Below are 111697 nucleotides of genomic sequence, written 5' to 3' on the forward strand. Positions count from 1 at the left end.
CCGTAATTCACGCGAGGCGCAGCCGTCCGGTGGGTGGCTGCGCGCCGGGCGGATCGGGGGGGGACGTGTCGGGGGAGACGGTTCCAGGACTGCGGCGTGAGGCGATCGGGCTGCGCGAGGTCCTGTTCCAGAGCATCACGGCCATGGCGCCGGCGGCAGCGGTCGCCGCGTCCATTCCGTCGGGTGCGGCTTTCGCGGGCGGCAGTCTGCCCCTGTCCGTACTCATCGCGCTCGTGGCATGTCTGTTCACCGCCTCGTGCGTGGCCGAGCTGGCCAGGGAGCTGCCCTCGGCCGGTTCGGTGGCCACCTACGCGGCTCAGGGCCTGCACCCGGCTGTCGGCTTCCTCGTGGGCTGGGGCTACGTGTTCGTCGAAGCACTCGTGCCGCCGCTGCTGCTCCTGCAGCTCGGGTTCACCACGGCGGGCACACTGCACCAGGAGTGGTCGTCGTATCCGGACGACCTGTGGTGGCCCTGGTCGCTCGCGGGAGCCGCGATCATCGCCGTCGCGGGCTACTTCGGAGTGCGTGCCTCGGCCCGCTTCGGCACCGTTCTCGGCGTCTTCGAGGTACTGGTCTTCCTGGTGTTCGCGGTATGGCTGATCGCCGAGGCCGGCGGCGGCAACACCCTGTCGGTGTTCGGCACGTCCCACACGGCCGACGGATACGAAGGCATCAGCGGCGTGTTCGCAGGATCGGTGTACACCGTTCTCGCCTTCGCGGGTTTCGAGGCGGCCGCCCCGCTCGCCGAGGAGACCAAGGACCCGCGCCGCACGATGCACCGGGCCGTCCTCGGCGCGGCACTCGCGATCGGCCTCGTGTACGTCGTGACGACCTACGCCATGTCCGCCTACTTCGGCCCCGACCGCTTCACCGGGTTCGGTGCCTCGGGGGCCGCCTCGTGGGAGGGCGTGGCACGCGCCTCGTTCGGTCTGTTCTGGGTGCTCGTGTTCCTGGCGGTGGTCAATTCGACCATCGCCAATGCCAACGCCTGCTCCAACGTCTCCACGCGCACCGCCTTCGCCCTGGCCCGGATCCGGGTGTTCCCCGGGCTCTTCGCGAGCCTGCACCCCCGGCACCGCTCCCCCGTCGCCGGCGTCGTCGTGCAGGGTGCGGTGGCGCTCGCGGCCATGCTGGGACTCGGTTTCGCCTACGACCCCGTGACGGCGTTCCTCCTGCTCGCGACGGTGATCGTCACCGTGGTCATCGGCGTGTACATCGTGGTGAACCTGGCATGCGTGGGCTACTTCCTGCGCCGCAGGCGGGAGTTGTTCCGGCCGGTGCGGCATCTGCTCTTCCCCGTGCTCGGGATCGCCGCGTTCGTTCCGGCGCTGCTGACCGCGGCGGGGCTGCCGGTCTTCGACTTCGTCTCCGAGCTGACGGCTCCCGTGTCGTACGCCGGTCCGGTGGTCGGCGTCTGGATGCTCGCCGGGGTCGCCGTACTGATCGTGCTGCTGCGCCGCCATCCGGGGCGAATAGCCGAGACCGCGCGTGTCCACCTCGACGAGACCCCCACCGCCGAACCCCGGCAGAGCGGAGCCGTGCAGTCATGAGCGACCCCCGGATCCTGACCGTGCGGCCCGCGCCGGGCGAGTACGCGTGGACGTTCGGTGGTGCGCCGCCCATGGCACGCATCGAGCCCGGCACGGTCCTCGACCTCTACACGGAAGACTGCTTCGCGGGTCGGGTGCGGTCCGAGAAGGACCTGGTGTCCGAGGTCTGCGAGTTCCCCTATCTCAATCCGCAGACCGGCCCCTTCCACGTGGTGGGTGCGGAGCCCGGTGACACCGTCGCGGTGCACTTCGTGTCCATCGAGCCGGCTCGTGACTGGGCGGCATCGACGACGGTTCCGCTCTTCGGGGCGCTCACTTCCACGCACACCACGGCGACCTTGCAGCCGCCGCTGCCGGAGACCGTATGGATCTGGCACCTCGACCGGGAGCGTCGCACCGCCCTGTTCAGTGCGCGTGACAGCGACATCGAGGTCGAGCTTCCGATGGATCCCATGCACGGCACCGTCGGGGTGGCGCCGGCCAACCTGGAGGTGCGTTCGGCGCTGGTGCCCGACGCACACGGCGGGAACATGGACACACCGGAGATGCGGGCGGGCGTGACCTGCTATCTCGGCGTGAATGTCGAGGGCGCGCTGCTGAGCCTCGGCGACGGGCACGCCCGGCAGGGTGAGGGCGAGACCTGCGGGGTGGCCGTCGAGTGCGCGATGAACACGACGGTGATCGTCGAACTCCTCAAGCAGGTGGCCACGCCGTGGCCGCGCATCGAGTCGGACACGCACATCGTCTCGACCGGTTCGGCGCGCCCTCTGGAGGACGCGTTCCGGATATCGCAGCTCGACCTGGTGCAGTGGCTGGTGCGTGACTACGGCTTCAGCGAGCTGGACGCCTACCAGTTCGCGACACAGGCCGTCGAATCACCGCTCGCCAATGTCTGCGACACCAACTACACGTGCGTGGCCAAGCTCCGCAAGGATTGGCTGCCGACGCGAGAGACTCACCGCGGACTGCACCGGCAACTGCGCGAGAAGGCCGCCACGCTCCGGCGGTGAGAAACGCGAGCGCCGGCTGGACGCCCACCACGATCGAGACCATCCCCCACAAGTACCCCCACACGTGAAAGGCGTACGCATCATGGAGCGAGCGAGATCGTTCCCGAGCCGACGGCGGCTGCTCAAGGGCGCGGCCCTGGCCGCCCTCCCCTACGCGTTGGTCCCCGGTACACGCGCCACGGCACAGACGGTCGTCGACTATCCGAGCGCCGAATGGACCGCGGCGAGCAAGTACAACTACACGGCGTCCAGTCGGCCGGCGACCTATCGGCTCGACTACGTGATCATTCATGTCACGCAGGAAACGTACAGCGACACGCTGTCCATCTTCGCAAACCCGCAGAAGCAGGTGTCGGCCCACTACGTGGTGCGATCGGCCGACGGCCACGTGGCGCAGTGCGTCAGGGAGCGAGACATCGCCTGGCACGCGGGCAACTGGGACTACAACACTCGCAGCGTCGGTATCGAGCACGAGGGCTGGGTGGACCGGCCCGCCTACTTCACCAACGCCTTGTACGAGGAGTCCGCCAAACTCACCGCCTCGATCTGCACGAGGTACGGCATTCCGAAGGACCGCGCCCACATCATCGGGCACTACGAGGTGCCTGGCACAGATCACACCGACCCCGGACCGAACTGGGACTGGACGCGCTACATCAGACTTGTCAACTTCGCCTGACACCACGGCTCCCGGGCCTTCAGGGATGCCGAAGCCCCGCAGGGCGACGCCGGTACCGCGGCCGGACCGACAGGCGGATGTCAGCCCGCACTGGCCGCTCCGGCAAGGTGGATGTGCAGCTGCTCCGGGCTGGCGCGGAATCGCGGTGATGCGGGCACCGCGAGCTCGTCGGGCAGGACGGACGTGCGGGCACCGGGCGGCTGGTCCGACAGGCCGGACGTGCGGGTGCGGTGGCCGATCGCACGGTTGGATTCGGTGCAGGGACGGGCACACAGCTTGTCCGGGCGCGCACCGGGAGTGACGATGGTCCCAGCCGCATCGCCTTCCGGGAGGCCGAGTTGACCGATCCCTGGGTGGCCCTGGAGCCAGGAGCCGACCCCGTCCAGCGCATGCGGGTCCTGCGTCGTGCCCATCAGTCGTTCACCGAGGCGGGCACGGTGACCCGGCCGGTGCGGTCCGTCGTCGCCGACTCGTGGCGGCGTTCGGCGCGGGCCGGGGTGGCCCCTGACGGTACGGCGAGCGTCGAGCTCACCGACGGGGACCTCGGCTCCTATCGGGCGGAGCATCCGCTGGCCAGGGTGATGCCGCTGTTCCGGGAACTGATGGGGACGTTCGCGGCGGACGGGGAGCATCTGCTGGCGGTGTGCGACGCCCAGGGCCGGCTGCTGTGGGTGGAGGGCCATCCGGTGACGCGGCGGCAGGCGGACCGGATGAACTTCGTACCGGGAGCGCGCTGGTCGGAGACCGCCGTGGGGACGAACGCGCCCGGCACGTCGGTCGCCGTCGACCGGCCGGTACAGGTGTTCGCGGCCGAGCACTTCAGCCGGCGCGTCCAGCCGTGGACGTGTGCGGCGGCGCCGGTGCACGACCCGCGCACAGGGCGGGTGCTCGGCGCTGTGGACATCACCGGCGGGGACGGGCTCGCGCATCCGCACAGTCTCGGTTTCGTGCAGGCGGTGGCGCGGGCGGCCGAATCCCACCTGGCGCTGCTCACACCGCCCGAGACCAGGACCGACGGCCTGGAGCTGACCACGCTGGGCCGTGACGAGGCCCAGCTGCTGGCGGGGGGCCGCAAGATCAGGCTCAGTCGCCGGCACAGCGAGATCCTGGTGCTGCTGGCCCGGCATCCGGAGGGCCTGACGGGTGACGAGTTGCTGTGCGCGCTGTACGAGGACGAGTCGGTGACTCCGGTGACGCTGCGCGCCGAACTCGCCAGGCTGCGCCGACTGCTCGGACCGGGACTGCTGGAGTCGCGCCCCTATCGGCTCACGGTGCCGGTCGAGTCCGATGTCGCGGTCGTGGAGCGGCGGCTCGGGACCGGATCGGTGACCGCGGCCATGGCGGCGTACACGGGTCCGCTGCTGCCGAGTTCGGGGGCGCCCGCGGTGGTCCGGCTGCGGCGCAGGCTCGCGGACGGGCTGCGTGCGGCGCTCGTCGCCCGCCGCGATCCGGATCTGCTGGCTGACTGGGCGCGCGCGCCCTGGGGCGAGGACGACCTGGACGTGTGGCGGGCGCTGGCTTCGGTGCGCCCAGGGGCGGCCGTCCGGTCACGGCTGGACGCGTTGGAGCGTGAGCTGGCGGCGGCATGGCCTCGGGAGCGGGCGCCGGGCGGTGCAACGTCCTCGCAACGTCCGCACTCCTAGCGTCGCGGCGAGAGCTGCCCAACGGCGGGCAGCGCTTCTCCGGGAGGCAGACCAGCATGACCCGTTACGCGGCGCCCGGCACCGAGGGCGCGATCGTCTCCTACCAGGCGCGTTACGACCACTTCATCGGCGGGGAGTACGTGCCGCCGGCTCGCGGGCAGTACTTCGAGAACCCGAGTCCCGTGAACGGGCAGCCGTTCACCGAGGTGGCGCGTGGCACCGCCGAGGACGTGGAGCGCGCGCTGGACGCGGCACACGCCGCGGCTCCCGCGTGGGGACGCACCTCCGTGACAGCCCGAGCCGACATCCTGCTCAAGATCGCGGACCGGATGGAGGCGAACCTGGAGAAGCTGGCGGTCGCCGAGAGCTGGGAGAACGGCAAGCCGGTGCGGGAGACCCTGGCGGCCGACATCCCGCTCGCCATCGACCACTTCCGCTACTTCGCCGGGGCGATCCGCTCCCAGGAGGGCTCGCTCGGTGAGGTGGACGACGACACCGTGGCGTACCACTTCCACGAGCCGCTCGGTGTGGTCGCGCAGATCATCCCGTGGAACTTCCCCATTCTGATGGCGGTCTGGAAGCTCGCGCCCGCACTGGCCGCGGGCAACGCTGTCGTCATCAAGCCCGCGGAGCAGACCCCGGCATCCATCCACTACTGGATGAGCCTGATCGCGGATCTGCTGCCCCAGGGCGTGGTGAACATCGTCAACGGCTTCGGGGTGGAGGCGGGCAAGCCGCTCGCCTCCAGCCCTCGGGTGGCGAAGGTCGCCTTCACCGGTGAGACCACGACGGGGCGGCTGATCATGCAGTACGCCTCTGAGAACATCAAGCCGGTCACGCTGGAGCTCGGCGGCAAGTCACCGAACATCTTCTTCGACGACGTGTGGGCCGCCGACGACGACTTCCGGGACAAGGCGCTTGAAGGCTTCACCATGTTCGCGCTCAACCAGGGCGAGGTCTGCACCTGCCCGTCGCGGGCGCTCGTCCAGCGCGGCCAGTACGGCGACTTCATGGCGGCGGCCGTCGCCCGCACCGAGCTCATCAAGCCGGGTCACCCGCTGGACACCGACACGATGATCGGCGCCCAGGCCTCCAACGACCAGCTGGAGAAGATCCTCTCCTACCTGGACATCGGCCGGCAGGAGGGTGCCAAGATCCTGACGGGTGGCGAACGGATCGAGCACGACGGCGAGTTGAAGGGCGGGTACTACGTCCAGCCGACGATCTTCGAGGGCGACAACCGGATGCGGATCTTCCAGGAGGAGATCTTCGGGCCGGTCGTCTCGGTCACATCGTTCGACGATTTCGACGACGCCATCAAGATCGCGAACGACACGCTGTACGGGCTGGGCGCCGGTGTCTGGACGCGGGACATCAACACCGCGTACCGCGCGGGCCGCTCGATCCAGGCGGGCCGCGTCTGGACCAACTGCTACCACGCCTACCCGGCGCACGCCGCGTTCGGCGGCTACAAGCAGTCCGGCATCGGCCGCGAGACGCACAAGATGATGCTGGAGCACTACCAGCAGACGAAGAACCTTTTGGTTTCCTACAGCCCGAAGAAACTTGGGTTCTTCTAGAGACTGAAGTCGGGTGCTTGAAGCCCTTGTTGGGCTTCAAGCACCCGAACACAGCGATCACTCTCAGTGACTCCCCGGGCCCCATGAGCAAACAATTGACCTCGAAACGCCTTGTGGTCGGACCAGGCGTGGACCAGAACCTCGTGGCTTGAGCGAAGGTCTCCGACCCTCACGGATGCGACGCGCACGACACCTGATGGCGTCCTGCCTGGCACGACATCTGATTTGCCCAGGTGTCCAAAGACCTCCCGGTCACCTCCCGACAAGCCCGAAGTTGTCGGCGACAAGACCGCACCCGACTGGAAGAGAGGGTTTCTGGTGCGGGCAGCGCTGCAACAAGAACGAGAACCGGATCGTCCGAGCCTGCCGCCGGTGTGCGTCCGTGTCCCATGAGGTCTGTTGAACAGTGAGCCTTTTCAGCGGTGTCTCTCCAGGGTGAGGACGGCTTTGGCGATGACGGTCATGCGGTTGGGGCTGATGCGGGATCTGCGGAAGATCTGCCAGAACTTCAGCCGGCCATGCCACGTTCGACGGGTGCCCGTGCCGCCGACGGGATCGGTGACGACCTGGACGTTCACGCCGTGGCGACGGTGCTTGGCCGAGTAGGCGGCGCGGCTGTCGCCGACGCGGTCGCACTCGGCGAGGGTTCCGTCCAGCAGGACGAAGTCCGGATCGTGCTCGCGCAGCGTCTTGAGCAGGCCCGGCGCGAGATCGGCGAGACCGAGCTGCGCCTGAATGAGCCGGTTGTCACGTCCGCCGTCAATCCGCTCGTGCCCGAGACCGGCCAGGTGCTCGACGGCCAGCCTGGCGCCCATCGCGATGCACGCGAGCAAGCTCGGCAAGGCGATCCCTTCAGGACACCGTTCCAGTGGCCTGTCCCCGCTTCCAACTTCCCTTGCCTGCTTCCCTGCTTCCTCGTGCAACCCTTGGACGCCTTTGCGAGTCTCCTGTTTGCCGAACGGCGGGTCACACCTGGAACAACTCCGGGCAAACACCAACGGACCGGCACCTCATCGACGCGGGATGTCCGCCGGATGTCCCTGTCCCCCGCAGGAGCTCAACGCATGGCCAAGCACAGACACCTTCCCGCCCCGCCTCCGACACGCATCCGCGTCGCCACAGCGAACGCCGCGGCGGCGCCCCTGACCGGCGGCCTCCTCGCCGCGTCGGCGGGCACGGCCGGCACGGCCGACTCCGTCACGCACCACAAGGCGGATTTCAACGGGGAGGGCTACGGAGACGTCGCGTTCTCCGCAGGCAACGCCACTGCGTCCGGGCAGAGGAACACCCGGGACTTCGTCGCCCTGTACGGATCGGCGAACGGCATCACGTCGGCCAAACGCACCACCATCGGCCAGAACACCACCAGCGGGCCTGGCTCCTCCGAGGCGGGTGACGGCTTCGGCCGGGTCAGCGCCTGAGGCGACTTCAACCACGACGGCTTCGACGACCTGGCGGCTGGCGCCGCGCACGAGGAGGTCGGTACCGACGTCGACGGCGCCACCATCGCGATCCTTCAGGGCTCCGCCTGCGGCCTGCCCGTGGCACCACCATCGCCGACCCCGCGGCCTCCTCGCACGACCGCTGGGGCTCCGCCCTCACCGCGAGCGACATCAACGGCGACGGCTGCCCGATGTTCGAGGCGAACGCCGCCAACTGAGCAGAACCCACAGGCAGTTCACCAGGCCGGGTGACGGGCGAGCCCGACACACCGAACTGCTGGACTGGCCAGTGCTGCGACGTCGGCTGCCAGGCCCACCTCGGCGACCGCTCATGGGTCGATCAGCACAGCAACACCCCGACTCGTCATCGTCAACAGCCCAGCGAAAGGCCCGTCCATGAAGCGAACGCTCACGTTGATCACCGCGCTGGTCGTCTCCGCGCTGTCGCCGACAACGGCGCACGCGGCGGTCAAGAAGGCCAAGCCTCCGCTCAGTTGCGAGTCTCGGACGTTCACCTCAAGACCAGGCCCGAGCTTCAACGACCCGGAGGACGCCGACGCCCAGATGAACGTCATGGGCCCGATCATCGAATCGATCAACAGCGCCAGTTGCGGGCAGACCATACGCGTCGCCATGTACTCGATCGGCAGCACGCAGCCGGGCCCGGACTTCGCCAACGCCCTGATCGCCGCGCACCAGCGCGGCGTCATCGTCAAGGCGCTGATGGACTCTCACAGCGACAATGCGATCTGGCAATCGATGGTCACCGAGTTGGGCAACGACCCGCGAGCCTCCAGCTTCGCCGCGCTGTGTCCGGGCGGCTGCCTGACCCACTACTCCGGCTCCGCCCTGCACGCGAAGTACTACATGCTCAGCGGCGGGAGCGACGCGAACAGGACGGTGACCGTCAGCAGCGCCAACCCCACCTCCGCCCAGGCCAAGACCGCGTGGAACAGTGGCGCCACAGTCAAGGGCAACGTCGACGTGTACAACTCCTACGTCCGCTACTTCACAGCCATGGCCAAGGGGGCGCTCAACGGCCCGGGCCCGCTGGTGCCCGACTACTACAACTCCACCAGTGGCACGGCCGCCAGGACACTGTCCCCACCCTCCTACCAGTGGCCCAAGGCTCGCACCAGAAGCGACACCTGGGTCGACTTCCTGAACAACATCAAGGCGCCGGCCACGATCAACATCGCCATGTTCCAGTGGACCTCTCACGGGCAGCCGGGCGACCGGAACTATCTGGAACTGCCCAAGAAGCTCGTGAGCCTGGCACAAACCGGCGTCAAGATCCACATACTCTTCACCGCCGGCCAGGTTGATGGCAGCGTGCAGAACTACCTCAAGGACCGGCCGAATATCGACGTGCACGACACCACCCGCGGCACCGACGCGAACGGCAATGCTCTGCACTACACGCACGACAAGTACATGATGGTCAGCGGCGGTTATGCGGGTGCGGCCAACTCCAGACTTGTGTTCGTCGGCTCCTCGAACTGGACGAGCAACGGCGTCTGGCACAACGACGAGTCGGACCTGAAGCTGACCGGCCAGTCCAGCTACGACGCGTTCATGACGGACTGGCAGAACCAGTACGACCGCTGCTGTGGGACCGTGGCGCGCCAGTTGAGCGCCGAGGAGCGCGCCGAGAATACGGCACGCGAGATTCCGATCGATCCGAGGCAGGTCCAGGAATAGGCATTCTCGCCCCCAACCCCCCACCGGTCACTTGCTGAACCCGGCCGTCAGGCCGCTGAGCAACTGTCGGCGGCCGAACGCGTACAGGATCAGGATCGGCAGCGTTCGGCCTCGCACCTGGGACCAAGAGTCCCCCTGTCCGCCTCCCGCGTGTCGAGAAGCTCGATCCAGCGGTGGCGGACAAGGTCTTCGCCAAGGCGATGGCAACGGGAATCCGATATGCAACTGACCACGGCGCGAAGGCCATCAACATTTCTAGCGGTTCAGAAGCTAGGTCAAGCATGTACCACCAGCAGACGAAGAACCTGCTGGTGTCGTACTCGCCGAAGAAGCCGGGCTTCTTCTAGGCGCAGGAAATGGGCGCCTGACCAGGGCAGATGCCCGGCAGGCGCCCTTCTCGGCGCGCATCTCAACAGCGAGTCGAAACGTGTCCCTACTTCCCGAGTCACCCACCCGTGTCCCCGCTCCGACGAGCAGTTCCGGAGCAACAACACCCTGATCGAGACTCCATGCGGCGACGGGGGGAGGTCACGAAGTTGACGGTGCGGAGAGCGCCCTGGCGAGACCTTGGCCCGGCAAGGCCGAACGATGAGCTTGCTCGGGACGCGCGGCAGCCGTCCTGAGCGCCGTGCCGAAAGCGGCCAGGCCGGACGTGGTCAGTCCCGCGCGGCGTCGCCTCCCAACGCCCTCTGCGGACCGGCCCGCAGGTCGTCATTCCTGCCGTGCAGCACGGCCGGCGATCGTTCCGCCTCCCGCCCCCACTTCGACACGCTCGGCCAGGAACCGTCGAGACCAGGGTTCGGCCTTCCTGCAGCCAGGCGAGCGCGAGCGCCTACGGCACGCGGCTACCTGACCGACATCCGACGCCGATCGGTCCGCTGCCCCGCCCGGTTCGGTCCCGAACGACCCCCCACCCGGCGGCGGAGAGCTCAGACCATGAGGCTCACCCGCTCGTTGACACTCAGGAGCGACTTGCCGTAGACCTCGAATCCGACAGCCGGGACCAGGCCCGCGTGCCGGGCGGCGGTGTTGGCATCGCGCCAGATGCGCTGCAACGGGTTGGCGTCGGCGAACGCGGAGGCTCCGTGCGCGTTCAAAAGCGTGCCGATCGCGCCGAGGATCTGCTGGGCCGCGTAACCGGCCCGGGCCCTGACATGTGTGCGCGCCGCGTAGTCGAGGGGGTGGCCGGCCGAGGCCGCCCGGTCGACTTCGTCCACCGCGTCGTAGGTGTGCAGCCGGGCCGTCTCCAGCATGAGCGCCGCCTCGGCCAACTGCGTCTGGACGCCCACCGAGTCAGCCTGCCGGCCGTGGACCGTGAACGACAGCGGCTTCGTCTCGGCCGCCCGCACGACCGTGTCCAAGGCGGCCTTGCCCAGTCCGAGCAGAGGGCCCAGCAGACACAGCACCAGCATCGGGCCGAACGTCGCAGAGTACAGCGTCTCGTCCGGGTGGGAACGCGGGGAGACACCCTCCGCGGCCGCGGGAACCGACAGTACGCGGTGCTCGGGAACGAACACGTCCTGTCCGACCAGGGTGTTGCTGGCGGTGCCCTTCATGCCCGCGGTGTGCCACGTGTCCTCGACGCTGAGTTCGCAGGCCCGGATCAAGACGAGTGCCTGGTCGGCGACCGCCCCGTCGGCGTCCTTCAACAGCGCTCCCACTGCCGCCCAAGTGGCGAACGGAGCACCGGAGTTGTAGGACCAACGACCACTGACCCGCCAGCCACCGGGCACCCGTTCACCGATGCCCGCAGGTGCCGCCACACCGGTCACGCGCGCGTCGGGATCAGCTCCGAAGACCTCCTCCTGAGCCTCGTCGGGGAACAGGCAGGCGAGCAATTGGTCACCGAGATGATCATGCCGACCCACGCCGTCGAACCGTCGGCCGTCCCGAGCGCCTCAGACACCTCGGTCAGGGTGCGCAGGTCGGTCTGGTGGCCGCCGTAGCGGCGGGGCGTCAGCAATCGGAACACGCCGGCCTGAGCCATCGCCTCGACGACCTCCTCCGTCACCGCCCGGTCGGATTCTCCTTGCGCCGCGCGACGCCGCAGCAGCGGTTGCAGGCCCTTCGCCCGTGCGACGAGGTCGGTGTCAGTCCGGCTTGTGAACATATCGTCCGGGTTGTCGTCACGGCTGGTGACGTGCATCGGCTTCCCCTTTTTCATGCAGGTCGGAATCTGTCAGCCGCGTTCTGCGCCGTGGGGCGCGGCACGGCGGTAACAGCGTTCGGTGATCAGGTGTGCGCTCCCGGCCGGGCATCGGCCTGATGCCCGGCGGAGACGCAGGTTGCACCGCCCGAACCGCGGGCCCGTGTCCGGTCCGGCCGCCGTTCCGGCTGCGCCCCCGCGGGTCGCGCGCCTAGGCCGGCGGCTCCCCTCAGGACAGGGCCGTACGCTGCGGCTTCGTGCCGCGCCTCGCCGTCCGTCGGCGGATCGCGCGCCCGGCGCGCCGATTACAGCGCAATCTCGGCAAGGAGGTGCGCAAGCTCCGCGGGCTGCGACAGAAACGGCGAGTGGGCGCTTTCCAGACGGTGGACCGCTCCCGATCGGGCGGCCAGCACCTCCTGGTTCTTCGGCGTCAGCGCCTGATCCTGCTCACAGACGATGTAGGACGACGGAACGGAGTGCCAGCCCGCCTTGGTCAGCGTGTCGCTGAAGGACTTCACGCTCTGGGGAACCAGCCGCTTGACGGCCGCCTCGGCCTGCGCCTCGGGCACATCGGAGTAGAACAACGGCCGCGGCTGATCCGGTACGGCCTGAAGGCCCTGTGGGTTCGCCGGTACGGGCGCCCCGTGGAATCCGAGCAGGCTCTCACCCACGTCGAGCTGGAACGCCGCCAAGTAGACGATGTGTGCCACGTTGTCGGCCTCGGCCACCGCCTGGGTCGCGGGTATGCCGCCGTACGAATGGGCGACGACCACGACAGGGCCGGGGATGCGTCGCAGCTCCTCACGGACCACTCGTGCGTCGTCCTCGACCCCGCACTCCTGCCCGGCGCTGGGCAGGTCCACCGTTCGGGTCGCCCAGGCGTCGGCGGTGAGCTCCGACCTCAGGCTGTCCCAGCACCAGGAGCCGTGCCACGCACCGTGCACCAGTAGGAGGCTCGGGCGATCCCCGCTGACAGTGACCACGACAATCTCGCTCTCATATTCGAAACAAAACGGGCACTCAGAAGCGCCAGTGGCACCATATGCATCATTGGACAGCATGTCCAACAGTGCGTCCAAGGACGCCCTCGTCTCGACCACCGCCGCCTGCCGAATTCGGGCGGCCGGCCGAGCGGTCCACGACGCGCGGGAGGGGAAACGGCTGATGCCCGTGACACGGCACAGCGGTGCGACGCCGTGGCCGCCGGGGTCGGTCGCCCTGCCCGGGGGCGTCAGATCGTGAGGACGATGCGGCCGGGTACTTCGCGGGCCTCGAGTCGGCGGTGCGCTTCCGCCGCTTCGGAGAGGGGGAGTTCGTCGACGCGCTGAGTCAGCGTGCCGTCGGCGAGGAGAGCGATGACGTGTTCGGCGGCGGGCCGTGCGGCGTAGGGGTCGGTCTGGAGGTAGGGGCCGACGGCGAAGCCGAGCATGCCCACGCTCCGGCTCCACAGTTCGTCGCCGGTGACGGGGGTGTCCGGGGTGCGGGCGGCATGGCCGAGGAGGAGGATGCGGCCGAGTGGGGCCAGGACGTCCAGGCTGGCGGTGCGTACCGCGCCGCCGACCGGGTCGACCACGACATCGACCTTGCGGCCGTCCAGGGCCTTCACGAAGTCGTCGCTGATGAGGATCTCGTCGTAGTCCAGGTGTGTGGTGTCGGCGATCCTGGCCCCCGAGGTGACGGTGCCGGTGATGTGGGAGGCACCCAGGGAGCGGGCGACGGCGGGGAAGGCGGCTGCCAGGCCACCGGCAGCCCCGTGCACCAGCACGCTCTCCCCCTCCCGCAGGTGTGCCACGCGGGTGAGTGCCAGGTAGGCCGTGACGGCGTTGGGCAGGACCGCGACGGCCTGGGCCGGGTCGACGTCACATTCCTTGAGGGAGACAGTCATCGCGGCCTCGGCCGGCGTCACGGAGGCGTACCCGCCCAGGCTCATCTGAGACAACGTCACGACCGGCTCACCGACCTCGAATCCGGTGACGCCTTCACCCAGTTCGCGGACCGTTCCGGCGACTTCCAGGCCGGGCACGAACGGCGGCTGGGGGAAACCGGGCCGGTCGGCCAGGTCGCCGCGACGGAAGAGGGCGTCGACCAGGCCGACTGCGGCGTGGCTGGTGTCGATGGTGATCTGCCCCGCCGCCGGCCTCGGGTCGGGCAACTCGACCGGGACCAGGGCCCGGGGCCCGCCGAACTCACTGATGGTCATCGCGTGCATGGGAACGCTCCTGTGTTTCTCGGGGTGGGGGCCGCGGGAGGGGTGGCCGGGGCAAGGCGCCGGGCGAGAGGACGGGGCCGAAGCTCCCTTGGGGGGGACTGCCACAGCGCGGGCGCGGGCATCGCAGCATCCGTTCGATGCGGCCTGCGGACCAGGAGGGCGATGCGCTCCCCTGCCGACGACATTAACGCAAGGGCATTGCGTTGTCTAACGCAATGCCCTTGCGTTGCTATCATCGGCCTATGACGTACCCGGACACCTTCCAGCGCGCCTACTCCCGCCATCACAAGGAGCAGCGGGCCGCCGACCTCATGGAGGCGGCCCGCGTCCTGGGCACCCGCGAGGGCGTCCGCGCGGTCACACTGACGGCGATCGCCGGCCACGCCGGCGTGCACGCCTCGGCGGTCCGCCGCTACTACTCCTCACGCGAGGAGATCCTGCTCGGCCTCGCGGAAGAGGGATACCGCGACTGGTCGGAGGATGTCGCCGCACGCCTGGCCGACCGTCAGGTCGACTCGGAGGGACTGGCCCGCGCCCTGACCGCCTCGCTCGCCGCACGGCCGCTCTTCTGCGACCTGCTGACCCACGTCCCCCTCAACCTCGAACGCGAGGTCACCTACGAGCGCGTCCACGCCTTCAAGACGGTCGCACTCGCCAGCGTGGAGATCCTGGTCACCGCCATCACCTCGGCCGCCGCACTGGACAAGGCGCAAGCAGGCGACCTGGTCATCGCGGTCATCGCCATGGCCGCACCCCTGTGGCAAGCCGCGCACCCTGCCGAAACCCTCACCCGCCTCTACACGCAGGAGCCTGCGCTGGCCCACCTCGGCATCGCCTTCGAACCCACCCTCATCCGCCTGACCAGCGCCTTGGCAGACGGCATGATCCGCCAGTCATGACCACCGACGGTCATGACCCCGGCCACGCGAGGAACCGAGTTCGGTCATCCGCCTTGGGGCGCGGGGCGCTGTTCCCCAGACCTACGGAGTTCAGCCCGCTCCTGATTCCTGGGGCCGAGCGGATCGACCCTTCTCATGCCACAGATCGAGTCCGGTACCGGGCGTTCGTGGGCGAAGAACGTCGCCGGGATCGGCGGGCCCGCCCGACGGGCCTGACCTCGTCGGGCGAGATCCGGGGCCGACGCCCGCAAAGGGGTGTCCGCCCGCTCGGCCCCCAGACATGATCGAGTGTCTCGGAGTCGTGCGCGGTCGGACGATGCCCCGCTCCGGCCACCTCCGCGAGGCGCGGCCCCGCAGGCGCAATCTAGCGGCCCGCAGGCGCAATCTAGTGGCCGACGCTGACGACGATCTTGCCGGTAGCGGTGCCGTCGGCCACCGCGGCATGCGCTTCCGCGACATCCGTGAGACTGAACCGGCGAGGGTCGAGCAACGGCCTGAGTCGGCCCGAGTCCACCAGGGCGGTGATCTCGCGCAGGATCTCGCCATGGTGTTCGCGGCCACGGCCGGTCAGCATGGGAGCCAGGGTGAAGACCCCGGAGTAGGTGGCACCCCGGAAGGACAGCGGAGCGAGGCTGTGCGTTCCCCAGCCGAGGGAACTGAGGACGTGCCCGGTGTAGTTTCGCGCGATGGCGAAGGACCCGTCCAGAACCGGCCCGCCGACGGTGTCGAAGACGATGTCGAAGCCCTCGCCGTCGGTGAGGCGCTCGACGTACTCCTGCGGCGTCTCGGCGGTGAAGTCGACGGCGGTGGCCCCGAACTCCTCGATGGCCTGGAGGCGGTGCGGTGCCTCGGTGCCGAAGACCTCGGCACCACGGGCTCGGGCGATCTGAATGCCCACGTGACCGACACCACCGGCGCCGCCGTGCATGAGCACCTTCTGTCCCGCGTGCACGTTCGCCCTGTCGACCAAGCCCTCCCACGCGGTGATGGTCACCAGCGGGAGCGCGGCCGCCGCGCGCATGTCCAGGGACTTCGGCTTGGGCGCCAGCAGCCGGGCGTCGACCGCGGCGTACTGGGCCAGGGAGCCCTGCAGGTCGCCGACGCCACCTGTCAGGCCATAGACCTCGTCACCCGGGGCGAACTCGTCGACTCCTTCGCCCACCTGCTCGACCACGCCGGCCAGGTCGAGACCGAGCACGGCGGGAAGCGTGCGCCTGGCGTGTGCCGCCTGACCCGCACTGATCTTGAGGTCGAGCGGGTTCGTCCCGCTCGCCTCGATCGCCACCAGCACCTGGCCGGGACCGGCCACGGGCTTCTCGATCTCCTTGAGCACCATCGGGGTGCCGAACTCTTCCAGGACTACTGCACGCATGGTGCCACCTTCGGATGTGCGTTGTTGCAAACAGGTCTCGGGTGGGGCCAAGGCATTGGACCCCATTAATCAAACAGACTAGTCCGTTCGATTAATGGGGGCAAGTGGTCCGTCCGGGAGGCGCCGGGTGCGTTGGCCGGGCGTGGAGCCGCCGGGGGCACAACCGCCCCGGCCGTCAGCCCTGTGCAGTGGGGCGCACGATCAGTTCGTTGACGTCGACGTGCGCCGGCTGGTCGATCGCGAAGGCGATGGCGTCGGCTATGGCCGAAGCAGGGATGGCCAGTTGCTCAGCCGCCGCGCGAGCAGCTCCCTGGGCTTCCGGCGAGCCCCCGCGGTCCGTCAACTCGCTCTGCGTGAAACCGGGGCTGACGACGGTGACCCGGATGTCCCGACTCTCCTGCCGCAGACCCTCCGACACGGCCGCCACGGCGAACTTGGTGGCGCTGTAGACGGCGGCGGTCGGGTCCACCCGGTGCCCCGACACCGACGACACGTTGACGATGTGCCCGGCCGCCTGCCGCCGCATGCGAGGCAGCACCGCGGCGATCCCGTAGAGCACACCGCGCAGGTTGACGTCGATCATCTGCTCCCACTCAGCGATGCGCAGATCCTCGAGCGGGGACAGCGGCATCACCCCGGCGTTGTTGATCAGCACGTCGATGCGGCCGTACTCCTCCACGCCGGCGGCGGCGAAGGCGCGCACGGAGTCGAGGCTGGTGACGTCCAGCTCGCGGTGGGCGACCGAGCCGCCGGCCGCTCGCAGTTCCTCGGCGAGGGCGGCCAGGCGCCCGGCCCGGCGGGCACCGAGGAGCACACGGTGACCGAGTCCGGCCAGTCGGCGGGCAGTGGCCTCACCGATGCCGCTGCTGGCCCCGGTGATCAGGACGGTCTTCGATTCTGCTGACATGCTGACGCATTCTCCTTCAACGTGTTTCGGCGGCGACTGCCGTGCCTTCGATTCCAGTGCATCGAGGCGCATCGGAGAAGGACGCGTGAGCCTGGGTGCCGCACACCCAGGCTCACGCACCCTTCTTCGGCACCGGACTCCGGCGGAAGCTGCGGATACCGGCGCGAGGCGCCTACCGGAGCACGAACGGGCTCCGCAGCACGACACCAAAGGGCTGCTGCCATGAGCGACGAGCGCAGGATCCCGGAGGTTCTGGCGCCATACGTGCGGGCCACGGACCAGCGGGACGGGACGGCACAGGGCGCGCTGTTCACCGACGACGCAGCCGATCGAGTCGGGGTACTACGACACCGATCTGCGCCGGGTCGACGGTGAGTGGAAGATCGTGGGACACCGCGTCCTGCTGGACATGCCCTATGTCGTTGAGGGGGTCTGAACGGGGCGTCGCAAGGACACGGACGGGAAGCCGTCCATGATCACGCGGTTGACGGTCCCGAACCTCCGGATCGCCGGACCGGCACGCGCGGCTAGCATCGATGCCATGACGCCATCCGACAACGAACTCGGCGCGTTCCTTCGCGCGAGCCGCTCGCGGGTGGAACCGGCCGACGCCGGACTGGTCGGCGGGGTCTCCGGGCGACGCGTCCGCGGGCTGCGCCGCGAGGAGGTCGCGGTGCTCGCCGGGGTCAGCGCCGACTACTACGCCCGCCTCGAGCAGGGCCGCGAGCGCCATCCCTCCGCGCAGGTCATCGGCGCCCTCGGGCACGCGTTGCGCCTGGTGCCCGAGGCGCGCGAGCATCTGTTCCGGCTGGCGGGGCTGAATCCCCGCCTGGGCCCCGACAGCCCGCAGGACCTCGTGCACCCCTCGCTGCTGCGCATGCTGGAAGCCTTCCCCCGGGCGGCGGCGTACGTGCTCGGCCCGGCCTTCGACGTGCTCGCGGCCAACGCGGTCGCCAACGCACTGCTGTCGCCGTTCGGCACCGAGCGGAACATGCCGCGCATCCTGTTCACCCACACCAGGGCCAAGACGGTCTTCGCCGAATGGGAGCCGCTGCGGCGCAGCACCGTCTACGCGCTCCGCCTGAACGCGGGACGGTTCCCGAACGACACGGACATCACCGACCTCGTCACCGAACTGAGCGAGGTCTCACCGGAGTTCACAGCACTGTGGGCCGAACGGGACGTCGCCGGACTCACCCGGGCGTTCAAGGTGTTCGTCCACCCCGAAGCGGGCCGCATCGAGCTGACCTACCAGACGTTCGAGGTGGTCGACGCTCCCGGGCAGCAGTTGCTCGTCGGCACCGCCGAGCCCGGCAGTCGCAGCGAGGAGTCCCTGACGTACCTGGTCTCGACGGCGGAGCGGGCCTGAGCGTACGCCGCGCCGCCCGGCTCGCGGCCGCTTCCCGGGTTCGTACATCTGGGCCGGGCAACCGGGCGGTCACCGCCTGCCCGCCGAGCCGCGACCCTCACCCACCCTCACAGCGGACACCCCGGCATGCCCGAGATCCTGGAAGTGACCAGCCTGCGCCCCGCCTGGCCTCACGCCGGAAGACTTCGTCGCGGCGAACGCGGACGTCAACGCGTACCTCAAGGGCCGCCCCGGCTCCCGCACTCCATCTACCTGCAGATCAACGGGGTGGCGTCGGACCGCGCGGAGTTCGAACTCCAGCCACCCTGAACAGCCACCGGTGTTTCCAGGTGGCTTGCACCGTCAGTCCCTGGTCGCCGGGCGGCGGTACACGCCGTGCCAGTAGCCGTGTGCGAGTTCCCGGGCCACGTCGGCGTCGTCGCGGCCGTCGCCGCCGACCACCTGCCGGGTGATGACCTCACCGCCCCCCTGGACGATCAGCCGCGCGGCGAGCCGCGGGTCGATGTCCGCGGGTGTACGGCCGGCCCGTTGCTCCTCTTTCAGCACCGCCACCAGACGGTCCACGAAGCGGTCCTGGTGCGCCGACCACGCGTCGCGGACCGCCGGGTCGTAGGCGGCCACCTCGTGGATGGCCGACAGCAGGGCCGCGTGTTCGCGGTAGTGGCGCATGATCTGTTCGTAGGTGCGGGCCAGACCGTCGGCGCCGCCGTCCGGACCGCAGGGCTGCCACGCCTCCGCGATCTCGTAGCTCCGTGTTCTGAGCGAACCGCTCACCCGCAGCAGTACGTCGACCTTGTCGCGGAAGTACAGGTAGAAGGTGGACCGCGAGATCCCCGCCGCGTGCGCGATCTGTTCCACGCTCAGTTCGGTGTAGGTCGGACCACCTCGCAGGAGTTCCTCGAGCGCGGACACGATCCGCTCCTCGAGTGCGGTCCGCCGGTCGGTCGCGGTGGAACGTCGTCGCGTGGTGGAAGCCATGCCGCCATCCTACGGAGCTGCGGGAACGGCTCCCGCGGGGGCGGCGGCACGGCTCAGGGCTGCTCGGACCATGAGGCTCACGCACTCGTCGGCGCCCAGGAGCGACTTCCCGCGTGTCTCCGGGCCGACCGCCGATGTCAGGCCCGCCTGCCGGCCGCGCACCGGCGTCGCACATCTCAAGAATCGGAGAACGCCGGCCCGCCGGGCGGCACACACCACTGCCTGAGCGGTCATTTGCGGATACCAAGAAGACGAACTAGTCTGTTCGATTAAGGAGGAGGTAGCGATGGTTACGCAGATCAGGAAAACGAAGTCCGAGGAGAGGATCCTCAGCGCGGCGGCCGAGTTGTTCTACGCCAACGGGCTGCGCGGGGTCGGCGTCGACCAGGTCATCGCGGCCTCGGGCGTCGCCAAGTCCACGCTGTACGTGCACTTCCGCACCAAGGAGGATCTGGTCGCCGCGTACCTGCGCAGGACCGACGACTCCTGGATGGCGCAACTGCAGGACGCCGCCGCCCGCGCCGGCGACGACCCCCGCGAGCAGCTCGTCGGACTGTTCGACGCGCTGACGGACGCCTTCGACCGGCACGGCTTCTTCGGGTGCCCGTTCGTCAGCGCGGCTGTCGAAGCGGACCTGGACTCCGAGGCCCGAGCCGTCACCGTGCAACACACCCAGCGCCGTCAGAAGTGGCTGACCGAGCTGAGCGAGCAGGCCGGCGCGGCCGCCCCCGAAGCGCTCGCCCGGCATGTCGGACTCTTGATCGACGGGGCCTTGACCTCGGGACGCCTGCTCCAGGACCGCGCCGTCGTCGAGGAAGCGAAATCCGCGGCACGCCTGCTCGTCGCCGCCCACGTCTGAGCAGGGATCCGGACCGTACCCGGAGCCAGGACGCCACCCGTTACTCGCGGAGTGCGGGTGTCCGGGCCGGCTCTTCGAGGCCTTCGGCTCACGGCGGCCGTCGGTCCCCGGGCGGCCCGGGCCGGTCACCGGGACGCGGAAGACACCGGTGTACACGTCCGTACGGCTCCGGCGAGCCCCGGAGCCGGTCGGCGCCGCGGGAGGGGCCCCGGCGCCCGCCGTGAGCAGGAACGCGGCGGCGGTGGCGGCCAAGGAGGGCGGACGCGCATCGAGGATCTCCTCTGCGCCGCCGCGCCCGGGGCACGGCGCCCGCGCCATCGGGGCTACTCGGGGCGCGGAGCCGTTCGGCCGGGGCCGGGCACGACTCCGCTCGATCCTTTTCGGCGCCATGGCCGGTCCCCTCGATGGGCCGGACGGCGGAGTCGCCGAGGAGGTCCCCGTCAGGTCTGGATCAGGGCTTCATCTCGTACGCCCCGGCCAGCGCCTCGACGCGTTCCCAGACACGTGCCGAGCGCGCCTCGTCGACCACGGGACGCCGGACCGCACCCAGCGCCCAGCGCTGCTGCTCCTCGGTGGCGGAGTCCTTGCCGTGCAGTTCGACGGCGTGTCCGGAGAAGTCGCGGACGAGCACGGAGAACAACTCGTCGAGCACGGACTCGTCCAGGTCCGTCAGGCGGGCCTGCTCCAGGATCAACTGTCCGTGCACCACCAGGGCGAACAGCTGGCCGACGGAGAGCAGGAAGTCGAGGTCGCGGCTCTGCTTCTCGTCGGGGGCGACGGTGGCCACGAACTCGCACAGGGCGTCGGCCTGCTCGCGGAAGCGGGCGACGTTCGGCAGCTCGGCGTACGCGTCGTAGGCGGCGCGCCAGTCGTGGAAGCGTACGGAACCCAGACCGCGGGCGGGTCCCTGCCGGAACAGGAAGGCATCGTCGGCCGCGTCGAGGCGGGTCGGCACGGCGGGGTGCTCGACCGGCTCCAGCAGGTGGTTGCGCATGAACTTGAGGATCAGCGCGAGGTTGACGTGGACCGTGCCCTCCAGCTTGGGCAGTCCGCGGATCTCGACGGCGGCCTGGGAGAAGTAGTTGTCCTTCTCGAAGCCCTTGGCGGCGATGACGTCCCACATGAGGTCGATGACCTTCTCGCCCTCGGTGGTCACCTTCATCTTCGTCATCGGGTTGAAGAGCAGGTAACGGCGATCCTCGGGACCGGCCGAACGGAAGTAGTCGACGGCGCGGTCGCTGAACAGCTTCATGCCGACCAGGCGGACGTACGCGTCGGCCAGCTCCCGGCGCACGTGCGGGAAGGCGGTGACGGGGCGGCCGTACAGGATGCGGCCGTGCGCATGGGTGACGGCCTCGTACATCGCGTGCTCGCAGATGCCGATGGAGGCGGTGCAGAGGTTGAACTTGCCGACGTTGACGGTGTTGAGGGCCGCGTCGAAGGCGGCGCTGCCGGTGTGCAGGACGTCCTCGGGGGCGACCGGGTAGTCCTCCAGGCGGAACTCGCTGACGTACTTGGAGGAGTCGACCACGTTCTTCACGAGGTGGTACGAGGGGTGGCGGCTGTCGGCCGCGAAGAAGACGTACCCGTCCGGGCCCTCGACGTCGGTGCGGCGGCCGAAGACCGAGACGAGTCCGGCGGCGTTGCCGTTGCCGATGTAGTACTTGGAGCCGGTGGCCCGGAAGCCGCCGTCGCCGTCGGGCTCCAGCAGCATGTCGGTGGAGTAGATGTCGGCGCCGTGGGTCTTCTCGGACAGACCGAAGGCGAAGACCTCTCCCTGGGAGAGGAGTTCCGCCGCGCGGCTGCGGGCGGCGGCGTTGTCGCTCTGCCAGACCGGGCCGAGGCCGAGGATGGTGACCTGCCAGGCGTACCAGTAGTCGAGCCCGTAGAACCCGAATATCTCGTTGAGGGCGGCGATCCGGGCGGTGTCCCAGCGCTGGTCCTCCTGCCCGGCGGCGGACGCCGGGGTGAGGAAGGTGGCGAACAGGCGCTCCTCGGCGGCGAACTCGAGGAAGTCGCCGAGCCAGGCGCGGGAGCGGTAGTCCTCGATCAGGCGCCGCTTGCCGCGCTCCTCGAACCAGTCGACGGTGGCGCGGAGCAGCCTGCGCGTCTCGGGGTCGAAGTGCGCCGGGTCGTAGGTGTGCGGGTGGAACAGCAGGGGGTCTGCCATGGCGGTCACCTTCTGGACGGGGGTGGGTTTCGAGAGGGCTTGCGGTGTTCTTCAGGCGGACGGCGGGGTCGCGCCGAGGCGGTGGAGCGTGGCGAGGACGTCGTCGAGCCAGGCGATGGTCATGCGCTCGTAGGCGATGCCGCCGCGCAGCACGACATGCTGAAGTTCCTGGCCGGCGTCGAGCGGTGCGGGGGCTTCGGGTCCGGTGAAGTCGCGCAGTTCTCCGGCGAGGTAGTGCGCGAGCCGGTCGGTGTGCACCTCGTGGTGGCGTTCGACCTCGCGGACGAGTGCGGCCGGGTCGTCGAAGGCCGCGCCGCGGATCTTCACGGCGAGGTCGTGACGCATGCTCTCCGGTTCGATCGGCTCGTGAAGCCACAGGGAGAGGGCCGCGCGGCCGGGGGCGGCGACGGAGTACTCCTTCTTGTCCGGCCGGCCGTGCTGCGGCACGTCGCGCACGGAGAGCAGGCCCTCGCTCTCCATGCGCTTGAGCACGCGGTAGATCTGCTGGTGCGTGGCGGTCCAGAAGTAGCCGATGGACCGCTCGAACCGGCGGGCCAGCTCATAGCCGGAGCCCGGTTTCTCCAGCAGGGAGACGAGGATCGCGTGGTCGAGCGCCATGCCGCGATCTTGCTATGCAACTCGTTGCATAGACAAGCGCCGCCGCCCGGGTGAGACACGGCTCACCCGGGCGGCGGGGATGTGGGGGCCTTCGCACGCTACGGAGGTCTCGGACGCAGCGCGTTGAGCACCGCCCAGACGACCGAGACGACGGGGACGGCCACGACGGCGCCGATCACGCCCGCGACGATGCTGCCCGCGATGACGGAGACGGCGACGGCGAGCGGATGGAGCCGGACCGCCCAGCTCATCACGAGGGGGTGCAGGACGTGGCCTTCGAGTTGGCCGATGACGACGATGAGGACGACGACGGCCGCCGCCGTCAGCGGCCCGCGGCCGGCCAGGGCGACCACGGTGGCCACAGCGAGTGCCACCGGTGATCCCACCAGCGGCACGAACGCGGCGAAGAACTCCAGCAAGGTCAGCGGCAGCGCGAGCGGCACCCGCAGCACGTACAGGGCTATGCCGACGAGTACGGCGTTGGTGGCGGCCACGATGAAGATGCCGCGCGTGTAGCCCGCGAACGTCCGCCATGCCGCGTGTCCTGCCCGGTCCCACGCCGGCCGGGCCCCCTTGGGCAGCAGGTCGTCGCGTGCCCAGGCCCACAGGCGTTCCCCGGAGTGGATGAAGAAGACGGAGGCGAAGAGCGCGAGCGCGGCCCCCGCGACGATCTCCACGAACCGGCCGAAGCCGCTGAGGGCGCTGCTGAGCAGGCTGGCGCGGTGTGCGGTGAAGTAGTCGACGATCTGTTCCTGAAGTCGGGACAGCGCGCCCGGGCCGAGCCGGAACGGAGGTTGCTGGAGCCAGAGTTCGATCCGGTGCACGCCGCCGCGGAACTCGCCGGCCAGCTTGCCCGACTCACCCGCCACGGCACTGCCGACGAGGGCCAACAGGCCGAGTACGGCGAACACGCTGCCCACGACGGAGACGGTGACCGCCAGCGACCTCGGCAGCCACCGGGCGAGGAGATCGGCGAGCGGACGCAGGACCGTGGTGATGACCAGGGCGAGGAAGAGCGCCCCGGCGATGAGCTGGAAGCGGCCCAGGACGGTGAAGACGCCGTAGACGACGACGCCGACCAGGATGAGGCGCCATGCGTAGGCGGCCGCGACACGGAGCCAGGGCACCACCTGCTCGTGGGCCGGGACGGGATGTCGGCCGCGGGAGCGTCGTAGGGGCCGCCGCGCGGCCGGCGCGGGCCGGCTGCCGGACGTGGCGTCGGGCCTCCGGGGCCCTCGGCCGCGGCCCGCCGCCGACGCGCCCCCGTCCGCCACTGTGCCTCCCGCTGCCGACTGCCCGTCACGTCGAGAACATTAGGCGCATTCCGGGCAACCGGCCTGGTATGGCGGTCCGCGTCAGGAGGTCGCGGGCGGCCTGATCCAGCCCAGCGAACGTTCGACTGCGCGCTGCCAGTTGTCGTACTCCGACTCGCGGTGCTCGGGGTCCATGTCCGGCATCCACTGACCGGCCCGGTGCCAGTGGCGGCGCAGGACTTCCAGGTCCGACCAGTAGCCGGCGGCGAGTCCGGCGGCGTAGGCGGCGCCGAGGGAGACCGTCTCGGCGACCATGGGCCGCACCACCGGCACGTCCAGCACGTCGGCGACGAACTGCATGAGCAGGTTGTCCGCCGTCATGCCGCCGTCCACCTTGAGCTGTTTCAGGGGGACCGGGAAGTCGGCGTTCATGGCGTCGACGACCTCCCGTGTCTGCCATCCGGTGGCTTCCAGGACGGCGCGGGCCAGATGCCCCTTGGTGATGTACGAGGTGAGGCCGACGATGACGCCGCGTGCGTCGCTGCGCCAGCGGGGCGCGAAGAGGCCGGAGAACGCGGGGACGATGTAGCAGCCGCCGTTGTCCTCCACCGTCCGCGCCAGCGTCTCGATCTCCGGAGCGTTGTTGATCAGACCCAGCCGGTCGCGGAACCACTGGACCAGGGAGCCCGTGACCGCGATCGATCCCTCCAGGGCGTAGACGGGGGGCTGCTCCCCGATCTTGTAGGCCACGGTCGCGAGGAGTCCGTGCCGCGACCGCACGACCTCGTGGCCGGTGTTGAGGAGCAGAAAGCTGCCCGTCCCGTACGTGCACTTCGCCTCGCCCGGGGAGAAGCAGGTCTGGCCGAACAGGGCGGCCTGCTGGTCGCCGAGGGCGGCCGTGATGCGGACGCCCGGCAGGAGGCCGCCGGCCTCGCCGTAGTCCTCGGCGGAGGAGCGGATCTCGGGAAGCATCACGCGGGGCACTCCGAAGAACGACAGCAGCTCGTCGTCCCAGGTCAGCGTGTGGATGTTCATCAGCATGGTGCGGCTGGCGTTGGTGGCGTCGGTGATGTGCAGACCACCGTCCGCTCCACCCGTCATGTTCCAGATCAGCCAGGTCTCGATCGTGCCGAACAGTACCTCGCCGTCGATGGCACGCTGCTCCAGCCCGCTGATGTGATCGAACAGCCAGCGGATGCGCAGCGCGGAGAAGTAGGTCGACGGCGGCAGGGCGCACCGGTCGAGAAAGAAGGCGTCGCCGGGCCGGAGGTTGAGCTCGTCCACGAGTGGTGCCGTGCGGGTGTCCTGCCAGACGATCGCCTTGCCGAGGGGTTCACCGGTGCGGCGGTCCCAGAGCACCGTCGTCTCCCGCTGGTTCGCGAGCCCGATCGCGGCGATGTCCTCGGCTCCGACCCCCACGTCGGACAGGGTCTCGGGCACGATCCGCTGAAGATTCCGCCAGATCTCGACGGCATCGTGCTCGACCCACCCCGGCTTGGGAAAGTGCTGCTCGTGCTCCCGCTGGACGACCGACACCAGCCGCCCGTGGTTGTCGAACAGAATGCATCGGGTGGAGTTGGTGCCCTGATCGATGGACATTACGTACCGTTCAGCCATGATCGGGTCTACCTTCCGATGTCATGATCGGGTCTGCCTTCCGGTGTGCCGAGGCGGGTTCACCAGCGGGTCGCGCCCAGGTCTCTGGAGATCGCCCGTGCGGCCTCGCGGAGCAGGGTGATCAGGCTCGGCCTGGGGCGGCCCTGGCTGTCACAGATCCTCTCGACGGGTCCGGACAGCCCGATGGCACCCACCACGAGACCGCCGTGGCCCCGGATCGGCGCGGCCACGCCGGCTTCGCCCATGCTCATCTCCTGGACCTCCGCGGCCCAGCCGAGCTCGCGGACCTCGCCGAGCGCGCGTGTCAGCTGCTCCGCGGTGACCAGGGTGTGCCGGGTGTACGCCTCGAGTCCGGACTCCAGCACCGGCTCCAGGGCGGCGGTGCCGTAGGTCAGCAGCACCTTGCCGAGCGAGGAGGCGTGCAGGGGCAACAGCGAACCCACATCGAGGGTCTGAAGGGTGTCGTCCGGGCGGAACACGTGGTGGATGACAAGAACCCTGCCCTCCAGTGGCGTGCCGAGGCGGACCGCTTCACCACTGCGGGCGGCCAGGGCGTCGGCCCAGTTGATCGAACGGGACCGCAGATCGTTGACATCGAGATAGCTGGTGCCGAGATGCAGCAGAGCGGCCCCGAGCTGGTACTTTCCGGTCGCCTCGTCCTGCTCGACGAAATCCACGTGCTGAAGGGTGCGCAGGATGCCGTGGGCGGTGCCCTTCGCCAACCCGAGTGAGGAAGCAACCTCCCCCAGACCGAGTCGGCGGGGCCCGCCGGCGAGCAGACGCAAGATCGCCGCCGCCCGTTCGATCGACTGGACTGGGCCGGCCATGAATCGAGCCTAGTCCCGCTCTGGGCTGTCCGCTTTTCGTGCAGGTCGCCGGTCCGGTACGCGCCGAACGGGCCCCGTTCGGTAATGCCGACCCGCGTTCATTGACCTGCTTTGTCCGGCTCTCTACCTTGCTTTCAGGCCCGGCTACGCGCACGCCGGGACCTGGCGTCCGGCCGGCCGCGCCCGCGGGAGGAGAGCAGATGGCACTACAGCTCAACACGATGCTTCCGGAAACTCTGGAACACGTATGTCCGCTGCCGCCCGCCCCCGGGGCCGTTCCCACCCTGCGCCGACAGGTGGGCAGGGTGCTCGCCGAATGGAACATACACCCGGCGGTCACCGCCGACTGCCTCCTCGTGGTGTCGGAACTGCTCACCAACGCGATCATGCACGCACTGCCTCCGGCGGAGCTGCGTGTGTCCTGGAGCCGGGGCTGCGGTCTCGGCACCCTGCACATCGAGGTCAGCGACGCGGGACCGGTGCGCCCGCCGGGACAGCGCCGGGCGGGAACCGACCCGGACGAGCACGGACGCGGCGAGGGGATCGTGCACGCGCTGGCGGCCCGGCACGGCATTCGCGTCCATCAGGGCCGGATCACCCGCTGGGCCGAACTCGTCGCCGTGTGACGAACACGGCCCCCCTGACGGCCACCGCTCCCACGCCCGGTGACGGGTCAGAACACCCTCGCCTCCGCGACCGCCGTTCGAGACGGACCCGATCCCGGCCCGCCCGAGACCGACTCCCCCGGCCCAAAGACCTCCGGATCGTCGGCCATCGGCTCGGACAGGGCCGGCTTGCGGAGCAGCAGGAGCGCCGCGTCGTCGTGCAGCCTGCCGCCCACGTGGTCCAGCAGCTCGTCGTGGAGCGCGTTCAGCGTGCGCGCCGGCTCGTCGGACAGGTGGCGGGCCAGCCCCTCGGCGAGCGGATAGAACTCCCGGCTCTGGTTGCGCGCCTCGGTGACGCCGTCGGTGTAGAGCAACAGCTGGTCTCCGTCGGCGAAGGGCATCACCTGGAGGCTGGGGTCCTCTCCGGAGAACGCGCGCAGCCCGAGGGGCGGTGCCGGGTTCGTGGGCTCCACCGCCACGACATCCCCGGATTCGCGTGCCAGCAGCGGGGGCGCGTGTCCGCAGTTGACCAGCTCGAGATGACCCGACCGCGGATATCCGGCGACGACGGCGGTGACGAAGTCGTCGTGGCCGAGGTTGCGTGCCAGGCTCCGCTCGATCCTGCTGACGACGGCGAGGAGGTCGGGCTCGTCGTAGGCGGCCTCACGGAAGACACCGAGCACCAAGGCGGCGGTCGACACGGCCGGCAGACCCTTGCCGCGCACGTCGCCGACGATCAGCCGGATCCCGTACGGGGTCGGCACCAGGGCGTAGAGGTCCCCGCCGATACGGGCCTCCGCGGCCGCCGCGCTGTAGCGGACCGCCACCCGGAAGGGGCCGACGGTCTCCGGCACGGGCTTGAGCAGCGCCTGCTGCGCGGCCTCCGCGACCGAGCGGACGGCGGCGAGCACCCTTTCACGGCGCCCGCGCAGGGCGCTCGTGAGGCCGTTCGCCACGGTGACGGCGCCGACCGCGGACAGGACGACCGCCAGCTCACGCCCCGGAACGCCGTCCCGGACGCCCAGCGTGACACCCACCAGCGCGGCGACCAGACCGACACACAGGACGCCGCGGGGCCCGTTCGTCGTCGCCGCCAGCGCGGGCCCCGCCGCGAGCAGCGGCAGCCAGATCACGCCTCCCCCGCCGAGCAGGTCGACGAGCGCGACGACGCAGAGGAGCGTCAGGGGCAGAACCGGCGTACCGGCAGCCACCTGCAGGACGGCGCTCCTGCGGGACGTGGCTCGCCGCCAAGGTCCCGGGTCGCTGTTCGGCCGCACCGGTCCGTGGCCACCTCCATGGTCTCGGGAATGTCTCATGCTTCCGTCCGCAGTCCTCTTTCGTAAGCGGGAACACTCCCGACATGTCCGTTTTATCTAGGTAATACGTTCGAGTCGGGTGTCACAAGGACGCGGATTTCAGATAGTGAGCGACAGGCTCCTGGTGACGCGGTCGGCGGTCGGGATCAGCCGCTCCCGGGCCTCGGCGAGCCGGGAGAGCCGGTCCGCCGGGAGCGACACACCGAGCGAGCCGAGCATCTCGCCGCAGTAGACGGGCACCGCGACACAGACCGTGCCGAGGGAGTACTCCTCCAGGTCCGTGACGGCGGGGGCCACCGGCGAGGAGTCGATCTGCCGGAGCAGTTCCGGGGAGCTGGTGATGGTCCGCGGCGTGAGGTCGGCGAGGTGGTGCCGGGAGAGGTAGTCGTTGCGGGACTCCTCGTCCAGTTCGCGCAGGACGGACTTGCCCAGCGCTGTGGCGTGTCCCGCGTCCTCGAACCCCACCCAGAGGTCGACACGCGGCGCGCGGGGGCCGTCGACGATCTCGGCGACCCGGATCTCGCCCTCCTCGTAGAAGGTGAGGTAGGTGGCTGCCGCGAGCCCGTCCCGCAGCGCGGCGAGCGTGGGGCGGACACGGCTGAGGAGCGCCTGTTCGCGACCCCGGGTGTTCAGCGCCTGCACCTTGTCACCGAGGACGAACCCTCCGTCGGCGAGCTTGCGCACGTATCCGTCGTGGGTCAGCGTGCGGAGCAGATGGTAGGCGGTGGCCAGGGGCAGACCCGTCTCGCGCGCCAGCTGCTTCGCGGGCGCGCCGTTCTCGTGCGCCCCCACCGCTTCCAGCAGGCGGAAGGCCCGCTGCACCGAGGCGATGAGCGTGGGGCCGTCCTGAGCACCCATGACACCAGCGTGCGCCGGGTCCCCGCCGCAGGCAAACGTGTGCACGGCCCGCGCGGTGCCGCGGCACCGCGCGGCGGCGACCCCGAGCAGGGCCTGCGGCCCCTTCCGCTTCGCCCACCGCCGACGGGAGTAGATCTCCTCAGGGGTAGGATTTTCAGGGGTGAGGGACAAGTGCGCGCCACGTCAGCCGCGGTCCTGCGGGTCGGGTGAGGGGACGGGATGGCGGAGCGCAGGGCGACGGCGGATCGGGACGCGGTCGCGATGGTCATCGAGGACTGGGCACGCGAGCGTCCCGAGCTGGACACCGCCCCCCTGGAGGTCCTGGCCCGGCTGCACCGCTCGTTCCTGCGCTACAGCACACGCCTGACCACGTCCATCGAGCGGCACGGACTGTCCGTGGCCGGTTTCGACGTGCTGACCGCGCTGCGCCGGTCGGGAGCGCCGTACCGGCTGACCGCGGGCCAGCTCGCCGACACCGGTCTGGTGTCGTCCGCGGGGGTCACGCTGCGGATCGACCGGCTGGAGAAGGACGGGCTGATCGTGCGCGAGCGGGACGCCGAGGACCGGCGCGTCGTGTACTCGCGGCTCACCGACCAGGGGCTCGCCAAGGTATCGACAACGAACGCAGCATGCTCGGCGAGATGTCCCCGGCCGAGTGCCGCCAGCTCGCCCGCCTGCTGCGCAAGCTGGAGCACTCGATCATCGCCTCGGACGGAGAGCTCCCCGGCTGAGGCGGGCCGGCGGGCTCAGCCGGCCGAGGCGGCGGCCGCGGCCTGCTGCTCCGCCTGTGCCCGCTACAGGCGCCTGAGCCGTACCACGCCCAGGTCGTGCTGATAGAGGTTCTCGCGCTGGTCGGCGTCCGCGGGCATGGCCTCCATGCATGACGCGGTCCTGCTCCAGGACCTCCCAATGACGCTCCTCGATGAGCGTCTTGTAGAGGAAGCGCCAGGTGTCGCGCTGCCAGTCCTGGACACGGCGGTAGCGCCAGAAGAAGACCCCGGTGCGTTCGGCGTCCACCGGACACGCCATGCCGACGATGCCGAAGGCGCCGCCGGGTCCGGCGGAGGGCGGGTACGGGATGGAGAGGTCCACCCAGTCGATCCCGGTGCGGCACAGTTCGACCCAGTCGAAGTTGACACCCCGCTGGTCGGTCTTCTCGAAGAAGTAGCCCCGGCCGGTCTCACAGTCGTACATGGTGTGGGACTCGTGGTGCAGAAACGCTCCGTGCATGGGGTCGAGAAGGTTCTCCATGGCGTACCGCCAGGGGACGTCCCACTCTGCGTAGCACAGGATCGGTTCGACGTCCGGGTCGTCGAGCGGCTCGGGCAGGGTCAGTTCGACCGGCTCCGGGTGCTGTTCGTCCCCGAGGTAGGCGAGGATCGCGCCGGCGGCCTCGCGGACCGGCAGCGAGGCGACGAGCTTCTTGCCTTCGAGGTTGCAGCCGGGCAGCCCGGGCACGGACGAGACGGTGCCGTCGCTCTCGACCTCGACGCCGTGGTACCAGCAGGCGACGCGGTCGCCGAGGTGTCTGCCCAGGGACAGCGGGGCGCCCCGGTGGGGACAGCGGTCCGCGAGCATCGACAGGACGCCGTCGGAGCGGCGGAACAGCAGCCACTGTTCGCCGAGGGCGGTCACCCTGCGCATCGCGCCGGGCGCGACGAAGTGCGAGGGGACGACGGCGTGCCACTGGTTGCGCAGGCCCGTGGCGTAGATGTGGTCGGCGGTGGCGGTGGTGGACAGCGTCATGGTCAGGCTCCGAGGCGGTGCATCTCGGCGCGGAAGGACTCCTCGGTCCACGGGTCGCCGTCGGGTGCGTGCACCTGACGGGCGTTCAGTCCGGCGATCACGTCGGCGAGTTCGTGGCCGTCCTTGGTGAAGACCTCTTCTAGGGTGGCGGCCAGCCTGTAACCGCGCCGGGCGCCTCGTCCGGGAGAAGGCCGTCGAAGCCGCCGCCCGGCGACATTGACCAGTGCCCGGCTCGCGATGGTGCCGACGCCGAAGGGCGTCACTGGCTGGGCGGGCGCCGCTGCCGGGCACGCCCGAACCCACCGAGCCCGCAGGCGCCGGCCAGCCTCTCGAAGTCGGGGGCCGGCATCAGCGTCGACAGCTCCTGCCGCGACGGCGTCTGCGGCTCCTGCGAGACGCGGGTGCTCGACGGCACGCCCGACCACCGTGACTTCCTGCTCAGCGAAGCCGAGCAGCAGGACGTCGGCGTCGGCGAGCAGCGCGCGAGCGGCCAGTGTGGTTCCGGGTAGACGCGGCCCAGCGCGGCGGCGTCGACGTCAGCCGGTCCATCGCCCGTTCCATGGCGAACACCGCCTCAGGGCGACCGGCACCGGTGCGGGCAACGCCGCCGGACGCCGGGCCGACCGCCGAGGCTCCGGCTGCCGAGGAGCTCTTCGGACCGCGCGCCATCGCACCGCAGGCCGTGCTCGCCAATGCCGTGGAGGACGCGCTGCGCCCCCTCGGCGTGGTCGTCCGTCGCGGCCCCCTCTCCCCGAGCCGGGTCCGCGACCTGATCCGCACCGCTCCACGACCCGACGGCCAGGGCTGAGGGCTCCGCCGGCGCTCACCCACGGACTGCCCTGCCGACACCCACCCACCGACGGCCCCTCCCGCCGGCCGCGCTCGCCGGCGGACACATCCGCCCCCACGCACCCACAGCCGATTGGACCCGCCATGCGACTCGATCACTCCTTCACCGTCCCCGCCACGCCCGACGAGGCATGGAAGCTCTTCCAGGACCTGCGCCGCGTCGCTCCCTGCATGCCGGGCGCGACACTCGACACCCTCGACGGCGACGCGTTCACCGGCCGGGTGAAGGTCAAGGTCGGCGCAGTGCAGATGAGTTACCGGGGCGAGGGCACCGTCACCCGCGACGAGGCGGGCCGTTCGATGATCCTGGACCTCTCCGGCAGCGAGATGCGCGGCGCCGGCACGGCGGCCGCCCGCGTCGTCGCCGGACTCGCCGCCGATCCGGCCGGGACCTTGGTCCGGGTCCGCACGGAGCTCGACATCACCGGCAGGCCCGCGCAGTTCGGCCGGGGCATCATGGCGGAGGTCGGCGACCGTATCGTCCAGCAGTTCGCCGCCCGGCTGGAGGAGCTGCTGCGCGCCCCGGACCGTTCGACCACGACCGGCGGGACCTCCACGACGCCGCTCCGAGCGGCTGCCGAGAGCGACGCGGTGGACCTGGGCGCGGCTGTCCTGCCGGTGCTGCTGCGGAAGGCTGCCGTCCCCGCGGCGGCCGTGGTCGTCGCCGTGGTTCTCGTCGGCGCCCTGAGGCGCCGGTCGCGGTGACGGGCCGGCGCACGCGGGCCGACAGCGGGGCGCCGGGGCCGGGTTCGGTGCGAGCAGCGCCGGACGCGCCCACCCGGCATGCCCTCTGCGGACCGCCGTGGTGGAGCACGCGTCCGGCGCGCTCGCGCTCCCTCCGTGCCGTCGCACCCGTCCGCTCCGCTCACCGCGGCGCGCCGACGGCGCTCCGGTCCCTCAGACCTTCGCGCTCTCGTCGGGGCGTGCCACGCACAGGGCCCAGATGATGAACCCCGAGAAGGCGATCATCACGATCGACCACACCGGGAAGTACGGCAGGGACAGGAAGTTGGAGATGATGATCAGCCCGGCGACGGCCACGCCCAGGACACGTCCCCACATCGCGTCCTGGAAGAGCCCGATGCTGACGATCACGGCGATCGCTCCGAGGATGACATGGATCCAGCCCCATCCGGTCAGGTCGAACTGGAACACGTAGTTGCGCGTGGTGAGGTAGACGTCGTCCTCGGCGATCGCGCTGATGCCCCGGAGAATGTCGAGGATCCCGGCGATCGCCAGCAGGACGGCTCCGAAGACCACGAGCCCCGTGGCCCACTGATGCTTGGCCGTGTGTACGTGTGCGGTGTGTGTGGCGGTCATCCTGCTGCCTCGTTTCGTCTCGTCCGGCCCGCTCAGCGGCCGGAGGCGGAGGTGGAGGAGGGGGAGGTGGGGGTTGCGGATCCCGTACCCGCGGATGCGCGGTGGCCGCTGAGGACCAGTTCCTTGGCGCGGCGGAACTCCTCGTCCGTGATGTCGCCGCGGGCGCGGATCTCGGACAGCTTGGCGAGTTCGTCGGCGCTGCTGGTGCCACCGGCGGCCTCACGGATGTAGGCGTCGAAGGCGCCCTGCTGGGCCTTCGCCGACTCCATCTCCCGACGGCCCATGCTCTTGCCTCGGGCGATCAGATAGACCAGGACGCCCAGGAACGGCACGATGATGACGCCCACCAGCCAGCCGGCCTTGCCCCAGCCGCCCAGGGTGTCGTCGCGGAAGATGTCGCCGATGATCCTGAAGAGCAGGATGAACCACATGATCCACAGGAAGAACCAGAGCATGGTCCAGAAGGCGCTCAGCAGCGGGTAGTCGTACGCGAGATACGTCTGGGCGGTCATGGTCTCTCCTCCGTCCCGGGCGTTCGCCCGGCAGGCGTTCTGTGCCGTTCTCAGCGTGCCGAGGGCAGGACCGGGCGGCCTCACCCCGGGCGGGTGATCTTGTGTTCCACGACGGGTGACAGGGGTGCCCCGGTCCGGGGTCTCAGACCGTCGCGGTCGGGCCGGTGGGGCCGGTCGGGTAGTCGGTGAGCGTCTTGCGCAGCGCCGCCCGCCAGGCGAAGGCGAGGATCAGCTCGGCCACGCCGAGCAGCACCATCCACAGTCCGAGCAGCCGGGTCAGGGCGCGGGCCGACTCGGTCGGCAGGGCCAGTACGACGATGCCCGCGACGATGCCGAGGACCGCGGCGCCGATGACGAACCCGCGGTGCGGCAGGTCCTTGGTGGCGATGGCCGTGTACGCGGTCAGCATGCCGGACACCAGCCAGACGATCCCGACGATCAGCGAGAGCGCGGCGATGGTCTGCATCGGGTTCCGCAGACAGAGCACTCCGGCGAGGACGAACAGCACCGACAGGAGCAGTCCCGGGAGCCGTTCGCCGTGTTCGTGCCGGGAGAAGGCCGAGACGAAGCGGAAGCCTCCGGTGACGAGCAGGTAGAGGCCGAGGAGGACCGCCAGGATGTGCAGGGTCTCCTCGGGCCAGACGAGGATCAGGACGCCCGGCACCAGTGTGGTGATCGCCGAGCCCAGGATCCAGGTCCACGAACTGCCCAGTCCCGCAAGCACTTCCGCCGCGTCCGCGGTCGAGTCGGACGCCGCCCCGTCGGGCATGTGTTCCGGTCCGGTCTGCGGTGCCGGGCCACGCGAAACGGTCATGGCTCCTCCTCGCGCGATCGAACGGGTCTTTCCGGACCGCCGACGGGGCGGTGTGCGGAGACCTCGCCGAGCCAGCGTCCCGTGGGCCACCGGCTTCCGGATCACCCACGGCGGGTGATCTGTGGGCGGCACCGGGAGGAGGCACTGCCCACTCCCGGTGCCCGGGCACGAACCGCCGCCCGGCTTCCGGGTCCGAGGGCACGATCACCGCCCCGCTCCCGGGTGCTCCGGGGCTGGTGTCACCGCCCTGCTGCCGGCCCTCCGGGGCTGGTGTCACCGCCCCCCTCCCGGGCACGGAGGACTCGCCTCGCGGGCAGGTCAGTCCGTCTCCGGCAGGGTCAGTCCGTCTCCGGCAGCGGGCGCATCTCCACGACGCGCAGGCCCAGCGACTGACAGCGGGCCAGGAGCGCGTAAAGATGTGCCTCGTCGACGACGGGGCCGAACAGCACGGTCTGACCGGACATCACCACATGGTCCAGCTCGGGGAAGGCTTTGGTCAGCGTCTCCGACATGTGTCCTTCGACGCGGATCTCGTAGCGCATGAGCTGCTCTCCCGCATGCGGCCTGGGGGCAGGCGGACGGCGCCCTTCCATCGATCCTCCTTCCCGGCGCCCGGTCCGGCCTCACCCGGTGCAGGTGATACGAGGACCGGCTCTTGTGTGCGCCGCACGTCAGTGGGTGAGGTACAGCTTGAGCGAGATGATCACGAGGCCGAGCACCAGATTGACCGAGGCGCTGACGGCGACGAGGTTCCACGAGGCGCCGGCGCGCCGTGCCGCCGTCGCCGACCAGCCGACCTGACCGGCCACTGCGACGGACACGGACAGCCAGATGGCCCCCTGGACGCCCAGCCCCAGCAGCGGGCTGACGGCGACGGCGACGGCCGGTGGCACGGCGGCCTGGACGATCGGCCACTCCTCGCGGCACACCTCCAGGACGACACGGCCGTCGAGGCTGCGCTGCGCCATCCGCGCCCCGAACAGCTGTGCGTGCACGTGGGCGATCCAGAACACGAGACCGGTGAGCAGAAGCAGCACCACCAACTCGACGATGGGGAAGTCTCCGAGAGTGCCGGTTCCGATGACCACGGACGCGGCGAGCATGGATCCGTAGACGGCGCCCGTGTAGTTGGCGTGGGCCCTGCGCTCGGCTCTGCGGGCGCGGCGGGCTGTGGAGGAGTGGTGGGTCCTTGGCATGCAAGTCTCCCGTGGGCATCAGCTCGGGGCGCCGGGCGGAGCGCCGTCGTCGTGCTGCCGCGGACGGGGGGAAGCACCGGCGTCCCGCGCACTGCCGGACCGTCCGGTGGGCAGGTGCGAGGTGACGAGGAAACTGGCCAGCGTGATGCCGCCGGTGGCGAGGATCGCCGCCCGCAGGCCGTCCAGCTGCGCCGCCGCGTACGAGCCCGTGACCGCGTCCACCTGGCCCGGCGGCAGCCCGGCGTCCTCGGCTGCCGTGTGCACCTGAGCGGTGGAGACGAAGTTGACCCCGGCTTCGAGAGCGACGCCGGTCTGCCGGCGGGCCTCGTCGGACAACCGCGGATTCTCCTGAACCTGAGTGGTGAAGGCATGCGCCAGGGCACCGATGAGGATCGAGCCGATGAGCGCGGTGCCGAGCGCCGAGCCGAGGTTCTGGGCGGTGAACTGGAGTCCGCCGACCTCGCTGCGTTCCTCCTCCCCGGCGCTGGACTGGACTACGTTGCCCAGTTGCGACGCAAGCAGGCCCGTCCCCACGCCCAGCACGGCCATGGCCCAGGCGAACTGGGCGTCGTCGATGGCGGGGTCGATGGTCGCCAGCAGCCAGACGATGGCCGCCGCCAGCGTCGTCAGTGCCAGCCGGACCACGAGGCGCGGTCCCGCCACCCGTGCCAGCGGTGAGCCGCACAGGGAGGCCACGAGCATGGTGACGGACACCGGGAGCAGGCGCAGTCCGGTCTCGAAGGCGTCGAAACCCTGCACCACCTGGAGGTAGAGCGGGATGGTGAAGAACAGTCCCAGAAGGATCAGGTTCTGGCTCAGCAGCGTGAGCAGACCGGCGCGCAGCACGGGGCGGCGCAGGAGCGCGAGGTGCATGAGCGGGTCGGCGCCGAGGGCGTCCCTGCGCCGCTCCCAGCGGACGAAGAGCGCCAGGACCGCCACCCCTGCCCCGACGACGAACAGCGTCGGGGCGAATCCGAGGACGGTGAATGGCGGGTTGCGCGGCTGCACCCAGCCCCAGGAGCTGCTCTGCAGCACCCCCAGGACGCCGAGCGCCAGCCCGGTCGCCGACAGGGCGGCACCGACGCCGTCCAGCCGGGGCCGTCGGCCGCTCGGGGCGGGCTCGGTGATGACCCGGTAGCTGCACAGGACGGCCGCGACGACCACGACCTCACCGGCGAAGACGAGGCGCCAGGTGAGGTACGTCGTCACCCAGCCGCCGAGGAGCGGGCCGATCGCGATGCCCGCCCCGGCGAGCCCTCCGATGACGCCGTACGCGACGGCGCGGTCGGCGCCGCGGTAGGAGGCCGCGACGAGGGCCGCCATGGCGGGCAGCACCAGTGCGGCGCCGAGGCCCTCGATGATCGACCAGCCGAGCACGAGGACCCACAGGGTGGGCGCCAGGGCGGTCAGGGCCGAACCCGTCCCGTAGACGACCATGCCGATGACGAACACGCGGCGGCGGCCCAGGATGTCGCCGAACCTGCCGCCGATGATCATGAAGGCGGCCATGACCAGCGCGTAGAGGGTGATCACCGCCTGGATGGCGGTGACCTCGGTGTCGAAGTCCTCGACCAGCCGACTGATGGAAACGTTCATGACGGAGGTGTCCAGGACCATGAGGAACTGGGCCGTCCCCAGCACGATCAGCGCCCGCCAGCGTCTCACTGTGTCCACCTCACCGACTCGGCCCGGGGCTCCGCCGAGCGGGCCGGGCGGCGGCCGGTGCGTACCGTGCCGCGCTCCCATCGCACCGGAAGAACGCGCCCTCCGCCTCACCCGCCGCGGGCGACGGTGCGCCCCCGGCTCGCCGTCGCCCACCTGCGACGGGGCCGTGTGGGCGGGTCGGACCGCCGCCCCTTTTTCCCCGCGCCACCGTCGCGAGGGCGAACGCGACCGGCCTCCCCGACCGGCGCCACCACCACGAGGGCGAACGCGACCGGCCTCCCCGACCGGCGCCACCACGGCGAGACCGGGTCCGGCCTCCGGCGGCCGACGACCGACGACCGACGACCGACGACCGACGACACCCAACGCGAGAGGGCACCCGACCGTCCTCCCTCACCGGCAGCACCGCGCCGAGGGACCGATCCGGCATCCGCAGCCTCCGGCGTGCACCACCGCGAGATCGGGCCCGGCCCCGGCGGCAGGTCCGCGGCGGCGGACCCCGGTTCACAGCAGCCGCAGTTCGCGGGCCCGGCGCACGGCCTCGCCGCGCCGGTTGACCGCCAGCTTGCGGTAGACGCTCTTGAGGTGGGTCTTCACGGTGTTGACGGACACGAACAGGTCGGCGGCGATCTCCTCCGTCGACATCATCTGTGCCAGCCGCCGGAGGACATCGAGCTCACGGGCGCTCAGTTCCTCCACGACCACCGGGGCGGGCGCCGGTTCGGGTCTCGGCGGCTCGCCGGGGCGCGACACCGCGGCCGTGAGCCAGCCCGCCGACAGTTCCTGGAGCGGAGCGGACTCCATCAGGCGCCGTAGCCAGGGCCCGGCTTCGAGGAAGGGGCGCCGCAACCGTTCGCGGCGGGCCTTGAACAGGGCCTGGGCCACCAGCCTGCGGGCGGTGTCGACGTCTCCGGCCGCCTGCGCGGCCTGTGCGCGCACCAGTGTGGCGCGGACGGTCACCGCAGGACCGGTGCGGCCCTCCGTGTGCAGGCCGTCGAGCATGTCGAGCGCCGCGCCCGGGTCACCCACGGCGAGCTGGACCCGCGCCGCCTCCACGGCGCACGCGGGCTGGTCGTCGGGCGCCTGCCGCAGCACCTGGGCCGCGGTCTCGGGTCTGCCCTCGGCCAGGTGCGCGGCGGAGGCGACGAGCGCAGCCTGGCCCACGGCCCACGGGGACAGCACGTCGGCGGCGACGGCCGGTCCCGCCGCTTCCAGGGCCGCCCGCGGATTGCCGCGGGCCAGCAGCAGGCGCGCCATGACCATGGCCCGGCCCGCCGCCATCACGGGGTCCTCCCGCCGAGGACGGGAGTCGGCCGCCTCGTCGAGAAGAGCCTGGGCCTGCGCGAGTTCGTTGCGGTCGACGGCCACGGCGGCCAGGACCAGCCGGCCCATGCCGGACACCGACGGCCGGGACAGCCCGAACCGCTCGGTGTCCGTCGCGGCCTCCAGTGCCTTGCGTTCCGCCCTGCCGATCCAGCCGTCCAGGTAGTCGATCAGTGCCAGGTGGCACAGGGACTCCTCCCTGGGGAGGGCCGTGGACGCCCCACCGGTGCTCCCGGCCACCGTGGTCAGGGCGGCGCGCGCGTCCTCGAAGCGGCCGGCCCACAGCCGTGTGGCGCCCAGGTGGGTGAGGAGCAGGGCGGCGAGTTCGGGGTGCTTCTCCACCAGGTGGGCGGGGACTTCGTGCCGCCACTCCTCCGCGGTCTCCGCTGCCTTCTCCGCACGTACCGGCGAGCCGGTCAGCCGGGCGACGAGGGCCTCGAGCAGGGCGCGGCTCAGCTGGGCCGCCGCCGGATCGGGCATGTCGGCGGCGAGGGCCTCCTCGGCGTGGTGCAGGTGGACCAGACCGCGGTCGAGGTCGAACCGGGACAGGTCACGGGCCGCCCGTACGAGGTCGGTGGCGGCGCTGGTGGCCTCCGGTCCCATCCGTGAGAACAGTTCGTCCAGGCCGTCGGAGCTCAGGCCGGTGAACAGCTGTCCGATCGCCAGGTCGTCGACGAGGGCCCGCGCGGTGAACTCCCAGTCGCCCGCGGCGGCGCCGTGCGCGAGGGTCTCCTGGAGGGACCCGGAGTGGCGCAGCCACTGTGCGGCGCTCCGGTGCAGTTCTGGTTCGAGTCCGGGCGAGCGCACCCGCAGGTGGGCGCGGAGGATCTCCCCGAACAGGGGGTGGAGCCGGTACCAGGAGTGCCCGAGATCCTCGACGAAGGCGTTCTCGCGGTGCAGTTCGGCCAGGATGGGTTCGGCGTCGGTCCGCCCGGTCAGCGCGTTCGCCAGGTCGGGGCAGAAGCGTTTGAGGACGCTGACGCGCAGCAGGAGGTCCTGGGTCTCCTCCGTCTGCCGCTTGAGCACCTCGGCCAGCAGGTAGTCGGCGACCGTGCTGCGCCCGGCCTCGAACTCCTTCAGGTAGACCACCGGATCGGGGCTCTCCTGGGCGGCCAGGGCACACAGGCGCAGCCCGGCGGCCCAGCCCCGGGTGCGGTCCACGAGGGAGGCCGCCGCGTCCACGGGCAGGCTCAGGCCGTGCACCTCCAGGAGTTCGGTCGCCTCTTCAGGGGTGAAGGCGAGTTCCGCGTCACGGATCTCGGTCAGGTCGCCGGCCGCCCGGTAGCGGTGCAGTGGCAGCAGCGGTTCGGTGCGGGTGACGATCAGCAGGCGCATGCCGGGCCCGGCATGGTGCAGGACGAATTCCAGCTGCTCCGCGATCTCCGGGTCGGTGACGCGGTCGTACTCGTCGAGCACGACGATCGCGGGCCGGTCGCGGCCGCTGAGACCGGCGGCGAGCCGAGCCAGCAGGGTGTGGTCCACGCGGCTCGCGTCGGCGGGGAAGCCGACCTCCGCGGACACCGGAACGCCCGAGACCCGGAGGGCCTGGAGCAGGTAGGCCCAGAACACGCCGCGCCGCTGGTCCGCGGAGTCGTTGGTGAGCCAGGCGACGGGCTGGCCGAGGCCTGCGGCCCAGTCGGCCACCAGCAGGGTCTTGCCCGAGCCCGCGGATCCGTTGACCATCGTCAGGGGGGTCAGCAGTGCCTGGTCGAGGTGGCTCACGAGGCGCTGCCGCCGCAGGAACGTGTCGGGTCTCGCCGGGAGGGCGAACCGTGTCCGGAGGAACGGATCACCCAGGGGATCGACACACGGAATGCCGGACCCCGCCCCCTCCTCGTCGATCGCAGCCATGGCGCTCACCACCATCGTCCGTCAGGGCATGGGCAGCGCTACCCCCCTCAGGATCCCAGCTTTCCGCCGCACCCGCGCGCCGCGCAGTCGGCCGGGCACCCACGGCGGCGAGCCGGCGCCGGACGCCGACGGGTGCGGCAGCGGGCGCGCCGGGGCCCCGGCGCGCCCGTGGCCGGGCACCCCGACGCGCGCGCTGGTCCTCGTCCGCGTGGTAGGGAACGCTGGGAACCATGACCACCATCGCCATCATCGGAGCCGGCCCCGGTCTCGGGCTCGCCGTCGCGCGGCGGTTCGGCCGTGAGGGGTACGACGTCGCCCTCGTCGCACGCGACCAGGGCCGCCTCGACGCGCTGGCCGACCGACTCGCGGCCGACGGTGTGCGTGCCCGCGGCTTCGCCGCCGACGTACGTGATCCGAAGGCGCTGGCCGCCGCCCTGGACGCGGCGACCGCGATGCTGGGACCCATCGAGATCCTCCAGTACAGCCCGGTTCCGCACCGCGACTTCATGCGGGCGGTGCTGGACACCGGACCCGAGGACCTCGTCGGGCCGATCGAGTTCTCGCTGTACGGACCGGTCGCCGCCGTCCGGCAGGTGCTTCCCGGCATGCGCGCGCTCGGGAGTGGGACCGTCCTGTTCGTCAACGGCGGCTCCGCCGTGGTCCCGCACGCCGAGCGCGCAGGCACGTCGATCGCGTTCGCCGCCGAGGGCGCGTACGCGCGGCTGCTGCACGACACGCTGGCGCCCGAGGGCATCCACGTGGCGCAGCTGATCATCCCGGGCGCGATCGTCCCGGGGCACCACCGCAAGGACCCGACCGTGCTCGCGGGCACCCTGTGGCGCCTCCATCATGAGCGGCACGGTTTCCGGCACTTCGCCGACGACCTGGATTCCTGATGCCGGGCGCGGTCCCCGCTGCGGGGCCCGCGCCGGGTTGGTGCGGCGGGCCGATAGGGCCGCCGCGCACTTACCGGCGAGGCGACCACGCCGTCACCATGAAAGAGGCAGTTTGGTCATTTATGCCTCAAATGCGTTGATCCTTAGGAGGGCTCATGGACGCCCCGACCGCCACAACGGCAGACGCCGCCCCGCGGGACGACGTACAGGAAGAGCCGACCGTACACATCCTCTGGATCAACGCGGGGCTGAGCTGCGACGGGGACTCCGTCTCGCTGACCGCCGCGAGCCAGCCGAGCATCGAGGAGCTGGCGCTGGGCGCCCTGCCCGGGCTGCCCAAGATCGCGGTCCACTGGCCCCTGATCGACTTCGAGTGCGGGCCCGTGCAGGGTGCCGACAACTTCGTCGACTGGTTCTTCAAGGCCGACCGCGGCGAGTTGGAGCCCTTCGTCCTCGTGGTGGAGGGCTCGATCCCCAACGAGCGGGTCAAGCCCGAGGGGTACTGGTGCGGCTTCGGCGACGACCCGGAGACGGGCCAGCCGATCACCACCAGTGAGTGGCTGGACCGGCTGACGCCCAAGGCGCTGGCCGTCGTGGCGATCGGCACCTGCGCGACGTACGGCGGCATCCATGCGATGGCGGGCAACCCCACCGGGGCGATGGGCGTCCCGGACTACCTGGGCTGGGAGTGGAAGTCCAAGGCGGGCATCCCGATCGTGTGCGTCCCGGGCTGCCCCGTGCACCCCGACAACGCCTCCGAGACCCTGCTCTACCTGCTCTACCAGGCGGCGGGATCGGCCCCCATGATCCCTCTGGACGAGGAGCTGCGGCCGTCCTGGCTGTTCGGCGCCACGGTCCACGAGGGCTGCGACCGGGCCGGCTACTACGAGCAGGGCCAGTTCGCCACCGAGTACGGATCTCCCGAGTGTCTGGTCAAGATCGGCTGCTGGGGACCGGTGGTGAAGTGCAACGTGCCCAAGCGCGGCTGGATCAACGGCGTGGGCGGCTGCCCGAACGTGGGCGGCATCTGCATCGCGTGCACCATGCCCGGCTTCCCCGACAAGTTCATGCCCTTCATGGACGAGCCGCCGGGCGGCCATGTGTCGGCGACGGCGAGCGGCATCTACGGCTCGGTCGTCCGACGGCTCAGGCACATCACCGAGAAGACCGTCGAGAAGGAACCGAAGTGGCGCGGCAAGGGCGAGAAGCTCACGACCGGCTACAAGGCCCCGTGGTGACACCGGTTCCCCGCTGAGCAAGACACCCGACAGGAAGGCGGCACGGCACCATGGCGACGGCGACGAACAAGCCGGCCGGTGACGGCCTGATGGAGATGTCGTGGGACCCGATCACCCGCATCGTGGGCAGTCTCGGCATCCACACGAAGATCGATTTCGCCGCGAAGCGCGTCGCGGAGTGTTACAGCACCTCGTCCGTCTTTCGCGGCTACAGCGTGTTCATGCGCGGCAAGGACCCCCGGGACGCGCACTTCATCACCAGCCGGATCTGCGGCATCTGCGGCGACAACCACGCCACCTGCTCCGTCTACACCCAGAACATGGCCTACGGCGTCGCGCCACCGCACCTCGGCGAGTGGATCATCAATCTCGGCGAGGCCGCGGAGTACATGTTCGACCACAACATCTTCCAGGAGAACCTGGTCGGCGTGGACTACTGCGAGCGGATGGTCCGCGAGACCAATCCGGGCGTGCTCGAACTCGCCGAGCGCACCGAGGCCCCGCACGCGGCCGATCACGGCTACCGCACCATCGCCGACATCATGCGCTCGCTCAACCCGCTGGAGGGCGAGTTCTACCGCGAGGCGCTCCAGGTGAGCCGCTACACGCGCGAGATGTTCTGTCTGATGGAGGGCCGCCACGTGCACCCCTCCACCCTGTATCCCGGAGGCGTCGGCACCGTCGCCACCGTGCAGTTGTTCACCGACTACCTCACCCGGCTCACCCGCTACGTGGAGTTCATGAAGCGCGTCGTCCCGCTCCACGACGACCTCTTCGACTTCTTCTACGAAGCGCTGCCCGGCTACGAGGAGGTCGGCAAGCGCCGTGTGCTCCTGGGCTGCTGGGGCGCCCTGAACGACCCCGAGCACTGCGACTTCCGGTACGCGAGCATGGAGGACTGGGGCCGCCGGATGTTCGTCACCCCCGGCGTCATCGTGGACGGCAACCTGGTCACCAACAGCCTCGTCGACATCAACCTCGGCATCCGCATCCTGCTCGGCAGCTCCTACTACGAGGACTGGGCGGGCATGGAGAAGTTCGTCGAGCAGGACCCCCTGGGCAACCCGGTCGACGAGCGGCATCCGTGGAACCAGCACACCGTCCCCGCGCCGCAGAAGCGCGACTTCGACGACAAGTACAGCTGGGTCATGTCGCCGCGCTGGTTCGACGGCACCGACCACCTGGCCCTCGACACCGGCGGCGGCCCGCTCGCCCGGCTGTGGTCCACGGCCCTGTCCGGACTCGTCGACATCGGCTACATCAAGGCCACCGGCCACAGCGTGCAGATCAACCTGCCGCGGACGATGACCAAGCCGGAGATGTCGCTGGAGTGGCGGATCCCGCAGTGGAGCAACGCCATCGAACGCAACCGCGCCCGGACCTACTTCCAGGCGTACTCCGCCGCCGCGGCCCTCCACTTCGCCGAGCAGGCCCTGGAGGAGGTGCGCGCGGGACGGACCCAGACCTGGGAGAGGTTCGACGTGCCGGACGAGTCGATCGGCTGCGGCTTCACCGAGGCGGTCCGCGGAGTGCTCTCCCACCACATGGTGATCAGGGACGGCAAGATCGCGAACTACCACCCGTACCCGCCGACCCCGTGGAACGCGAGTGTGCGCGACAGCTACGGCACACCGGGCCCGTACGAGGACGCGGTGCAGAACACGCCCATCTTCGAGGAGAACCCGCCCGAGAACTTCAAGGGCATCGACATCATGCGGGCCGTCCGCAGCTTCGACCCGTGTCTGCCGTGCGGCGTGCACATGTACGTCGGCGGCGGCCGGACCGTCCAGCAGACGCACATGCCGACGGGGCTGAGCGGCCTGGCCGTCTGACCTTCCGAGGAGAGGGGATCCGATGGCCGGACAGGAAACGGGTGAGCGGATCGCCGCGCTCCTCGACGAACTCGCGCGGCAGGCGGGACCTGAGGCCCGTGACACCGCGGACGAACTCGTGCGCTGCGTCGTGGAGTTCTACGGCGAGGGTCTCGCGCGGACGGTACGGCTGCTGCGCTCCGCACCAGACGGCGCGGATCCCCTCGCCGTCCTCACCGCCGACGAACTCGTCAGCGACCTGCTGATCCTGCACGACCTGCACCCCGAGGACACCCTCACCCGGGTGGGCCGTGCGCTCGACAGAGTGCGGCCCTACCTCGGTTCGCACGCCGGCGACGTCGAGGTGGCAGGGCTCGACCCGAAGGGGGCGGACGGGCCGACGTTGCGGCTCCGGCTGCGCGGCAGCTGCGAGGGCTGCCCGTCCTCCACCCAGACCGTGCGCTGGACCATCGAGGAGGCGATCGCCCGGACCGCCCCCGAGATCGCGCACATCGAGGTCGAGGGGATGACCGAGGACACCCACGAGGCACCCCTGCTGCAGATCCTTCCGCACCGCCCGGACGACGCTCCCGGCGGCCCGGTCTCCCCCGCCACCGACGGCCCGGCGCACTGGTACACCGTGGGCCCGCAGGGCCTGCCCGCGCACGACCGGGCCACCCGTGTGACACGGGTGGCCGGGCAGCCCCTGCTGCTCGTACGGCTGTCGGGACAGCTCTACGCCTACCGCGACCGCTGTCCGGCCTGCGGCACAGGCCTGGCCGACGCGGCCCTCGACGGCGAACGGCTGCACTGCTCGCAGTGCGCCGCGAAGTTCGACGTCCGGACGGCGGGCCGCGGCGCCCTCGGACACCTGGAACCGGTACCGCTGCTGGAGGAGAGCGGATCGGTGCGGGTGGCGCTGCCCGGTGAACTGCTGGGGGCGGGGCCGTGACCGCGGACGTGCTGCGGCAGTTCACCCGCAGGCCGCCGCCCGCCGGGGAGCGGTGCGACCTGTGCGGGGAGCCGCTGCCCGCCGAGCACCGCCATCTCGTCGACACGACCCGGCGGTCCCTCAAGTGCGCCTGCCCGCCGTGCCATCTGCTCTTCACCCGGGCCGGCGCGGGACTCGGCCGCTTCCGCGCCGTCCCCGACCGGTACCTCACCGACCCGGACTTCGCCCTCGACGAGGGCGACTGGACCCGGCTCCAGATCCCCGTGGGCCTCGCCTTCTTCTTCCGCAATTCCGCCGTCGACCGGCTCGCGGCCTTCTATCCGAGTCCGGCGGGCGCTACCGAGAGCGAACTCGATCCGCAGACCTGGGACGCGGTGCTCGGCAGCACGCCGCTGACCGGACTGCTCGAACCCGACGTGGAGGCGCTGCTGCTGCGCTACGAGCGCGGTGGCCCGGTGACCTGCACCCTCGTCCCGGTCGACGTCTGTTACGAGCTCGTCGGCCGGATGCGGCTGCACTGGAAGGGGTTCGACGGGGGCGCGGAGGCACGCGCGGACATCGACGCGTTCTTCCGCCGGATCACGGCCGCGGCCAGGCCCCTGGACACGGACTCCCCCGACGCCCCGTCCCCCGCGGAGCCAGGCGACCCGCCCCCAAAGACCGGGGGCGCACCATGACGGACCTCCAGTTCCAGTGCACCGGTGTACGGCCGGAGCCGTTCGGCGCCGGTCCCACCCTGCTGTTCGGGCTGCGGATCGAGGAGGCCGACCATCAGCAGGTGCACGCCATCGCCCTGCGCTGCCAGATCCGCATCGAGCCGGCCCGGCGTCAGTACGAACCGGAGGAAGTCGGCATGCTGGGCGACCTGTTCGGGGAGCCCGACCGCTGGAGCAGCACCCTCAAGCCGCTCCAGTTCGCCCACGCCTCGATCACGGTGCCGAGCTTCACGGGCACGACGCACGTCGACCTCCCGGTGCCCTGCACCTACGACACGGAGGTCGCGTCCGCGTCGTACTTCCGGGCGCTCTCCCGAGGCGAGGTCCCGCTGCTCCTGCTCTTCTCCGGCACGGTCTTCACGGGCCGCGACGGCTTCCGCGCGGAGCCCATCCCCTGGCACAAGGAGACGTCGTTCCTGATGCCGGTGGACGTGTGGCGGAGCATGATCGAGCAGTACTTCCCGCACACGGGCTGGCTGCGGATCCGCCAGGACGTGCTGGAAGCCCTGCGACGCTACCGCTCGGCACGTGCTCTGCCGTCCTGGGAGCAGGTCTTCGAGGAACTTCTCGCCACCGCCGACGCGAAGGGGGGCGACTGAGATGCGCAATCCCCTGGAGGACGGTTTCGGACAGGCCCGCGCGGTCGCCGACGCCGTCCTGTTCGAGGGATACGTCCTGTACCCGTACCGCGCTTCGTCCGCCAAGAACCAACTGCGCTGGCAGTTCGGCGTCCTGGTGCCGCCCGCCTGGGCCGCCACCGGCGGGGAACACGCCGTCCAGCGCACCGAGGTCCTGCTGGAGCCCCGGGCCGGCGACCGGCTCCACGCCGAGCTGCGCTTCCTGCACGTGCGGCGGCGCACGGTCGAACGGCTCGGGTCCGACGGCCGCTACACGGAGGTGGCCGAACTGGAGCTGCCCGACCGGGTGCTGGTCCCCTGGGACGAGGGCCACGAGGAACGCGTCCTGATCCACGCGCCCTTCGACGAACTGACGGAACCTCGAGCAGCCGCGCGCGTGGTGAAGTTCGACCTGCCGTCCGCCACCGAGCACGAGCCCGTCACGGACGCCGAGGGCCGGACCGTGGGCCGGCTCGTCCGGCACCGGGAGCGGCTGTCCGGTGAGCTGCGCCCCCTCGTCGAGGAACTCCCGGGACCCTACCGGGTGTTGCGGCTCACGATCGGAGTACACAACACCACGGGCGCCGACGTCGCCGACCGTACGGAGGCACTCGCCCACAGCATGATCGGCACCCATCTGCTGCTCGGCGTGCCCGGCGGACGGTTCCTGTCGATGACGGACCCGCCGGAGTGGGCCCGCCCGGCCGTCGCGGAGTGCCGCAACGACCACACCTGGCCGGTGCTGGCGGGTCCGCCCGGCGCGGAGGAGATCATGCTCTCCTCGCCGATCATCCTGGAGGACCATCCGGCCCTCGCCGACGAGAGTCCGGGCCCGCTGTACGACGCCACCGAGATCGACGAGATCCTCTCGCTGCGCACGGCCGCGCTCACCGAGCGGGAGAAGCGCGAGGCACGGGGCACGGACGCGCGCGCCGCCGAGGTCGTCGACCTGGTCGACAGCATGCCGCAGGCGGTACGGGAGCGGCTGCACGGGGCGATCCGCGGTCTGCGCGAGGTCACGGGTGAACCCGGTCCCGGGGGATTCGCTCCGGCCGGGCCGGCCCCCTCGCGGGCCTGGCCGGGCCTCGCGGCGGCCGGTTCGAGCTCCGGGGCCGCCGATCCTCACCCGGCGCCGGCGGAACCGGGGTTCTCTCCCGCCGCGAGGGGCCTGAGCCTGCCGGACGGCCCCGGACACCCTTGGTGGGACCCCGCGCAGGACCCCGCCGCCGAGGAGGAGGTGCCGGCCGCCGTCGTCATCGACGGCCGGACCGTGCGGGCCGGAAGCAGGGTGATGCTCACGCCGGGCGCCCGGCGCTCGGACGCCCAGGACGAGTTCCTCTTCGGCCGGCGCGCCACGGTCGAGGCGGTCGTCGGAGATCTCGACGGCGAGACGCATCTCGCGGTGGTCGTGGACGACGACCCGGGCACCGACCTGCGCCGAGCACAGGGCCGCTTCCTGTACTTCCGGCCCGACGAGGTGGCCCCGCTGGAGAAGGAGGCACCATGACCGAGCCGGACAGGACACGCCGGATCCTGGTGGCGGGGGTCGGCAACGTGTTCCTTCAGGACGACGGATTCGGCGTGGAGACGATCCGGCGTCTCGCGGACCGTGCCGGTGAACTGCCGCCCGGTACCGAGCTCATGGACGCCGGCATCCGGGGTGTGCACCTCGCGTACCGCCTGCTGGAGGGCTACCACACCCTCGTGCTCGTGGACGCCGTCAGCCGCGGCGGCCGGCCCGGCACGCTGTACACCGTCGACGTCGGACCCGGGCCGCCCGCCGTCCCGTCCGCGCCGATGGACAGTCACGCCATGGACCCCGCGAGCGTCCTGGCGCTGCTGCACGACCTGCACGCCGGCGCGGGCGGCACCCTCCCCGAGGCGGTGTACGTCATCGGCTGCGAACCGCGGGCCACGGACGAGGGCATGGGCCTGACCGCGCCGGTGGCCGAGGCGGTGGAGACCGCCGCGGACCTGGTGCTCGACCTGGTGCGCCGAGACACCTCCGTACCCCAGAGGAGCTGACAAACGATGGAGGCAACCATGGAATGGACATGGGTGGGCGTCGCCGCGGGCCTCGTACTGGCCTACGGAGTCGTCAGGAACCTGCCGGACATGCGCCGTTACCTGCGCATGCGGCGCATGTGATCCCGGATCAGCGCCTCGGTCTCCCGCAACCGCCCGTCGGTGGGCCGCGAACCGTCGACGGGCCGGGGGCTGCCGGGCCGCGAACCGTCGAGGGGCCGGGCGCCATCGGCGGGCGGGGGACCGTCGGCGCCCCGCGTGCCTCGCGCGCGTCCGTCGGCCGCCGCCCCGGGCCCACCCGCACCCGGCGCCCGCCGGCCGGTACCGGACCCGGACGCGTCGGCGGACGGACGGCGCGCGGCGGGGCCGGGGGGGCCACCGCGCCCGTCCCGGCCGCCGACGTCCTCAAGCTGCACATACCGTTCGAGGAAGAGGTGGAGGGTGCTGTGCAACTCCCCCAGGCGCACGAACCACAGCGCGAGGTCCATCGCACCCTGCTGGGTGATCGCGTAGACACGGCGCGCGGGACCGCTCGCGGAGGCGTGCCAGCGCGAGGTGACCTCGCCGCTGCTCTCCATGCCGCGCAACAGCCGGTACACGTGTGCCGGATCGGTGTCGGCGCAGCCGAATCCGCCCAGGCGCTGCACCAGCTCGTAGCCGTGGCCTTGACGCTCGGCCAGGAGCAGGAGAAGCACCGGGGTGAGCAGAGCGCGCCGTTCGACGTCATGCCCAGTCATGGTCCTCTCAGCCTAGCCAGCCGGGCGCGACCCACAATTCCGGAGAGCGCGCGGCCCGACGGCGCACGGACCCGGGCGGGTGGTGCCGGTGCATGAACTGTCCATCGCCGTCGCGGTCGTCGAACAGGTCGAGGAGGCCGTACGGGGGCAGGGCTCCGCGGTCGAGTCGCTGACCCTGCGGATCGGCGAGCTCGCCGGTGTGGTGCCCGAGGCCCTGGACTTCTCGTTCGGGCTCGCCACGGAGGGAACCGCGCTGGCGGGGGCACGGCTGCTGATCGAGACTGTTGAGGCGTGGGCGCGCTGCGACGGGTGCGGCCGCGAGGCGTCCACCGGGATGCCTCCCGTGCTGTGGTGCGCCGACTGCGGGAACACGCTGACCCTGCTCGGCGGCCGGGAGCTGGAGATCGTCCGGGTGGTGGTCGCCGACGGGAGCCCGGACGGTGGAACCCCGCACCCCGGACCGCGGGCCGCCCCGGCGGCGGGCCGGACGGACGACCAGGAGACGAGCCATGTGCCGCACCGTTGACCTTCATCAGGCCGTCCTCGCCAAGAACGACGAGAACGCGCTGACTCTACGGGGCTATCTGGGTGACCGGGGCACGTCCGCGGTGAATCTGCTGTCCAGTCCCGGCAGCGGCAAGACGGCCCTTCTGGAACGGCTGTTGGCCCGTGCCGTGGCCGAGGGCACTCCCGCCGCGGCGGTCACCGCGGACCTGGCCACCGAGAACGACGCGACCCGGCTCGCCCGTTCGGGTGCCCCGGTCCGGCAGATCCTCACCGACGGGCTCTGTCATCTGGAGGCGGGCATGCTCCAGCGGCAGCTGGACGGGTGGCTGCCCGAGGGCACCCGGATCCTGTTCGTCGAGAACGTCGGCAATCTCGTCTGCCCCGCCTCCTACGACCTCGGCGAGAGCCTGCGCATCGCGCTCGCCTCGGTGACCGAGGGCGAGGACAAGCCCGTCAAGTACCCGACGGCCTTCGGGCTCGCGCATCTCGTGGTGGTGACCAAGACCGACATCGCGGACGCCGTCGGCTTCGACCGTGAGGCGTTCCTGCGAGGCGTCGAGCAGGTCAACCCCGGAGTGCCCGTCCTGGAGACGTCCGCGCGCACGGGGCGGGGCGTCGACGCGCTGCTGGCCCACGTGCTGCGCTGCGCGGCCGGCGACGCGCCGCACACGCCCGTGCTCGCGCAGGAGCACGCCCGGCATCTGCACAGCCACGAGCACGAAGCCGGACCCGCGCAGGCGAACGGACACCACCCGCGGACGGCGGGGCAGCGGCCGTCCGGCCCTGGGCAGTCGCACACGACGGATCACGGGCCGCACGGCCCTGAGCACCCGCACGCGGACGATCACCGGCCGCACAGCTCCGAGCACCCGTACCCGACGGATCACCACGCTTCCGGCCCGGGAGACCCGCACACCGCGGACCGCACCGTCGGCCCGGGACACCCGCACGAGCAGGAGCCCGCCAGGTGAGTCCGTCCCCGGGGCGTGAGCGCAGGCACATCGTCGTCAGGGGCGTCGTCCAGGGAGTCGGCTTCCGTCCGTTCGTGTACACGCTCGCCGAGCAACTCGGCCTGACCGGCTGGGTGACCAACAACGCGCAGGGCGTCGAGGCCGAGGTGGAGGGGCCCGCCGCCGCCGTGGCTGAGTTCTGCGAGCGCGTCGGGAACGGGCCCCCGCCGCTCGCCGTCGTCGAGTCGGTCGAGCAGCGTGCCGTGCCGCCGGAGAACGACGGCTCGGTGTTCACCATCCGGCCCTCCGCCGGCGGGCCGGGACGCACACTGGTCTCCCCGGACACGGCCACCTGCGACGCCTGTCTGAGCGAGCTCGCCGACCCGGCCGACCGGCGCCACCGGCATCCGTTCATCACCTGCACGCACTGCGGCCCGAGGTTCACCATCGTCACCTCGCTGCCCTACGACCGGGACCGGACCACCATGGCCGGGTTCCCGATGTGCGCCGACTGCGCGGGCGAGTACACCGATCCGGCCGACCGGCGCTTCCATGCCCAGCCGATCGCCTGCCCGGCCTGCGGCCCGCGGCTCACCCTGCGGACCGGGCCACACGACGCCGACGGGCCGCGCGACGCGGCGGCACTGGCCGAGGCCCGCCGGATGCTGGCCCAGGGCGCCGTGGTCGCGGTGAAGGGGCTCGGCGGCTATCACCTGGCGTGCGACGCGGGCGACCCCTCGGCCGTGCGCACCCTGCGCAAGCGCAAGAACCGGGGCGACAAGCCGTTCGCCGTGCTGGCGGACTCCCTGGAGACGGTGGAGCGACTGGCTCTGGTGGGCGACGCCGAGCGCGAACTGCTGCTGGGGCCGCGCAAGCCGGTCGTCCTCCTGCGGCGCCGGACGTCCGCGTGCGCCGACGTGGCCGCGGCGGTCGCCCCCGGCAGCCCCGACCTCGGGGTCATGTTGCCGTACACGCCGCTGCACCGGCTGTTGCTCGGGCTGCCCGGCGATCCTCCCGGCCCGGCCGTCCTGGTCATGACCAGCGGCAATCGGTCGGGCGAGCCGATCGTCACGGACGACGCCGAGGCGCTGGCCCGGTTGGAGGGCCTGGCCGACGCCTGGCTCGCCCACGACCGCCCCATCCACGTGCCGTGCGACGACTCGGTGGTGCGGGTGTGCGCCGGTGCCGAACTGCCGGTGCGCCGCTCACGCGGGTACGCCCCGTTCCCCGTCGCACTGCCGGTGCCGGTGGTCCCGGCGCTGGCCACCGGCGGCGACCTCAAGAACACCTTCTGCGCCGGTGACGGCCGCTACGCCTGGTTGTCCGCACATGTCGGCGACATGGACGACCTGGCGACGCTGAACGCCTTCGAGCGGGCCACCGCGCAGCTGACGGACCTCACCTCCGTCGCACCGCGGCTGCTGGTCGCCGACCGGCACCCCGGCTACCGCTCCACCCAGTGGGCGCACCGCGAGGCCCGGGCCCGTGACGTGCCGCTGCGTCAGGTGCAGCACCACCACGCCCATGTCGCCTCCGCCATGGCCGAGCACGGGCTGGACGGCTCCGAGCCGGTCATCGGGATCGCCTTCGACGGGACGGGGTACGGCGACGACGGTGCCGTGTGGGGCGGCGAGGTGCTGCTCGCCGACTACGACGGATACCGCAGGTTCGCCCATCTGGGCTATGCGGCCCTGCCGGGCGGCGACGCCGCCGTGCGCAACCCCTACCGGATGGCGCTGTCCCACCTGCGCACGGCGGGTCTGCCCTGGTCGGAGGAGCTGCCGTGCGTCGGGGCCGCCGCGCCGGAGGAACGCCGGCTGCTGCGACGGCAGCTGGAGCGGAACCTCAACTGCGTGCCCACCTCCAGCATGGGCCGGCTGTTCGACGCGGTGTCCTCGCTGGCGGGCGTCTGTCACCGGGTGGAGTACGAGGCGCAGGCGGCGATGGAACTGGAGAACGCGGCGCTGGAGGACCTGTCCGGTGCCTCCGGGTCGCCGGCCGGCCTCCTCGACGACGGGCGAAAAGGTGCGTACCGGTTCATGCTGAGACCGGTCCGGCAGGACCCGGAGGCACCGTTGGTCGCCGATCCGGCGCCGGTGCTGGCCGCTGCCGTCGCGGATGTCCGCGCCGGGGTCGCGGCCGGTCCGGTGGCGCGTCGGTTCCACGCGGCGGTGGTCTCCCTCGTCCAGGAGGTGTGCGCGGTGGCACGTAGACGCACCGGCATCGGCACGGTCGCCCTGAGCGGCGGCGTGTTCTGCAACGCCCTGCTGACCGAGGGCTGCTGCGCCGTTCTGGAACGGGACGGCTTCTCCGTCCTGCGGCACCACAGGGTTCCCCCCAATGACGGCGGTCTTGCGCTCGGACAGCTGATCGTCGCCGCCCGCGCCACGCGGTAGCGCGGGAGTACTGCACGAGCGAGGCAGGAGCGACTCATGTGTCTGGCCGTACCCGGCCGAGTGCTGAAGATCGAGGAACGTGACGCGACGCGGATGGCCAAGGTGGACTTCGGCGGTGTCGTCAAGGACGTGTGTCTGGAGTACGTGCCGGACATGCAGGTCGGTGACTACGCCATCGTCCACGTCGGGTTCGCCCTGCAACGGCTGGACGAGCAGTCGGCGAAGCAGACCCTGGAGCTCTTCGAGAACCTCGGGGTCCTGGAGGAGGAGTTCGGCGACGCCTGGGGCAAGGCCGCCAGGGACGCGGGCGCCGAACGCCCCGCCGGAACCGAACTCCCGGACACCGGACCCGCCCCCACGAACGGCGCCCGGCCCGGTCACGACGGGTCCGTCGCCGAGGACAGTGCCGACAAGGAGGCCCGGTCATGAAGTACCTGGACGAGTTCAGCGACCCGGTCCTCGCCAAGCGGCTCTTCGACGACATCAGGGCGGTCACCACACGGCCCTGGTCCCTCATGGAGGTCTGCGGCGGGCAGACGCACTCGATCATCCGTCACGGCATCGACCAGTTGCTGCCCGAGGAGATCCAGCTGATCCACGGGCCGGGCTGTCCGGTGTGCGTGACGCCCTTGGAGATCATCGACAAGGCGCTGGAGATCGCCTCCCGCCCCGACGTCGTCTTCTGCTCCTTCGGGGACATGCTCCGGGTGCCCGGCAGCGGACGTGACCTGTTCAAGGTCAAGAGCGAGGGCGCGGACGTCCGGGTCGTGTACTCGCCGCTGGACGCGCTGAAGATCGCTCAGGAGAACCCGGACCGTCAGGTCGTCTTCTTCGGCATCGGCTTCGAGACCACGGCCCCGCCCAACGCGATGACCGTCTACCAGGCCAAGAAGCTGGGCATCACCAACTTCAGCCTGCTGGTCTCCCACGTCCGGGTGCCGCCGGCCATCGACGCGATCATGAATTCTCCGGACTGCCGGGTCCAGGCGTTCCTCGCCGCGGGCCACGTCTGCACGGTGATGGGCACCGCCGAGTATCCGGAACTGGCCGAGCGGCACCGGGTGCCCATCGTGGTGACCGGCTTCGAGCCGCTCGACATCCTGGAGGGCATCCGCCGGGCGGTGCGGCAGCTGGAGTCGGGTCGGCACACCGTGGAGAACGCCTACCCCAGGGCCGTTCAGGCCGACGGCAGCCCCGCGGCGCGCGCCATGCTGGCCGACGTCTTCGAGGTGACCGACCGGGCGTGGCGCGGCATCGGCACTATCCCGCGGAGCGGCTGGCGACTGTCGCCCAAGTATCGCGACTACGACGCCGAGCACCGCTTCTCGGTCACCGGCATCAAGACCGAGGAGTCGACGGTGTGCCGCAGCGGCGAGGTCCTGCAGGGCCTCATCAAGCCGCACGAGTGCGCGGCGTTCGGCAAGGAGTGCACACCGCGCAATCCGCTGGGCGCGACCATGGTCTCCAGCGAGGGCGCGTGCGCCGCCTACTACCTGTACCGGCGGCTGGACGCCCCGAACAAGGAGGCGAGCAGCGTTGTCTGACTCTGCTTCGGCACCCGTCGATTTCTCGTCCTGGACCTGCCCTGCGCCGCTGCGTGACCACGACAAGATCGTGATGGGGCACGGCGGCGGCGGCACGCTCTCCGCCGAGCTGGTGGAGCACCTGTTCGCGCCGGCCTTCGGCAGCGACGTACTCGCCGAACTGGGCGACTCCGCGCGGCTGTACCTGGACGGCGCCCGCCTGGCGTTCTCCACCGACTCCTTCGTCGTCCGTCCGCTCTTCTTCCCGGGCGGCAGCATCGGGGACCTCGCGGTGAACGGCACGGTCAACGACCTGGCGATGGCCGGGGCCCTGCCCGCCTACCTCTCCTGCGGGTTCATCCTGGAGGAGGGCGTCGAACTGGCCGTCGTGGGACGCGTGGCCGAGGCTCTCGGCGAGGCGGCCCGTACCGCCGGGGTGACGGTGGCGACAGGTGACACCAAGGTGGTCGACGCGGGGCACGGGGACGGCATCTTCATCAACACCGCCGGGATCGGGGTGATCCCGGCGGGCGTGGACATCCGTCCGCAGCGCGCGACCCCCGGAGACGTGGTGCTCGTCAGCGGCCCCGTCGGGGTGCACGGCGTGGCCATCATGAGTGTGCGGGAGGGTCTGGAGTTCGGCGTCGAGATCCAGAGCGACACGGCGTCGCTGGCCGGTCTGGTCGCGGAGATGGTGGCCGTCTGTCCGGACCTCCATGTGCTGCGTGACCCGACCCGCGGCGGTCTGGCCACCTCCCTGAACGAGATCGCGGGCGCGGCGGGCGTCGGCGTCAGGCTCGACGAGCGCTCGCTGCCCGTGCCGGACACGGTCGCCAACGCCTGTGCGTTCCTGGGCCTGGACCCGTTGTACGTGGCCAACGAGGGCAAGCTGGTGGCGTTCGTGCCGCCCGAGCACGCGGATGCCGTGCTCGCGGCCATGCGCGCCCATCCGCTCGGCAAGGAGGCCGTGGCGATCGGCCATTGCGTCCCGGATCATCCCGGCATGGTCGTCGCGGCCACCGGGCTCGGCGGCACCCGTGTCGTGGACATGCCGCTGGGCGAGCAGTTGCCCCGCATCTGCTGACCCACCGGCACATCAGGTCCCGAGGCCGGCCTCGTGACGTTTCCCGCGGACGGCGGGCGTCGACGGGGCCGGTCTCATGTGGCACCGGCCCCGTGTGCAACCCTCTCGCAACGTCCGGGATGGTCGGCTGGGCGGTGGCCCGGCCGTGGTGCGCCGTCGGCGGGGTCACCGCATCCGTGACCCGACGGGGAGAGCCGATGGATGTCGTCCCGCGCGTGGAACTGACGCCCGCCGCAGCCGAGCTGGTGCGGCGGCTGAGCGCCCTCCACGGACCGTTGATGTTCCACCAGTCGGGCGGCTGCTGCGACGGCAGTGCGCCCATGTGCTATCCGAACGGCGAGTTCCGCATCGGCGGCTCCGACATCCTGCTCGCCGATCTGGAGGTCGAGGGCCTCGACGACCCGGTGGCCTTCTGGATGTCCAGGAGCCAGTACGAGCTGTGGAGCCATACGCGGCTGATCGTGGATGTCGTGTCGGGGCGCGGCAGCGGTTTCTCGCTGGAGGCACCCGAAGGAGTGCGTTTCCTGATCCGTTCCCGGGTCGTCGGCCCCTAGCCATCGGCGCGGGCGCCGTCGTCTGGTGCAATTCCCCTGAGTCCTGCGAAAGTTGACGAGACCTCAGGGGGCACTGTGACGCGTCGTGACGGACGGCTCAGAACGGCACTGACGGTTTTCACGGCATGTGGAGCGCTGGCCGGCGCCGCCCTGGTGGGGGCGGCGCCGGCCAGCGGCGCGGAGGACGGCACCGCCGTCGCGCCCGGCGTGGAGTACACCCAGCTGGACATCCAGGGGGCCAAGGGGGTGACGCACGCACATGTGCTCGACGTCGACCTGCGCGACCCCCGTGTGCGCGTCGGACTGCTCCACCCGGGCGCGGTGGCGTCCCGGGCGCCCGTCTCCCGGCTCGCCGACGCGCAGGGCGCCGTCGCGGGAGTCAACGGCGACTTCTTCAACATCACGGAGACCCAGCATCCGGGCGTGGAGGCGACCGGCGCGACCGTGGGCCCGGCGATCACGGGCGGGCACGCGCTCAAGGCGGCCGTGCCGAACGGGCAGCGCTTCGGCCCCGCCCTGCCGCCCGGCACGACCACCGAGGACGTGTTCGGCGTGGGCGTCGACCGCAGGGCCCGGCTGGACGGGCTGGCGCTCGACGGCTCCGTGCGCAGCCACGAGGGACGGTGGCCGCTGGGCGGGCTCAACCAGTACGCGCTGCCGGAGGGTTCGATCGGCGCGTTCACGTCGGACTGGGGCAGTGTCTCCCGGGTGCGGGCCACCTGCGGCACGGACACCGAGCGGGCGGCGCCGTGCAGCACGGACACGTACGAGGTGACGGTCACGGGCGGACGGGTCGTGTCGGCGGCGGACACCCCTGGTGCCGGTCCCGTCGCGTCGGGCAGCACGGTGCTGGTGGGACGGGAGGCGGGCGCCCGGTTGCTGCGGAAGCTGTCCGTGGGCGAGGGGGTCACGGTGCGGCACCGGTTGGTGGCGGAGGCCTCACGCATCCCGTACGGCATGGCGCTGGGCGGCTACCCGATGCTCGTCGACGGCCGTCCGCTGCCGGGGCTGGACGACACGACCGCGGCGGTGCGGACCGTGGTGGGCATCGCGGACCACGGCCGGCGGATGCTGCTCCTCGCCCTGGACGGCGCGCCCGAGTACCGGAACGGGCTCACGATCGCGGAAGTGACGCAGACGATGCGGCAGTTGGGATCGGAGGATGCGTTCAGCCTGGACGGCGGGGGCTCCAGCACGATGGTCGCCCGGCTGCCGGGTGCGGAAGCGGTCGGCGTCCTCAACCATCCGAGCGGTGGCGCCGAACGCCCCGTGCCGAACGGAATCGGCGTGTTCTCGCGTCCCTGACCACCGGGTCCGGCCGGCCCCGGAGCGGCTCAGGGCTGCAGGCTGCCCACGATGTCCGCGGTGGCCGTGAGCCCGCTGAGGATGGTCGGGGCCATGCTGGTGCTGGCCAGGTAGAAACCGAGCAGCACGCAGACCAGGGCGTGGGAGACCTTCAGTGCGCCGTTGCGCAGGAAGACCACCGCCAGGATCAGGAGCAGCAGCACCACAGAGATGGAAATCGCCATCGTCAACCTCCTCCACCACGTCCGCTTCGCGGCGTTCGGCCGTAAGTGTGGCGTAGTGAAGGGTTCGTCCGGGCGGCTGACCTGTCCTCCGAACGTGTGGTTCTCGCACCCGGCCGCCCGGCGGCGGGCGACCGGGTGCGGGTGGTGACTAGGCCCGCCGGTGGGCGTCCAGGAACGTCTCCAGGCCGGCCAGGTCGTCCGTGTTCAGACAGTCGACGTCGGCGGCGAGCAGTTCGCCCCACAGCGCGTCACGGGCCGGGCCCGCCACGTCGGGTGTCGCCCAGAAGCGGACCTTCTGCCGGCGTCCGTGCGCCGCAGCGATGATGCCGCGCAGCTTCTCGCGTTCGGCCGCCGGGAACGGGCCGTCGCCCGACCAGCTGAAGTTCAGGGTCCAGTTGTCGCTGATCAGCGGGACGAACGAGGCGGGGGCCGCGGTGCCGAGGTCGCTGAGCCGCCCGTCGTAGAAGGCGCGCCGCACGGTCTGGGCCTCCATCGGCGCCCGGGCCGCCCGGTCGCCCGAGATCACCGCCGTGACCGGTCCGGGGTGCACCCGGCCGTGTGCGTAGGTGGTGAACAGACGGCGGTAGCGGCGCAGGTGACGGTCGAGTTCGAGGTATGTCGACGCGCCCTCGGTCTTGATGTCGACGAGCAGTTGCAGGGGTTCGCGGTAACCGCGGTACACCGAGCCGTGGTTGGCCCTGACGCGGGCGGCGAGGGGTTCGAGGTAGAGGGATTCGAGGGTGCGGGTCGGGTCGAGGTCGACGGGATCGTGGGCGACGAGGAGCTGGTCGCCCACGAGATAGATGTCGGCCTCGACGCTGCCGAACCGGTGTTCGAGGGCGTCGTACAGGGGGCGCGGGTGCTCGTAGTCGTTGTGGGCGTGGGCGCGCCACAGCGGGCGGGGGCCGTGGTGGCCGCCGCCCGCCCACGCCTGCGTGGCCGGCACTGCGGCCGTGCCGGCGAGGGCGGCGCCGAAAGTGGTGAGGGCTCTGCGACGGGTGATGAGGGCCATGCTCTGCCTCCCCTTGAGGGCCGGGTGGGACCGAAGCGAGTATGCGTTCGGTCGGGGCCCAAGGGGCCTGTCCGTGCGGGGAGTTGGCTGGACTGCCGCCCTCTGTTCACTTCTCGGGGCAGCCCGCACGACAAAGCCCGCCCCAGGTGGGGCGGGCTTTCCCGGACGGGCCCGAGGCAGGTCAGGGCGCGCGCAGGTCGACCAGTTCGGCCAGCGCCTCGCGGTGGGCGCCCGCCGTGCCGTACGCCAGGGAGTCGGCCTTGGCCCGCTTCAGATACAGGTGTACGGGGTGCTCCCAGGTCATGCCGATGCCGGCGTGCAACTGGAGCGCCTCCTCGGCGGCGTGCACGGCTACCGGAGCGGCGTAGGCCTGGGCCACCGCGACCGCGACGTCGGCGTCCGCGCTGCCGGTGGCGAGCGCGTCGGCGGCGTTGCGCGCGGCGGCACGCAGGTTGACGACCTCCAGCCACAGCTGTGCCAGCCGGTGCTTGAGCGCCTGGAAGCCGCCGACGGGCCGGTTGAACTGCTTGCGCTCCTTCAGGTAGCGCACCGTCTCCGTCAACGACCACTCGGCCAGACCGAGTTGCTCGGAGGCCAGCAGTGCGGCACCGGCGCGCAGGGCACGTCGCACGGCGGGCTCCGCGTCGCCCAGCCGTCGGCCCAGGACCCCGTCGAGGCCGACGGTGGCGACGGGCCGCGTCAGGTCGAGGGACACCCGCGGGGTGACGGTCACGGACTCCGCGTCCACGGCGTACAGCCCGCCGTCCTGCGCGGGCACCAGCAGCACGTCCGCGGCGACGGCGTCCGCGATGCCGGTCAACTCGCCGTGCAGCAGCCCGTCTTCCAGCCGCACGGTGCTGAAGGCGGCGCCCGGCGCGGTGCCGAGGCTCACGGCGAGCACTCCGATGGTCCGCCCGGAGGCCAGGCGGGCCGTCAGCTCGTCGGCCTCGCAGGCCAGCACGGCCTCGGTGGCCACCACCGCGCTGCTGAGATAGGGCACGGGGGCGACGGCGCGCCCGAGCTCCTCCAGGACGACGGCGGCTTCACGGTGCGTGGCACCCTGGCCACCCCGGGCCTCGGGCACCAGGAGGCCCGCCAGTCCCATCCCGGCCGACAGCGCCTTCCACAGCTCGGGGTCGTGCGGTGTGTCCGACTCGGTGCGGGCGATGACGCCCGCCGCGTCGCAACGGTCGGCGAGGAGGTCGCGGACGGCGGCGCGCAGTGCCACTTCCTCCTCCGAGTAGAGCAGATCGGGCTGGGTGCTCTGCGTTGTCATCGGGCGAGGTCCTTCCACGCGACGTCCTTGTCCGTGCGCGGCTCGGACGGCAGTCCCAGGACGCGTTCGGCGACGATGTTGAGCAGGACCTCGCTGGTCCCGCCCTCGATGCTGTTGCCCTTGGAGCGGAGATAGCGGTAACCGGCGTCGCGGCCGGTGAAGTCGACGAGTTCGGGCCGTCGCATCGTCCAGTCGTCGTACAGCAGGCCCTCCTCGCCGAGGAGTTCGACCTCCAGGCCGGAGATCTCCTGGTTGAGCCTGGCGAAGCCCAGCTTCATGCCGGAGCCCTCGGGGCCGGGCTGGCCCGCGACGAGCTGCTGGCGCAGCCGCTCGCCGGTGATCCGGGCGACCTCGGCCTCCACCCACAGCTTCAGCAGCCGCTGGTGCAGGTCGTGGGTGCGCAGTTCGGGGCGCTCGCGCCAGGTCCTGGCGACCGGCCCGATCATGCCGCCCTCGCGCGGGATGCGCATCCCGCCGATGGACACGCGCTCGTTCATGAGCGTGGTCTGCGCGACCTTCCAGCCGTCGCCGACGTCGCCGAGGCGCCGGGAGTCGGGGATGCGGACGTCGGTGAGGAAGACCTCGTTGAACTCGGCCTCGCCGGTGATCTGGCGCAGCGGCCGGACCTCGACGCCCGGGTCGGTCATGTCGCAGACGAAGTAGGTGATGCCCCGGTGCTTGGGCACGTCCGGGTCGGTGCGGGCGATGAGGATCGCCCAGCGGGCCACATGGGCGCTGGACGTCCACACCTTCTGCCCGTTGACCACCCAGGTGTCGCCCTCGCGGACGGCCCGGGTGCCGAGCGCGGCGAGGTCGGACCCGGCGCCGGGCTCGCTGAAGAGCTGGCACCAGACCTCCTCCCCGGTCCACAGGGGCCTGAGGAAGCGTCGCTTCTGTTCCTCGGTGCCGAAGCCGAGGATCGTGGGCGCCGCCATACCAAGACCGATGCCGATGCGCCGCGGGTCGTTGTCGGGGGCTTCGGCGGCCTCCAGTTCGGCGTCCACGACGGCCTGGAGGGTACGCGGGGCACCGAGTCCGCCGAGGCCCTCCGGGTAGTGGACCCAGGCCAGGCCGGCATCGAAGCGCGCCCTGAGGAAGTCCGTGCGGTCGGTCGTGGCGGGCGGGTGCGCGGCCAGCAACTGCTGGGTGCGGCGGCGCAGTTCGGCTGCGTCGGTCATGCTGCGGCTCCATTCTCCAGTGCGGGGAGCACGGCGATCCGTCCGGTGGTGACACCGTCGGCGACGCGCTGCACGGCGGCTGCCGCCCCGCTCAGCGGCACGCGCTCGCTCACCAGCGGCTTGACGGCACCCCGGGCGGCGAGCTCGGTGAGCTGCTCGTGGCAGTGCTGGACCAGCTTCGGGTTCTTGGTGTTGTACAGACCCCAGTGCAGGCCGAGGATCGAGTAGTTCTTGACGAGGGCGTGGTTGAGCCCGGGGCTGGGGATCGTGCCGCTCGCGAAGCCCACGACGACGATCCGGCCCTCGAAGGCGACGACCTTCGTGGACTGGGTGTAGGCCTCGCCGCCGACGGGGTCGTAGACGACGTCGGCACCCCGGCCGCCGGTGGCCTGCTTGACCGCGGCGACGACGTCCTCGGCGCGGCGGTCGATCACCACGTCGCAGCCCAGCTCGCGGGCCACGGCGGCCTTGTCGGCGCCGCCGACGACGCCGATGACGGTGGCGCCCGCCGCCTTGCCGAGCTGCACGGCCGCGCTGCCGACCCCTCCTGCGGCAGCGTGGACGAGCAGGGTCTCGCCGGCCTCCAGGTGGGCGCGGCGGTGCAGGCCGAACCACCCCGTCTGGTAGCCGATGTGCAGGGCGGCGGCCTCGGCGTCGTCGAGGGCCTCCGGTGCGGGCAGCAGGGCGGCGGCGTCCGCGAGCGCGTACTCGGCGAATCCCCCGTGCGGCAGGACCGGGTTGGCGATCACGCGGCGTCCGTCCTCGGTCTCGCCGCAGATCTCCACGCCGGGGGTGAACGGCAGCGGCGGCCTGACCTGGTACTGACCGCGGCAGAGCAGCGCGTCCGGGAAGTTGATGTTCGCGGCGCGCACCTTCAGCAGGACCTGGCCGTCACCGGGCGTGGGCCGCTGCACCTCCTGGAGGCGCATCGCCTCGCTCGGCTCGCCGTTCTGGTGCACTTGCCATGCCTGCATGCGGGGCCTCCAGGAGCTGCTTCTCGGTGTCCGGCGTCTGGACCGCGGTCGATCGCATACTAAGCGGTCGCTTGCCCGCCTGGGAACAGTCGGCGCCGGTCGTCTTCGACACGCCCCGTCAGTCGCCCCGCCCGCGCCGGGCGGGCCGCGCCCTGACGTGCATCCGCTCACCCTGCGCGCCGAACAGGCTCAGGAACTCCACGGGCCCCTCACCCGTGGACCCGAACCAGTGCGGTACGCGGGTGTCGAACTCCGCGGCCTCCCCCGGCCCGAGCACCACGTCGTGCTCGCCGAGCACCAGCCGCAGCCGCCCCGAGAGCACGTACAGCCACTCGTAGCCCTCGTGGACCCGCGGGTCCGGCTCCATGCGCCGCTTCGGTTCGAGCACCTTGTAGGCCTGGAGCCCGCCGGGCTGACGGGTCAGCGGCCAGTGGGTGCGCCCGTACCGCACGATCGGCTCGGCCCGTACGCGCGGGTCGCCCACCGGTGGCGCGCCGACGAGCTCGTCCAGCGGCACCTGATGCGCCCGCGCGATCGGCAGCAGCAGTTCCAGACTGGGTTTGCGCAGCCCGGACTCCAGGCGGGAGAGCGTGCTCACCGAGATGCCCGTCGCCTCGGACAGCCCGGCGAGGGTCGCGCCCCGCTCCTTGCGGATGCGCCGCAGCCGCGGGCCGACCTCGGCCAGCACCTCGTCCGTCTCCATGTCCTCACTCATGCTCGTATTGCAGGATCGGCAAAGCCATTTGTCAATTCGGCGGGACTCGCGGGACCTTCTCGGTGGAGGTGGTCACCATGACCGAGAGGTACGAAGTCGTCGTCGTGGGCGGCGGCACGGCGGGACTGTCCGCGGCGCTGGTCCTCGGCCGGGCCCGGCGCCGCACGCTGGTCGTCGACGCGGGCCGGCCCCGCAACGCGCCCGCCGCGCACATGCAGGGCTATCTGTCGCGGGACGGCATGCCGCCCGCCGAGTTCCTCGCCGAGGGGCGCGGCGAGGTCGAGGGGTACGGGGTCGCGCTGGTCCGGGACCGCGTGGTGGACGTGGCCCAGGACGGCGCCGGCGAGTTCGACGTCACGCTCGCGGACGGGCGGCCGGTGCACGCGCGCCGGCTGATCGTCACGACCGGACTGGCCGACGAACTGCCGTCGGTGCCGGGGGTCGCCGAGCGGTTCGGGCGGGACGTGCTGCACTGCCCGTACTGCCACGGCTGGGAGGTGCGCGACAAGGCCTTCGGCGTGCTCGCCACCACGCCCATGAGCGTGCACCAGGCGCTGATGGTGAGCCAGTGGTCGAAGGACGTGACGCTCTTCCTGCACACCGTCCGCGAGGACGAACTGACGGACGCCGATCTGCGCCGGCTGGCCGCGGCGGGCGTCGCCGTGGTGCCGGGCGAGGTCTCGGAACTGATGGTCGGGGACGACCGGCTCACCGGTGTGCGGCTCGCGGACGGCACGACCCACGCCCGTTCGGTGCTGTTCGTCGCGCCGCGCGCCGTCCCGCGGACCGGCCTGCTGGAAAGTCTGGGCGCCGAACTGCGCGAGACCCCGTTCGGAACGTATCCGGTGGTCGACGAGACGGGACTGACGAGCGTGCCGGGCGTCTGGGCCGCGGGCAACGCGATCGGCTTCGCGGAGCAGGTCGTGAACGCGGCGAGCGGCGGCTACCGGGCGGCGGCCACGGTCAACGGCGAGCTGCTCTTCACGGACCTCGACGCGGCCGTGGCGCGGGGCTGAACCGGTGAGCGTCCCCGGCCGCCCGCCCGCCGCGGCACGGGGCTGAGCCCGGCCGGACGCCGACAGGAGCCGCCCACCCCGCAGGGGTGTGCCCGCGGCGTGTGCGTTGCACCATGGCTGCATGCTGCTGAGCCGGCTCACCCAAGTCTCGCAGGAGGTCGCCGCCACCTCGGCGCGGTCCCGGAAGATCGGGCTGCTCGCCGAGCTGTTCCGGGACGCCGACGCGGACGACGTCCCGATCGTGATCCCGTACCTCGCGGGCCGGCTCCCCCAGGGGCGGCTCGGCATCGGCTGGAAGGTGCTGAGCCGGCCCGTCGCCCCGGCCGCCGAGCCCGCACTCACCGTTCGGGAGGTGCACGCGCTGCTCACCGAGCTGGGTGAGGTCTCCGGCACCGGCGCGCAGGAGCGCAGGGCACGCCTGGTGGGGGAACTGATGGCGGCGGCCACCACCGACGAGCAGCGCTTCCTGGTCGGGCTGATCACCGGTGAGGTGCGGCAGGGCGCGCTGGACGCGCTCGCCGTGGAGGGGCTCGCCCGGGCGACGGGGGCGCCCGCCGCCGACGTCCGGCGGGCGGTGATGCTCGCCGGTTCGCTGCAGACGGTGGCGCAGGCCCTGCTGGGCCAGGGGCCGGCGGCCCTGGAGGGGTTCCGGCTGACCGTGGGCCGCCCGGTGCTTCCGATGCTGGCGCACACGGCGTCCTCCGTGTCCGAGGCCGTGGGCAAGCTGGGCGTGTGTGCCGTCGAGGAGAAGCTCGACGGCATCCGCGTCCAGCTGCACCGCGACGGCGACGACGTACGCGTGTACACCCGGACCCTGGACGACATCACCGACCGCCTGCCCGAGATCACCGGTGCCGCGCTGGACCTGAAGGGGGAACGGTTCGTCCTGGACGGAGAGGTGATCGCGCTGGACGGGGCGGGGCGCCCGCGGTCCTTCCAGGAGACGGCCGGACGTGTGGGCTCCCGCGTGGACGTGGTCACGGCCGCGCGGGCCGTGCCCGTCTCCCCCGTCTTCTTCGACGCGCTGTCCGTCGACGGACAGGACCTGCTGGACCTGCCGTTCGCCGAACGGCACGCGGAGCTGGCGCGGCTGGTGCCCGAGCCGATGCGGGTGCGGCGCACGCTCGTGGACGGCCCGGCGGACCTCTCCGCGGCGGAACGGTTCCTCGCCGACACGCTGGAACGCGGCCACGAGGGGGTCGTGATCAAGGCGCTCGACGCCCCCTACAGCGCGGGCCGGCGCGGTGCGTCCTGGCTGAAGGTCAAGCCCGTGCACACCCTCGACCTGGTCGTCCTGGCGGCCGAGTGGGGCCACGGACGGCGCACCGGCAGGCTCTCGAACCTGCACCTGGGCGCGCGGGACGCGGACGGGTCCTTCGCGATGCTCGGCAAGACCTTCAAGGGCATGACCGACGCGATGCTCGCCTGGCAGACCGAGCGGCTGCGGGAGCTGGCCGTCGAGGACGACGGTCACGTGGTGACCGTACGGCCCGAACTCGTCGTCGAGATCGCGTACGACGGTCTCCAGCGGTCCACCCGCTACCCGGCCGGCGTCACCCTGCGCTTCGCGCGCGTCGTGCGTTACCGCGAGGACAAGGCCGCGGCCGAGGCCGACACGGTCGCGACGCTGCTGGCCGCGCATCCGGAGGTCACGCGATGAGGGGGAAGCACAGCGCGGGGCTGCTGCTGTTCCGGCGCACCGACGACGGCCTGGAGGTCCTGCTCGGCCACATGGGCGGCCCTTTCTTCGCACGTCGCGACGCCGGGTCCTGGACCGTCCCCAAGGGCGAGTACGAGGCCGACGAGACCCCCTGGGCCGCGGCGCGCCGTGAGTTCGAGGAGGAGCTGGGGCTGCCGCCGCCGGACGGGGAGGCGCTCCCGCTCGGCGAGGTCACCCAGACCAACGGCAAGGTCGTCACGGCCTGGGCGATCGAGGCGGACCTCGATCCGGCGTCCGTCGTCCCCGGGACCTTCGCGATGGAGTGGCCGCCCAAGTCGGGCAGACGGCAGGAGTTCCCCGAGCTGGACCGGGTGGAGTGGCTCGGCCTGGACCGGGCGCGGACGCTGATCGTGAAGGCGCAGGGGGAGTTTCTCGACCGGCTCGCCGAGCACTCGTCCTGAGCGGCGCACTCTACGTTGCGGTGTCGGGTGCGGCGCGGGAGGGTCGAAGACACAACCCGCTCCTTGGAGGTCGGCCATGCCCATCGCGACGGTGAACCCGGCGAACGGCGAGACGCTCAAGACGTTCGACGCCCTGAGCGCGGAGGAGATCGAGCGCAGGCTCGCCATCGCCGAGTCCGCGTTCCGCACCCACCGCACCACGTCCTTCGCCGAGCGGGCCCGGCTGCTGCACCGGGCCGCCGATCTTCTCGACGAGGACCTGCAGACCATCGGCCGGGTGATGACCACCGAGATGGGGAAGCCGGTGAAGCAGGCCCGCGCGGAGGCCGCGAAGTGCGCGAAGGCGATGCGCTGGTACGCGGACCACGCCGCACGTCTGCTGGCCGACGAGGAACCCGACCCGTCCGACGCCAAGGACTCCGGCGCCTCCCGGGTCCTGGTGCGGTACCGGCCGCTGGGCCCCGTCCTGGCCGTCATGCCGTGGAACTTCCCGCTGTGGCAGGTGGTCCGGTTCGCCGCGCCGGCGCTGATGGCGGGCAACGTGGGCCTGCTCAAGCACGCCTCGAACGTGCCGCAGACCGCCCTGTACCTGGAGGACCTGTTCCGCCGGGCGGGCTTCGCCGAGGGCTGCTTCCAGACGCTGCTGATCGGCTCGGGCGCCGTCGAGGACGTCTTGCGCGACCCGCGTGTGAAGGCGGCCACCCTGACCGGGAGCGAGCCCGCGGGCCGGGCGGTCGCGTCGGTGGCCGGGGACGAGGTGAAGAAGACGGTCCTGGAGCTGGGCGGCAGCGACCCGTACGTCGTCATGCCGTCGGCGGACATCGACCGGGCGGCGCGGATCGCGGTGACGGCCCGGGTGCAGAACAACGGGCAGTCGTGCATCGCGGCGAAGCGGTTCATCGTGCACGCGGACGTGTTCGACGCCTTCGCCGAGCGGTTCACGGCGGGCATGGAGGCGCTGAAGGTCGGCGACCCGCTGGACGAGGACACGGACGTCGGTCCGCTCTCCACCGAGCAGGGCCGCAGCGATCTGGAGGAGCTGGTCGACGACGCCGTGGAGAACGGCGCGAACGTGCTGTGCGGCGGCGAACGTCCCGAGGGATACCGGGACCGGGGCTGGTTCTACGCGCCGACGATTCTCGCCGACATCACCCCGCAGATGCGCATCCACCAGGAGGAGGCCTTCGGGCCGGTGGCCACGCTCTACCGTGTGGCGGACCTCGACGAGGCGGTGGCCCTCGCCAACGACACGCCGTTCGGCCTGAGTTCGAACGTGTGGACGCGTGACGAGGGCGAGGTGGACCGGTTCGTCCGCGATCTGGAGGCCGGCGGGGTGTACGTCAACGGGATGACGGCGTCGCACCCGGCGTTCCCGTTCGGCGGGGTGAAACGGTCCGGCTACGGACGTGAGCTGTCCGAGCACGGAATCCGCGAGTTCTGCAACATCACCACGGTATGGCACGGAGCGTGAGCGTTCCGCAGTTACGATCCCCTGTGTGAACCGCGAAGTGACCCTGCCTCTGATCGTCGACGACCGCGGAACGTTGCAGGTGGCGGCCGCCGACGTCAGCAAGCTGCTGCGCACCGTGGGCGGCCGGTGGCTGCATCTGGTGGAGGCCGGCCAGGACGGGCTCGACGAGGACACCGTGGCCGCGCTCACGATCGAACTGGCCAAGCTGGCCGACCGCATCGACGTGGCCTGCATCGCGCACAGCAGCGGCACGAGGGGCGACTGACGCACCCTCGGGCCGGCCGCGCGGGCCGGGCCCGGCTCAGGCGACCCGCTGGTCAAGCTCCCACAGGGCGTGCCAGAACCTCGACTCGTAGGCCTGGAGGAGCCGGCCGAAGCGGTGCACCTCCTCCACCGAGATCCGCCCGGCGCCGAGCCCCTCCTGCACCGCGGCAAGCGCGCGGTGCTCCAGTTCGGGAGCGGGCTCGGCAAACAGGTCGAAGAAGCCGCAGGCCCCGTCGTCCAGGCCGTAGTGGCGGCGCAGCGCATTCGCGATCGTGCCGCAATAGCCGCCCCACGCGGCGAAGTTGGCGCTGAGCGCCAGGACCACGTCGGCCGGGGAGCCGTTCAGGGCGAGCCAGGCGACATAGGCCGGATAGGCCTGGCAGTCCGGCAGCCACTCGTGCGCCGCCCGCTCCTCGTCGGCGCCGACCGCGGCGGCATAGGCACCCAGCCGATCCTGAGCCGTCGCCTCACCCTCGGCGAGCAGGGTGAAGTACGCGGCGCTCGCCGGGGCCGCGCCCTCGCCCGCCGTGGCCGAGCCCTGGGGTCCCGGCTCTCCCCGCACCGCCGTCTCCCGGCCCGCGCCTCCCGGCACCGCGGACGTCGCCGCCCCCGCCGACCGTTCGGCCAGATGCAGGAAGGCTCGCCGGTCCGCGGCGATCACATGGGACTGTTCCAGGGCCAGCGCGGCCAGCGTGGTCCGCCGCGCGGCGCCCCGCGCGATCAGCGGCAGAAGACGGTTGGCACGAGGGTCCGGGGCGAGCTTCCCGGTCGTGCTCTCCAGCAGTTCCCTGGCCGTCCGCTTCATCGGGCACCCCTTCGGTTTCGACTGCTCCGAGGCCCTTTCCAACAGGGTCCCACGCCCACACATAGATCCCCTCAATGGAGTAACCCGACGAGATATCGCCGCTCGGACGGGTGATCGTGGGTGAACCACCCGGAGGGCGCAGCGCCCACCGGAAGGCGAAAGAAGGCGCGCACCATGGCGACTTTGTGCAGACCCTCGGTATCGGTCCCGGAGTACGTGATCACGATGGAGGAGACGCTGGAGCTGGCGCGCTCCCGTCACGAGGATCACCCCCAACTGCCGCTGGCACTCAGGCTCATCGAGAACACAGGAGTCAAGACCCGGCACATCGTCCAGCCCATCGAGGAGACGCTGAAGCACCCGGGTTTCGAGGAGCGCAACAAGGTCTACGAGAGTGAGGCCAAGGCGCGGGTACCCGCCGTCGTACAGCGGGCACTTGACGACGCCGAGCTGCTCACCACCGACATCGACGTGATCATCTACGTCTCGTGCACCGGGTTCATGATGCCCTCGCTCACGGCGTGGCTGATCAACTCGATGGGCTTCAGCAGCGACACCCGGCAGATACCCATAGCCCAGCTGGGCTGCGCCGCGGGAGGCGCCGCGATCAATCGGGCGCACGACTTCTGCACGGCGTACCCCGACGCCAACGCACTCATCGTGGCCTGCGAGTTCTGCTCGCTGTGCTACCAGCCGACCGACCTCGGCGTCGGGTCCCTGCTGTCCAACGGCCTGTTCGGCGACGGCATCGCCGCCGCGGCCGTCCGAGGCAACGGCGGCACCGGCATCGAGCTGGAGCGCAACGGCTCGTACCTGATCCCCAAGACCGAAGAGTGGATCATGTACGACGTCCGTGCGACGGGCTTCCACTTCCTGCTCGACAAGCGGGTGCCCGGCACGATGGAACCGCTCGCCCCAGCCCTGCACTCGCTCGCGCGGCAGCACGGCTGGGACGCCTCCGACCTGGACTTCTACATCATCCACGCGGGCGGTCCGAGGATCCTCGACGACCTCAGCAAGTTCCTCGAAGTCCCGCCGGATGCCTTCCGGTTCAGCCGGGCGACCCTCACCGAGTACGGCAACATCGCCAGCGCCGTCGTGCTGGACGCGCTGCGCCGGCTCTTCGAGGAGGGCGGCGCCGAGCACGCCTCGCGCGGACTGCTCGCGGGCTTCGGCCCCGGCATCACCGCGGAGATGTCCCTGGGTCGCTGGAACACCGGCGACAGGACGGCGTGAGGGCCATGGCCGAGGACATCCTCACGGAGGCGTTGCCTCCCGTCCGGCACTGGCCCGCCCTCGACCTGAAAGGCGTGGATTTCGACCCGGTCCTCACGGATCTCATGCGTGAGGGCCCGGTCACCCGGATCCAGCTGCCCAACGGCCAGGGCTGGGCCTGGCTGGTGACCCGGCACGACGATGTGCGCGTGGTCGCCAACGACCCCCGGTTCAGCCGTGAGGCGGTCATGGACCAGCGGGTCACCAGGCTCGCCCCGCACTTCATCCCGACGCGTGGCGCGGTGGGTTTCCTGGACCCGCCCGACCACACCCGGCTGCGCCGCTCGGTGGCCGCCGCCTTCACGGCGCGCGGCGTCGAGCGGGTGCGGGCGAAGTCCCGGCAGATGCTGGACGAGCTGGTCGACGATCTGCTCCAGGGCGGTCCGCCCGCCGACCTCACGGCGACGGTCCTGAGCCCGTTCCCCATCGCGGTCATCTGCGAGCTGATGGGGGTCCCGACCGCCGACCGGCACCGTATGCACGCCTGGACCCAGCTGATCCTTTCCTCCTCGCACGGCGTCGACGTCAGCGAGCGGGCCAAGGAGGAGTTGAGCGCGTACTTCGGGAAGCTGATCACGGACCGGGCCGGGAGCACCGGCGAGGACGTCACCTCGCTGCTCGGCGCCGCCGTGGGACGCGAAGAGGTGACGCTGGAGGAGGCCGTCGGGCTCGCCGTTCTTCTGCAGATCGGCGGCGAGGCGGTCACCAACAACAGCGGACAGCTCTTCTACATCCTGATGACGCGCCCGGATCTGGTGGCTCGGCTGCGGGCCGAGCCGGAGATCCGCCCCCAGGCGATCGACGAACTGCTGCGCTACATCCCGCACCGCAACGCGGTCGGGCTGTCGCGGATCGCGACCCAGGACGTGGAGATCAAGGGTGTACGGATCCGGGCGGGCGACGCGATCTATGTGTCGTACCTGGCCGCGAACCGCGACCCGGACGTCTTCCCGGACCCGGAGACGATCGACTTCTCACGCAGCCCCAATCCGCATGTGGCGTTCGGCCACGGCCCGCACTACTGCCCCGGCGGGATGCTGGCCAGGCTGGAGTCCGAGCTCCTCGTCGACGCGCTGCTGGACCGGATCCCGGGCCTGCGGCTCGCCGTGCCGCCCGATCGGGTCTCCTTCCGGAAGGGCGCGCTGATCCGTGGTCCCGAGGCCCTGCCCGTGATGTGGTGAGCGAACCATGACGAAGACCGAAGGACTGCTTGTGCCACCGGGTCACGGCCGGGTGGTGCGCACACCGGCCCAGCACGTGACCTTCAAGGTGACCGGCTCGCACTCGCGGGCGGCCTCCACCTTCGAGGTGGAGGTCCCTCCGGGCTTCGACGTCGGCGCCCATGTGCACACACGCAGCGAGGAGTTGTTCTACGTGCTCGAAGGCGAGCTGGACGTGCTCGCCTTCGAGCCCCGCGTGCGAACACCCGACAACTGGCAGAAGTGGGAGTCCACTTCCGGCACCCGGGTGGTCCGCGCGACACCGGGCACGGTGATCGTCGTACCTCCCGGGTGTCCGCACGCATTCGCCAACCCGACGGACAGCCACGCCAAGATGTTCTTCCAGGCCTCCCCGCCGCCCGACCACGAGCGGTACTTCGAGGAGTTGCTGGAGATCCTCGACTCGGGCGGTCCGCCGGACCACGAGGCGATCGAGGAACTGCGCAGCCGCTACGACATCGAGCAGCTCACGCCGCTCCGGATCCGCTAGCGGATGGGCATTCCCGCGAGGGTGCGGGCGATGACCAGTCGCTGGATCTCGCTCGTCCCCTCGAAGATCGTGTAGATCGCGGCGTCCCGGTGCATACGCTCCACCGGGTACTCGCGGGTGTAACCGTTGCCGCCCAGGATCTGGATCGCCTGGGCGGTGACCTTCTTGGCGGTCTCGCTGGCGAACAGTTTCGACATGGAGCCCTCGGCCGCCGTGAACGGCTTGCCGTTGACCGCCATCCAGGAGGCGCGCCAGACCAGCAGCCGGGCCGCGTCGATCGACGTCCGCATGTCGGCGAGCTGGAAGGCGACACCCTGGTTGTCGATGATCGGCCGGCCGAACTGCTCACGGGTCGTGGCGTACTCGAGGGCGACCTCGTAGGCGGCCCGCGCGGTGCCGACCGCCATGGCGCCGACGGCCGGGCGGGAGGCCTCGAAGGTCGCCATCGCGGCGTTCTTCACGCGCTCGCCGCCCGTCCTGACACGCTCACGGGCGCGGGCGAGGCGCTCGTCGAGCTTCTCCTTGCCGCCCAGGAGGCAGGAGCCGGGGACGCGGACGTCCTCGAGGACGACCTCGGCGGTGTGCGAGGCGCGGATGCCGTGCTTCTTGAACTTCTGGCCCTGGGAGAGACCCGGCGTGTCCGGCGGGACGATGAAGGACGCGTGGCCCTTGGAGCCGAGCTCGGGGTCGACGACCGCGACGACCACGTGGACGTTGGCGATGCCGCCGTTGGTCGCCCAGGTCTTGGTGCCGTTGAGGACCCACTCGTCCTTGGCCTCGTCGTACACGGCACGGGTGCGCATGGAGGCGACGTCGGACCCGGCGTCGGGCTCCGAGGAGCAGAAGGCCGCGACCTTGACATCGTTGACATCGCCGTACATCTGGGGGATCCAGGTGCCGATCTGCTCCTCCGTGCCGTTGGCGAGGACGCCCACGGCGGCGAGGCCGGTGCCGACGATGGAGAGGGCGATGCCCGCATCGCCCCAGAACAGCTCCTCCATCGCCATCGGTATGCCGAGGCCGGTGGAGTCGAAGTACTGCTGGGCGTAGAAGTCGAGCGAGTAGATTCCCACCTTCGCGGCTTCCTGGATGACCGGCCAGGGAGTCTCTTCGCGCTCGTCCCATTCGGCGGCCGCGGGGCGGATGACGTCGGCGGCGAAGCCGTGCAGCCAGTCCCGGACCTCCTTCTGTTCGTCGTTGAGCTCCATGGTGAACTCGGCCATGACCCCTCCAGCACTGCACTCATCTGTTACTTGCGGTAACGGGAGTCTGTTACTGACCAGTAAGAAAAGTCAACTCCCGGACCGAGCTCGGCAGCCCGTTCGATACGCATCCGCCGATGAGTGTTAGTTTGCGCTGGCGTCACCGAATCACCACGGGTGGGGAGAGCACATGGACACCACACAGCGGACCGATCAGCAGAGGTCCGCCGACCGCCGCCGGCGTGAGCTGCTGGAGGCCGCCGACAGGGTGGTGCTCCGCGACGGCCCCGGGGCCTCGATGAACGCCATCGCCGCCGAGGCGGGCATCACGAAGCCGATCCTGTACCGCCACTTCGGCGACAAGGGCGGGCTCTACGCGGCGCTCGCCAAGCGGCACACGGACGCCCTCCTCGGAGCGCTGCGGGCCGCGCTGGACGCACCGGCCGGACGTCGTGAGCGGGTCGAGTCGACGCTCGACACCTATCTGGCGGCCATCGAGGCCCGTCCGCAGGTGTACCGCTTCCTGATGCATCCGGCGGAGGGTGCCCAGGCGCCCGGCGACGTGGGCTTCGACGTCGGCAAGCACTCCGCCCCGCTGCTGCGCCGCATGGGCGAGGAGCTCGCCGAGGTCATCGAGGAGCGCGTCGACCTGGGCCCGGGCAGCCAGCAGCTGGCACGGGTGTGGGGACACGGGATCGTCGGCATGATGCATGCCGCCGGAGACTGGTGGCTCGGCGAACGCCCCTGCTCGCGCGCCGAATTGGTCCGCAGCCTGGCCGATCTCCTGTGGGGCCGCCTGGCCGCCGTCGGCGACCGCGCCGGCGGTCCCGGCTTCTGAACCACCGCGGGACGCCCGCGCCCTTGCCCGGGGCGCGGCGCCCGGCCACGGGTCCGCGGTGACGGCCTCAGCCGCCCCAGGGTGACCGCGCCGCCTGCCGCAGCACCCGGCGACGGCGCCACCCCCGCAGCCGGTCCACGTACACCTCGCCGGCCAGGTGGTCGCACTCGTGCTGGAGGCAGCGGGCGAACCAGCCGGTGCCGTGCAGCCGCACCGGCTCGCCGTCCGCCGTGAACCCCTCCACGACCGCGTGGTCGTAGCGCTCGGTGCCCGCCTCCAGCCCCGGCAGCGACAGACATCCCTCCGGTCCGCGCAGCACGACACCGTCCGCCTCGACGAGCCGTGGGTTCACCACGTGTCCCCGATGGCGGACGTCCTCGTCGTCCGGGCAGTCGTACACGAACACCCTCAGCGGTACGCCGACCTGGTTCGCGGCCAGGCCGACGCCCTCGGCGGCGTACATCGTCGCGAACATGTCCTCGACGAGCCGGGCGAGTTCGGGACCGAAGTCGGTGACGTCCTCGCACGGTGTGTGCAGGACGGGGGAGCCGAGCAGGGTGAGAGGCCGGACGCGCCCGTGGGTGCCCGGGATGGAGCCGTGTCGCATGGCGGCAAGGGTACGGTCCTGGAAGGAACGCGAACGTCGCACGGGCACCGTGGTGGTGCCGCGATTCGGGCACCTGAGTGGATCTCGATAGGCTGAGGCCCACACGGTGCCGGGGGCAGAGGCGCGGCGCGTACGCAAGGAGGATCGAGAAACGATGTCAGGCAACTCGGACCCGCTGACGCCGCGGGCCAAGCTGGCCGTGACGGCGGGCAAGGCGGCGGCGGCCGTCTCGCGTGCCGCCGGACGCGGCAGCGGATCGGTGATCGGCGGCCGGGTGGCACTCAAGCTCGACCCAGACCTGCTGGCACGGCTGGCCACCCACCTGGACGTGATCCTGGTCTCGGCCACCAACGGCAAGACCACGACGACCCGACTGATCGCGGAGGCGCTGCGCGCCGCGGGCCCAGTCGTGTCCAACGCGCTGGGCGCGAACATGCCGGCCGGCATCACCTCGGCGCTCGCCGGCGGCTCGGACGCCAAGTTCGCGGTGATCGAGGTCGACGAGAAGTACCTCTCCGGTGTCGCGCGCGACACGGACCCGAAGTGCATCGCCCTGCTCAACCTCTCCCGCGACCAGCTCGACCGGGCCGCCGAGACCCGTATGATGGCCGAGCACTGGCGCGAGGGGCTGGCCGGATCCAAGGCCGTCGTGGTCGCCAACGCCGACGACCCGCTCGTCGTGTGGGCCGCCTCCTCCTCACCCAACGTGATGTGGGTCGCCGCCGGCCAGATGTGGAAGGACGACGCCTGGTCCTGCCCCTCCTGCGGCGGTGTCATGCAGCGCCCCGGCGACGACTGGTTCTGCGGGGAGTGCGGCTTCCGCCGCCCCACGCCCACCTGGGCGCTGTCCGGCGACCACGTGCTCGACCCGCACGGCTCCGCCTGGCCGATCCACCTCCAGCTGCCGGGCCGCGCCAACAAGGCGAACGCCGCGTCCTCGGCCGCCGTCGCCGCCGTCTTCGGCGTGCCGCCGCAGGTCGCCCTGGAGCGCATGTACCAGGTGCAGGCGGTGGCCGGACGCTACGACGTGGTGCAGTTCATGCAGCGCGACCTGCGTCTGCTGCTCGCCAAGAACCCCGCGGGCTGGCTGGAGACCTTCTCGCTGATCGACCCGCCGCCGACGCCGGTCATCCTCTCCGTGAACGCGCGCGGCGCCGACGGCACCGACACCTCCTGGCTGTGGGACGTCGACTACACGCGTCTGACCGGGCACCCCATCTTCGTTCTCGGCGACCGCAAGCTGGACCTCGCCGTGCGCCTCGAGGTCGCGAACCAGCACTTCCAGGTCTGCGAGAACCTCGAACAGGCCGTACAGACGGCGCCGCCCGGGCGCATCGAGGTCATCGCCAACTACACCGCATTCCAGGACCTGAGGCGTCGTGTCGGCAACTGAGCCACGGAGGACGAAGAGAATGAGCGACAACAGCCTGCGTCTGGTGTGGATCTACCCTGACCTGCTGAGCACCTACGGCGACCAGGGCAACGCCCTCGTCGTGGAGCGCCGGGCCCGCCAGCGCGGTCTCGACGTGGCCCGTCTCGACGTGCGCAGCGACCAGCCGATCCCGACCTCGGGCGACATCTACCTGATCGGCGGGGGCGAGGACCGGCCGCAGCGGCTCGCCGCGGAGCGTCTGCGCCGCGACGGCGGCCTGCACCGCGCGGTCGCCAACGGCGCGATCGTCTTCTCGGTCTGCGCCGGCTACCAGATCCTCGGCCACGAGTTCATCAACGACCTCGGCCAGCGTGAGCCGGGTCTCGGGCTGCTCGACGTGGTCTCGGTGCGCGGTGAGGGCGAGCGGTGCGTCGGCGACGTCCTCGCGGACATCGACCCGCGCCTCGGGCTGCCCCAGCTGACGGGCTTCGAGAACCACCAGGGCGTCACCCACCTCGGCCCCTCCGCGCGCCCGTTCGCGAGCGTGCGGCTCGGCAAGGGCAACGGCACGGGCGACGGCACCGAGGGCGCGTACAACGACACCGTGTTCGGCACGTACATGCACGGGCCCGTCCTCGCCCGCAACCCGCAGATCGCGGACCTGCTGCTGAAGCTGGCGCTGGACGTGAACGCGCTGCCGCCGATCGACGACCGGTGGTACGAGGCGCTGCGCACCGAGCGCATCGCGGCCGCGCAGCAGCCTGCGTGAACACTGCCGCCCGGCAGCCCGCCTGAACCGGCTCAGAAACGGTTCGCCAGACCCCGGCGAGGACCCGCACGACGGTCCCGCCGGGGTCTTCGCGTCCGCTCCCCCACCACGGGAGATCCACTCCGCGAGAGCCCGTCTGACAAGGCCTCCGCTCACCTGTGCGGGCGCGTCCAGCAGGCGGACGCAGGTTACGGAAGGGCCCCCTCCCGCCGGTAGGGTGGCGGGGATCCTGCCGGACAACGTGGTCCGGTCCCCGGCCCACGCTGAGAAGGTATTTCGGGCTATGCGCATTGGTGTCCTCACGTCCGGCGGCGACTGCCCCGGTCTGAACGCCGTCATCCGGTCCGTCGTGCACCGTGCCGTCGTCGACCACGGCGACGAGGTCATCGGCTTCCGGGACGGCTGGAAGGGCCTCCTGGAGTGCGACTACCTCAAGCTCGACCTCGACGCGGTGAGCGGCATCCTGGCTCGCGGGGGCACGATGCTCGGCTCCTCCCGGGTCCAGCCCTCCCACCTGCGGGACGGCGTGGAGCGGGCGAAGGGGCACGTCGAGGAGCTCGGTCTCGACGCGATCATCCCGATCGGGGGCGAGGGCACGCTCAAGGCGGCCCGCCTGCTCTCGGACGGCGGGCTGCCGATCGTCGGCGTGCCGAAGACCATCGACAACGACATCGCGGTCACGGACGTCACCTTCGGCTTCGACACGGCCGTCGGTGTCGCCACCGAGGCGCTCGACCGGCTGAAGACCACCGCCGAGTCCCATCAGCGCGTCCTGGTCGTGGAGGTCATGGGCCGCCACACCGGCTGGATCGCGCTGCACTCCGGCATGGCGGCGGGCGCCCACGCCATCGTCGTACCGGAACGCCCCTTCGACATCGAGGCGTTGGCCGCCAAGGTCGGCGAACGCTTCGAGGCGGGCAAGCGGTTCGCCATCGTCGTGGCCGCCGAGGGCGCCAAGCCGCGGGCCGGCACGATGGAGTTCGACGAGGGCGGCAAGGACATCTACGGGCACGAGCGTTTCGCGGGCATCGCCCGGCAGCTCTCCCTCGAACTGGAGCAGCGCCTCGGCAAGGAGGCCCGCCCGGTGATCCTCGGACATGTCCAGCGCGGCGGCACCCCGACCGCGTACGACCGTGTCCTCGCGACCCGCTTCGGCTGGCACGCCGTGGAGGCCGTGCACCGCGGCGAGTTCGGCGGGATGACCGCGCTGCGCGGCACCGACATCGTGATGGTCTCGCTCGCCGAGGCGGTCGAGACGCTCAAGACGGTGCCCGACGAGCGCTACGCCGAGGCGGAGTGCGTGCTCTGACACCACCTCCGGCGCGGGCCCTCCCCCCGGTCGTCACCCGCAGCCGTCGTACGTGGAAGGAACCGCCCCCGGTCGCAGCCGCGACCGGGGGCGGTTCTACTCTGGTGCGGACAGACGACGCACAACCTCCCCCAGTGGCCCAAAAGCCTGGGAGGCCCCCACGAAACAGGAGCCGGCGGATGGATCACAGCGGGCACGGCATGACCATGGATCTGCCGCCGTTCACGCTGGGGCGGGGGCTCGAATGGTCCGCGGACCCGTTCTTCCTCGTCGCGTGCCTCGTGGGGCTCGGCCTGTACGGCTGGGGGGTCCTACGGCTCGCGCGGCGCGGCGACAAGTGGCCGGTGGGCCGGACCGTCGCTTTCGTCGTCGGTGTGCTGACCGTGATGCTCGTCATGTGCACCGGACTGAACGACTACGGCATGGTCATGTTCAGCGTGCACATGGTGCAGCACATGGTGATCAGCATGCTGTCACCGATCCTGATCCTGCTCGGGGCGCCGATCACCCTGGCGCTGCGCGCGCTGCCGGTCGCCTCGACGCGAGGCAGCAAGGGCCCTCGTGAACTGCTGCTGATGTTCCTGCACAGCCGGTACATGCGGATCGTCACCCATCCCGCGTTCACCATCCCGCTGTTCATCGCGAGCCTGTACGCGCTGTACTTCTCGCCCCTGTTCGACTTCCTCATGGGCTCCAAGGCCGGGCACATCGCGATGATGTGCCACTTCCTCGCGGTCGGTCTGGTCTTCTTCTGGCCGATCATGGGCGTGGACCCGGGGCCGCACCGCCCCGGCCATCTGATGCGCATGCTGGAGCTGTTCGCGGGCATGCCGTTCCACGCGTTCTTCGGCATCGCCCTGATGATGGCCTCCGAGCCGATGGTCTCGACATACAAGCATCCGCCCGCGTCGCTCGGCATCGACGCGCTCGCCGACCAGAGCGCGGCGGGCGGCATCGCCTGGGCGTTCAGCGAGATTCCGTCGGTCCTCGTGCTGCTCGCTCTGCTCTTCCAGTGGTACCGGTCCGAGCAGCGGCAGGCGAGGCGCACGGACCGGGCCGCGGACCGGGACGGCGACAAGGAACTCGAGGCGTACAACGCCTATCTGGCCTCACTGAACGCGCGCGGTCACTGAATTAACTTTCCTTTTCTCCTTGCGGGAAAGGCATTTCTATTCAGTAGCATGGAGAAGCGAAGTTCCGCGTCCGGTCGCACGCCCGCGCCGCGGAGTCCACGGGGGAAGCCGCAGGGGGAGCGGTCATGACAATTCGCGTTTCCATGCACAGGGCCGTGATATCGACGGGCCGCAGGGCCGCACTGCTGCTGGTTCTCGTGCTGATAATCGGCGGCTGCGGCGCATCCGATCAGGTGTTCGCGATCCGCGCCGTGGCCATGGGTATTTCACAGGCCGATCCCTTCTTCGAGGAGGACGGCAGGCTCGGCCGGGACACCGAGGTTCCCGAGGCGCCGCCGAGCGGCGGGGTGCAGGCGAGCAACAGCCCGGGGCTGTACGGCGGCACACCGGACGACGGCAGCGACCAGGGCGGGGACGAGCCCAGTGCCGACGATCCGTCCGGGGACGGCGACGGCTCCGGCTCCGGGAGCGGTTCCGGTGGGGACGGCTCGGGCCGGAGCACTGCCGGGCAGAGCGGCGGCTCACCGGGGCAGGGTTCGACCGGTGGGGCCACCGGTGAGTTCGGCGGTTCGACGAAACCCGGCACCTGTGCCGTGGCGAAGCTGAAGCAATTCCTCACCGCACCCGAGAACTCGGCCAGGGCGAAGGAATGGGCGCGCGCCCTGCATATTCGCCCGGATCAGATCTCGGGTTACATCGATCACCTCACACCCGTGGTACTGCGCCACGACACCCTCGTGACGAACCACCAGTACAAGCACGGCAAGGCCGTCCCCTTCGACGCCTTGCTCCAGGCCGGAATCGCCGTTCTGGTCGACAGGCAGGGACTGCCCGCCGTGAAGTGCTCCTGCGGCAATCCGCTGCGCCCTTCGAAGGTGAACATCAAAAAGGCGTCCGTGCGGTTCGAGGACGGCAACAAGAAGTGGTCCGGCTACCGGCAGGACCACATCGTCGTCGTGGAACCGCCGCCCGGCGACCACCGGATCGACCGGCTCCAGCTCGTCGACGTGCAGGACCCGGACCGGGGCATCGCCCGTCGGCTCGGCACCGACGGCAGCGACGACGAAGCCTTCGACCCGCACGCGGAACACGCGGTCCCGGCCGTCACCGGCATGTCGTTCGCCGAGGCGACACAGGCGCTGGCCGCAGCGGGGCTGGCGATGGCGTACGACGGTGACGCCCTCCCGCCCGACGACGCCCAGGTCACCGCCTCGCAGCCCGTCGAGGGCAGCACGCTGGAATGGGGTGAGGCCGTGACCCTGTCCGTCGACGGCGAGGACGGGAGCACTCCCACGGACTCCGGCGGGCTCAGTGCGGACCCGAGCGATTCGGGAACCGACGCCGGCCCGAGCGGTACCAGTACCGGAACGGGCGGCACGCCTACCGCCACCGCGGGCACCACCACAACCGGCGGAACACCCACCGACACCACGGGCACCACAACCGGCGGAACACCCACCGACACCACGGGCACCACAACCGGCGGAACACCCACCGACACCGCGGGCGGTACGGGCTATACCAGCGCCGGTACGGGCGGGGCGACGTCGTCCTCGCCGCCTCTCGGCACCCCCGGGGGGTCCCTCTCCGACGGCCCGGGGCCGAGCGACTCGGCCCCGTCCGGGTCCGGTGGTGAGGACTCCGTCCCGGCCGACCCGGGTGTCGGCGACTCCGCGACCGACTCCGGTGGGGCCACCGGGGACACGTCCTGACCCGCCACGAACCAGCGCAGAACCTGGGGGCAACCTGATGGCACCAGGACCACCGCAGTCAGGGGTGGGCCGGCTCATCGCCGGCCGGTATCTGCTCGTGGACCAGATCGGCTCGGGCGGCATGGGCCATGTGTGGCTGGCCCACGACCAACGGCTCGACTGCGACGTGGCACTCAAGGAGATCCGCTTCCGCGGTGTCCCGGAGGGCAGCGAGGAGCACGAGGCGCGTATCGCGCGGGCCCGCGCCGAGGCACGGCACGCGGCGGTGCTGCGCGGGCACCCGCACGTGGTGACGGTGCACGACGTCCTGGAGCACGAGGGACTGCCGTGGATCGTGATGGAGTACGTGGCGGGCGCGGAGGACCTGCGCGGTCTGCCTGCCCGCCGTGGCCCGCTCGCCCCCGACGCCTGCGCCCGCGTGGGCCTCGCCGTCCTCGACGCACTCACCGCGGGGCACGAGCGCGGGATCATGCACCGGGACGTGAAGCCGGCCAACATCCTGCTCGCTCCGGCCCGCACGGGCGCACCGGGCACCCGGATCCTGCTGACCGACTACGGCATCTCCGTCCAGCCGGACTCCCTGGAGACCCGCTGGACCAGGACGTCCGTCCTGGTGGGCACGGCCGGATATCTTGCGCCGGAGCGGGCGACCGGCGGGCCGCCGACCGCCGCGGCCGACCTGTTCTCGCTGGGCTGCACCCTGTACTTCGGTGTGGAGGGGCACGGGCCCTTCGACCGTGACACCGATCTCGCCGCGATCACCGCCGTGGTCCTGGAGGAACCGCCCGTGCCGCGACGGGCCGGCGCGCTGTGGCCGGTCGTCGAGGCCCTGCTGGTGAAGGATCCCGCCCGGCGGATCTCCGCCGAGGACGTGGCGGCCGCCCTGGCCGGGATCATCACACCCCAGCCGCATCCGCCGACGCGGCTGGACACGGGCTCGCAGCCGCCGTGGGCGGGGTCCGGCGGTGCAGGCCGGGGGCCTGAGTCCGGAGTGCCGGCGGGCGACCGGGGCTTCGCCCTGCCGTCCGCGTACCCGCAGACGGCCGCGGGCCCCGGCCCCGACCGGGTTCCGGCGGCGCCCTCCGGGTGCGCCCCGACGTCCCCGGCACCTCAGGCGTACTCCCCCACGGCCCACGAACCGCCCGCGCCTCACGAACCGGCCCTCCACCCACCCACGGCTCAGGCGCAGAGCCCGTACGCCCCCACGGCGCCGGCCTCGTACTCACCGACGGCTCAGGCGTCGGGACCGTACGCCTCCTCCGCGCCGGCTTCCGGTCCGTACGCCCCGACGGCCTCGACGCCGGGCGCGCACGATCCGCGGCCACCGCGGGAGTTCCCGTCTCGGTCGCCGGGCCGGGCCGGACCGGCGCAGGGCTTCGGCCCGCCCGGCTCCGGAGGGCCGGCGCAGCCGACGGCCCTTCCCCCGCCACACAGGCGCAGGCGCCCCCGCGTCCTCCAGGCGCTGACGGCGGCGCTGCTCACGCTGGGGCTGACGGCCGGCGGGGTCTGGTACGCGATGGCGCACAAGGTGGTCCGGCCGTACGGTGCGCGGGTCGGACTCGCCGAGCCTCTCGAACTGCGCGACTGCGTGGTGGCCGCGCGGTCCGGCGGGCAGGTCACCGGCACCTCGCGGCTGGAGGTGGACCCCGGTTGCGGCCAGGGGACCGACGGGCAGGTGCTGGCCCTGTACAAGGCTCCCTCCCTGGCGGCGGCGCGGTCCGGCGGGCCTCGGCGCTGCGCCATGGCCACCGAGGCGACCGCTGCCGGGCTGGCACGGAACGTCGCATCGGTCCCCGTCATCCCCACCAGCGAGGGCTTCGCGCAGACGGGCGGCCGCGTCGCGTGCCTGCTGGTCGGGAAGTACGGCCCGGTCGGGGGCCCGCTCGGCGCGTACCGGGCCTACGGGTCGGCCATCAACGACGCGGGGCAGTTCCAGAAGGGCGACTGCCTCGGCCACATCAGCGGGGACGCGCGCACCTCGAACCACTTCGAGCTGGTCGCCTGCGACAAGAAGCACCAGGAGAAGGTCGTGGGGATGACCCACCTCGACGGTCCCGTGGCCGCGAAACAGCTCGACGCGGCGGCGGATACGCAGTGCGAGCAGGACGCCGCGGCCGGGCTGTTCGGCGACGGAACGGGACGGGAGGTGAACCATGGCCTCCACAACGAACACCCCTGGCCAAATGGACGATTCCTGGTCGTCTGCACCGTCGCGGGCCGCTTCGACGGCACGCGGTGAGGGCGACGGCGGTCCTACCGGCCCTGGCGAACCTCCTCCCTTCGGGTGAAAATGTCCCCAAGGCCACGGGCCGCGTCGCGGACCCCGCCTGGAGGAGGGTGCCGCGATGCCCGGTACGACGAAGACGATGGGTGTGCTCACCGTGGGCGGCCTCGTCGTGGTGACCGCCTACACGGTGGCGCTCGGCAGCAACGGCTGGCTGTGGTTCGGCTGGGTCGTCCTGGGTCTGATCACCGTGGCGATGGTGGCCTCCCGGAGCACGTGACGGCACGATCGGCGATCCGTGCCGCCCGTGACCGGCGCCGACCGCCGTCGAGGTGATCCTCGAGCTGGCGTCGGCCGCGGGCCGCCGCGGCGTCCGGGCGCACCCGTCACTGCCTGGGCGGCCGCGCCGCCGAATGCACACCGGGCTGGTACTTGGGCAGCCTGGCGGTGATCTTCATGCCCGCGCCCACGGCGGTCTCGATGACGAGCCCGTGGGCGTCGCCGTAGACCTGACGCAGTCGTTCGTCGACATTGGAGAGTCCGATTCCCCCGGAGGGGCTGCCCTCCCCGGCCAGAATGCGGCGCAGCCGCTCCGGATCCATGCCGGCGCCGTTGTCCTCGATGACGACCAGCGCCTCGGCGCCCGCGTCCTGGGCCGTGATGCTGATGTGGCTCTTGTCGGTCTTGCCCTCCAGACCGTGTTTGACGGCGTTCTCCACGAGGGGCTGGAGGCACAGGAAGGGCAGGGCGACCGGCAGCACCTCGGGCGCGATCTGCAGAGTGACGGAGAGCCGTTCCCCGAAGCGCGCCCTGACGAGCGCCAAGTAGTGGTCGATGGCGTGGAGTTCGTCGGCGAGCGTGGTGAAGTCGCCGTGCCGGCGGAACGAGTAGCGGGTGAAGTCGGCGAACTCCAGCAGCAGTTCGCGAGCCCGCTCGGGGTCCGTCCGCACGAACGAGGCGATGACCGCGAGCGAGTTGAAGATGAAGTGCGGTGATATCTGTGCCCGCAGTGCCTTGATCTCGGCCTCGATCAGGCGGGTGCGCGACCGGTCGAGGTCGGCCAGCTCCAGCTGGACGGAGACCCACCGGGCGACTTCGCCCGCGGCACGGACGAGGACGGCGGACTCGCGGGGCGCGCAGGCGACCAGCGCTCCGTGCACCCGCTCGTCGACGGTGAGCGGCGCGACGACGGCCCAGCGCAGCGGGCAGGCGGGTTCGTCGCAGCCGAGCCGGAAGGCTTCGCCGCGGCCGGTCTCCAGCAAGCCGCCAAGCCGTTCCATGATCTCGGTGCGATGGTGTGCGCCGATGCCGTCCCAGGCGAGGACCGTCTCACGGTCGGTGAGGCACAACGCGTCGGTGCCGAGGAGGCTGCGCAGCCGTCGCGCGGAGCGTCCGGCCGTCTCCTCGGTGAGGCCGGCGCGCAGCGGAGGCGTGGCGAGCGACGCGGTGTGCAGGGTCTGGAAGGTGGCGTGCTCGACGGGGGTGCCGAGACCGCCGAGGCTCTCGGGCCGTGCGGTACGTCGGCCGATCCAGAACCCCGCGGCCAGCAGCGGCAGGACGGCGACGCACAGCCCGGCGAGGAATCCGCTCACAGCGCCGCCTCTCCCCGGGACCGCCTCATGCCTGGATCTCCTTCGCTTCGGCGCCCGTCCGCGGCGGCCCGGCGGGCAGTGGACCGCCCGTCAGCTCTTCGGGCAGGTGGAACCGGGCCAGGATCGCGGCGGTCCCCGCGGGCACCCGGCCGGGTGTGGCCAGCGAGACCAGGACCATCGTGAGGAATCCGAGCGGTACCGACCACAGCGCGGGCCAGGCGAGGAGCGCGTGCAGGGTGCCGGTGCCGGGATAGCCGGCCATGGTCGCGGCGACGGCGACGAAGGCCGCGCCGCCCCCGACCAGCATGCCGGCCGCCGCACCCGGCGGAGTCAGGCGCCGCCACCAGATGCCCAGCACCAGCAAGGGACAGAACGAGGACGCGGAGACGGCGAACGCGAGCCCCACGGCGTCGGCGACCGGCAGTCCGCCGGCCAGCACGCTCGCGGCGAGCGGCACCGCCATCGCGAGGACCGTGCCGAGCCTGAAGTGCCGTACTCCGCGGGACGGGAGGACGTCCTGGGTCAGTACGCCCGCGACCGCCATCGTCAGGCCGGACGCGGTGGACAGGAAGGCGGCGAAGGCGCCGCCCGCCACGAGCGCGCCCAGCAGGTCGGCGCCGAGCCCGCCGATCATCCGGTCGGGCAGCAGGAGCACGGCGGCGTCCGCGTCCCCGGTGATGTTGAGTTCCGGGGCGTACAGCCTGCCCAGCGCGCCGTAGACGGGCGGAAGGAGGTAGAAGGCGCCGATCAGGCCGAGGACGGCGACGGTGGTGCGGCGGGCGGCGACGCCGTGCGGGCTGGTGTAGAAGCGGACGACGACGTGCGGCAGGCCCATGGTGCCGAGGAAGGTGGCGAGGATCAGCCCGTACGTGGCGTACAGCGGGCGTTCCTCCCGGCCCGCCGCCAGCGATGTCGACATGCCGCCGTTGCTGCCGCGCTCGGCCACCGGGACCGGGTCCCCCTCGGTGAAGGTGAGCCGGGTGCCGCGCTCGATGCGGTGGACCCCCGCGGGGAGCCGGATCCGCTCGTCCGTGTGGGGCCGGGCGTCGACCGTGCCGGTCGCCGTGACGTCCAGGGGCCGGGCGAGTTTCAGGTCGAGGGTGTCGTCCACTCGGACGACCCGCTGTTCGCGGAAGGTCGCCGGTTCGTCGAAGGCGTCGCGGGGCGCGCCGTGCGCCTGCCAGGCGAGGACCAGGAAGAGTGCGGGGACCAGCAGGGCGGTGAGTTTGAGCCAGTACTGGAAGGCCTGCACGAAGGTGATGCTGCGCATGCCGCCCGCGGCGACGGTGGCGACCACGACCACGGCGACGAGTACGCCGCCGAACCGGTCGGGGGCGTCGGTCAGCACGGCCAGGGTCAGGCCGGCGCCCTGGAGCTGGGGCAGCAGATACAGCCAGCCGACGCCGACGACGAAGGCTCCGGCGAGGCGTCGCACCGCCTGGGAGCCGAGCCGGGCCTCGGCGAAGTCGGGCAGGGTGTAGGCGCCGGAGCGGCGCAGCGGGGCCGCGACGAACAGCAGGAGGACGAGGTAGCCGGCCGTGTAGCCGACCGGGTACCAGAGCATGTCCGGGCCCTGCACCAGGACGAGTCCGGCGATGCCGAGGAAGGAGGCGGCGGAGAGGTACTCGCCGCTGATCGCGGCGGCGTTGAGCCGCGGGCCGACGGTGCGCGAGGCGACGTAGAAGTCTGAGGTGGTCCGGGAGATGCGCAGGCCGAACGCCCCGACGAGGACGGTCGCCACGACCACGAGGGCGACCGCGGGGACGGCGTAGTTCTGGTTCACGGGTCAGCGGTCCTCGACGAGTCGCGCGAAGTCCTTCTCGTTGCGCTCCGCGCGGCGCACGTACCAGCGGGCGAGCAGGACCAGCGGCGGGTACACGCCGAAGCCGAGCACGCCCCATTCGAGACCGGCGCCGTCCGGCATCGCGGCGAAGACCAGCGGCAGTGGTCCCACGAGCAGCACGAGTACCGCGAAGACCATCAGGGCGACGCGGAGCTGGCTGCGCATCAGGGAGCGGACGTAGGTGTGGCCGAGCGTGGTCTGTTCGTCGATCTCGGTCCTGGGCCGGTAGTAGCCGGACGTTCTGCGGGTGTGCCGGGGCACCCCGGTGACGACCACGCGGCGTTCGGTCGGGTCCTGTGGCACGCGGGCCTCCTCAGCTCGTGGTCCGGCGCAGCAACAGGTCGCGCAGTTCGCGCGCGTGACGGCGGCTGACCTGGAGTTCCACGGGGCCGACGAGGACGCTCACCGTGCCCGCGTCCAGCCGGAGTTCGCCGATGTGCCGCAGGGCGACGAGGTGACGGCGGTGGATGCGGACGAAGCCGCGGGAACGCCAGCGCTCCTCCAGGGTGGACAGGGGGATGCGGACGAGATGACTGCCCTGGGGCGTGTGCAGGCGGGCGTAGTCTCCGTGGGCCTCGACATGGGTGATGTCCTCGACGGCCACGAAGCGGGTCACTCCGCCGAGTTCGACGGATATGTGGTCGGGGTCGGGTTCGTGGACGGGTATCAGGGGGGTGGCGTCCCTGAACTGGGCGGCCCGTCGGACGGCCTCGGCGAGCCGCTCGCGGCGTACGGGCTTGAGCACGTAGTCGACGGCCTTCAGGTCGAAGGCCTGGACGGCGAAGCCCTCGTGTGCGGTCACGAAGACGACGAGCGGAGGGTTGGCGAAGCCGGTGAGCAGCCGGGCCAGGTCGAGCCCGTCCAGGCCGGGCATGTGGATGTCGAGGAAGACGACGTCGATGGCCTCGGGTCCGCCGGGTCCCGACTCCAGGGCCCGGTTGATCCGGCGCAGTGCCTCGGTGGCGTCGCTCGCTCCCTCGGCGTTGCTGACGCGGGGATCGGCGTTCAGCAGATACAGGAGTTCCTCGAGGGACGGTTGTTCGTCGTCGACGGCGAGCGCGCGCAGCATGAGAGTGGAGTGTAAGAGCGATCGGTCCGCCTGGACATGTCGCGGAGCGTCCGCGTTCTCGCTGGATGCGTGGGCGTTGACGCTGGATACAGTGCGGTCATGAGCAGCAAGCCCGCGATGTTCGACGAACTCGACCGCAAGATCATCACGGCCCTGATGGCCAATGCCAGGACGAGCTTCGCGGAGATCGGCGCGGCGATCGGCCTGTCCGCCACCGCGGTCAAGCGGCGTGTCGACCGGCTGCGTGAGACGGGTGTGATCACCGGTTTCACGGCCACGGTGAAGCCTGCCGCGCTCGGCTGGCGCACGGAGGCGTACGTGGAGGTGTACTGCGAGGGCGCGGCCCCGCCGCGGCGGCTCGCGGAGGTGGTGCGCAACCATCCGGAGATCACCGCCGCGATGACCGTGACCGGGGGCGCGGACGCGCTGCTGCACGTGCGGGCGACGGATGTGGGGCACTTCGAGGAGGTGCTGGAGCGGATCCGTACGGAGCCGTTCATCCGGAAGACGATCAGCTACATGGTGCTGTCCCACCTGCTGCCGGAGGCTCCTGAGGCCGGGGCGACCCACGCCGTCCCGGACGACGCAGGAAACGTGCGCTGACTCCTCCGATCACGCATCATCGCTGCGCAATCACGCAGCTCTCCTCGCTTGTCGCCCGTATCCCCCGTTTCTTACCGTGGAGGAACCCTCAGCCGTCACCGCAGGAAGCGGAGGTACCTCTCTGTGCCCGACAGCCGTGTGCCGCGCCCCCGGCGCTTTCTGGTCTGCGAACCCAGACACTTCGCCGTGCAGTACGCGATCAACCCGTGGATGCATCCCGACACGCCCGTGGACGTCGACCTCGCCCGCGGTCAGTGGGAGGCGCTGATCCGCGCCTACCGCGCGCACGGCCACACCGTCGACTCGGTGGAACCGGTCGCCGGCCTTCCCGACATGGTGTTCGCGGCGAACTCCGCGCTCGTCGTGGCGGGCCGGGTCTTCGGCTCGCTCTTCCACGCACCGCAGCGGCGTCCCGAGTCCACCGCCTACGACACCTGGTTCAAGGCGGCCGGCTTCGACGTCTACCGTCCCGAGTCGGTGTGCGAGGGCGAGGGCGACCTGGTCCCGACGGGCCGGTACGTCCTGGCCGGCACCGGCTTCCGTACGACCCCCGAGGCGCACCGCGAGGTGCAGGAGTTCTTCGGCCTCCCGGTGGTCAGCCTCCGCCTGGTCGATCCGCGCTTCTACCACCTGGACACGGCGCTGTTCGTGCTGGACGACGACAACATCGCGTACTACCCGGAGGCGTTCTCGCCCGGCAGCCGCGAGGTGCTCGCCCGGCTGTACCCGGACGCGGTGCTCGCCACCCGGGAGGACGCCATGGCCTTCGGCCTCAACTCGGTCTCCGACGGCCGCCACGTCTTCATCGCGCCGCGCGCCGAGTCCCTCGCCGAGCAGCTCGACCGCCACGGCTACGTCCCCGTCCCCGTCGACCTCTCGGAGTTCCACAAGGCCGGCGGCGGCATCAAGTGCTGCACTCAGGAGATCCGTTCATGACGGCACCCACCCGCATCCCCGCCCGTACGCGCACCTCCGACGAGCTGATCCGCGCGGAGGCGCCGGTCCTCGCGCACAACTACCACCCGCTGCCCGTCGTCGTCGCCCGCGCCGAGGGCACCTGGGTCGAGGACGTCGAGGGCCGTCGCTACCTGGACATGCTGGCGGGCTACTCGGCCCTCAACTTCGGGCACCGCAATCCGGTGCTGATCGAGGCGGCGCACCGTCAGCTGGACCAGCTCACCCTGACCTCGCGCGCCTTCCACAACGACCGGCTGGCCGGGTTCGCCGAGTCCCTGGCCACGCTGACGGGCCAGGACATGGTCCTGCCGATGAACACGGGCGCGGAAGCGGTGGAGAGCGCCATCAAGGTGGCCCGCAAATGGGCGTACGAGGTCAAGGGGGTCGCCCCGGACCGGGCGACGATCGTCGTGGCCGCCGACAACTTCCACGGCCGCACGACCACGATCGTCAGCTTCTCCACGGACGAGACCGCCCGCACCGGCTTCGGGCCCTTCACGCCCGGCTTCCGCGTGGTCCCGTACAACGACCTCGCCGCACTCGAAGCGGCCGTCGACGAGACCACCGCGGCCGTGCTGATCGAGCCCATCCAGGGCGAGGCCGGCGTGGTCATCCCGGACCACGGCTATCTGACCGGCGTGCGCGAGCTGACCCGCCGGGCCGGCTGCCTGTTCATCGCCGACGAGATCCAGTCGGGTCTCGGCCGCACGGGCGCCACCCTCGCCGTGGAACACGAGGAGGTCGTGCCGGACCTGCTGCTTCTCGGCAAGGCGCTCGGCGGCGGCATCGTGCCGGTCTCCGCGGTGGTGGGCCGCCGGGACGTGCTGGAGGTGCTGCGCCCGGGCGAACACGGCTCGACGTTCGGCGGCAATCCGCTCGCCGCGGCCGTGGGCTCGGCCGTCGTCGGCCTTCTGGAGACAGGGGAGTACCAGCGCCGGGCGGCGGAGCTGGGCGTGATCCTGCGCGGCGGACTCGCAAGCCTGGTCGGCAAGGGCGTCGAGGGCTTCCGGGCGCGCGGACTGTGGGCGGGGGTCGACATCGACCCGGCCATCGGCACGGGCCGCGAGATCAGTGAGGGCCTGATGCGCGAGGGGATCCTCGTCAAGGACACCCACGGTTCGACGATCCGTCTGGCCCCTCCGCTGACCATCACCGGCGAGGAACTGCAGTCGGCTCTCGGGGCTCTGGAGAAAGTTCTGACGCAAGAGGTCTGATACCGGCCACGAGGCCACAGAGAGTGACACCGGAATGGTTACGCCCGGCGACGGCCGCGCCTACACTGATCGCTCCCCGGGGGAAACGAGGAGTGCCCCAGTGTTTTATTACGTGCTCAAATACGTGCTTCTGGGTCCGCTGTTGAGGCTGGTCTTCCGGCCTCGGATCGAGGGCCTTGAGCACGTACCGTCGTCGGGCGCGGCCATCGTCGCCGGCAACCACCTGTCGTTCTCCGACCACTTCCTGATGCCCGCGATCCTGAAGCGGCGCATCACCTTCCTCGCGAAGGCCGAGTACTTCACGGGTCCCGGCATCAAGGGCAGGCTCACCGCGGCCTTCTTCCGCAGCGCCGGGCAGATCCCCGTGGACCGCTCCGGCAAGGATGCGGGCCAGGCGGCGATCCGCGAGGGCCTCGGCGTACTGCGCAAGGACGAATTGCTGGGCATCTACCCGGAAGGGACCCGTTCGCACGACGGCCGTCTCTACAAGGGCAAGGTCGGCGTCGCGGTGATGGCCCTCAAGGCCGGGGTCCCGGTGATCCCCTGCGCGATGATCGGCACCTTCGAGGCGCAGCCGCCCGGCAAGGTCATCCCGAACATCCATCCCGTCGTCATCCGCTTCGGCAAGCCCCTCGACTTCTCCCGCTACGCCGGCATGGAGAACGAGAAGGCGATCCTGCGCGCGGTGACCGACGAGATCATGTACGCCATTCTCAGCCTCTCGGAGCAGGAGTACGTCGACCAGTACGCGGCCGTCGTGAAGGCCGAGGAGGCCGAGGAGAAGGCGGCGAACGCCCGCAGGTTCCGGCGGATGCCGCTGAGCTGAGCGGTACGGAATCCACCTGCACCAGACGTACGTCCTGTACATTTTTTACGTATGAGACGTGCTGTGGTGATCGGAGCGACCGGACAGATCGGACGCGCGGCCGTGGACGCGCTGGCCCGCGACGGCTGGGACGTGACGGCCGCGTCCCGCGGCGGAGGACGCGACGACGGCTGGCCCGCGCAGGTGCGCGCCGTCGGGCTGGACCGCGCGCAGGACACCGCCCTGGCCGCGGCGGTCGGTGACGGCTGCGACGTGCTGGTCGACATCGTCGCCTACGGAACCGGGCACGCACGCCAGTTGACGGGGCTCTCCGGCCGTGTCGGCTCCGCCGTGGTGATCTCCAGCGTGTCGGTCTACGAAGACGACAAGGGGCGCGGCTTCGACACGCAGTCGGAGCCGGACGGATTCCCCGAGTACCCCGTGCCGATCCCCGAGAGCCAGCGCACCGTGCAACCCGGCGACGGCACATACAGCACGCGCAAGGCGGCCCTGGAGCGCGATCTCCTCGCCGCGGGCGACCGGTTGCCGACGACCCTGTTGCGCGCGGGTGCCGTGCACGGCCCGTACTGCCGTACGCCCCGCGAGCTGTACTTCGTCAAGCGCAACCTGGACGGCCGTCGTCGGCGCGTCCTCGCGTTCGGCGGCCTGAGCCGCTTCCACCCGGCGAGTGTCCACACCGTCGCCGAGCTGATCCGGCTCGCGGCCCGGCGGCCGGCATCGCGCGTCCTGAACGCCTGCGACCCCGAGGCGCCCACGGTCGCGGAGATCGCGGCGTCGATCGACGCCGCGATGGGCGTGCGGGCGGAGGACGTGCTGGTGGACGGTCCGGCCCCGGCACCCACGGTCGGTGACACGCCCTGGACGGTGCCGCTGCCCGTCGTCTGCGACATGACGGCCGCCGAAAGGGAGTTGGGCTACCGCCCGGTGGTCCGGTACGCCGACAGGCTCCCCGAGACCATCGCCTCGATCGAACGCCGGCTGGCCGGCCGGGACTGGCGGGAGGCCTACCCCGACATGCTCCGCGCTTACGGCGACCTCTTCGACTACGCGGCGGAGGACGCCTGGCTCGCGTCCTGAGCGAGAGGTCCGGCCCGACGGGAGCCGGACGTCCTGAGCGAGAAGTCCGGCCCGCAGGAGCCGGCCCGACCGCGCGTGGGACGACCGGAGCGAGCGAGGGGACGACCGGAACGAGTGAGGGGGCGACCGGAGTCCGGCCGCCCCCCTTCTCGCAGGCGGGTTACGGCTTCGGCGTGGCGTGCGGTGCGCAGGTCACGTCGGACGCGTCCGTCCTGCCGGAGAGCAGGTAGCTGTCCACCCGCTCGTTGATGCAGGGGTTGACCAGCCCGGTCACACCGTGCGAGCCCGCGCCCTGCTCGGTGATCAGGCGGGAGCCCTTGAAGCGCTTGTGCAGTTCGACGGCGCCGGCGTACGGGGTGGCGGCGTCACGCGTGGACTGCACGATCAGGACGGCGGGCAGACCCTTGCCGGTCTTGACGTTCACCGGGGTCTGCTGCTTGGCAGGCCAGGTGGCGCACGGCAGGTTCATCCACGCGTTGGCCCAGGTCATGAACGGGTAGTCCTTGTGGAGCCGGGTGTTGTCCCGGTCCCACTTCTGCCAGCTGGTGGGCCACTGGGCGTCGGTGCACTCGACGGCCGTGTAGACGGCGTTGCCGTTCTCCGAGGCGATGTTGCCCGCGGTGTCCGACAGGTCGGGGGCGGCGGCGTCGACGAGCGCCTGTGTGTCACCGGCGACGTACTTGCTGAACACCGTCGCGACCGGCACCCAGGAGGAGTCGTAGTACGGCGCGCTCTGGAAGAAGGAGATCAGCTCGGCCGGGCCGACGACGCCCCCGAGGGGGTTCTTCTTCGCGGTGGCCCGCAGCTTCAGCCACTGGTCCTGGACCTCGGCCCGGGTGTCGCCGAGGTGGAAGGCGGCGTCGTTCTCGGCGACCCAGTCCTCCCAGTCCTTCCAACGGCCCTCGAAGGCGATGTCCTGCTCCAGGTTGGCCTGGTACCAGATGTTCTCCCGCGACGGGTTGACGACGCTGTCGACCACCATGCGGCGGACGTGCCCCGGGAAGAGCGTGCCGTAGACGGCTCCCAGGTACGTGCCGTACGAGACGCCCAGGTAGTTGAGCTTCTTCTCACCGAGGGCGGCCCGGATGACGTCGAGGTCGCGTGCCGTGTTCGGCGTGGTCATGTGCGGCAGCATCGCGCCGCTGCGCTCGGCGCAGCCGTCGGCGTACTCGGCCGCCAGCTTGCGCTGGGCACGCTTGTCCGCCTCGCTGTCCGGGACCGGGTCGGCCTTCGGCGCCTTCACGAACTCCTGCGGGTCGATGCAGGAGATGGGGGCCGAGTGGCCCACACCGCGCGGGTCGAAGCCGACGAAGTCGTACGCCTTGGCGGTGTTCGCCCAGACGGGGCTCTTCGTGGTCACGCGGCGCGGGAAGCGCATGCCGGAGCCGCCGGGACCGCCGGGGTTGTAGACGAGGGCGCCCTGGCGCTCGTCCTTGGTGCCCGTGTTCCCGATACGGTCCACGGCCAGCTTGATCTGCTTGCCGTTCGGGTGGGCGTAGTCGAGCGGGACGCTGACCCAGCCGCACTGGATCGGCTTCTCCAGGCCCCAGTCCGCGGGACAGTCCTGCCAGTCGATGCCGGCCTTGCCCGCCCGCTCCGCGGCGATCGCCGCTCCGCGCTGCTCCCGGTCCTGCCCGTGACGCGACGCGGCGGTGGCCGACGGAGCCGTGACGGCCCCGGCGATCAGGGTCGCCGTGACGAGCGCTCCGGCCGAACCGAGCGCCGTCATCCGTCTCGACGGTCTCTTAGCCCTCAAGTGTGGCCTCCCCGTACATCGTTGCGATTGGTAGGGGGATCCTTTCGGCTGTGAGGTCCCTGAGAACAGATGCGACAAGGCTTCTTTACTAATCCGATAACCGGTGCGCGTTGTGCCGTTGAGCGGAGACGTCTCCGTCCGTCCACGAACAACGGGCCATCGCGGCCTGCGGTCACCCGGGCGGGCCACCGCGGCCTGCGGTCAGCCGAGCAGGCGCAGCGCCTCGTCCAGCAAGCGCCGCAGTCCGAGCCCGTCGGGTGCGACCGCGGTGACGAGCACGGCGGGCCCGGCGAGCGGAGCCAGCGCCGCTTGCTCCCCCAGCATGCGCGGCTCGGGCAGGTCGTCTGCGAACTCCGGCCGCACGACGACGAGTTGGCCGACCGCACGCAGCCCGGCCAGCACGGCGGGCCCGTCCCAGCCACCGGGCGCGCCCGGGCCGCAGGCCAACTCCTGGTCCAGCAGCGCCCGTCCGTCCAGTCGCACGACAAGACGGCTGGTGAGCCGACCGGGTTCCTCGCCCACACGCCCGAGCACCTGCTCCTCCCGGAACACCAAGCGGGCGCGTCCCTGGAGGTCGATCCGCGAGGAGACACACAGGTCGCTGCCGCAGGCGGAGATCAACTGCTCGGGGAGCCAGTGCAGTTCGGCTCCGTCGGCGACGCAGAGCCGGACGTCGTAGCGCGCCTCGGCCTTGTTCTGGCCGGGCAGCGCGATCGTCGCGGCGGCCGACCCCACCCTCAGGCGCGCGCGGCCTTCGGCGCGTGCCTCGACGGTGAGGTGGTCGCCGCCGAGCGGGCCGCTCATCGCGCCGACGAGCATGACGCGGGCCTCGGCGCCGTGGGACCGGGTGCGGCGAACCGCGAGTGGGCCCTCCCCCTCCAGCACGGGCAGCGAGGTGCCGCCCCGGCCGTCGTCCCGCGCGGCGATCCGCGCGGTCGCCCGCACGCCCGCCGTCGTCAGGCGACCCGCCCGGCTCGGGCCACCCGGCCGACGCGCACGCCCCGGCCCGCCGCCGTCCGCCGACGGTGTCGACCCGTGCGTCGAGCCGACACCGCCCACCGGGCCGCCGCCGTCCAGCGGACCGACATCGCCCACCGGATCGACGCCGTCCGCCGGACCGACACCGTTCGCCCGGCCGACACCGCCCACCGGACCGACACCGTTCGCCGGACCGGCACCGCCCACCTGATCGACACCGCCCGCCCGGCTCACGCCGTCCATCCGGTTCACGCCGTCCACGCGGCGAGCCGCTCCCGTACCCAGCCGGCGACGGCCGCGACCCCGTCCTCGGTACGCAAGGACTGGAAGACGACCGGGAGTTCGGCGCGCTGCGCCTTCGCGTCCGCCGCCATCCGCTCCAGATCGGACCCCACATGGGGTGCGAGGTCGGTCTTGTTCACGACGAGCAGATCGGCGGTGGTGACACCGGGCCCGCCCTTGCGTGGAATGTCGTCGCCGCCCGCGACGTCGATCACGAAGATCTGCGCGTCGACGAGCCCCTTGGAGAAGGTGGCCGTGAGGTTGTCACCCCCGGACTCCACGAGGATCAGGTCCAGCGGACCGACCTCGTCCTCCAGATCCTCCACCGCTTCGAGGTTCGCGGAGATGTCGTCCCGGATGGCGGTGTGCGGACAGGCCCCGGTCTCCACGGCGGCGATCCGCTCGGGCGGCAGCACCGCCTCCCGCAGCAGGAACTCCGCGTCCTCCCTCGTATAGATGTCATTGGTGACGACGGCGAGGGACAACTCGTCGCGCAGCGACCGGCAGAGCGCGGCGACGGTGGCGGTCTTCCCCGAGCCGACCGGCCCGCCGAGCCCGATCCGCAGGGCACGGCGGGCCCCGTCCGGACGGTGGGCGTCGGCGCTGACAGCGGACGCACCGTCATGGGTGTGACCGAGATGCACGATGAGTCTCCAAGGTGGTGTGAGGGCAGCGGCGCAAGATGGGGGTGCTCCTACGACGCGAAGAGGCGTACGGGCCAGGCCGCGTGCGCCTGAGCGCCGATCTCCAGCAGCGGGGCGGAGGCCGAGGGCAGCGCGTCGACGCCGTGGTCGAGCACGCCCCGCGCGGCAGCGGCGGCCGCGCCGGCCACCCGGTCCAGTTCCGGCGCCAGTCGGGCCAGCACCGCGCTGGCGTCGAACGGATCGAGGCTCAGCAGCCGCACGGTGGCCGTCGCCGGCCCGCTGACACTCTCGTACGCGGAGCAGTACGCGGCGTCGTCCGCCGCGAGGGCGGCGGCCCGGGCCGTCACGCCGAGAACGACGGGCTGATGCGCTCCCTTGGGGAACTTCCCTGCCAGCGCGTCGAGTTCGGCCGAGGGCCAGGCCGCCCGGGCCGCTCTCATCAGCTGTCGCCCGAGCCGTCGCGCGGCGGCCCGCAGGGCAGGTGACGGTGTCCGGGCGTCGGCTGCGGCGTCCAGGGCCGCCGGATCGGCCCCGAGCGCCGCCGCCGCGGCCAGCGAGGCCGAGACGAGACCGGTGGTGTGCAGCCGGCCCCGGCAGAAGTCCTCCAGGCTCGCCGCCCCGGTGACCCGTCCGGCCTTGACGGCCGCCTCGGCCCCGCCGGAGTGGGCGTGCCCTCCGGCGGGGAAGCGCCCGTCGGCCAGGACCAGCAGTGCCGCGCGGGACATCAGAAGAGGAAATAACGCTGGGCCATGGGCAGTTCCGCGGCCGGTGTCGCCTCGACCAGTTCGCCGTCGATGTGCACGGCGAAGCTGTCCGGGTCGATCCGCACCCGCGGTCGCGCGTCGTTCTCGCGCATGTCCGCCTTGGTCACCGCCCGGGTCGACTCGATGGCGGTGAACCGCTTCCCGAGGGAGAGCCGTTCGGGCAGCCCGTCCTCGATGGCGAGCGGTGCGACGAAGTTGAACGAGTTGGCGGCCGGTGCCCTCCCGACGGCGCCGTACATCGGCCGGGGCAGGATCGGCTGGGGAGTGGGGATCGACGCGTTGGCGTCGCCCATCTGCGCGTACGCGATCTGGCCGCCCTTGATGACGAGGTGCGGCTTGACCCCGAAGAAGGCGGGCTCCCACAGCACCAGGTCGGCGAGTTTGCCCGGCTCGACGGAGCCGACCTCGCGGGCGAGGCCCTGCGCCAGCGCCGGATTGATCGTGTATTTGGCGACATAGCGACGCACCCGGTGGTTGTCCGCGCGCCCGTCGCCCGGCAGGGCGCCGCGCCGCTGCTTCATCACGTGGGCCGTCTGCCAGGTCCGCATGATGACTTCACCGACACGTCCCATCGCCTGGGAGTCCGACGAGATGATCGAGATGGCGCCGAGGTCGTGCAGTATGTCCTCGGCGCCGATCGTCGACGGCCTGATCCGGGACTCGGCGAAGGCCAGGTCCTCGGGCACCGCCGGGTTGAGGTGGTGGCACACCATCAGCATGTCGAGGTGTTCCTCGGCCGTGTTGACGGTGTAGGGCCGGGTGGGGTTGGTGGAGCTGGGCAGCACGTACGGCTCGGCGACCACGGTCATGATGTCCGGTGCGTGCCCGCCGCCCGCACCCTCGGTGTGGTACGCGTGGATGCCGCGTCCGCCGATGGCGGCCAGCGTGTCGCCCACGAAACCGGCCTCGTTGAGGGTGTCCGTGTGGATGGCGACCTGGATGCCCGTGCGGTCCGCGACGGTGAGCGCGGCGTCGATCGCCGCGGGCGTCGAGCCCCAGTCCTCGTGGATCTTCAGGCCGAGCGCGCCGCCGCGGATCTGCGACAGCATCGCTTCGTGCGAGACGGTGTTGCCCTTGCCCAGCAGGCCGAAGTTGAGCGGGTACTGCTCCATCGCCTCCAGCATCCGGGCCAGGTGCCAGGGGCCGGGCGTGACGGTGGTCGCCTTCGAGCCCTCGGCGGGCCCCGTGCCGCCGCCCACGAGCGTGGTGATCCCGGAGGCGAGCGCCTCGTCGGCGATCTGCGGGCAGATCAGGTGCACATGTGCGTCGATGGCGCCCGCGGTCAGGATGCGCCCGTTGCCGGCGATGATCTCGGTCTCGGGCCCGATCACCAGATCGGGGTGGACGCCGTCCATGGTGTCCGGGTTGCCGGCCTTGCCGATGCCGGTGATCCGGCCGTCGCGGATGCCGAGGTCGGCCTTGACGATCCCCCAGTGGTCGACGACCACGACCCCCGTGATGACGGTGTCGGGCGTGCCGTCCGCGCGCGTGGCACGCGACTGTCCCATGGACTCGCGGATGACCTTGCCGCCGCCGAACACCGCCTCGTCCCCGGCGAGTCCGGGACCGCCGGACCGGTCCTCCTCGATCTCGATCAGCAGGTCGGTGTCGGCGAGGCGGATGCGGTCGCCGGTGGTGGGGCCGAAGAGGTCGGCGTAGGCGGCGCGCGAGAGCTCAGGCATCGAGGGCACCTCCGGTCTCACCGCGCAGTCCGGGCACCACTCGGGCACCGGCGAGCGGGACGAGTTCGACGGCGACGGGGATCCCGGGCTCGAAGCGCACGGCGGTGCCGGCGGCGACATTCAGCCGCTTGCCGCGTGCCGCGGCACGGTCGAAGTCCAGGCCGGGGTTGGCCTCGGCGAAGTGGTAGTGGGAGCCGACCTGGACGGGCCGGTCGGCGGCGTTGAGGACGGTCAGCCTGGTGACTTCGCGGCCCTCGTTGAAGACGACGGGACCGTCGGCGTGGAGGATCTCTCCGGGAATCATGGCGCTGCTCCCCGTCAGACGATGGGGCCGTGGACGGTGACGAGCTTGGTGCCGTCCGGGAAGGTCGCCTCGACCTGGACGTCGTGGATCATCTCGGGGATGCCCGGCATCACGTCGTCGCGGGTGAGGATCTTCCGGCCGGAGGCCATGAGTTCGGCGACGGTGCGTCCGTCCCGCGCGCCTTCGAGGATGTGCGACGTGATGAGGGCGACGGCCTCGGGGTGGTTCAGTTTCAGTCCGCGGGCCCGGCGCTTCTCGGCCACGTCGGCGGCCACGTGAATCAGCAGCCTCTCTTGCTCGTGCGGGGTCAGTTGCACGGCGTACCACCTCACAGTCCTCGCTCCGGACCGTGCGGGGTCCGGTGGCCGCTGCCACCGAAACCCCTGGTGGCGTGGATACGCACGCTAGTTGGCCGGGGTTTCAGGGACGTTAACCAGCCTGTGGCCGAGTGTCGGCCCGCCGGCGGCCCGCGCCGGACCCATGGAGCGCGTGGCGGCGTGCGGGTCGCCGCGGGTGTCTCCGACAGCGCGGTGCAGGGGCCGGCGTGTCGCACCGCGGGTCCCGCGCGGGCGTGATCGACGCCCCGCCAGGCGTCGAGGCCGGCGCGCCCGGTCACGGCCGTCCTCGACCGCGCTCGACCGCCCTCGATCGCCTCGACGGCCTCGACGGCCTCGGCCGGACAGCCGCTGCTCGTGGACGCCGGGCAGCGCGACGGTCCCTGTCCCGTGGCGCGGAACCGGCCCCGTGCGTCCGGCCGCCGGGCGCGTGGTCCGTGTCGCCGTGGCCACTCCGCCGGAACAAGAGCCGACTACGCGCGGAAGGGGCCGTGGACTCCACCCCGGGGCGACGAAGCAACCGTCCGGGACGCCGCCGCGGGCCGGGCCGTATACGGCCGTTCGCGGCCGCCCCCGTACGGCACCGGTCGTGCCCGTACGAGCCGTACGGTGGCGGCCGCGCGGGTACGACGGGACGGGGAGCGACGCGATACGGCGTGCCTGAACGACGGAACGCGGAGCGACGCGGAGCGGCCCGTCGTGGCCGCGCCGGTACGAGAGCCGGCCGCGCCGGTACGGCGAGACGGGGGCGACCCGATGCGGCCGGTCGTGGTCCTGCCCCGTGCGGGTGCGCGTCCACCCGCCGTGCGGCAGCGGGCGCACGGCACGCGGGCCGCGCCGGTTCCGTCTAGGAGGCGCTCGGCCCCCGGTGCTCGGCGGCGATGCCGAAGCGCTGGCGCTCGCGGGGCGCGGACGCGACCTCGCGAACGCTGGAAAGGGAGCTGATCACCTGCTCGTCGGCGGGGTCCTGGAGTTCCTCGAGGCGCTCCAGGTCGGCGGCGGAGACCAGCGCGACGAGAGGCTTCCCGTGCCGCGTCACCACGACGCGCTCACCGCCGTACACCACGCGGTTGATCAGGTCGGCGAGCTCAGCCCTGGCTTGCGTCACCGGAATCTCGTAGGCCATGCCGTCCAGCTTAGACCGGTGTCCCGAACCGACCCGGAGCGGACGATCTCCCCCCGACCGCTCCCGTGCACCCCCAGGGCCCCACCCGTGCGGTCCGCCGGGCCCTTCCCGTGGACTCCCCCGGGCCCCTCCTGTGGGCCTTTTCGCTGTCAGCGAGTACCCATGGACAGGCTCTGTACGTCCTGTACATTTTTTACGGAGTCCCCCAGAGGAGGCGCGCACCATGCCCGAACCGTCCGCCCGCTACGTCCTGCCCGAATTCACCGAACGCACCAGCGCGGGAACCCGGACCCTGGATCCGTACTCGAAGCTGCTCGACGAACGGATCGTGTTCCTCGGGACGCCGATCGACGACACGTCGGCGAACGACGTGATGGCGCAGTTCATGCACCTCGAATATCTGGCCCCGGACCGGGACATCTCGCTGTACATCAACTGCCCGGGCGGCTCCTTCAGCGCGATGACCGCGATCTACGACACGATGCAGTTCGTCACCTGCGACGTGGAGACGACCTGCCTCGGACAGGCCGCGTCGGCCGCGGCCGTCCTGCTCGCCGGCGGCACACCGGGCAAGCGGTTCGCCCTTCCGGGTGCCCGTGTGCTCATCCACCAGCCCTCGCTGCCCGAACCGGTCCAGGGTCAGGCGAGCGATCTGGCCATCCAGGCCGAGGAGTTGATCCGCACCCGAGGACTGCTGGAGGAGATGCTCGTCCGACACACGGGCCGGAGCCCGGAGCGGGTCGCCGCCGACATCGAACGCGACAAGATCCTCGACGCACCGGCGGCGGTGGCGTACGGACTGATCGACCGGATCATCCCGAACCGCAAGAGCTCGCGCAGCACGCCCGGCGGGAGGTGACCGGCCGATGCTCCCGCCGGAACTGCCCCCGCTCCCCGCGCTCACGCGCGCCGAGGCCGAGTTGATCGACCGATACCTCGATGTCGTCGACCTGCTCGGCCGCATCAACCCGGCCCGCCCCGGCGACACCTACCGCGGCCTGAGGGCCGCTCAAGCACTGGTGGTCAAGGCGACCGCACTGCGTGACGCGCTGACCCTGATGCACCAGCGCGGCGAGAGCGAGGTGCACGCCCCGACGCTCGCACAGGCGCTGCGTGTGCTCGACGGCGAGCGGCGCGCGTCCAGGGTCACCGTGCCGCCCCGCTCCGGAAGTTGACGCGCCACCGGTGCGTGTGCCCGGGCCGGGACGCACGCCGACGGGCGAGACGTCCGGCCCGGGTTTCAAACGGACCAGAAGGATTACCGCCTGTTGGAGTATCTGCGGGTCCTTTGTACGACGCCCCCGAGTTGCGCAACGCGCGTGGTCATGAGCCGGAATTTGACGTTCCGTTGCAGGTACGGGCGTCGTCGTACACCTCAACACCCGCCCGAACAAAGAGGTGTCCACCCGAACGGGTGAGTGGTGAGTAACGCCACAAATCACCGGTTCCGCTCGGCATTTCCGACTCACATGCGTGAAGATCCCTTCCGACGACAAGCCCCCGCCACAGCGGCGGGGCGGTCCGGGCGGACGCCGAGTCCTGCCGCCGCCCGGATGTCCGGTCGACAGAAGTGGATCGGCAGGAGTGGAGGACCCAGCACGACGGGCCGCCGGAGAGATCCGGGCGGTCCTTGGGGTGAAGCCGCAGTACGCGGCCGGGCTACTTCGCCAGCCCGAATCCGACAGGTCATCCTTCACAGGCGGCTGACGAAGGGTTGCGCATGACTGCGCTCAATCGTGTCCCGTCGCTGTGGACCCGGGCCGGTACGGCCTCGGCTCTGACCATCGCCGCCGTCGGCGGCACCCTGGTGGTCCCGGGCGTCGCTCCCGACGCCGAGGCGGCCACCGTGGCGACGAAGGCACTCCAGGTCGCGGCCTCGAAGAAGGGCGCCCCCTACAAGTGGGGGGCCACCGGACCGCGTCGCTTCGACTGCTCCGGGCTGACCCTGTACTCGTTCAAGAAGGCGGGCAAGAATCTCCCTCGAACGGCCGCGGCGCAGTACAACAAGACCCACCACATCTCGGCCTCGCACCGCAAGGCCGGAGACCTGGTGTTCTTCCACTCGGGCCGGAGCGTGTACCACGTCGGCATCTACGCCGGGAAGGGAAAGATCTGGCACTCCCCGAAGACCGGGGACGTCGTGAAGCTGCAGAAGATCTGGACGAGGAGCGTCTGGTACGGACGGGTGAGCTGATCCACCCTTCGGTGGCGGCGGCGCGGGGCCGCCGCCGCCGAAGGGCGTGCGACAGGAGACCGCGATCGCCACGCGACGGACAGTCGCGGCACCGCTCGCCGCGCCCCGGACGGCCCCGCCACTGGTGGCCGCTCCTGACGGGCCCTCGCGGCCCCTCGCCGGTCGCCGTTCCGACAGAACGCCGGCGGGCCGCACGACGGGCGAGGGCGCGCTCGGCGTCCCGCCGGCGCGATCGGCGTCGCCGCCCCGGCGCGTGAGGCGTGCGCTCAGCTCCTCCGGGGCTCCAGGTCCTCAGAGGCTCCAGGTCCTCAGGGGCTCCAGGACGAGGACCAGACCGAGCACCGTCAGGGCCGAGCCGGTGACGGCCTCCACGGCCCGTGCGGCGCGCGGTGCGCGCAGCCACCGCCCGAGTCGGTCCACGAGGAGCGCCACCGCCGCGAACCACACCAGGCCCAGGACCACCACGATCAGTGCCAGCAGCAGGGTCCGCGGCATCGCGGGACTGCCCGCCGGCACGAACTGCGGCAGCAGGCTGAGGAACGTGATCGGGGCCTTCGGGTTGAGCGCGTTGGTGACGAAGCCCTGCCGCAACGGACGCACGCCGCCCCCGGCCGCCTCCGTGGCCTCCTCGCGCGCCCGTCCCAGCGACCGCAGCGTCCGCGCCCCGAGGCAGAGCACGTAGAGACCGCCGAGCAGTTGCAGTGCCCGGAAGAGCGCCGGCACGGCGGTGAGCACCGCGGCGAGCCCGGCGACGGCGAGCGCCGTGTGCAGGAGCAGTCCACCGACGATGCCCAGCGCGCTGGCGAGGCCGGCCCGGCGCGAGACCAGGCCGTTGCGCACCACGACGGTGAAGTCCGCACCCGGCACGGCGACCATGCCCGCGGCGACTGCTGTGAAGGCGATGAGCCGAGCGTCCATGCATCCCACGTTGCCTCGGCCGGGTCTTCAGCAGGTATGTCGAATATCCTGGGTCGGTCTTAAGCATTCGTTCAGACCGGCGCGGTCGCGGCGAGATCCGGGGTGGTCCGATGTACGACCCGACGCGGCTCGCGGCGCTGGTCGCGGTCGCCGAGGCGGGGTCGATCACCCGAGCCGCCGAACGGCTCGGTTACACCCCGCCCGCGCTCTCCCAGCAGCTGGCGAAGCTGGAGCGCGAGGCGGGCGCGACACTCCTCGTCCGGTCCCATCGCGGGACACGGCTGACGGGCGCCGGCGAGCTGCTGGTGGCGCGGGCGCGCCGGGTGCTCGACGAGATGGAGCGGGCCCGGCACGAGCTGGCGCACCTGGCCGGCCTGTCCGGCGGCACACTGCGGCTCGGCACCTTCCAGACGGCGGGCATCCATCTGCTGCCGCCCGTGCTGAGCGCCTTCCGCCGGACCTACCCGGACGTGGAGCTCGCTGTCGCCGACTACGAGCCGCCCGCCGGTGTCGCGGCCGTCGCGGCGGGTGAGGTCGACCTGGCCCTGACGCACACCTACGAGCCTGCGGCCCCCGTCGCCGTCCCGGCGTCCGTGAGCCTGGAGCCGGTGCTGGTCGAGGAACTGGTGCTGGTGACCGCCCCCGGGCACGTCCTCGCGGGAGGCTCGGCCCGGCTCGCCCTGGCCGAGCTCGCGGGTCAGCCGCTGATCAGCATGGCCCCGGATCACCCGCCCCGGCGGGGTGTGGAGGCGGCACTCGCCCGCGCCGGGGCCACCGCCGCGGTGCTGGTCGAGACTCCGGTGTACGCGCTCGTGTGCGCCCTGGTGAGCGCGGGGCTCGGGGTCGCGGTCGTGCCGGAGATGGTCGCGAGGACGGCGGCGACTCCGGTGGGGACGCGCCTGCTGGAGCCGGGAGATCTGCGCCGTACGATTTCGGTCGTCCACCGGACCGACGAGACGTCACCCGCCGCCGACGCGTTCCGTGCGCTGCTGCGCGGCACCTTCGAACGGGCCGGCCGCCACCGCCCGGACCACTGAGCCGTCGCTCAGGGCTCTTGCGGGCCCCCGGCCACCACCGGCTGGACCCGTGCCGTCCAGGGCAGTTCGATCGAGACGGTCTTGCCGCCCTCGCGGGTGGGCCGGACGGTGAGCCTGCCGCCGCACTCGGCGGTCAGCCAACGGATGATCACCATGCCGCGTCCGTTGTCCTGCTGGACGGCCGCCGGAAGCCTCTTGGGGAAACGCGGGTGACTGTCGGTGACTCCGAGGCGGAGCTGTTCGTCCCGTTCCAGCCGGACGTCGACGGTGAAGGTGGGCGACTGCCCGAAGGTGTGCTGGACTGCGTTGGTGGCGAGTTCGGAGACGATGAGCCGTACGGTGTCGCCGACTTCGGAGTCGCACGGCAGACCCCATTCGACGAGTACGTCGGCGACGAACCTGCGGGCCGCGGAGACCGAGGCCGGATCGCTCGGCAGGGTGACGGATGCTTCCTGGTGATCTGCCATGGCGACGTCGTCCCTTTCCCACGGGACCGGAGTCCGACACGGAGCGGATGGTTCGAGTACGGTCCCGGACTGGTGCTTCGCGCCAGACTGCCATTACCGGGGCGGTCACGGGTGCGATCCACCAAGATATGCATATATCTGTCGCTCGAAGCGGTGAACTCTGCGACGGCAGAGTCTATTTGGGCGGCTCGGAAGGAGTAAGGAGTACGGCCATGCAGCACGGTCCCGCGGTGCGCCGCCGCAAGCTAGGTGCCGAACTGCGCGCGCTCCGCGCCGACGCGGGTCTCACGAGCGGTGAGGCCGCCCGGCTCCTGGGCTGGCACCAGTCGAAGGTGAGCCGGATCGAGACCGGAACCAGCGGGGTGAAGCCCACGGACGTGATGCGGCTGCTGGACGTCTACGCGGTCGATGACCCCGAACTGCGCGACCTGCTCACCGTGTTGGCGGGTGCCGAGGACGACGGCAGGCATCGCTGGTGGCACGCCTACCGCGGGGTGCTGCCGCCGGCGTACCGGGACTTCATCAGTCTGGAGTCGCAGGCGCGCGGGATGCGGACGCTGGAGACGTCCGTCGTGCCCGGACTGCTCCAGACGCCCGAGTACGCGCGCGCCGTGACGCGGGCCGCCGTCGACGGGCTTGAGGACTGCAAGCTCGACGCGCTCGTCGAGGTGCGCCTCGCCCGGCAGGACGTGCTGCGCTCGTGTCCGCCGCTCGAGCTGAACGCCGTCCTGGACGAGGCGGTGTTACGGCGCGAGGTCGGCGGACCCGAGGTGATGGCGCACCAGTTGCGGCGGTTGTGCGACGCAGCGGCGCTGCCCCAAGTACGGCTTCAGGTACTGCCGTTCACCGCCGGAGCGCACATCGGCGTCACCGGCCCTTTCGTTATCTTCTCATTTCCGAACACAACTGATCTCGATGTGGTTGTTCTCGACCACTTGACGAGTAGCCTCTACCTCGAGCGGAAAGAAGACCTTCAGGCCTACAGCGAGGCCTTCGACGCTCTTCAGTTCCACGCCCTTTCGCCCGAGGAATCGTTGGACTACATCGCCGGGATAGCTGACGGCGCGTAAGGAGGCACCATGTCTGCACTGCCTCGGAACGTACCTTCCAGTACCTCTCTCCACGACGCACGGTGGCTGCGCAGCAGCCGCAGCACGGGAATGAACAACTGCGTCGAGACGGCACGGCCCGGCCCGGGCCCCTGGTCCGGACTCGTGGCCGTGCGCGACTCCAAGAACACGACGGGACCCGCCCTGCTGTTCGCCCCCGCCACCTGGCAGGGCTTCATCAGCGGACTGAAGTGACCCCGTACCCGCACACCGCGATCACCGCGTCCGGCTGATCACGCTCACGGCGTGCTCGATCTGCTCCTCGGTGAGGTCCGCGCGAGCGGTCAGCCTCAACCGTGAGATGCCGTCGGGCACGGACGGGGGACGGAAGCAACCGACGGCGAGTCCCGCCTCACGACAGTCGGCCGCCCAGCGCACCGCTCGTTCGGGGGACGGCGCGCGCACGGAGACGACGGCGGCGTCCGGCCGTACGGCTTCGAGGCCCTCGGCCGTCAGGCGGGTGTACAGGACCGTCGCCACCGCGCGCGCCCGGAGCGCGCGTTCCGGCTCCCGGCGCAGCAGCCGCAGAGCCCCCAGAGCGGCTCCGGCCGCGGCGGGTGCGAGGCCCGTGTCGAAGATGAACGTACGTGCCGCGTTGACCATGTGGTCGATGACGGCTGCCGGGCCGAGGACCGCACCGCCCTGGCTCCCGAACGACTTCGAGAGCGTGACCGTCACGACGAGGTCCGCGGCTCCCGCGAGCCCCGCCGCGTGCGGTGCCCCCCTGCCGCCGTCGCCCAGGACACCGAGTCCGTGCGCGTCGTCGACGATCAGTCCGGCTCCGTACTCCCGGCAGGCGTCCGCGAGTTCGGCCAGCGGAGCGGCGTCCCCGTCGACCGAGAAGACCGTGTCCGAGACGACGACGGCGGGCCCCTGGTGCGTGCCGAGCGCCTTGCGCACCGCGTCGGGATCGGCGTGCCCGACCACCTGTGTGGTGCCCCGGGCGAGCCGGCAGCCGTCGATCAGCGAGGCGTGGTTGCCCGCGTCGGAGACGACGAGTGAGCCGTGCGGTGCGAGGGCGGTGACGGCGGCGAGGTTGGCCGCGTAGCCGGAGGAGAAGACGAGGGCGGACTCGAAGCCGCAGAAGTCGGCCAGTTCGCGTTCCAGCTCGCCGTGCAGTTCGGTCGTGCCCGTCACGAGACGGGAGCCGGTCGCGCCGCCGCCCCACCGGTGCGCGGCGTCCGCCGCCGCCCCGGTGACCTCCGGGTGCCGTGCCAGTCCGAGGTAGTCGTTGCTCGCGAGGTCGAGGAGCGGCGAGTCGGCGGGGCGCGGACGCAGCGTGCGGACGAGTCCGGCGGCGCGACGCGCCCGGGCCTGCTCGTCGATCCAGCCGAACGCCATGTGTCCTCCGGACCGTAGGGGGCGGGTGTTTTGTAGGCAGTGCACAGACCCTAGCGGCCGGGCCAGCGGGCCAGGGTGTGGCAATACCCACACGTCGAACCGTCTCTGTTGTGCAAACTCTCCTTGGCCGGGAGTGGTCGCATAAGCAAGGATCGGGCCTCATGGACCTGCTGAACACGCTGGTGGACAAGGGGCTTCGGCGCGAGTTGCCGACCCGCGACGAGGCGCTGGCCGTACTGGCCACCTCCGACGACGACGTGCTGGACGTGGTGGCCGCGGCCGGCAAGGTGCGCCGGCAGTGGTTCGGCCGACGGGTGAAACTCAACTACCTCGTCAACCTCAAATCGGGCCTGTGCCCGGAGGACTGCTCGTACTGCTCGCAGCGGCTCGGCTCCAAGGCCGACATCCTCAAGTACACCTGGCTCAAGCCCGACGAGGCCTCTCAGGCCGCGGCGGCGGGTCTCGCCGGCGGCGCCAAGCGGGTCTGCCTGGTGGCCAGTGGGCGCGGTCCGACGGACCGTGACGTGGACCGGGTCTCCGACACCATCAAGGCGATCAAGGACCAGAACGAGGACGTCGAGGTGTGCGCCTGCCTCGGCCTGCTCTCCGACGGCCAGGCCGAGCGGCTGCGCGACGCGGGCGCGGACGCGTACAACCACAACCTGAACACGTCCGAGGGGACGTACGGGGACATCACGACCACCCACACGTACGCCGACCGGGTCGACACGGTGCAGAAGGCGCACGCGGCGGGACTGTCCGCCTGCTCGGGCCTGATCGCCGGCATGGGCGAGTCCGACGAGGACCTCGTCGACGTGGTGTACGCGCTGCGCGAGCTCGACCCGGACTCCGTTCCGGTGAACTTCCTGATCCCCTTCGAGGGCACCCCGCTCGCCAAGGAGTGGAACCTCACGCCGCAGCGCTGTCTGCGGATCCTCGCGATGGTCCGGTTCGTCTGCCCGGACGTCGAGGTCCGCATCGCGGGCGGCCGCGAGGTCCATCTGCGCAGCATGCAGCCGCTCGCCCTGCACCTGGCCAACTCGATCTTCCTCGGCGACTACCTCACCAGTGAGGGCCAGGCCGGCAAGGCGGACCTGGAGATGATCGCCGACGCGGGCTTCGAGGTGGAGGGCGCGGGCGAGGTCACGCTGCCCGAGCACCGGGCAGCCGCCGGCGGCGGCTGCGGCTCGCACGCGGACGCCGGATGCGGTACGCAGGAAGGCGCCGGGTGCGGCTCTCACACGGACGCCGGGTGCGGCTCGCACCAGGGCGGCGGCGTGTGCGGCTCCGCCCCGGCGGCCGCCGCCACCGTCACGGAGCAGCCCTCCGAGGCGCGCACCGACCTCGTCGCCGTACGCCGTCGCGGGGCCGGAACGGATCTCGCGCCCAATGCCTGAGCTGTCCGTCAGGGAACTGCTCGACCTCGACCGGCGCCATGTGTGGCATCCCTACGGGCCGATGCCGGGACGTCAGGAACCGCTCGTCGTGGAGTCGGCGAGCGGTGTCCGGCTGCGTATGGCGGACGGTTCGGGCGAGCTGATCGACGGCATGTCCTCCTGGTGGTCGGCCATCCACGGCTACAACCACCCGGTCCTCAACGAGGCCGCACGTGGTCAGCTGGACCGCATGAGTCACGTGATGTTCGGCGGACTCACCCACGAACCCGCCGTACAGCTGGCGAAGCGCCTTGTCGACATGTCACCCGAGGGGCTGGAGCACGTCTTCCTCTGCGACTCCGGCTCGGTCTCGGTCGAAGTCGCCGTCAAGATGTGCCTCCAGCACTGGCGCTCGCTCGGCCGCCCCGGCAAGCAGCGGCTGCTGACCTGGCGCGGCGGATACCACGGGGACACCTGGCAGCCGATGTCCGTGTGCGACCCCGAAGGCGGGATGCACGAGCTGTGGCAGGGCGTCCTCCAGCGCCAGGTGTTCGCCGAGCCGCCGCCCGCCGAGTTCGACGAGGCGTACGCCGACCGGCTGCGTGAGCTGATCGGGCGGCACGCCGACGAGCTCGCCGCGGTGATCGTGGAGCCGGTGGTACAGGGCGCGGGCGGGATGCGCTTCCACTCCCCCGAGTACCTGCGGGTGCTGCGCGAGGCGTGCGACACCCACGACGTCCTGCTCGTCCTCGACGAGATCGCCACCGGTTTCGGCCGGACGGGCGCGCTGTTCGCCGCGGACCACGCCGGTGTCACCCCGGACGTGATGTGCGTCGGCAAGGCTCTGACCGGCGGCTACATGACGATGGCGGCGACGCTGTGCACCCCGCGGGTCGCCGACGGCATCTCGCGCGGAGAGATCCCGGTGCTCGCGCATGGGCCCACCTTCATGGCCAACCCGCTGGCCGCCTCGGTCGCCTGCGCCTCGATCGACCTGCTGCTCGGCCAGGACTGGCGGACCGAGGTCAAGCGGATCGAGACGGGCCTTCGGGACGGGCTCGCGAAAGCCGCCGCGGCACCGGGGGTACGGGACGTACGGGTCCTCGGCGCGATCGGTGTCGTGCAGCTCGACCACGAGGTGGACATGAAGGCGGCGACGGCTGCCGCGGTCCGCGAGGGCGTGTGGCTGCGACCGTTCCGCGACCTCGTCTACACGATGCCGCCGTTCGTGACCGGTGACGAGGACGTGGCACGGATCGCTCGCGCGGTCTGCGCCGCGGCACGGGAGGGATGACATGCCGGTACTGGTGATCACCGGGACGGGCACGGAGGTCGGCAAGACGGTCACGACCGCCGCCGTGGCGGCCGTGGCCCTCGCCGCCGGTCGTTCCGTCGCCGTACTGAAACCCGCGCAGACGGGTGTGGGTCCGTACGAGTGCGGTGACGCGGACGAGGCGGCCCGGCTCGCGGGCGCCCTGACCACGCGCGAACTCGGCCGCTTTCCGGAGCCGTTGGCGCCCGCCACGGCCGCGCGGCGGGCCGGGCTCGCCCCGGTGCGGCCGCAGGAGGTCGCGGACGCGGCGGGCAAGCTGGCCGCCGACCACGACCTCGTGCTCGTCGAGGGCGCGGGCGGACTGCTCGTACGGCTCGACGACGAGGGCGCGACGCTGGCCGACGTGGCACGGCTGCTCGACGCTCCCGTGCTCGTGGTCGCCGCGGCAGGCCTCGGCACGCTCAACAACACGGAGCTGACGGCCCGTGAACTCCGGCGCCAGGGGCTGGACTTCAAGGGAGTGGTCATCGGCAGCTGGCCCGACTCCCCCGACCTGGCCATGCGGTGCAATCTGGCGGACCTGCCGGAGGTGTCGGGCGGGCCGCTCCTCGGCGCGATCCCGGCCGGCGCCGGCGCGCGGGACCCGCTCGACTTCCGCGCCCGGGCGGCGAGCTGGCTCGCCGCGCCGCTCGGCGGGACCTGGGACGCGCACGCCTTCACCGCGGCGCATCCCGCCTGAGGCGACTTCGAGGCGCGGCACGTCCTGGGCGGCGATGCGCCCGGACGTGCGGCGCGTGCCGGTACGTCCGGGCGTGCGGAGCCGGAGTCTTGGGCGTGCGGCACCGGCGTCCTGGGCATGTCGTGCCAGTGCACCCGGACGGGCTGAGCCGCCACCATGGGCGTGGGCCACCGGTGCACCCGGATGTGCCGGCCGGTGCTCCGGGCGTGCCGATCGGAGATCTCCGTAGGGCTTTTCCGGTGCTCCGCGGCTCCTCGTGGGCCGAGTCGCGCGTGCGGCGGAGCTCCCGGGGGGACAATCCCGGTAGGGCGCGTCGTCCCGGGAGGTCTTTCATGCCGTTCACGCCGCTCAGCCCGGTCGGCTCCCGCAAGGTGGCACGAGACGCGGTGCACCATCCCCTCTTCGCCCGCTACTACGCCCGCGTCAGTGTGACGGCCGAGACGCGGATGGGCATGGGCGGGATCCGCGACCGGCTGCTCGCCGGACTGTCCGGGCGGGTCATCGAGATCGGCGCGGGCAACGGCCTGAACTTCGCGCACTACCCGCACACCGTCTCGGAGGTCGTCGCCATCGAACCCGAGCGGCTGCTGAGGCAGTTGGCGGTCGAGGCGGCGCTGCGCTGCGAGGTGCCCGTCGACGTCGCGCCCGGTACGGCTGAGGCCCTGCCGGTCAAGAGCGAGGCCTTCGACGCCGCCGTGGTGTCGCTGGTGCTCTGCAGCGTCCGCGACGTGCGGCGCGCCCTCGCCGAGCTGCGGCGCGTGCTGCGGCCGGGCGGCACCCTGCGGTTCT

General features: G+C 71.4%; 110 protein-coding genes, 4 pseudogenes and 1 riboswitch (1 of these 115 cut by a window edge). Of the genes and pseudogenes, 64 read left to right on the plus strand and 50 right to left on the minus strand.

Annotation, left to right across the window (positions count from 1 at the left end; all coding sequences use genetic code 11):
* Positions 1-65 precede the first annotated feature (65 nt).
* The 5 genes from H305_RS0110355 (at position 66) to H305_RS0110375 (ending at position 6462) form a co-directional block, all read left to right on the plus strand.
* Positions 66-1550, plus strand: a complete 1485-nt coding sequence (locus tag H305_RS0110355; protein WP_028800314.1) for an APC family permease — start codon at positions 66-68, stop codon at positions 1548-1550.
* The gene (locus tag H305_RS0110360; protein ID WP_028800315.1) at positions 1547-2560 is read left to right on the plus strand and encodes an acetamidase/formamidase family protein; all 1014 of its coding nucleotides are present in this window, start codon (positions 1547-1549) and stop codon (positions 2558-2560) included. The genes H305_RS0110355 and H305_RS0110360 overlap by 4 nt, the downstream gene beginning before the upstream one ends.
* An 82-nt stretch (positions 2561-2642) precedes the next feature.
* On the plus strand, positions 2643-3239 hold the full coding sequence (locus H305_RS0110365) for an N-acetylmuramoyl-L-alanine amidase (RefSeq protein WP_028800316.1): 597 nt from the start codon (positions 2643-2645) through the stop codon (positions 3237-3239).
* 338 nt (positions 3240-3577) lie between these two features.
* Positions 3578-4882 carry a GAF domain-containing protein gene (locus H305_RS45355; protein ID WP_199791377.1) on the plus strand — a complete coding sequence of 435 codons (1305 nt, stop codon included), beginning with the start codon at positions 3578-3580 and terminating at the stop codon, positions 4880-4882.
* 56 nt (positions 4883-4938) lie between these two features.
* Positions 4939-6462 (plus strand): aldehyde dehydrogenase family protein, encoded by a 1524-nt coding sequence (locus H305_RS0110375; protein WP_028800317.1) that lies wholly within the window; start codon positions 4939-4941, stop codon positions 6460-6462.
* 416 nt (positions 6463-6878) lie between these two features.
* Here the strand turns inward: H305_RS0110375 and H305_RS45360 are convergent.
* A pseudogene (locus H305_RS45360) lies at positions 6879-7181 on the minus strand (transposase family protein); the annotation flags it as partial.
* A 345-nt stretch (positions 7182-7526) separates the two neighbouring features.
* Between H305_RS45360 and H305_RS54650 the strand changes: the two are divergent.
* The 3 genes from H305_RS54650 to H305_RS53330 all read left to right on the plus strand — a co-directional run bounded on the left by H305_RS54650 (position 7527) and on the right by H305_RS53330 (position 9952).
* Positions 7527-7883, plus strand: coding sequence for a hypothetical protein (locus tag H305_RS54650; protein ID WP_028800319.1), 357 nt, complete (start codon positions 7527-7529; stop codon positions 7881-7883).
* Positions 7884-8300: 417 nt separating this feature from the next.
* The gene (locus H305_RS0110390; protein ID WP_028800320.1) at positions 8301-9605 is read left to right on the plus strand and encodes a phospholipase D-like domain-containing protein; all 1305 of its coding nucleotides are present in this window, start codon (positions 8301-8303) and stop codon (positions 9603-9605) included.
* 173 nt (positions 9606-9778) lie between these two features.
* Positions 9779-9952 carry a hypothetical protein gene (locus tag H305_RS53330; protein ID WP_158690511.1) on the plus strand — a complete coding sequence of 58 codons (174 nt, stop codon included), beginning with the start codon at positions 9779-9781 and terminating at the stop codon, positions 9950-9952.
* Positions 9953-10534: 582 nt separating this feature from the next.
* On the opposite strand, the gene H305_RS45370 is transcribed toward H305_RS53330, so the two are convergent.
* The 4 genes from H305_RS45370 to H305_RS0110410 all read right to left on the minus strand — a co-directional run bounded on the left by H305_RS45370 (position 10535) and on the right by H305_RS0110410 (position 13960).
* Complete coding sequence (locus H305_RS45370) at positions 10535-11377, minus strand: acyl-CoA dehydrogenase family protein (protein ID WP_234020722.1); 843 nt, start codon at positions 11375-11377, stop codon at positions 10535-10537.
* Positions 11374-11751 carry an acyl-CoA dehydrogenase family protein gene (locus H305_RS54655; protein WP_234020724.1) on the minus strand — a complete coding sequence of 126 codons (378 nt, stop codon included), beginning with the start codon at positions 11749-11751 and terminating at the stop codon, positions 11374-11376. Before H305_RS54655 ends, H305_RS45370 begins: the two co-directional genes overlap by 4 nt.
* 305 nt (positions 11752-12056) lie before the next feature.
* The gene (locus H305_RS0110405; RefSeq protein WP_234020727.1) at positions 12057-12695 is read right to left on the minus strand and encodes an alpha/beta fold hydrolase; all 639 of its coding nucleotides are present in this window, start codon (positions 12693-12695) and stop codon (positions 12057-12059) included.
* Positions 12696-12982: 287 nt separating this feature from the next.
* Positions 12983-13960 carry a quinone oxidoreductase family protein gene (locus tag H305_RS0110410; protein ID WP_028800322.1) on the minus strand — a complete coding sequence of 326 codons (978 nt, stop codon included), beginning with the start codon at positions 13958-13960 and terminating at the stop codon, positions 12983-12985.
* Between the two features lie 242 nt (positions 13961-14202).
* Here H305_RS0110410 and H305_RS0110415 point away from each other — a divergent pair, with 242 nt between their 5' ends.
* Positions 14203-14859 carry a TetR family transcriptional regulator gene (locus H305_RS0110415; protein WP_037763365.1) on the plus strand — a complete coding sequence of 219 codons (657 nt, stop codon included), beginning with the start codon at positions 14203-14205 and terminating at the stop codon, positions 14857-14859.
* A gap of 385 nt (positions 14860-15244) precedes the next feature.
* Here the strand turns inward: H305_RS0110415 and H305_RS0110420 are convergent, their stop codons facing one another.
* Both H305_RS0110420 and H305_RS0110425 read right to left on the minus strand, forming a co-directional pair.
* A complete protein-coding gene (locus tag H305_RS0110420; RefSeq protein ID WP_028800324.1) occupies positions 15245-16231 on the minus strand; it encodes a zinc-dependent alcohol dehydrogenase family protein in 987 nt (328 codons plus the stop codon).
* Between the two features lie 175 nt (positions 16232-16406).
* On the minus strand, positions 16407-17138 hold the full coding sequence (locus H305_RS0110425) for an SDR family oxidoreductase (RefSeq protein ID WP_028800325.1): 732 nt from the start codon (positions 17136-17138) through the stop codon (positions 16407-16409).
* Between the two features lie 541 nt (positions 17139-17679).
* Between H305_RS0110425 and H305_RS0110430 the strand changes: the two genes are divergently transcribed.
* A complete protein-coding gene (locus tag H305_RS0110430) occupies positions 17680-18507 on the plus strand; it encodes a helix-turn-helix transcriptional regulator (protein WP_028800326.1) in 828 nt (275 codons plus the stop codon).
* Between the two features lie 342 nt (positions 18508-18849).
* Here H305_RS0110430 and H305_RS0110435 read toward each other — a convergent pair whose 3' ends face one another.
* Positions 18850-19485, minus strand: a complete 636-nt coding sequence (locus H305_RS0110435; protein ID WP_028800327.1) for a TetR/AcrR family transcriptional regulator — start codon at positions 19483-19485, stop codon at positions 18850-18852.
* Between the two features lie 286 nt (positions 19486-19771).
* Between H305_RS0110435 and H305_RS0110440 the strand changes: the two genes are divergently transcribed.
* Positions 19772-20344, plus strand: a complete 573-nt coding sequence (locus H305_RS0110440; RefSeq protein ID WP_028800328.1) for a TetR/AcrR family transcriptional regulator — start codon at positions 19772-19774, stop codon at positions 20342-20344.
* A 451-nt stretch (positions 20345-20795) separates the two neighbouring features.
* Here H305_RS0110440 and H305_RS0110445 read toward each other — a convergent pair whose 3' ends face one another.
* The 5 genes from H305_RS0110445 to H305_RS0110465 all read right to left on the minus strand — a co-directional run bounded on the left by H305_RS0110445 (position 20796) and on the right by H305_RS0110465 (position 26829).
* On the minus strand, positions 20796-22514 hold the full coding sequence (locus H305_RS0110445) for an acyl-CoA dehydrogenase family protein (RefSeq protein ID WP_028800329.1): 1719 nt from the start codon (positions 22512-22514) through the stop codon (positions 20796-20798).
* Between the two features lie 51 nt (positions 22515-22565).
* Complete coding sequence (locus H305_RS0110450) at positions 22566-23132, minus strand: PadR family transcriptional regulator (protein WP_028800330.1); 567 nt, start codon at positions 23130-23132, stop codon at positions 22566-22568.
* 98 nt (positions 23133-23230) lie between these two features.
* The gene (locus H305_RS0110455) at positions 23231-24406 is read right to left on the minus strand and encodes an AI-2E family transporter (protein WP_028800331.1); all 1176 of its coding nucleotides are present in this window, start codon (positions 24404-24406) and stop codon (positions 23231-23233) included.
* 81 nt (positions 24407-24487) lie between these two features.
* Positions 24488-26002 carry a glycerol kinase GlpK gene (glpK, locus tag H305_RS0110460; protein ID WP_028800332.1) on the minus strand — a complete coding sequence of 505 codons (1515 nt, stop codon included), beginning with the start codon at positions 26000-26002 and terminating at the stop codon, positions 24488-24490.
* Between the two features lie 59 nt (positions 26003-26061).
* On the minus strand, positions 26062-26829 hold the full coding sequence (locus tag H305_RS0110465; protein WP_028800333.1) for an IclR family transcriptional regulator: 768 nt from the start codon (positions 26827-26829) through the stop codon (positions 26062-26064).
* Positions 26830-27029: 200 nt separating this feature from the next.
* On the opposite strand from H305_RS0110465, the gene H305_RS0110470 reads away from it, so the two are divergent.
* Entirely contained in the window at positions 27030-27455 is a 426-nt protein-coding gene (locus H305_RS0110470) for an ATP-binding protein (RefSeq protein ID WP_028800334.1), read from the plus strand.
* 47 nt (positions 27456-27502) lie between these two features.
* Here the strand turns inward: H305_RS0110470 and H305_RS45375 are convergent, their stop codons facing one another.
* Together H305_RS45375 and H305_RS0110480 are read right to left on the minus strand one after the other, a co-directional pair.
* A complete protein-coding gene (locus H305_RS45375; protein ID WP_199791379.1) occupies positions 27503-28750 on the minus strand; it encodes a PP2C family protein-serine/threonine phosphatase in 1248 nt (415 codons plus the stop codon).
* Positions 28751-28849: 99 nt separating this feature from the next.
* Entirely contained in the window at positions 28850-29608 is a 759-nt protein-coding gene (locus H305_RS0110480; protein ID WP_028800335.1) for an IclR family transcriptional regulator, read from the minus strand.
* Between the two features lie 219 nt (positions 29609-29827).
* Here H305_RS0110480 and H305_RS0110485 point away from each other — a divergent pair.
* Positions 29828-30339 (plus strand): annotated as a pseudogene (locus tag H305_RS0110485) (MarR family winged helix-turn-helix transcriptional regulator).
* Between the two features lie 63 nt (positions 30340-30402).
* On the opposite strand, the pseudogene H305_RS45380 reads toward H305_RS0110485, so the two are convergent.
* The 3 genes and pseudogenes from H305_RS45380 to H305_RS53335 form a co-directional block, all read right to left on the minus strand.
* Positions 30403-31354: pseudogene (locus tag H305_RS45380) on the minus strand (Rieske 2Fe-2S domain-containing protein).
* A 2-nt stretch (positions 31355-31356) separates the two neighbouring features.
* Positions 31357-31617, minus strand: a complete 261-nt coding sequence (locus H305_RS45385) for a recombinase-like helix-turn-helix domain-containing protein (RefSeq protein ID WP_037763368.1) — start codon at positions 31615-31617, stop codon at positions 31357-31359.
* Positions 31614-31769 carry a hypothetical protein gene (locus tag H305_RS53335; protein WP_158690512.1) on the minus strand — a complete coding sequence of 52 codons (156 nt, stop codon included), beginning with the start codon at positions 31767-31769 and terminating at the stop codon, positions 31614-31616. Before H305_RS53335 ends, H305_RS45385 begins: the two co-directional genes overlap by 4 nt.
* On the opposite strand from H305_RS53335, the pseudogene H305_RS50450 reads away from it, so the two are divergent.
* From H305_RS50450 to H305_RS0110510, 3 genes and pseudogenes are all read left to right on the plus strand, one after another.
* Positions 31696-31863, plus strand: a pseudogene (locus tag H305_RS50450) (2Fe-2S iron-sulfur cluster-binding protein); the annotation flags it as partial. The gene H305_RS53335 and the pseudogene H305_RS50450 sit on opposite strands and share 74 nt — an antisense overlap.
* A 50-nt stretch (positions 31864-31913) precedes the next feature.
* On the plus strand, positions 31914-32162 hold the full coding sequence (locus tag H305_RS0110505; protein ID WP_158690513.1) for a hypothetical protein: 249 nt from the start codon (positions 31914-31916) through the stop codon (positions 32160-32162).
* A 125-nt stretch (positions 32163-32287) separates the two neighbouring features.
* Entirely contained in the window at positions 32288-32908 is a 621-nt protein-coding gene (locus H305_RS0110510; protein ID WP_028800338.1) for an SRPBCC family protein, read from the plus strand.
* A 192-nt stretch (positions 32909-33100) separates the two neighbouring features.
* Here the strand turns inward: H305_RS0110510 and H305_RS0110515 are convergent, their stop codons facing one another.
* The 7 genes from H305_RS0110515 to H305_RS0110545 form a co-directional block, all read right to left on the minus strand.
* Positions 33101-33523: a DUF7144 family membrane protein gene (locus H305_RS0110515; protein ID WP_028800339.1), complete on the minus strand. Its 423-nt coding sequence runs from the start codon at positions 33521-33523 to the stop codon at positions 33101-33103.
* 32 nt (positions 33524-33555) lie between these two features.
* On the minus strand, positions 33556-34035 hold the full coding sequence (locus H305_RS0110520) for an SHOCT domain-containing protein (RefSeq protein ID WP_028800340.1): 480 nt from the start codon (positions 34033-34035) through the stop codon (positions 33556-33558).
* A gap of 142 nt (positions 34036-34177) precedes the next feature.
* A complete protein-coding gene (locus H305_RS0110525) occupies positions 34178-34849 on the minus strand; it encodes an HdeD family acid-resistance protein (protein ID WP_028800341.1) in 672 nt (223 codons plus the stop codon).
* A 338-nt stretch (positions 34850-35187) separates the two neighbouring features.
* Positions 35188-35391 (minus strand): hypothetical protein, encoded by a 204-nt coding sequence (locus H305_RS0110530; RefSeq protein ID WP_028800342.1) that lies wholly within the window; start codon positions 35389-35391, stop codon positions 35188-35190.
* Between the two features lie 129 nt (positions 35392-35520).
* Positions 35521-36045: a hypothetical protein gene (locus H305_RS0110535; protein WP_028800343.1), complete on the minus strand. Its 525-nt coding sequence runs from the start codon at positions 36043-36045 to the stop codon at positions 35521-35523.
* Positions 36046-36063: 18 nt separating this feature from the next.
* The gene (locus H305_RS45390) at positions 36064-37710 is read right to left on the minus strand and encodes an MFS transporter (RefSeq protein ID WP_051370510.1); all 1647 of its coding nucleotides are present in this window, start codon (positions 37708-37710) and stop codon (positions 36064-36066) included.
* 504 nt (positions 37711-38214) lie between these two features.
* A complete protein-coding gene (locus H305_RS0110545; RefSeq protein ID WP_028800344.1) occupies positions 38215-40899 on the minus strand; it encodes a LuxR C-terminal-related transcriptional regulator in 2685 nt (894 codons plus the stop codon).
* Positions 40900-41114: 215 nt separating this feature from the next.
* Between H305_RS0110545 and H305_RS0110550 the strand changes: the two genes are divergently transcribed.
* From H305_RS0110550 to H305_RS56345, 9 genes are all read left to right on the plus strand, one after another.
* Positions 41115-41780, plus strand: coding sequence for an SDR family NAD(P)-dependent oxidoreductase (locus H305_RS0110550; RefSeq protein ID WP_028800345.1), 666 nt, complete (start codon positions 41115-41117; stop codon positions 41778-41780).
* Between the two features lie 155 nt (positions 41781-41935).
* Positions 41936-43018, plus strand: a complete 1083-nt coding sequence (locus tag H305_RS0110555) for a hydrogenase expression protein HypE (protein WP_028800346.1) — start codon at positions 41936-41938, stop codon at positions 43016-43018.
* 50 nt (positions 43019-43068) lie between these two features.
* Positions 43069-44850, plus strand: a complete 1782-nt coding sequence (locus H305_RS0110560) for a nickel-dependent hydrogenase large subunit (protein ID WP_028800347.1) — start codon at positions 43069-43071, stop codon at positions 44848-44850.
* Between the two features lie 22 nt (positions 44851-44872).
* Positions 44873-45781, plus strand: coding sequence for a NifU family protein (locus H305_RS0110565; protein WP_028800348.1), 909 nt, complete (start codon positions 44873-44875; stop codon positions 45779-45781).
* On the plus strand, positions 45778-46458 hold the full coding sequence (locus H305_RS45395; protein WP_037763370.1) for a DUF5947 family protein: 681 nt from the start codon (positions 45778-45780) through the stop codon (positions 46456-46458). Before H305_RS0110565 ends, H305_RS45395 begins: the two co-directional genes overlap by 4 nt.
* Positions 46455-47096: a DUF6084 family protein gene (locus tag H305_RS0110575; protein ID WP_028800349.1), complete on the plus strand. Its 642-nt coding sequence runs from the start codon at positions 46455-46457 to the stop codon at positions 47094-47096. The genes H305_RS45395 and H305_RS0110575 overlap by 4 nt, the downstream gene beginning before the upstream one ends.
* Before the next feature lies 1 nt (position 47097).
* Positions 47098-48621, plus strand: a complete 1524-nt coding sequence (locus H305_RS0110580; RefSeq protein WP_028800350.1) for a hypothetical protein — start codon at positions 47098-47100, stop codon at positions 48619-48621.
* On the plus strand, positions 48618-49139 hold the full coding sequence (locus tag H305_RS45400; RefSeq protein WP_037763372.1) for a hydrogenase maturation protease: 522 nt from the start codon (positions 48618-48620) through the stop codon (positions 49137-49139). The genes H305_RS0110580 and H305_RS45400 overlap by 4 nt, the downstream gene beginning before the upstream one ends.
* 18 nt (positions 49140-49157) lie before the next feature.
* Positions 49158-49262, plus strand: a complete 105-nt coding sequence (locus H305_RS56345; RefSeq protein ID WP_420708041.1) for a DUF6893 family small protein — start codon at positions 49158-49160, stop codon at positions 49260-49262.
* On the opposite strand, the gene H305_RS49335 is transcribed toward H305_RS56345, so the two are convergent.
* Positions 49238-49876 carry a helix-turn-helix transcriptional regulator gene (locus tag H305_RS49335; RefSeq protein ID WP_051370511.1) on the minus strand — a complete coding sequence of 213 codons (639 nt, stop codon included), beginning with the start codon at positions 49874-49876 and terminating at the stop codon, positions 49238-49240. The two genes, H305_RS56345 and H305_RS49335, sit on opposite strands and share 25 nt — an antisense overlap.
* An 88-nt stretch (positions 49877-49964) precedes the next feature.
* On the opposite strand from H305_RS49335, the gene H305_RS45410 reads away from it, so the two are divergent.
* From H305_RS45410 to H305_RS0110635, 8 genes are all read left to right on the plus strand, one after another.
* Positions 49965-50402 (plus strand): hydrogenase maturation nickel metallochaperone HypA, encoded by a 438-nt coding sequence (locus H305_RS45410; RefSeq protein ID WP_078628994.1) that lies wholly within the window; start codon positions 49965-49967, stop codon positions 50400-50402.
* Positions 50386-51354 carry a hydrogenase nickel incorporation protein HypB gene (gene hypB / locus H305_RS45415; RefSeq protein WP_051370512.1) on the plus strand — a complete coding sequence of 323 codons (969 nt, stop codon included), beginning with the start codon at positions 50386-50388 and terminating at the stop codon, positions 51352-51354. Before H305_RS45410 ends, hypB begins: the two co-directional genes overlap by 17 nt.
* On the plus strand, positions 51351-53729 hold the full coding sequence (gene hypF / locus H305_RS0110610) for a carbamoyltransferase HypF (RefSeq protein ID WP_028800351.1): 2379 nt from the start codon (positions 51351-51353) through the stop codon (positions 53727-53729). Before hypB ends, hypF begins: the two co-directional genes overlap by 4 nt.
* Before the next feature lie 36 nt (positions 53730-53765).
* The gene (locus tag H305_RS0110615) at positions 53766-54158 is read left to right on the plus strand and encodes a HypC/HybG/HupF family hydrogenase formation chaperone (protein ID WP_028800352.1); all 393 of its coding nucleotides are present in this window, start codon (positions 53766-53768) and stop codon (positions 54156-54158) included.
* Positions 54155-55273: a hydrogenase formation protein HypD gene (gene hypD, locus H305_RS0110620; RefSeq protein ID WP_028800353.1), complete on the plus strand. Its 1119-nt coding sequence runs from the start codon at positions 54155-54157 to the stop codon at positions 55271-55273. Before H305_RS0110615 ends, hypD begins: the two co-directional genes overlap by 4 nt.
* Before the next feature lie 73 nt (positions 55274-55346).
* A complete protein-coding gene (gene hypE, locus H305_RS0110625) occupies positions 55347-56336 on the plus strand; it encodes a hydrogenase expression/formation protein HypE (protein WP_199791383.1) in 990 nt (329 codons plus the stop codon).
* Between the two features lie 197 nt (positions 56337-56533).
* Positions 56534-56890: a DUF779 domain-containing protein gene (locus H305_RS0110630; RefSeq protein WP_028800355.1), complete on the plus strand. Its 357-nt coding sequence runs from the start codon at positions 56534-56536 to the stop codon at positions 56888-56890.
* Between the two features lie 75 nt (positions 56891-56965).
* Positions 56966-58195 carry a phosphodiester glycosidase family protein gene (locus H305_RS0110635; RefSeq protein WP_028800356.1) on the plus strand — a complete coding sequence of 410 codons (1230 nt, stop codon included), beginning with the start codon at positions 56966-56968 and terminating at the stop codon, positions 58193-58195.
* Positions 58196-58224: 29 nt separating this feature from the next.
* Here H305_RS0110635 and H305_RS0110640 read toward each other — a convergent pair whose 3' ends face one another.
* From H305_RS0110640 to H305_RS0110665, 6 genes are all read right to left on the minus strand, one after another.
* Positions 58225-58419, minus strand: coding sequence for a hypothetical protein (locus H305_RS0110640; RefSeq protein ID WP_028800357.1), 195 nt, complete (start codon positions 58417-58419; stop codon positions 58225-58227).
* 148 nt (positions 58420-58567) lie between these two features.
* A complete protein-coding gene (locus H305_RS0110645; protein ID WP_028800358.1) occupies positions 58568-59431 on the minus strand; it encodes a phosphatidylinositol-specific phospholipase C/glycerophosphodiester phosphodiesterase family protein in 864 nt (287 codons plus the stop codon).
* Positions 59432-59612: 181 nt separating this feature from the next.
* Positions 59613-60707 (minus strand): acyl-CoA dehydrogenase family protein, encoded by a 1095-nt coding sequence (locus H305_RS0110650; protein ID WP_028800359.1) that lies wholly within the window; start codon positions 60705-60707, stop codon positions 59613-59615.
* Positions 60704-61885 (minus strand): acyl-CoA dehydrogenase family protein, encoded by a 1182-nt coding sequence (locus H305_RS0110655; protein WP_028800360.1) that lies wholly within the window; start codon positions 61883-61885, stop codon positions 60704-60706. The genes H305_RS0110650 and H305_RS0110655 overlap by 4 nt, the downstream gene beginning before the upstream one ends.
* Positions 61882-62859, minus strand: a complete 978-nt coding sequence (locus H305_RS0110660; protein WP_028800361.1) for an NADPH:quinone oxidoreductase family protein — start codon at positions 62857-62859, stop codon at positions 61882-61884. Before H305_RS0110660 ends, H305_RS0110655 begins: the two co-directional genes overlap by 4 nt.
* Positions 62860-62977: 118 nt before the next feature.
* Complete coding sequence (locus tag H305_RS0110665) at positions 62978-63562, minus strand: helix-turn-helix domain-containing protein (RefSeq protein ID WP_028800362.1); 585 nt, start codon at positions 63560-63562, stop codon at positions 62978-62980.
* Between the two features lie 89 nt (positions 63563-63651).
* On the opposite strand from H305_RS0110665, the gene H305_RS0110670 reads away from it, so the two are divergent.
* The 5 genes from H305_RS0110670 to H305_RS0110690 all read left to right on the plus strand — a co-directional run bounded on the left by H305_RS0110670 (position 63652) and on the right by H305_RS0110690 (position 68447).
* Positions 63652-64590 (plus strand): NAD(P)/FAD-dependent oxidoreductase, encoded by a 939-nt coding sequence (locus tag H305_RS0110670; RefSeq protein ID WP_037763481.1) that lies wholly within the window; start codon positions 63652-63654, stop codon positions 64588-64590.
* A 121-nt stretch (positions 64591-64711) separates the two neighbouring features.
* On the plus strand, positions 64712-66250 hold the full coding sequence (locus H305_RS0110675; RefSeq protein ID WP_028800364.1) for an ATP-dependent DNA ligase: 1539 nt from the start codon (positions 64712-64714) through the stop codon (positions 66248-66250).
* Positions 66247-66711 (plus strand): NUDIX domain-containing protein, encoded by a 465-nt coding sequence (locus H305_RS0110680; protein ID WP_028800365.1) that lies wholly within the window; start codon positions 66247-66249, stop codon positions 66709-66711. Before H305_RS0110675 ends, H305_RS0110680 begins: the two co-directional genes overlap by 4 nt.
* Before the next feature lie 76 nt (positions 66712-66787).
* Complete coding sequence (locus H305_RS0110685) at positions 66788-68182, plus strand: NADP-dependent succinic semialdehyde dehydrogenase (RefSeq protein WP_028800366.1); 1395 nt, start codon at positions 66788-66790, stop codon at positions 68180-68182.
* Positions 68183-68207: 25 nt separating this feature from the next.
* Positions 68208-68447: a DUF6213 family protein gene (locus tag H305_RS0110690; protein WP_028800367.1), complete on the plus strand. Its 240-nt coding sequence runs from the start codon at positions 68208-68210 to the stop codon at positions 68445-68447.
* Positions 68448-68483: 36 nt separating this feature from the next.
* On the opposite strand, the gene H305_RS0110695 is transcribed toward H305_RS0110690, so the two are convergent.
* A complete protein-coding gene (locus H305_RS0110695; RefSeq protein ID WP_037763375.1) occupies positions 68484-69251 on the minus strand; it encodes a hypothetical protein in 768 nt (255 codons plus the stop codon).
* A 120-nt stretch (positions 69252-69371) separates the two neighbouring features.
* Here H305_RS0110695 and H305_RS0110700 point away from each other — a divergent pair, with 120 nt between their 5' ends.
* From H305_RS0110700 to H305_RS0110710, 3 genes are read left to right on the plus strand one after another with little or no spacing between them, the layout of a single operon-like run.
* The gene (locus tag H305_RS0110700) at positions 69372-70487 is read left to right on the plus strand and encodes a type III polyketide synthase (protein WP_257004611.1); all 1116 of its coding nucleotides are present in this window, start codon (positions 69372-69374) and stop codon (positions 70485-70487) included.
* Between the two features lie 5 nt (positions 70488-70492).
* The gene (locus H305_RS0110705) at positions 70493-71707 is read left to right on the plus strand and encodes a cytochrome P450 (protein ID WP_028800370.1); all 1215 of its coding nucleotides are present in this window, start codon (positions 70493-70495) and stop codon (positions 71705-71707) included.
* Positions 71708-71714: 7 nt separating this feature from the next.
* The gene (locus H305_RS0110710; RefSeq protein WP_028800371.1) at positions 71715-72236 is read left to right on the plus strand and encodes a cupin domain-containing protein; all 522 of its coding nucleotides are present in this window, start codon (positions 71715-71717) and stop codon (positions 72234-72236) included.
* Here the strand turns inward: H305_RS0110710 and H305_RS0110715 are convergent.
* A complete protein-coding gene (locus H305_RS0110715; RefSeq protein WP_028800372.1) occupies positions 72233-73459 on the minus strand; it encodes an acyl-CoA dehydrogenase family protein in 1227 nt (408 codons plus the stop codon). The two genes, H305_RS0110710 and H305_RS0110715, sit on opposite strands and share 4 nt — an antisense overlap.
* Positions 73460-73628: 169 nt before the next feature.
* On the opposite strand from H305_RS0110715, the gene H305_RS0110720 reads away from it, so the two are divergent.
* Positions 73629-74276 carry a TetR family transcriptional regulator gene (locus H305_RS0110720; protein ID WP_028800373.1) on the plus strand — a complete coding sequence of 216 codons (648 nt, stop codon included), beginning with the start codon at positions 73629-73631 and terminating at the stop codon, positions 74274-74276.
* Between the two features lie 67 nt (positions 74277-74343).
* Here H305_RS0110720 and def read toward each other — a convergent pair whose 3' ends face one another.
* Positions 74344-74883 (minus strand): peptide deformylase, encoded by a 540-nt coding sequence (def, locus tag H305_RS0110725; RefSeq protein ID WP_028800374.1) that lies wholly within the window; start codon positions 74881-74883, stop codon positions 74344-74346.
* 154 nt (positions 74884-75037) lie between these two features.
* Here def and H305_RS0110730 point away from each other — a divergent pair, with 154 nt between their 5' ends.
* The 7 genes from H305_RS0110730 (at position 75038) to H305_RS52270 (ending at position 83682) form a co-directional block, all read left to right on the plus strand.
* The gene (locus tag H305_RS0110730; protein ID WP_028800375.1) at positions 75038-76276 is read left to right on the plus strand and encodes a MurT ligase domain-containing protein; all 1239 of its coding nucleotides are present in this window, start codon (positions 75038-75040) and stop codon (positions 76274-76276) included.
* 19 nt (positions 76277-76295) lie between these two features.
* Complete coding sequence (locus H305_RS0110735) at positions 76296-77024, plus strand: type 1 glutamine amidotransferase (RefSeq protein ID WP_028800376.1); 729 nt, start codon at positions 76296-76298, stop codon at positions 77022-77024.
* Between the two features lie 283 nt (positions 77025-77307).
* Positions 77308-78333, plus strand: a complete 1026-nt coding sequence (locus H305_RS0110740) for a 6-phosphofructokinase (protein WP_028800377.1) — start codon at positions 77308-77310, stop codon at positions 78331-78333.
* A 179-nt stretch (positions 78334-78512) separates the two neighbouring features.
* Positions 78513-79466: a cytochrome c oxidase assembly protein gene (locus H305_RS0110745; protein ID WP_028800378.1), complete on the plus strand. Its 954-nt coding sequence runs from the start codon at positions 78513-78515 to the stop codon at positions 79464-79466.
* Between the two features lie 125 nt (positions 79467-79591).
* A complete protein-coding gene (locus tag H305_RS45420) occupies positions 79592-81178 on the plus strand; it encodes a DUF6777 domain-containing protein (protein WP_158690514.1) in 1587 nt (528 codons plus the stop codon).
* Between the two features lie 37 nt (positions 81179-81215).
* Complete coding sequence (locus H305_RS45425; protein WP_037763377.1) at positions 81216-83417, plus strand: serine/threonine-protein kinase; 2202 nt, start codon at positions 81216-81218, stop codon at positions 83415-83417.
* 106 nt (positions 83418-83523) lie between these two features.
* Positions 83524-83682, plus strand: a complete 159-nt coding sequence (locus tag H305_RS52270; RefSeq protein WP_037763379.1) for a hypothetical protein — start codon at positions 83524-83526, stop codon at positions 83680-83682.
* 106 nt (positions 83683-83788) lie between these two features.
* Here H305_RS52270 and H305_RS0110765 read toward each other — a convergent pair whose 3' ends face one another.
* From H305_RS0110765 to H305_RS0110780, 4 genes are read right to left on the minus strand one after another with little or no spacing between them, the layout of a single operon-like run.
* Positions 83789-84994 carry a sensor histidine kinase gene (locus tag H305_RS0110765; protein WP_028800379.1) on the minus strand — a complete coding sequence of 402 codons (1206 nt, stop codon included), beginning with the start codon at positions 84992-84994 and terminating at the stop codon, positions 83789-83791.
* A gap of 25 nt (positions 84995-85019) precedes the next feature.
* Complete coding sequence (locus tag H305_RS0110770) at positions 85020-86777, minus strand: cation acetate symporter (RefSeq protein WP_028800380.1); 1758 nt, start codon at positions 86775-86777, stop codon at positions 85020-85022.
* A 3-nt stretch (positions 86778-86780) separates the two neighbouring features.
* On the minus strand, positions 86781-87140 hold the full coding sequence (locus H305_RS0110775) for a hypothetical protein (protein ID WP_028800381.1): 360 nt from the start codon (positions 87138-87140) through the stop codon (positions 86781-86783).
* A 10-nt stretch (positions 87141-87150) separates the two neighbouring features.
* Positions 87151-87906, minus strand: coding sequence for a LytR/AlgR family response regulator transcription factor (locus H305_RS0110780; protein ID WP_028800382.1), 756 nt, complete (start codon positions 87904-87906; stop codon positions 87151-87153).
* 99 nt (positions 87907-88005) lie between these two features.
* On the opposite strand from H305_RS0110780, the gene H305_RS0110785 reads away from it, so the two are divergent.
* From H305_RS0110785 to H305_RS0110805, 5 genes are all read left to right on the plus strand, one after another.
* A complete protein-coding gene (locus H305_RS0110785; RefSeq protein WP_028800383.1) occupies positions 88006-88509 on the plus strand; it encodes an Lrp/AsnC family transcriptional regulator in 504 nt (167 codons plus the stop codon).
* A gap of 123 nt (positions 88510-88632) precedes the next feature.
* Complete coding sequence (ddaH, locus tag H305_RS0110790) at positions 88633-89445, plus strand: dimethylargininase (RefSeq protein WP_028800384.1); 813 nt, start codon at positions 88633-88635, stop codon at positions 89443-89445.
* On the plus strand, positions 89442-90680 hold the full coding sequence (rocD, locus tag H305_RS0110795) for an ornithine--oxo-acid transaminase (RefSeq protein WP_028800385.1): 1239 nt from the start codon (positions 89442-89444) through the stop codon (positions 90678-90680). Before ddaH ends, rocD begins: the two co-directional genes overlap by 4 nt.
* Positions 90681-90780: 100 nt before the next feature.
* Entirely contained in the window at positions 90781-91506 is a 726-nt protein-coding gene (locus H305_RS0110800; protein WP_028800386.1) for a lysophospholipid acyltransferase family protein, read from the plus strand.
* A gap of 63 nt (positions 91507-91569) precedes the next feature.
* A complete protein-coding gene (locus H305_RS0110805; protein WP_028800387.1) occupies positions 91570-92583 on the plus strand; it encodes an NAD-dependent epimerase/dehydratase family protein in 1014 nt (337 codons plus the stop codon).
* A gap of 160 nt (positions 92584-92743) precedes the next feature.
* On the opposite strand, the gene H305_RS0110810 is transcribed toward H305_RS0110805, so the two are convergent.
* The 8 genes from H305_RS0110810 to H305_RS0110845 all read right to left on the minus strand — a co-directional run bounded on the left by H305_RS0110810 (position 92744) and on the right by H305_RS0110845 (position 100454).
* Positions 92744-94312: an alpha/beta hydrolase gene (locus tag H305_RS0110810; protein WP_199791380.1), complete on the minus strand. Its 1569-nt coding sequence runs from the start codon at positions 94310-94312 to the stop codon at positions 92744-92746.
* Between the two features lie 228 nt (positions 94313-94540).
* A complete protein-coding gene (locus H305_RS0110815; RefSeq protein WP_028800389.1) occupies positions 94541-95299 on the minus strand; it encodes an urease accessory protein UreD in 759 nt (252 codons plus the stop codon).
* A gap of 266 nt (positions 95300-95565) precedes the next feature.
* Positions 95566-96243 (minus strand): urease accessory protein UreG, encoded by a 678-nt coding sequence (ureG, locus tag H305_RS0110820; RefSeq protein ID WP_028800390.1) that lies wholly within the window; start codon positions 96241-96243, stop codon positions 95566-95568.
* A 50-nt stretch (positions 96244-96293) separates the two neighbouring features.
* Positions 96294-96968, minus strand: a complete 675-nt coding sequence (locus H305_RS0110825; protein WP_028800391.1) for an urease accessory protein UreF — start codon at positions 96966-96968, stop codon at positions 96294-96296.
* The gene (locus H305_RS0110830; RefSeq protein ID WP_028800392.1) at positions 96968-98689 is read right to left on the minus strand and encodes an urease subunit alpha; all 1722 of its coding nucleotides are present in this window, start codon (positions 98687-98689) and stop codon (positions 96968-96970) included. Before H305_RS0110830 ends, H305_RS0110825 begins: the two co-directional genes overlap by 1 nt.
* Positions 98682-98993 (minus strand): urease subunit beta, encoded by a 312-nt coding sequence (locus H305_RS0110835; protein ID WP_028800393.1) that lies wholly within the window; start codon positions 98991-98993, stop codon positions 98682-98684. Before H305_RS0110835 ends, H305_RS0110830 begins: the two co-directional genes overlap by 8 nt.
* A 14-nt stretch (positions 98994-99007) precedes the next feature.
* Positions 99008-99310: an urease subunit gamma gene (locus H305_RS0110840; protein ID WP_037763487.1), complete on the minus strand. Its 303-nt coding sequence runs from the start codon at positions 99308-99310 to the stop codon at positions 99008-99010.
* 865 nt (positions 99311-100175) lie between these two features.
* Positions 100176-100454: a type II toxin-antitoxin system Phd/YefM family antitoxin gene (locus H305_RS0110845; protein WP_028800395.1), complete on the minus strand. Its 279-nt coding sequence runs from the start codon at positions 100452-100454 to the stop codon at positions 100176-100178.
* 223 nt (positions 100455-100677) lie between these two features.
* Here H305_RS0110845 and H305_RS0110850 point away from each other — a divergent pair, with 223 nt between their 5' ends.
* The 3 genes from H305_RS0110850 (at position 100678) to H305_RS0110860 (ending at position 102648) form a co-directional block, all read left to right on the plus strand.
* A complete protein-coding gene (locus H305_RS0110850) occupies positions 100678-101313 on the plus strand; it encodes an ATP-dependent Clp protease proteolytic subunit (protein ID WP_028800396.1) in 636 nt (211 codons plus the stop codon).
* 7 nt (positions 101314-101320) lie between these two features.
* Entirely contained in the window at positions 101321-101629 is a 309-nt protein-coding gene (locus H305_RS0110855) for a hypothetical protein (RefSeq protein WP_028800397.1), read from the plus strand.
* Between the two features lie 345 nt (positions 101630-101974).
* A riboswitch (cyclic di-AMP (ydaO/yuaA leader) is annotated at positions 101975-102171 on the plus strand.
* A gap of 3 nt (positions 102172-102174) precedes the next feature.
* Positions 102175-102648 carry a C40 family peptidase gene (locus H305_RS0110860; RefSeq protein WP_028800398.1) on the plus strand — a complete coding sequence of 158 codons (474 nt, stop codon included), beginning with the start codon at positions 102175-102177 and terminating at the stop codon, positions 102646-102648.
* Between the two features lie 291 nt (positions 102649-102939).
* On the opposite strand, the gene H305_RS0110865 is transcribed toward H305_RS0110860, so the two are convergent.
* Entirely contained in the window at positions 102940-103566 is a 627-nt protein-coding gene (locus H305_RS0110865) for a LysE family translocator (protein ID WP_028800399.1), read from the minus strand.
* 110 nt (positions 103567-103676) lie between these two features.
* Here H305_RS0110865 and H305_RS0110870 point away from each other — a divergent pair, with 110 nt between their 5' ends.
* Positions 103677-104603: a LysR family transcriptional regulator gene (locus H305_RS0110870; protein ID WP_028800400.1), complete on the plus strand. Its 927-nt coding sequence runs from the start codon at positions 103677-103679 to the stop codon at positions 104601-104603.
* Positions 104604-104611: 8 nt separating this feature from the next.
* Here the strand turns inward: H305_RS0110870 and H305_RS0110875 are convergent, their stop codons facing one another.
* The gene (locus H305_RS0110875) at positions 104612-105070 is read right to left on the minus strand and encodes an ATP-binding protein (RefSeq protein WP_028800401.1); all 459 of its coding nucleotides are present in this window, start codon (positions 105068-105070) and stop codon (positions 104612-104614) included.
* 212 nt (positions 105071-105282) lie between these two features.
* Here H305_RS0110875 and H305_RS0110880 point away from each other — a divergent pair, with 212 nt between their 5' ends.
* Positions 105283-106140 (plus strand): helix-turn-helix domain-containing protein, encoded by an 858-nt coding sequence (locus H305_RS0110880; RefSeq protein ID WP_028800402.1) that lies wholly within the window; start codon positions 105283-105285, stop codon positions 106138-106140.
* 9 nt (positions 106141-106149) lie between these two features.
* On the plus strand, positions 106150-106374 hold the full coding sequence (locus H305_RS0110885) for a DUF397 domain-containing protein (protein ID WP_028800403.1): 225 nt from the start codon (positions 106150-106152) through the stop codon (positions 106372-106374).
* A 21-nt stretch (positions 106375-106395) separates the two neighbouring features.
* Here the strand turns inward: H305_RS0110885 and H305_RS0110890 are convergent, their stop codons facing one another.
* Positions 106396-107520 carry an 8-amino-7-oxononanoate synthase gene (locus H305_RS0110890; RefSeq protein WP_028800404.1) on the minus strand — a complete coding sequence of 375 codons (1125 nt, stop codon included), beginning with the start codon at positions 107518-107520 and terminating at the stop codon, positions 106396-106398.
* Between the two features lie 161 nt (positions 107521-107681).
* On the opposite strand from H305_RS0110890, the gene bioB reads away from it, so the two are divergent.
* From bioB to H305_RS45435, 4 genes are all read left to right on the plus strand, one after another.
* Complete coding sequence (bioB, locus tag H305_RS0110895; protein WP_028800405.1) at positions 107682-108917, plus strand: biotin synthase BioB; 1236 nt, start codon at positions 107682-107684, stop codon at positions 108915-108917.
* Positions 108910-110190 carry an adenosylmethionine--8-amino-7-oxononanoate transaminase gene (locus tag H305_RS0110900; RefSeq protein ID WP_028800406.1) on the plus strand — a complete coding sequence of 427 codons (1281 nt, stop codon included), beginning with the start codon at positions 108910-108912 and terminating at the stop codon, positions 110188-110190. The genes bioB and H305_RS0110900 overlap by 8 nt, the downstream gene beginning before the upstream one ends.
* Position 110191: 1 nt before the next feature.
* On the plus strand, positions 110192-110908 hold the full coding sequence (bioD, locus tag H305_RS0110905; protein ID WP_028800407.1) for a dethiobiotin synthase: 717 nt from the start codon (positions 110192-110194) through the stop codon (positions 110906-110908).
* 332 nt (positions 110909-111240) lie between these two features.
* Positions 111241-111697: the 5' portion of a class I SAM-dependent methyltransferase gene (locus H305_RS45435; RefSeq protein WP_037763386.1), read on the plus strand. The gene runs 263 nt beyond the window's last position; only the first 457 of its 720 coding nucleotides appear in the window; it begins with the start codon at positions 111241-111243; its stop codon lies off the right edge, out of view.

Source organism: Streptomyces sp. 142MFCol3.1 (assembly GCF_000424945.1).
GTDB classification, from domain to species: domain Bacteria; phylum Actinomycetota; class Actinomycetes; order Streptomycetales; family Streptomycetaceae; genus Streptomyces; species Streptomyces siamensis.

Coding starts and splice junctions, on each gene's coding strand:
- H305_RS52270 (WP_037763379.1), top strand. CDS start 83,524: ATGCCCGGTACGACGAAGACGATGGGTGTGCTCACCGTGGGCGGCCTC.
- H305_RS0110720 (WP_028800373.1), top strand. CDS start 73,629: ATGGACACCACACAGCGGACCGATCAGCAGAGGTCCGCCGACCGCCGC.
- H305_RS0110615 (WP_028800352.1), top strand. CDS start 53,766: ATGTGTCTGGCCGTACCCGGCCGAGTGCTGAAGATCGAGGAACGTGAC.
- H305_RS0110715 (WP_028800372.1), bottom strand. CDS start 73,459: ATGGCCGAGTTCACCATGGAGCTCAACGACGAACAGAAGGAGGTCCGG.
- H305_RS0110735 (WP_028800376.1), top strand. CDS start 76,296: ATGAGCGACAACAGCCTGCGTCTGGTGTGGATCTACCCTGACCTGCTG.
- H305_RS45425 (WP_037763377.1), top strand. CDS start 81,216: ATGGCACCAGGACCACCGCAGTCAGGGGTGGGCCGGCTCATCGCCGGC.
- H305_RS0110695 (WP_037763375.1), bottom strand. CDS start 69,251: ATGAAGCGGACGGCCAGGGAACTGCTGGAGAGCACGACCGGGAAGCTC.
- H305_RS0110440 (WP_028800328.1), top strand. CDS start 19,772: ATGGTTACGCAGATCAGGAAAACGAAGTCCGAGGAGAGGATCCTCAGC.
- H305_RS0110870 (WP_028800400.1), top strand. CDS start 103,677: ATGTACGACCCGACGCGGCTCGCGGCGCTGGTCGCGGTCGCCGAGGCG.
- H305_RS0110865 (WP_028800399.1), bottom strand. CDS start 103,566: ATGGACGCTCGGCTCATCGCCTTCACAGCAGTCGCCGCGGGCATGGTC.
- H305_RS0110730 (WP_028800375.1), top strand. CDS start 75,038: ATGTCAGGCAACTCGGACCCGCTGACGCCGCGGGCCAAGCTGGCCGTG.
- H305_RS0110410 (WP_028800322.1), bottom strand. CDS start 13,960: ATGCACGCGATGACCATCAGTGAGTTCGGCGGGCCCCGGGCCCTGGTC.
- glpK (WP_028800332.1), bottom strand. CDS start 26,002: ATGGCTGAACGGTACGTAATGTCCATCGATCAGGGCACCAACTCCACC.
- H305_RS49335 (WP_051370511.1), bottom strand. CDS start 49,876: ATGACTGGGCATGACGTCGAACGGCGCGCTCTGCTCACCCCGGTGCTT.
- H305_RS0110450 (WP_028800330.1), bottom strand. CDS start 23,132: ATGGCGCTCGACCACGCGATCCTCGTCTCCCTGCTGGAGAAACCGGGC.
- H305_RS0110435 (WP_028800327.1), bottom strand. CDS start 19,485: ATGGCTTCCACCACGCGACGACGTTCCACCGCGACCGACCGGCGGACC.
- bioD (WP_028800407.1), top strand. CDS start 110,192: ATGCCGGTACTGGTGATCACCGGGACGGGCACGGAGGTCGGCAAGACG.
- H305_RS0110430 (WP_028800326.1), top strand. CDS start 17,680: ATGACGCCATCCGACAACGAACTCGGCGCGTTCCTTCGCGCGAGCCGC.
- H305_RS0110680 (WP_028800365.1), top strand. CDS start 66,247: ATGAGGGGGAAGCACAGCGCGGGGCTGCTGCTGTTCCGGCGCACCGAC.
- H305_RS0110575 (WP_028800349.1), top strand. CDS start 46,455: ATGACGGACCTCCAGTTCCAGTGCACCGGTGTACGGCCGGAGCCGTTC.
- H305_RS0110685 (WP_028800366.1), top strand. CDS start 66,788: ATGCCCATCGCGACGGTGAACCCGGCGAACGGCGAGACGCTCAAGACG.
- H305_RS0110850 (WP_028800396.1), top strand. CDS start 100,678: ATGCCCGAACCGTCCGCCCGCTACGTCCTGCCCGAATTCACCGAACGC.
- H305_RS0110705 (WP_028800370.1), top strand. CDS start 70,493: ATGGCCGAGGACATCCTCACGGAGGCGTTGCCTCCCGTCCGGCACTGG.
- H305_RS0110855 (WP_028800397.1), top strand. CDS start 101,321: ATGCTCCCGCCGGAACTGCCCCCGCTCCCCGCGCTCACGCGCGCCGAG.
- H305_RS0110510 (WP_028800338.1), top strand. CDS start 32,288: ATGCGACTCGATCACTCCTTCACCGTCCCCGCCACGCCCGACGAGGCA.
- H305_RS0110890 (WP_028800404.1), bottom strand. CDS start 107,520: ATGGCGTTCGGCTGGATCGACGAGCAGGCCCGGGCGCGTCGCGCCGCC.
- H305_RS0110425 (WP_028800325.1), bottom strand. CDS start 17,138: ATGTCAGCAGAATCGAAGACCGTCCTGATCACCGGGGCCAGCAGCGGC.
- H305_RS0110445 (WP_028800329.1), bottom strand. CDS start 22,514: ATGGCAGACCCCCTGCTGTTCCACCCGCACACCTACGACCCGGCGCAC.
- H305_RS0110375 (WP_028800317.1), top strand. CDS start 4,939: ATGACCCGTTACGCGGCGCCCGGCACCGAGGGCGCGATCGTCTCCTAC.
- H305_RS0110465 (WP_028800333.1), bottom strand. CDS start 26,829: ATGGCCGGCCCAGTCCAGTCGATCGAACGGGCGGCGGCGATCTTGCGT.
- H305_RS0110550 (WP_028800345.1), top strand. CDS start 41,115: ATGACCACCATCGCCATCATCGGAGCCGGCCCCGGTCTCGGGCTCGCC.
- H305_RS0110845 (WP_028800395.1), bottom strand. CDS start 100,454: ATGGCCTACGAGATTCCGGTGACGCAAGCCAGGGCTGAGCTCGCCGAC.
- H305_RS0110470 (WP_028800334.1), top strand. CDS start 27,030: ATGGCACTACAGCTCAACACGATGCTTCCGGAAACTCTGGAACACGTA.
- rocD (WP_028800385.1), top strand. CDS start 89,442: ATGACGGCACCCACCCGCATCCCCGCCCGTACGCGCACCTCCGACGAG.
- H305_RS0110630 (WP_028800355.1), top strand. CDS start 56,534: ATGGATGTCGTCCCGCGCGTGGAACTGACGCCCGCCGCAGCCGAGCTG.
- H305_RS0110745 (WP_028800378.1), top strand. CDS start 78,513: ATGGATCACAGCGGGCACGGCATGACCATGGATCTGCCGCCGTTCACG.
- H305_RS0110640 (WP_028800357.1), bottom strand. CDS start 58,419: ATGGCGATTTCCATCTCTGTGGTGCTGCTGCTCCTGATCCTGGCGGTG.
- H305_RS0110515 (WP_028800339.1), bottom strand. CDS start 33,523: ATGACCGCCACACACACCGCACACGTACACACGGCCAAGCATCAGTGG.
- H305_RS0110560 (WP_028800347.1), top strand. CDS start 43,069: ATGGCGACGGCGACGAACAAGCCGGCCGGTGACGGCCTGATGGAGATG.
- H305_RS0110670 (WP_037763481.1), top strand. CDS start 63,652: ATGACCGAGAGGTACGAAGTCGTCGTCGTGGGCGGCGGCACGGCGGGA.
- H305_RS0110580 (WP_028800350.1), top strand. CDS start 47,098: ATGCGCAATCCCCTGGAGGACGGTTTCGGACAGGCCCGCGCGGTCGCC.
- H305_RS0110880 (WP_028800402.1), top strand. CDS start 105,283: ATGCAGCACGGTCCCGCGGTGCGCCGCCGCAAGCTAGGTGCCGAACTG.
- def (WP_028800374.1), bottom strand. CDS start 74,883: ATGCGACACGGCTCCATCCCGGGCACCCACGGGCGCGTCCGGCCTCTC.
- H305_RS0110415 (WP_037763365.1), top strand. CDS start 14,203: ATGACGTACCCGGACACCTTCCAGCGCGCCTACTCCCGCCATCACAAG.
- H305_RS0110710 (WP_028800371.1), top strand. CDS start 71,715: ATGACGAAGACCGAAGGACTGCTTGTGCCACCGGGTCACGGCCGGGTG.
- H305_RS0110365 (WP_028800316.1), top strand. CDS start 2,643: ATGGAGCGAGCGAGATCGTTCCCGAGCCGACGGCGGCTGCTCAAGGGC.
- H305_RS45375 (WP_199791379.1), bottom strand. CDS start 28,750: ATGAGACATTCCCGAGACCATGGAGGTGGCCACGGACCGGTGCGGCCG.
- H305_RS45400 (WP_037763372.1), top strand. CDS start 48,618: ATGACCGAGCCGGACAGGACACGCCGGATCCTGGTGGCGGGGGTCGGC.
- H305_RS0110780 (WP_028800382.1), bottom strand. CDS start 87,906: ATGCTGCGCGCGCTCGCCGTCGACGACGAACAACCGTCCCTCGAGGAA.
- H305_RS0110860 (WP_028800398.1), top strand. CDS start 102,175: ATGACTGCGCTCAATCGTGTCCCGTCGCTGTGGACCCGGGCCGGTACG.
- H305_RS0110655 (WP_028800360.1), bottom strand. CDS start 61,885: ATGACCGACGCAGCCGAACTGCGCCGCCGCACCCAGCAGTTGCTGGCC.
- H305_RS0110830 (WP_028800392.1), bottom strand. CDS start 98,689: ATGCCTGAGCTCTCGCGCGCCGCCTACGCCGACCTCTTCGGCCCCACC.
- H305_RS45420 (WP_158690514.1), top strand. CDS start 79,592: ATGACAATTCGCGTTTCCATGCACAGGGCCGTGATATCGACGGGCCGC.
- H305_RS0110545 (WP_028800344.1), bottom strand. CDS start 40,899: ATGGTGGTGAGCGCCATGGCTGCGATCGACGAGGAGGGGGCGGGGTCC.
- H305_RS0110505 (WP_158690513.1), top strand. CDS start 31,914: ATGGCGAACACCGCCTCAGGGCGACCGGCACCGGTGCGGGCAACGCCG.
- H305_RS0110900 (WP_028800406.1), top strand. CDS start 108,910: ATGCCTGAGCTGTCCGTCAGGGAACTGCTCGACCTCGACCGGCGCCAT.
- H305_RS0110785 (WP_028800383.1), top strand. CDS start 88,006: ATGAGCAGCAAGCCCGCGATGTTCGACGAACTCGACCGCAAGATCATC.
- H305_RS0110650 (WP_028800359.1), bottom strand. CDS start 60,707: ATGACAACGCAGAGCACCCAGCCCGATCTGCTCTACTCGGAGGAGGAA.
- H305_RS0110660 (WP_028800361.1), bottom strand. CDS start 62,859: ATGCAGGCATGGCAAGTGCACCAGAACGGCGAGCCGAGCGAGGCGATG.
- H305_RS0110885 (WP_028800403.1), top strand. CDS start 106,150: ATGTCTGCACTGCCTCGGAACGTACCTTCCAGTACCTCTCTCCACGAC.
- H305_RS54650 (WP_028800319.1), top strand. CDS start 7,527: ATGGCCAAGCACAGACACCTTCCCGCCCCGCCTCCGACACGCATCCGC.
- H305_RS0110675 (WP_028800364.1), top strand. CDS start 64,712: ATGCTGCTGAGCCGGCTCACCCAAGTCTCGCAGGAGGTCGCCGCCACC.
- H305_RS0110810 (WP_199791380.1), bottom strand. CDS start 94,312: ATGACGGCGCTCGGTTCGGCCGGAGCGCTCGTCACGGCGACCCTGATC.
- H305_RS0110825 (WP_028800391.1), bottom strand. CDS start 96,968: ATGTCCCGCGCGGCACTGCTGGTCCTGGCCGACGGGCGCTTCCCCGCC.
- H305_RS0110360 (WP_028800315.1), top strand. CDS start 1,547: ATGAGCGACCCCCGGATCCTGACCGTGCGGCCCGCGCCGGGCGAGTAC.
- hypE (WP_199791383.1), top strand. CDS start 55,347: ATGGGGCACGGCGGCGGCGGCACGCTCTCCGCCGAGCTGGTGGAGCAC.
- H305_RS0110835 (WP_028800393.1), bottom strand. CDS start 98,993: ATGATTCCCGGAGAGATCCTCCACGCCGACGGTCCCGTCGTCTTCAAC.
- H305_RS54655 (WP_234020724.1), bottom strand. CDS start 11,751: ATGCACGTCACCAGCCGTGACGACAACCCGGACGATATGTTCACAAGC.
- H305_RS0110535 (WP_028800343.1), bottom strand. CDS start 36,045: ATGCCAAGGACCCACCACTCCTCCACAGCCCGCCGCGCCCGCAGAGCC.
- H305_RS0110480 (WP_028800335.1), bottom strand. CDS start 29,608: ATGGGTGCTCAGGACGGCCCCACGCTCATCGCCTCGGTGCAGCGGGCC.
- H305_RS0110390 (WP_028800320.1), top strand. CDS start 8,301: ATGAAGCGAACGCTCACGTTGATCACCGCGCTGGTCGTCTCCGCGCTG.
- H305_RS0110665 (WP_028800362.1), bottom strand. CDS start 63,562: ATGGAGACGGACGAGGTGCTGGCCGAGGTCGGCCCGCGGCTGCGGCGC.
- H305_RS0110565 (WP_028800348.1), top strand. CDS start 44,873: ATGGCCGGACAGGAAACGGGTGAGCGGATCGCCGCGCTCCTCGACGAA.
- H305_RS0110530 (WP_028800342.1), bottom strand. CDS start 35,391: ATGCGCTACGAGATCCGCGTCGAAGGACACATGTCGGAGACGCTGACC.
- hypD (WP_028800353.1), top strand. CDS start 54,155: ATGAAGTACCTGGACGAGTTCAGCGACCCGGTCCTCGCCAAGCGGCTC.
- H305_RS56345 (WP_420708041.1), top strand. CDS start 49,158: ATGGAATGGACATGGGTGGGCGTCGCCGCGGGCCTCGTACTGGCCTAC.
- hypB (WP_051370512.1), top strand. CDS start 50,386: ATGTGCCGCACCGTTGACCTTCATCAGGCCGTCCTCGCCAAGAACGAC.
- H305_RS0110875 (WP_028800401.1), bottom strand. CDS start 105,070: ATGGCAGATCACCAGGAAGCATCCGTCACCCTGCCGAGCGATCCGGCC.
- bioB (WP_028800405.1), top strand. CDS start 107,682: ATGGACCTGCTGAACACGCTGGTGGACAAGGGGCTTCGGCGCGAGTTG.
- H305_RS0110740 (WP_028800377.1), top strand. CDS start 77,308: ATGCGCATTGGTGTCCTCACGTCCGGCGGCGACTGCCCCGGTCTGAAC.
- H305_RS0110520 (WP_028800340.1), bottom strand. CDS start 34,035: ATGACCGCCCAGACGTATCTCGCGTACGACTACCCGCTGCTGAGCGCC.
- H305_RS0110555 (WP_028800346.1), top strand. CDS start 41,936: ATGGACGCCCCGACCGCCACAACGGCAGACGCCGCCCCGCGGGACGAC.
- H305_RS0110645 (WP_028800358.1), bottom strand. CDS start 59,431: ATGGCCCTCATCACCCGTCGCAGAGCCCTCACCACTTTCGGCGCCGCC.
- H305_RS0110525 (WP_028800341.1), bottom strand. CDS start 34,849: ATGACCGTTTCGCGTGGCCCGGCACCGCAGACCGGACCGGAACACATG.
- H305_RS0110420 (WP_028800324.1), bottom strand. CDS start 16,231: ATGCGTGCAGTAGTCCTGGAAGAGTTCGGCACCCCGATGGTGCTCAAG.